General features: G+C 31.5%; 114 protein-coding genes, 3 pseudogenes and 1 riboswitch (1 of these 118 running past the window's edge). Of the genes and pseudogenes, 76 read left to right on the plus strand and 41 right to left on the minus strand.

The genetic code is table 11. From position 1 onward, the window contains the following. Positions 1-159 precede the first annotated feature (159 nt). The 4 genes from phnE (B2G86_RS06160) to B2G86_RS06175 all read right to left on the minus strand — a co-directional run bounded on the left by phnE (B2G86_RS06160) (position 160) and on the right by B2G86_RS06175 (position 3572). The gene (phnE, locus tag B2G86_RS06160; RefSeq protein ID WP_078357255.1) at positions 160-969 is read right to left on the minus strand and encodes a phosphonate ABC transporter, permease protein PhnE; all 810 of its coding nucleotides are present in this window, start codon (positions 967-969) and stop codon (positions 160-162) included. Continuing rightward, positions 966-1757 (minus strand): phosphonate ABC transporter, permease protein PhnE, encoded by a 792-nt coding sequence (gene phnE / locus B2G86_RS06165; RefSeq protein WP_078357256.1) that lies wholly within the window; start codon positions 1755-1757, stop codon positions 966-968. The genes phnE (B2G86_RS06160) and phnE (B2G86_RS06165) overlap by 4 nt, the downstream gene beginning before the upstream one ends. Then, the gene (phnC, locus tag B2G86_RS06170) at positions 1758-2531 is read right to left on the minus strand and encodes a phosphonate ABC transporter ATP-binding protein (RefSeq protein WP_078357257.1); all 774 of its coding nucleotides are present in this window, start codon (positions 2529-2531) and stop codon (positions 1758-1760) included. An 84-nt stretch (positions 2532-2615) separates the two neighbouring features. After that, positions 2616-3572: a phosphate/phosphite/phosphonate ABC transporter substrate-binding protein gene (locus B2G86_RS06175; RefSeq protein ID WP_078357258.1), complete on the minus strand. Its 957-nt coding sequence runs from the start codon at positions 3570-3572 to the stop codon at positions 2616-2618. Positions 3573-3793: 221 nt separating this feature from the next. On the opposite strand from B2G86_RS06175, the gene B2G86_RS06180 reads away from it, so the two are divergent. After that, positions 3794-5326 (plus strand): DNA-binding protein, encoded by a 1533-nt coding sequence (locus B2G86_RS06180; protein ID WP_078357259.1) that lies wholly within the window; start codon positions 3794-3796, stop codon positions 5324-5326. 124 nt (positions 5327-5450) lie between these two features. Here the strand turns inward: B2G86_RS06180 and B2G86_RS06185 are convergent, their stop codons facing one another. After that, positions 5451-6989 (minus strand): bifunctional metallophosphatase/5'-nucleotidase, encoded by a 1539-nt coding sequence (locus B2G86_RS06185; RefSeq protein ID WP_078357260.1) that lies wholly within the window; start codon positions 6987-6989, stop codon positions 5451-5453. A gap of 205 nt (positions 6990-7194) precedes the next feature. Here B2G86_RS06185 and B2G86_RS06190 point away from each other — a divergent pair, with 205 nt between their 5' ends. Continuing rightward, positions 7195-7575, plus strand: coding sequence for an RrF2 family transcriptional regulator (locus B2G86_RS06190; RefSeq protein WP_078357261.1), 381 nt, complete (start codon positions 7195-7197; stop codon positions 7573-7575). Positions 7576-7647: 72 nt separating this feature from the next. Then, positions 7648-8541 carry an NAD(P)/FAD-dependent oxidoreductase gene (locus B2G86_RS06195; protein WP_078357262.1) on the plus strand — a complete coding sequence of 298 codons (894 nt, stop codon included), beginning with the start codon at positions 7648-7650 and terminating at the stop codon, positions 8539-8541. Between the two features lie 72 nt (positions 8542-8613). On the opposite strand, the gene B2G86_RS06200 is transcribed toward B2G86_RS06195, so the two are convergent. Continuing rightward, positions 8614-8829, minus strand: a complete 216-nt coding sequence (locus B2G86_RS06200) for a hypothetical protein (protein ID WP_078357263.1) — start codon at positions 8827-8829, stop codon at positions 8614-8616. A 74-nt stretch (positions 8830-8903) separates the two neighbouring features. After that, positions 8904-9003, minus strand: a riboswitch (SAM riboswitch). Positions 9004-9131: 128 nt separating this feature from the next. Between B2G86_RS06200 and B2G86_RS06205 the strand changes: the two genes are divergently transcribed. From B2G86_RS06205 to B2G86_RS06220, 4 genes are all read left to right on the plus strand, one after another. Further along, positions 9132-9758 (plus strand): PepSY domain-containing protein, encoded by a 627-nt coding sequence (locus B2G86_RS06205; protein WP_078357264.1) that lies wholly within the window; start codon positions 9132-9134, stop codon positions 9756-9758. Between the two features lie 252 nt (positions 9759-10010). Beyond that, on the plus strand, positions 10011-10862 hold the full coding sequence (gene efeO / locus B2G86_RS06210; protein ID WP_078357265.1) for an iron uptake system protein EfeO: 852 nt from the start codon (positions 10011-10013) through the stop codon (positions 10860-10862). Between the two features lie 6 nt (positions 10863-10868). Beyond that, positions 10869-12107, plus strand: a complete 1239-nt coding sequence (gene efeB / locus B2G86_RS06215) for an iron uptake transporter deferrochelatase/peroxidase subunit (RefSeq protein WP_078357266.1) — start codon at positions 10869-10871, stop codon at positions 12105-12107. Continuing rightward, positions 12082-13782 (plus strand): FTR1 family iron permease, encoded by a 1701-nt coding sequence (locus B2G86_RS06220; protein WP_078357267.1) that lies wholly within the window; start codon positions 12082-12084, stop codon positions 13780-13782. The genes efeB and B2G86_RS06220 overlap by 26 nt, the downstream gene beginning before the upstream one ends. Before the next feature lie 45 nt (positions 13783-13827). Here the strand turns inward: B2G86_RS06220 and B2G86_RS06225 are convergent, their stop codons facing one another. Both B2G86_RS06225 and B2G86_RS06230 read right to left on the minus strand, forming a co-directional pair. Then, positions 13828-14709 (minus strand): hypothetical protein, encoded by an 882-nt coding sequence (locus B2G86_RS06225; protein WP_078357268.1) that lies wholly within the window; start codon positions 14707-14709, stop codon positions 13828-13830. A 329-nt stretch (positions 14710-15038) separates the two neighbouring features. Further along, positions 15039-15683: a FusB/FusC family EF-G-binding protein gene (locus B2G86_RS06230; protein WP_078357269.1), complete on the minus strand. Its 645-nt coding sequence runs from the start codon at positions 15681-15683 to the stop codon at positions 15039-15041. Between the two features lie 226 nt (positions 15684-15909). Between B2G86_RS06230 and B2G86_RS06235 the strand changes: the two genes are divergently transcribed. Next, a complete protein-coding gene (locus B2G86_RS06235) occupies positions 15910-16935 on the plus strand; it encodes a hemolysin family protein (RefSeq protein WP_078357270.1) in 1026 nt (341 codons plus the stop codon). 81 nt (positions 16936-17016) lie between these two features. On the opposite strand, the pseudogene B2G86_RS06240 reads toward B2G86_RS06235, so the two are convergent. Beyond that, positions 17017-17447: pseudogene (locus B2G86_RS06240) on the minus strand (hypothetical protein); the annotation flags it as partial. A gap of 162 nt (positions 17448-17609) precedes the next feature. On the opposite strand from B2G86_RS06240, the gene glpT reads away from it, so the two are divergent. Both glpT and B2G86_RS06250 read left to right on the plus strand, forming a co-directional pair. Next, positions 17610-18971, plus strand: coding sequence for a glycerol-3-phosphate transporter (glpT, locus tag B2G86_RS06245; protein ID WP_078357271.1), 1362 nt, complete (start codon positions 17610-17612; stop codon positions 18969-18971). A gap of 241 nt (positions 18972-19212) precedes the next feature. Next, on the plus strand, positions 19213-20121 hold the full coding sequence (locus tag B2G86_RS06250) for a helix-turn-helix transcriptional regulator (protein WP_078357272.1): 909 nt from the start codon (positions 19213-19215) through the stop codon (positions 20119-20121). A 47-nt stretch (positions 20122-20168) separates the two neighbouring features. On the opposite strand, the gene B2G86_RS06255 is transcribed toward B2G86_RS06250, so the two are convergent. From B2G86_RS06255 to B2G86_RS06265, 3 genes are all read right to left on the minus strand, one after another. Next, positions 20169-21209, minus strand: coding sequence for an NAD(P)/FAD-dependent oxidoreductase (locus B2G86_RS06255; RefSeq protein WP_078357418.1), 1041 nt, complete (start codon positions 21207-21209; stop codon positions 20169-20171). Positions 21210-21379: 170 nt separating this feature from the next. Further along, positions 21380-22312, minus strand: a complete 933-nt coding sequence (locus B2G86_RS06260; RefSeq protein ID WP_078357273.1) for an aldo/keto reductase — start codon at positions 22310-22312, stop codon at positions 21380-21382. A gap of 14 nt (positions 22313-22326) precedes the next feature. Next, a complete protein-coding gene (locus B2G86_RS06265; protein WP_078357274.1) occupies positions 22327-23157 on the minus strand; it encodes an aldo/keto reductase in 831 nt (276 codons plus the stop codon). Between the two features lie 233 nt (positions 23158-23390). Between B2G86_RS06265 and B2G86_RS06270 the strand changes: the two genes are divergently transcribed. The 4 genes from B2G86_RS06270 (at position 23391) to B2G86_RS06285 (ending at position 26350) form a co-directional block, all read left to right on the plus strand. Continuing rightward, positions 23391-23600: a hypothetical protein gene (locus tag B2G86_RS06270; RefSeq protein ID WP_078357275.1), complete on the plus strand. Its 210-nt coding sequence runs from the start codon at positions 23391-23393 to the stop codon at positions 23598-23600. A 401-nt stretch (positions 23601-24001) separates the two neighbouring features. Next, complete coding sequence (locus B2G86_RS06275; protein WP_078357276.1) at positions 24002-25216, plus strand: NupC/NupG family nucleoside CNT transporter; 1215 nt, start codon at positions 24002-24004, stop codon at positions 25214-25216. A gap of 85 nt (positions 25217-25301) precedes the next feature. Then, the gene (locus B2G86_RS06280; RefSeq protein WP_078357277.1) at positions 25302-25790 is read left to right on the plus strand and encodes a DUF1648 domain-containing protein; all 489 of its coding nucleotides are present in this window, start codon (positions 25302-25304) and stop codon (positions 25788-25790) included. A gap of 2 nt (positions 25791-25792) precedes the next feature. Beyond that, complete coding sequence (locus tag B2G86_RS06285; RefSeq protein ID WP_078357278.1) at positions 25793-26350, plus strand: DNA-3-methyladenine glycosylase I; 558 nt, start codon at positions 25793-25795, stop codon at positions 26348-26350. Positions 26351-27006: 656 nt separating this feature from the next. Here the strand turns inward: B2G86_RS06285 and B2G86_RS06290 are convergent. Next, entirely contained in the window at positions 27007-27447 is a 441-nt protein-coding gene (locus B2G86_RS06290) for a MarR family winged helix-turn-helix transcriptional regulator (protein WP_078357279.1), read from the minus strand. Positions 27448-27673: 226 nt separating this feature from the next. Here B2G86_RS06290 and B2G86_RS06295 point away from each other — a divergent pair, with 226 nt between their 5' ends. Both B2G86_RS06295 and B2G86_RS06300 read left to right on the plus strand, forming a co-directional pair. Further along, positions 27674-28432 carry a threonine/serine exporter family protein gene (locus B2G86_RS06295; RefSeq protein WP_078357280.1) on the plus strand — a complete coding sequence of 253 codons (759 nt, stop codon included), beginning with the start codon at positions 27674-27676 and terminating at the stop codon, positions 28430-28432. A 10-nt stretch (positions 28433-28442) separates the two neighbouring features. Further along, a complete protein-coding gene (locus B2G86_RS06300; RefSeq protein WP_078357281.1) occupies positions 28443-28907 on the plus strand; it encodes a threonine/serine exporter family protein in 465 nt (154 codons plus the stop codon). 71 nt (positions 28908-28978) lie between these two features. Here the strand turns inward: B2G86_RS06300 and B2G86_RS06305 are convergent, their stop codons facing one another. The 3 genes from B2G86_RS06305 to B2G86_RS06315 are packed head-to-tail and all read right to left on the minus strand — an operon-like array spanning position 28979 to position 31648. Continuing rightward, positions 28979-29422: a YtoQ family protein gene (locus tag B2G86_RS06305; protein ID WP_078357282.1), complete on the minus strand. Its 444-nt coding sequence runs from the start codon at positions 29420-29422 to the stop codon at positions 28979-28981. A 32-nt stretch (positions 29423-29454) separates the two neighbouring features. After that, positions 29455-30678, minus strand: coding sequence for an Nramp family divalent metal transporter (locus B2G86_RS06310; RefSeq protein ID WP_078357283.1), 1224 nt, complete (start codon positions 30676-30678; stop codon positions 29455-29457). 28 nt (positions 30679-30706) lie between these two features. Beyond that, on the minus strand, positions 30707-31648 hold the full coding sequence (locus tag B2G86_RS06315) for an agmatinase family protein (RefSeq protein WP_078357284.1): 942 nt from the start codon (positions 31646-31648) through the stop codon (positions 30707-30709). Between the two features lie 153 nt (positions 31649-31801). Here B2G86_RS06315 and B2G86_RS06320 point away from each other — a divergent pair, with 153 nt between their 5' ends. Together B2G86_RS06320 and B2G86_RS06325 are read left to right on the plus strand one after the other, a co-directional pair. After that, the gene (locus B2G86_RS06320; RefSeq protein WP_078357285.1) at positions 31802-32644 is read left to right on the plus strand and encodes a hypothetical protein; all 843 of its coding nucleotides are present in this window, start codon (positions 31802-31804) and stop codon (positions 32642-32644) included. Between the two features lie 79 nt (positions 32645-32723). Continuing rightward, positions 32724-33053, plus strand: a complete 330-nt coding sequence (locus B2G86_RS06325) for a hypothetical protein (RefSeq protein ID WP_078357286.1) — start codon at positions 32724-32726, stop codon at positions 33051-33053. A gap of 68 nt (positions 33054-33121) precedes the next feature. Here the strand turns inward: B2G86_RS06325 and B2G86_RS06330 are convergent, their stop codons facing one another. Then, positions 33122-33679 carry a TetR/AcrR family transcriptional regulator gene (locus B2G86_RS06330; protein WP_078357287.1) on the minus strand — a complete coding sequence of 186 codons (558 nt, stop codon included), beginning with the start codon at positions 33677-33679 and terminating at the stop codon, positions 33122-33124. Positions 33680-33949: 270 nt separating this feature from the next. Next, positions 33950-34849 (minus strand): ABC transporter substrate-binding protein, encoded by a 900-nt coding sequence (locus B2G86_RS06335; RefSeq protein WP_078357288.1) that lies wholly within the window; start codon positions 34847-34849, stop codon positions 33950-33952. Positions 34850-34986: 137 nt separating this feature from the next. Between B2G86_RS06335 and B2G86_RS06340 the strand changes: the two genes are divergently transcribed. Beyond that, positions 34987-35886: a DNA-3-methyladenine glycosylase family protein gene (locus B2G86_RS06340; RefSeq protein ID WP_078357289.1), complete on the plus strand. Its 900-nt coding sequence runs from the start codon at positions 34987-34989 to the stop codon at positions 35884-35886. Positions 35887-35941: 55 nt separating this feature from the next. On the opposite strand, the gene B2G86_RS06345 is transcribed toward B2G86_RS06340, so the two are convergent. Continuing rightward, positions 35942-36358 (minus strand): OsmC family protein, encoded by a 417-nt coding sequence (locus B2G86_RS06345; RefSeq protein WP_078357290.1) that lies wholly within the window; start codon positions 36356-36358, stop codon positions 35942-35944. 229 nt (positions 36359-36587) lie between these two features. On the opposite strand from B2G86_RS06345, the gene B2G86_RS06350 reads away from it, so the two are divergent. Further along, positions 36588-37640, plus strand: coding sequence for an ABC transporter permease (locus tag B2G86_RS06350; protein ID WP_078357291.1), 1053 nt, complete (start codon positions 36588-36590; stop codon positions 37638-37640). 2 nt (positions 37641-37642) lie between these two features. Then, positions 37643-38320, plus strand: coding sequence for an ABC transporter ATP-binding protein (locus B2G86_RS06355; RefSeq protein WP_078357292.1), 678 nt, complete (start codon positions 37643-37645; stop codon positions 38318-38320). Positions 38321-38667: 347 nt separating this feature from the next. On the opposite strand, the gene nfsA is transcribed toward B2G86_RS06355, so the two are convergent. Continuing rightward, a complete protein-coding gene (nfsA, locus tag B2G86_RS06360; RefSeq protein WP_078357293.1) occupies positions 38668-39423 on the minus strand; it encodes an oxygen-insensitive NADPH nitroreductase in 756 nt (251 codons plus the stop codon). Between the two features lie 96 nt (positions 39424-39519). Between nfsA and B2G86_RS13615 the strand changes: the two genes are divergently transcribed. The 6 genes from B2G86_RS13615 to B2G86_RS06390 all read left to right on the plus strand — a co-directional run bounded on the left by B2G86_RS13615 (position 39520) and on the right by B2G86_RS06390 (position 45703). Continuing rightward, on the plus strand, positions 39520-39615 hold the full coding sequence (locus B2G86_RS13615) for an HTH domain-containing protein (protein WP_078357419.1): 96 nt from the start codon (positions 39520-39522) through the stop codon (positions 39613-39615). A 322-nt stretch (positions 39616-39937) separates the two neighbouring features. After that, complete coding sequence (locus B2G86_RS06370; RefSeq protein WP_158079027.1) at positions 39938-40804, plus strand: LysR family transcriptional regulator; 867 nt, start codon at positions 39938-39940, stop codon at positions 40802-40804. A 126-nt stretch (positions 40805-40930) separates the two neighbouring features. Further along, positions 40931-42424 (plus strand): FAD-dependent tricarballylate dehydrogenase TcuA, encoded by a 1494-nt coding sequence (gene tcuA / locus B2G86_RS06375; RefSeq protein ID WP_078357295.1) that lies wholly within the window; start codon positions 40931-40933, stop codon positions 42422-42424. A 322-nt stretch (positions 42425-42746) separates the two neighbouring features. After that, positions 42747-43727, plus strand: coding sequence for a tripartite tricarboxylate transporter substrate binding protein (locus tag B2G86_RS06380; RefSeq protein ID WP_078357296.1), 981 nt, complete (start codon positions 42747-42749; stop codon positions 43725-43727). A 13-nt stretch (positions 43728-43740) separates the two neighbouring features. Further along, positions 43741-44184: a tripartite tricarboxylate transporter TctB family protein gene (locus B2G86_RS06385; RefSeq protein ID WP_078357297.1), complete on the plus strand. Its 444-nt coding sequence runs from the start codon at positions 43741-43743 to the stop codon at positions 44182-44184. Between the two features lie 13 nt (positions 44185-44197). Next, positions 44198-45703 carry a tripartite tricarboxylate transporter permease gene (locus B2G86_RS06390; protein WP_078357298.1) on the plus strand — a complete coding sequence of 502 codons (1506 nt, stop codon included), beginning with the start codon at positions 44198-44200 and terminating at the stop codon, positions 45701-45703. Between the two features lie 138 nt (positions 45704-45841). Here B2G86_RS06390 and B2G86_RS06395 read toward each other — a convergent pair whose 3' ends face one another. After that, on the minus strand, positions 45842-46414 hold the full coding sequence (locus tag B2G86_RS06395) for a flavin reductase family protein (protein ID WP_078357299.1): 573 nt from the start codon (positions 46412-46414) through the stop codon (positions 45842-45844). 113 nt (positions 46415-46527) lie between these two features. Here B2G86_RS06395 and B2G86_RS06400 point away from each other — a divergent pair, with 113 nt between their 5' ends. From B2G86_RS06400 to B2G86_RS13620, 3 genes and pseudogenes are all read left to right on the plus strand, one after another. Further along, positions 46528-46869 (plus strand): winged helix-turn-helix transcriptional regulator, encoded by a 342-nt coding sequence (locus B2G86_RS06400; RefSeq protein WP_078357300.1) that lies wholly within the window; start codon positions 46528-46530, stop codon positions 46867-46869. 101 nt (positions 46870-46970) lie between these two features. Then, the gene (locus tag B2G86_RS06405) at positions 46971-47702 is read left to right on the plus strand and encodes a class I SAM-dependent methyltransferase (RefSeq protein WP_078357301.1); all 732 of its coding nucleotides are present in this window, start codon (positions 46971-46973) and stop codon (positions 47700-47702) included. A gap of 38 nt (positions 47703-47740) precedes the next feature. Continuing rightward, a pseudogene (locus B2G86_RS13620) lies at positions 47741-47815 on the plus strand (recombinase family protein); the annotation flags it as partial. 205 nt (positions 47816-48020) lie between these two features. Here B2G86_RS13620 and B2G86_RS13170 read toward each other — a convergent pair. Together B2G86_RS13170 and B2G86_RS06415 are read right to left on the minus strand one after the other, a co-directional pair. Then, a complete protein-coding gene (locus B2G86_RS13170; RefSeq protein WP_142242925.1) occupies positions 48021-48116 on the minus strand; it encodes a type I toxin-antitoxin system Fst family toxin in 96 nt (31 codons plus the stop codon). 989 nt (positions 48117-49105) lie between these two features. After that, a complete protein-coding gene (locus tag B2G86_RS06415) occupies positions 49106-49747 on the minus strand; it encodes an FMN-dependent NADH-azoreductase (protein ID WP_078357303.1) in 642 nt (213 codons plus the stop codon). Between the two features lie 80 nt (positions 49748-49827). On the opposite strand from B2G86_RS06415, the gene B2G86_RS06420 reads away from it, so the two are divergent. The 3 genes from B2G86_RS06420 (at position 49828) to B2G86_RS06430 (ending at position 52390) form a co-directional block, all read left to right on the plus strand. Then, a complete protein-coding gene (locus B2G86_RS06420; protein WP_078357304.1) occupies positions 49828-50760 on the plus strand; it encodes a helix-turn-helix transcriptional regulator in 933 nt (310 codons plus the stop codon). 366 nt (positions 50761-51126) lie between these two features. After that, entirely contained in the window at positions 51127-51684 is a 558-nt protein-coding gene (locus B2G86_RS06425) for a histidine phosphatase family protein (RefSeq protein ID WP_078357305.1), read from the plus strand. Between the two features lie 169 nt (positions 51685-51853). Next, positions 51854-52390: a 2'-5' RNA ligase family protein gene (locus B2G86_RS06430; protein ID WP_078357306.1), complete on the plus strand. Its 537-nt coding sequence runs from the start codon at positions 51854-51856 to the stop codon at positions 52388-52390. Positions 52391-52452: 62 nt separating this feature from the next. Here B2G86_RS06430 and B2G86_RS06435 read toward each other — a convergent pair whose 3' ends face one another. Then, a complete protein-coding gene (locus B2G86_RS06435; protein ID WP_078357307.1) occupies positions 52453-52905 on the minus strand; it encodes a VOC family protein in 453 nt (150 codons plus the stop codon). Positions 52906-53226: 321 nt separating this feature from the next. Continuing rightward, on the minus strand, positions 53227-54510 hold the full coding sequence (locus tag B2G86_RS06440) for a homocysteine synthase (protein ID WP_078357308.1): 1284 nt from the start codon (positions 54508-54510) through the stop codon (positions 53227-53229). 189 nt (positions 54511-54699) lie between these two features. On the opposite strand from B2G86_RS06440, the gene B2G86_RS06445 reads away from it, so the two are divergent. The 6 genes from B2G86_RS06445 (at position 54700) to B2G86_RS06470 (ending at position 58924) form a co-directional block, all read left to right on the plus strand. Beyond that, positions 54700-55446 carry an amino acid ABC transporter ATP-binding protein gene (locus tag B2G86_RS06445; protein ID WP_078357309.1) on the plus strand — a complete coding sequence of 249 codons (747 nt, stop codon included), beginning with the start codon at positions 54700-54702 and terminating at the stop codon, positions 55444-55446. 10 nt (positions 55447-55456) lie between these two features. Continuing rightward, positions 55457-56284, plus strand: a complete 828-nt coding sequence (locus B2G86_RS06450; protein WP_078357310.1) for a transporter substrate-binding domain-containing protein — start codon at positions 55457-55459, stop codon at positions 56282-56284. Between the two features lie 11 nt (positions 56285-56295). Then, positions 56296-56991, plus strand: coding sequence for an amino acid ABC transporter permease (locus B2G86_RS06455; RefSeq protein ID WP_078357311.1), 696 nt, complete (start codon positions 56296-56298; stop codon positions 56989-56991). Between the two features lie 5 nt (positions 56992-56996). Beyond that, positions 56997-57701 (plus strand): amino acid ABC transporter permease, encoded by a 705-nt coding sequence (locus B2G86_RS06460; RefSeq protein ID WP_411815217.1) that lies wholly within the window; start codon positions 56997-56999, stop codon positions 57699-57701. Positions 57702-57817: 116 nt separating this feature from the next. After that, on the plus strand, positions 57818-58345 hold the full coding sequence (locus tag B2G86_RS06465; protein WP_078357312.1) for a GNAT family N-acetyltransferase: 528 nt from the start codon (positions 57818-57820) through the stop codon (positions 58343-58345). A 186-nt stretch (positions 58346-58531) separates the two neighbouring features. Then, positions 58532-58924 (plus strand): hypothetical protein, encoded by a 393-nt coding sequence (locus tag B2G86_RS06470; protein WP_142242926.1) that lies wholly within the window; start codon positions 58532-58534, stop codon positions 58922-58924. A 177-nt stretch (positions 58925-59101) separates the two neighbouring features. Here B2G86_RS06470 and B2G86_RS06475 read toward each other — a convergent pair whose 3' ends face one another. Next, entirely contained in the window at positions 59102-59785 is a 684-nt protein-coding gene (locus B2G86_RS06475; protein WP_078357314.1) for a DUF1129 family protein, read from the minus strand. 140 nt (positions 59786-59925) lie between these two features. Here B2G86_RS06475 and B2G86_RS06480 point away from each other — a divergent pair, with 140 nt between their 5' ends. The 10 genes from B2G86_RS06480 to B2G86_RS06525 all read left to right on the plus strand — a co-directional run bounded on the left by B2G86_RS06480 (position 59926) and on the right by B2G86_RS06525 (position 69834). Further along, a complete protein-coding gene (locus tag B2G86_RS06480; protein WP_088368997.1) occupies positions 59926-60681 on the plus strand; it encodes a sulfite exporter TauE/SafE family protein in 756 nt (251 codons plus the stop codon). Between the two features lie 12 nt (positions 60682-60693). Further along, on the plus strand, positions 60694-61131 hold the full coding sequence (locus B2G86_RS06485; RefSeq protein ID WP_078357316.1) for a GNAT family N-acetyltransferase: 438 nt from the start codon (positions 60694-60696) through the stop codon (positions 61129-61131). 18 nt (positions 61132-61149) lie between these two features. Further along, positions 61150-63192 (plus strand): cation:proton antiporter, encoded by a 2043-nt coding sequence (locus B2G86_RS06490; RefSeq protein WP_078357317.1) that lies wholly within the window; start codon positions 61150-61152, stop codon positions 63190-63192. 70 nt (positions 63193-63262) lie between these two features. Then, positions 63263-64111: an SA0632 family lipoprotein gene (locus B2G86_RS06495; protein ID WP_078357318.1), complete on the plus strand. Its 849-nt coding sequence runs from the start codon at positions 63263-63265 to the stop codon at positions 64109-64111. A 68-nt stretch (positions 64112-64179) separates the two neighbouring features. Next, positions 64180-64473, plus strand: coding sequence for a hypothetical protein (locus B2G86_RS06500; protein ID WP_078357319.1), 294 nt, complete (start codon positions 64180-64182; stop codon positions 64471-64473). Positions 64474-64537: 64 nt separating this feature from the next. Then, positions 64538-66112 (plus strand): Gldg family protein, encoded by a 1575-nt coding sequence (locus B2G86_RS06505; protein WP_078357320.1) that lies wholly within the window; start codon positions 64538-64540, stop codon positions 66110-66112. A 777-nt stretch (positions 66113-66889) separates the two neighbouring features. Further along, a complete protein-coding gene (exaC, locus tag B2G86_RS06510; RefSeq protein WP_078357321.1) occupies positions 66890-68410 on the plus strand; it encodes an acetaldehyde dehydrogenase ExaC in 1521 nt (506 codons plus the stop codon). Then, positions 68411-68743: a DUF779 domain-containing protein gene (locus B2G86_RS06515; RefSeq protein WP_078357322.1), complete on the plus strand. Its 333-nt coding sequence runs from the start codon at positions 68411-68413 to the stop codon at positions 68741-68743. Between the two features lie 68 nt (positions 68744-68811). Beyond that, a complete protein-coding gene (locus tag B2G86_RS06520) occupies positions 68812-69351 on the plus strand; it encodes a GNAT family N-acetyltransferase (RefSeq protein ID WP_078357323.1) in 540 nt (179 codons plus the stop codon). 12 nt (positions 69352-69363) lie between these two features. Beyond that, entirely contained in the window at positions 69364-69834 is a 471-nt protein-coding gene (locus B2G86_RS06525; protein WP_078357324.1) for a 2-thiouracil desulfurase family protein, read from the plus strand. Here the strand turns inward: B2G86_RS06525 and B2G86_RS06530 are convergent. Further along, positions 69809-70378 (minus strand): LOG family protein, encoded by a 570-nt coding sequence (locus tag B2G86_RS06530; protein WP_078357325.1) that lies wholly within the window; start codon positions 70376-70378, stop codon positions 69809-69811. The two genes, B2G86_RS06525 and B2G86_RS06530, sit on opposite strands and share 26 nt — an antisense overlap. A gap of 77 nt (positions 70379-70455) precedes the next feature. Between B2G86_RS06530 and B2G86_RS06535 the strand changes: the two genes are divergently transcribed. Continuing rightward, positions 70456-70710, plus strand: a complete 255-nt coding sequence (locus tag B2G86_RS06535) for a hypothetical protein (RefSeq protein WP_078357326.1) — start codon at positions 70456-70458, stop codon at positions 70708-70710. A 106-nt stretch (positions 70711-70816) separates the two neighbouring features. Here the strand turns inward: B2G86_RS06535 and B2G86_RS06540 are convergent, their stop codons facing one another. From B2G86_RS06540 to B2G86_RS06550, 3 genes and pseudogenes are all read right to left on the minus strand, one after another. Next, positions 70817-71257, minus strand: coding sequence for a YaiI/YqxD family protein (locus B2G86_RS06540; RefSeq protein WP_078357421.1), 441 nt, complete (start codon positions 71255-71257; stop codon positions 70817-70819). Positions 71258-71511: 254 nt separating this feature from the next. After that, a pseudogene (locus B2G86_RS06545) lies at positions 71512-72093 on the minus strand (hypothetical protein); the annotation flags it as partial. An 84-nt stretch (positions 72094-72177) separates the two neighbouring features. After that, a complete protein-coding gene (locus B2G86_RS06550; protein WP_078357327.1) occupies positions 72178-73023 on the minus strand; it encodes an undecaprenyl-diphosphate phosphatase in 846 nt (281 codons plus the stop codon). 160 nt (positions 73024-73183) lie between these two features. Here B2G86_RS06550 and B2G86_RS06555 point away from each other — a divergent pair, with 160 nt between their 5' ends. Further along, positions 73184-74797: an ABC transporter ATP-binding protein/permease gene (locus B2G86_RS06555; protein ID WP_078357328.1), complete on the plus strand. Its 1614-nt coding sequence runs from the start codon at positions 73184-73186 to the stop codon at positions 74795-74797. Beyond that, a complete protein-coding gene (cydC, locus tag B2G86_RS06560; RefSeq protein ID WP_078357329.1) occupies positions 74794-76461 on the plus strand; it encodes a thiol reductant ABC exporter subunit CydC in 1668 nt (555 codons plus the stop codon). Before B2G86_RS06555 ends, cydC begins: the two co-directional genes overlap by 4 nt. A gap of 35 nt (positions 76462-76496) precedes the next feature. On the opposite strand, the gene B2G86_RS06565 is transcribed toward cydC, so the two are convergent. Then, positions 76497-76943 carry a MarR family winged helix-turn-helix transcriptional regulator gene (locus B2G86_RS06565; protein ID WP_078357330.1) on the minus strand — a complete coding sequence of 149 codons (447 nt, stop codon included), beginning with the start codon at positions 76941-76943 and terminating at the stop codon, positions 76497-76499. Between the two features lie 202 nt (positions 76944-77145). Here B2G86_RS06565 and B2G86_RS06570 point away from each other — a divergent pair, with 202 nt between their 5' ends. Together B2G86_RS06570 and B2G86_RS06575 are read left to right on the plus strand one after the other, a co-directional pair. Then, positions 77146-78075 carry a CobW family GTP-binding protein gene (locus B2G86_RS06570; RefSeq protein WP_078357331.1) on the plus strand — a complete coding sequence of 310 codons (930 nt, stop codon included), beginning with the start codon at positions 77146-77148 and terminating at the stop codon, positions 78073-78075. An 11-nt stretch (positions 78076-78086) separates the two neighbouring features. Then, positions 78087-78995, plus strand: a complete 909-nt coding sequence (locus B2G86_RS06575; RefSeq protein ID WP_078357332.1) for an aldo/keto reductase — start codon at positions 78087-78089, stop codon at positions 78993-78995. 855 nt (positions 78996-79850) lie between these two features. On the opposite strand, the gene B2G86_RS06580 is transcribed toward B2G86_RS06575, so the two are convergent. Continuing rightward, positions 79851-81047: a M20 metallopeptidase family protein gene (locus B2G86_RS06580; protein ID WP_078357333.1), complete on the minus strand. Its 1197-nt coding sequence runs from the start codon at positions 81045-81047 to the stop codon at positions 79851-79853. A gap of 175 nt (positions 81048-81222) precedes the next feature. Here B2G86_RS06580 and B2G86_RS06585 point away from each other — a divergent pair, with 175 nt between their 5' ends. The 8 genes from B2G86_RS06585 (at position 81223) to B2G86_RS06620 (ending at position 90329) form a co-directional block, all read left to right on the plus strand. After that, a complete protein-coding gene (locus B2G86_RS06585; RefSeq protein WP_078357334.1) occupies positions 81223-81981 on the plus strand; it encodes a DeoR/GlpR family DNA-binding transcription regulator in 759 nt (252 codons plus the stop codon). Beyond that, a complete protein-coding gene (pfkB, locus tag B2G86_RS06590; protein ID WP_078357335.1) occupies positions 81981-82892 on the plus strand; it encodes a 1-phosphofructokinase in 912 nt (303 codons plus the stop codon). The genes B2G86_RS06585 and pfkB overlap by 1 nt, the downstream gene beginning before the upstream one ends. Positions 82893-82910: 18 nt before the next feature. Further along, on the plus strand, positions 82911-84845 hold the full coding sequence (locus B2G86_RS06595) for a PTS fructose transporter subunit IIABC (RefSeq protein ID WP_078357336.1): 1935 nt from the start codon (positions 82911-82913) through the stop codon (positions 84843-84845). A 628-nt stretch (positions 84846-85473) separates the two neighbouring features. Beyond that, positions 85474-86265 carry an alpha/beta fold hydrolase gene (locus tag B2G86_RS06600; protein ID WP_078357337.1) on the plus strand — a complete coding sequence of 264 codons (792 nt, stop codon included), beginning with the start codon at positions 85474-85476 and terminating at the stop codon, positions 86263-86265. A 193-nt stretch (positions 86266-86458) separates the two neighbouring features. After that, positions 86459-87805 (plus strand): hemolysin family protein, encoded by a 1347-nt coding sequence (locus B2G86_RS06605; protein WP_078357338.1) that lies wholly within the window; start codon positions 86459-86461, stop codon positions 87803-87805. A 153-nt stretch (positions 87806-87958) separates the two neighbouring features. Next, positions 87959-88681 carry a pseudouridine synthase gene (locus B2G86_RS06610; protein WP_078357339.1) on the plus strand — a complete coding sequence of 241 codons (723 nt, stop codon included), beginning with the start codon at positions 87959-87961 and terminating at the stop codon, positions 88679-88681. A gap of 13 nt (positions 88682-88694) precedes the next feature. Further along, positions 88695-89522, plus strand: a complete 828-nt coding sequence (locus tag B2G86_RS06615) for an aldo/keto reductase (protein ID WP_078357340.1) — start codon at positions 88695-88697, stop codon at positions 89520-89522. Positions 89523-89606: 84 nt separating this feature from the next. Then, positions 89607-90329: a YwiC-like family protein gene (locus B2G86_RS06620; RefSeq protein WP_078357341.1), complete on the plus strand. Its 723-nt coding sequence runs from the start codon at positions 89607-89609 to the stop codon at positions 90327-90329. Positions 90330-90422: 93 nt separating this feature from the next. On the opposite strand, the gene B2G86_RS06625 is transcribed toward B2G86_RS06620, so the two are convergent. Together B2G86_RS06625 and B2G86_RS06630 are read right to left on the minus strand one after the other, a co-directional pair. Beyond that, on the minus strand, positions 90423-90671 hold the full coding sequence (locus B2G86_RS06625; protein WP_078357342.1) for a GlsB/YeaQ/YmgE family stress response membrane protein: 249 nt from the start codon (positions 90669-90671) through the stop codon (positions 90423-90425). 48 nt (positions 90672-90719) lie between these two features. After that, positions 90720-91361, minus strand: a complete 642-nt coding sequence (locus tag B2G86_RS06630; RefSeq protein WP_078357343.1) for a hypothetical protein — start codon at positions 91359-91361, stop codon at positions 90720-90722. 186 nt (positions 91362-91547) lie between these two features. Here B2G86_RS06630 and B2G86_RS06635 point away from each other — a divergent pair, with 186 nt between their 5' ends. Together B2G86_RS06635 and B2G86_RS06640 are read left to right on the plus strand one after the other, a co-directional pair. Beyond that, positions 91548-91895, plus strand: a complete 348-nt coding sequence (locus B2G86_RS06635; RefSeq protein WP_078357344.1) for a PadR family transcriptional regulator — start codon at positions 91548-91550, stop codon at positions 91893-91895. Then, positions 91879-92547: a DUF1129 family protein gene (locus B2G86_RS06640; protein ID WP_078357345.1), complete on the plus strand. Its 669-nt coding sequence runs from the start codon at positions 91879-91881 to the stop codon at positions 92545-92547. The genes B2G86_RS06635 and B2G86_RS06640 overlap by 17 nt, the downstream gene beginning before the upstream one ends. Before the next feature lie 142 nt (positions 92548-92689). Here the strand turns inward: B2G86_RS06640 and queE are convergent, their stop codons facing one another. Genes queE through queC form a run of 3 tightly spaced genes read right to left on the minus strand, consistent with a single transcriptional unit; the run spans position 92690 to position 94492 of the window. Beyond that, positions 92690-93400 (minus strand): 7-carboxy-7-deazaguanine synthase QueE, encoded by a 711-nt coding sequence (gene queE / locus B2G86_RS06645; RefSeq protein WP_078357346.1) that lies wholly within the window; start codon positions 93398-93400, stop codon positions 92690-92692. Next, on the minus strand, positions 93393-93824 hold the full coding sequence (queD, locus tag B2G86_RS06650; RefSeq protein ID WP_078357347.1) for a 6-carboxytetrahydropterin synthase QueD: 432 nt from the start codon (positions 93822-93824) through the stop codon (positions 93393-93395). The genes queE and queD overlap by 8 nt, the downstream gene beginning before the upstream one ends. Further along, positions 93824-94492, minus strand: a complete 669-nt coding sequence (gene queC, locus B2G86_RS06655; protein ID WP_078357348.1) for a 7-cyano-7-deazaguanine synthase QueC — start codon at positions 94490-94492, stop codon at positions 93824-93826. Before queC ends, queD begins: the two co-directional genes overlap by 1 nt. A 203-nt stretch (positions 94493-94695) precedes the next feature. Here queC and B2G86_RS06660 point away from each other — a divergent pair, with 203 nt between their 5' ends. The 6 genes from B2G86_RS06660 to ltaS all read left to right on the plus strand — a co-directional run bounded on the left by B2G86_RS06660 (position 94696) and on the right by ltaS (position 101178). Further along, positions 94696-95298 (plus strand): anthranilate synthase component II, encoded by a 603-nt coding sequence (locus tag B2G86_RS06660; protein ID WP_078357349.1) that lies wholly within the window; start codon positions 94696-94698, stop codon positions 95296-95298. After that, complete coding sequence (gene pabB / locus B2G86_RS06665) at positions 95276-97024, plus strand: aminodeoxychorismate synthase component I (protein ID WP_078357350.1); 1749 nt, start codon at positions 95276-95278, stop codon at positions 97022-97024. The genes B2G86_RS06660 and pabB overlap by 23 nt, the downstream gene beginning before the upstream one ends. A 61-nt stretch (positions 97025-97085) precedes the next feature. Next, the gene (locus B2G86_RS06670) at positions 97086-97301 is read left to right on the plus strand and encodes a hypothetical protein (RefSeq protein WP_078357351.1); all 216 of its coding nucleotides are present in this window, start codon (positions 97086-97088) and stop codon (positions 97299-97301) included. Positions 97302-97337: 36 nt separating this feature from the next. Then, a complete protein-coding gene (locus B2G86_RS06675; RefSeq protein ID WP_078357352.1) occupies positions 97338-98039 on the plus strand; it encodes a carboxyltransferase domain-containing protein in 702 nt (233 codons plus the stop codon). Then, entirely contained in the window at positions 98030-99034 is a 1005-nt protein-coding gene (locus B2G86_RS06680; RefSeq protein ID WP_078357353.1) for a 5-oxoprolinase subunit C family protein, read from the plus strand. Before B2G86_RS06675 ends, B2G86_RS06680 begins: the two co-directional genes overlap by 10 nt. Positions 99035-99237: 203 nt before the next feature. Then, the gene (gene ltaS / locus B2G86_RS06685) at positions 99238-101178 is read left to right on the plus strand and encodes a polyglycerol-phosphate lipoteichoic acid synthase LtaS (RefSeq protein ID WP_078357354.1); all 1941 of its coding nucleotides are present in this window, start codon (positions 99238-99240) and stop codon (positions 101176-101178) included. A gap of 714 nt (positions 101179-101892) precedes the next feature. Here the strand turns inward: ltaS and B2G86_RS06690 are convergent. Further along, entirely contained in the window at positions 101893-102708 is an 816-nt protein-coding gene (locus B2G86_RS06690) for a ZIP family metal transporter (RefSeq protein ID WP_078357355.1), read from the minus strand. Positions 102709-102793: 85 nt separating this feature from the next. Between B2G86_RS06690 and B2G86_RS06695 the strand changes: the two genes are divergently transcribed. From B2G86_RS06695 to B2G86_RS06720, 6 genes are all read left to right on the plus strand, one after another. Further along, entirely contained in the window at positions 102794-104665 is a 1872-nt protein-coding gene (locus B2G86_RS06695) for an ABC-F family ATP-binding cassette domain-containing protein (RefSeq protein ID WP_078357356.1), read from the plus strand. 22 nt (positions 104666-104687) lie between these two features. Beyond that, the gene (recQ, locus tag B2G86_RS06700) at positions 104688-106466 is read left to right on the plus strand and encodes a DNA helicase RecQ (RefSeq protein WP_078357357.1); all 1779 of its coding nucleotides are present in this window, start codon (positions 104688-104690) and stop codon (positions 106464-106466) included. Positions 106467-106555: 89 nt separating this feature from the next. Then, the gene (locus B2G86_RS06705) at positions 106556-107515 is read left to right on the plus strand and encodes an ABC transporter ATP-binding protein (RefSeq protein WP_078357358.1); all 960 of its coding nucleotides are present in this window, start codon (positions 106556-106558) and stop codon (positions 107513-107515) included. Further along, positions 107515-109029, plus strand: a complete 1515-nt coding sequence (locus tag B2G86_RS06710; protein ID WP_078357359.1) for an ABC transporter permease/substrate-binding protein — start codon at positions 107515-107517, stop codon at positions 109027-109029. Before B2G86_RS06705 ends, B2G86_RS06710 begins: the two co-directional genes overlap by 1 nt. Positions 109030-109136: 107 nt before the next feature. Then, positions 109137-110195, plus strand: coding sequence for a histidinol-phosphate transaminase (gene hisC, locus B2G86_RS06715; protein WP_078357360.1), 1059 nt, complete (start codon positions 109137-109139; stop codon positions 110193-110195). A 73-nt stretch (positions 110196-110268) separates the two neighbouring features. Then, positions 110269-110850, plus strand: coding sequence for a 5' nucleotidase, NT5C type (locus B2G86_RS06720; RefSeq protein WP_078357361.1), 582 nt, complete (start codon positions 110269-110271; stop codon positions 110848-110850). A 228-nt stretch (positions 110851-111078) separates the two neighbouring features. Here the strand turns inward: B2G86_RS06720 and B2G86_RS06725 are convergent, their stop codons facing one another. From B2G86_RS06725 to queF, 3 genes are all read right to left on the minus strand, one after another. Further along, positions 111079-112584, minus strand: a complete 1506-nt coding sequence (locus tag B2G86_RS06725; RefSeq protein WP_420798268.1) for a peptide MFS transporter — start codon at positions 112582-112584, stop codon at positions 111079-111081. A 414-nt stretch (positions 112585-112998) separates the two neighbouring features. Beyond that, positions 112999-114513, minus strand: coding sequence for a peptide MFS transporter (locus B2G86_RS06730; protein ID WP_078357363.1), 1515 nt, complete (start codon positions 114511-114513; stop codon positions 112999-113001). Between the two features lie 704 nt (positions 114514-115217). Continuing rightward, positions 115218-115343, minus strand: partial view of a preQ(1) synthase gene (gene queF, locus B2G86_RS06735; protein ID WP_078357364.1) — the final stretch only. It continues 375 nt past the right edge of the window; 126 of the gene's 501 nt are visible here — the last part of the coding sequence; its start codon lies off the right edge, out of view — the gene reads right to left on this strand; it ends in the stop codon at positions 115218-115220.

Genomic DNA, 115343 nt, shown 5'->3' on the forward strand with positions numbered 1-115343 from the left:
ATATTTTGTTAATACCCTAGAAAAACCAATGGTTGATTACATCTAAAGATATTACACAAAATTATGGACTTGACTAATAGCGACCCGAAAACGCGAAATACAGGCCGATAAAAATAAATATCGACCCGAAAACCAAGAATTTTCGGGTCGCTTCCACTGTTAAACTAATTTTTTTCTAATTTTACCTGAGATGATGTCTATCACAGCTACCATAATGATTAATCCAATAAGTATGATACCAACACGATCCCATGTTCTTGTTTGTAGTGCAAATATTAATGGTGTTCCGATTCCGCCTGCACCTATTAATCCTAAAATTGATGCTGATCGTAAATTGAGTTCAAATCTATATAATACTAATGAGATGTACGATGGTAATATTTGTGGTACTACTGCAAACATTAAAGTCTTAATGGAGTTTGCACCACTTGCTACTAATGATTCTGTTGGACTTAAATCTAAATTTTCTAGATCTTCAGCAAACAGCTTACCCATCATGCCTATTGAATGGATACCTAAGGCTAGTACACCTGAAAATGATCCTGGTCCGACTGCTTTTATAAATATAATGGCCATAACGATCTCTGGAAATACACGTATAACACTTAAAATAAACTTACTGACACTTGATACGGGTTTGAATTTAACCATATTTTTTGCTGCTATAAAAGCGAATGGTATACAGAATATAGCGGATAAAAATGTACTAATTACAGCGATTGCAAATGTTTCTAAAAGTCCGCGTAATAAATCTTCTCCTTCAGGTATGTATACGTAAGACCAATCTGGATGGATTAATCCGTCTAAAATTGAACGCATAATTGTTCCTGATTGTTCTTTTATTTCAAATGCTGGGACGCCTACGAATGCCCAAATTAATAAAATCACAACGACGATAGTTGAAATCCATCGATATAATAAATTTTTCTGTTGAGTAGGGGAATGAAGTTGCTCTGTTTTGTTTGTCATACGAGTTTCTCCCTCACTTTCGTGCTAATGAAATCTATAATCACAACGATAACAAGTGTCACGAGAATGATTGTTAATGTCTTTGGATATTGGAATAAGCCTAATGTTTGATCGTAATACAATCCGATACCACCTGCACCGACTAATCCAAGAACGGCAGCTGCACGAATATTGATTTCAAATGCGTATAATACATAAGACATATAAGGTGCAATGGCTTGTGGAATAACAGCATATGTAATCCATTTTAATTTGTTAGCACCAACGGCTGTCATTGCTTCTAAAGGTCCATCATCAATACTTTCTAACGATTCATACATTAGTTTAGAAATGATGCTGATTGATAAAATAATAATGGCTAAAATACCTGGAATTTGTCCTATTCCAAAAATAGCTACAAACACCGCTGCAAGTAATAAATCAGGTATTGTTCTAACAATGTTTAAAAGAAATCTACACGGAATAGAAATCCAATTTGATTTGATAACATTGCTCGCACATAACATTGAAATAGGTATGGATAATATTGCACCAATGAAAGTACCTACAACTGCCATACGAATTGTATCTAACATGGGCTTGGTAATATTTGATAAATAATTTAAATCTGGTGGAAACATGCTTTTAAAAAGTTCCATCATTTGAGGAATACCATACATTAAATCGCCTAAACTAAATTTCGTATACAAAAAACTCCAAATAACTAGGGCAGCTACTACTAATATTGAAAATATTTGTTTTAATGATGATTTTCGCTCTAGATAAGGTGCTAAATGATCATTGTCCATTTATTTCACTCCTAACTTTTCATCACTTTTAATATGACGTCCGTATATTTCTGCAAATGTATCATCATCTGCTTCTGAAGTAGGACCATCAAATACTAATTCTCCGGCACGTAAGCCAATAATGCGTGAGCCATATTCTCTAGCTAAATCTACAAAATGCAAATTGATAATAATTGTAATTCCGAGCTCTTCATTAATGCGTTTTAAATCATCCATGACTTGTTTAGTAGTGAGGGGATCTAAAGAAGCTACTGGTTCATCTGCAAGTATGATTGATGGTTCTTGGCAAAGGGCACGTGCTATAGAGATTCTTTGTTGCTGACCTCCAGATAATTCATCTGAACGGCTATATGCTTTTTCTAAAATATTAACTCTATCTAATGCTTCTAATGCTTTAAGTTTATCTTCTTTAGGAAACATGCCGAGTACCATTTTCCATGTAGGGTGATAGCCTACGCGTCCACTTAGGACATTTCTAATAACTGAAGAACGTTTTACTAAATTAAAATGCTGAAAAATCATACCAATATTACGTCTCATAGCTAATAAATTTTTACCAGAAGCTTTAGATATAGATTTTCCTTCAATAATGATTTCTCCTTCACTGATATCGTGAAGACGATTGATTGAACGGAGTAGTGTGGATTTACCAGCACCAGACAAACCAACGATGACAGCAAAATCACCTTTTTCTATATTTAAATTGATATTATCGAGACCTTTATGACCATTTTTATATACTTTAGTGACATTGTTGAATTCTATTTGACTCATATGGAATCACCTTTCGTGTAAATAAAGAGCCCAGCTCGCTAAATAGGAGCTGAGCCTTTATATTAGAATATTTATGCTTAAATCTTATTTTTCGTTTTCGTTAACTTTTTTACCGTATTCACGTACAACATCAAACTTAGAGTCTTTACTGTCTACATAACCTTCATGGCTATAAACTTCACTTACAATATCATGACCTTTTTTAGTTTTAGCGATATCTTTAAACGCTTTTTTCAATTTATCGCGCCATTTATTATCCATATCACTACGAACTGAAATTGTGTCATTTGGAATAGGTTCTGTTAATTTTACAATTTCAGTATCTTTGAATACGTTAGGTTGGTCTTTTTTGACAATGTTACGAGCATCTTGGAACGTAACTGCAACGTCAACATCTCCATTTAATAAAGCGATAATTGCTTGGTCGTGACCTTTCACATTCGTAATATCCATATCGTTCATTGGATCGATTCCTGCATCTAATAGTTCTGCTACAGGATATGTGTAACCAGCAGTTGATGAAACATCTTGTAGTGCGATTTTCTTACCTTTCATATCTTTTAAAGATTTAATAGCTGAACCTTTTTTAACAATAAATTGTGATTTATATTCATCGACTAATTCATCACTATTTGAACCGTCCTCTTTAACACCGTAACGTTGTGCTTGTAATAGAACATCAGCTGCTTTTTGATCATGTGCTAATGTGTATGCTGTAGGAGGTAAGAAACCAACATCAACTTTTTTTGATTTCATTGCTTCTACAATAGTATTGTAATTTGTTGACACTGATACTTTGACTGGAATATCTAATTCATCTGATAGTAGCTTTTCTAAAGGTTTTGCTTTTGCTTCCAATGTGTCTGCATTTTGAGAAGGAACGAATTGAATCGTTAACTCTTCAGGTTTATAATCTCCACCTTTTTTATTATCCGACTCTTTCGATTGGATACTAGATTCCCCGTTGCCACATGCTGCTAATACTAAAATTGCGCCTAATAAAAAGATGAATAGACGGCTAAAATATTTCTTTTCCCTCATAATTTTACGCCTCCGAATATGTATTCTAATGCCCTACATATGAAATCCTATCACACTAAAAATACATATTTTGTTTGAAATTGGTAAACTATGTAAAAGTTTCATTATGTGTGTTAAGTACAATAGAGTTATGTATATTTTCATATAATATATGGTTAATATTCATTTATTTAAATTTTTATAAACTAAAATGAATACATAAAAGATAAAGGAGTGTCACAATGTCTTATTTTAAAAAGTTAGTATTAACAGGTATGGTATCAATTTCAACATTATCAACTGGAGCGGTATATGCAGATGAAGCACCAGTTATAGGTAGCGATAGTGGTAAAGGACAAGTACTAGTAGATAATACGCATGGACAAACAGCTGGTGCTGCTGATTGGGTGATAGATGGCGCATTCTCAGATTATGCAAATTCAATCGCTGAACAAGGTTACCAAGTTAAAGAATTACGAGATAAGACGGGCATTACGACTGAGCGCTTAAATGGTGTTTCGATACTTGTAATACCTGAAGCAAACATTCCATTTAAATCAACTGAACAACAAGCCATTTTAAATTATGTTAAAAATGGTGGCAGTGTCATATTTGTTTCTGATCATTATAATGCTGACCGAAACTATAATAGAATTGATTCCTCAGAAGTGATGAATGGATATCGAAGAGGTGCATATGATGATATGACTAAAAATATGACTGAAGCTGAAAAGAATTCTGAAGCTATGCAAGGTGTTACAAGTTCTGACTGGTTATCAGAGAATTTTGGCGTAAGATTTAGATATAATGCATTAAACAACCTCAATGCAACTGATGTTGTTCAAGGTGAGGAAGGACTTGGTCTTGGAAATGGCATACAGTCTGTATCCATGCATGCAGGTTCTACAATTGCAGTGACAAATCCTAAAATTGCAAAAGGTATAGTATACGTTCCCGATAAATTGAGCGAAGCGGATAAATGGGGTCATGCTGTAGATCAAGGTGTCTACAATGGCGGAGGTAGAGAAGAAGGTGCATACATAGCCGTATCTAAAGTAGGTAAAGGTAAAGCTGCATTTATAGGAGATTCTTCCATGGTTGAAGATATTACACCTAAATACAAAAGAGAAGATGATGGAAGTACAAAGAAAACATATGATGGATTTAAAGAAGAAGATAACGGCAAGATGCTGAATAATTTAACAACATGGTTAGGTGAAAAAGAAGACTATACAACATTTGAAGAATTAGGAATTAAATTAGATCAAACAACGCAACTACTAGATTCAGAAAAGCCAGAGAACAGTAAAGAAACACAAGCAGAACCTTGGTCACAACCAAAAGCAGGTTACGAATGGTTTAATAGTGAAACATTTGCACCAGGAAGTTATGGCGGTTCAGAAGGTTCTGGTGGGAATGATAACCCAGGAAATACTCAAGGAACAGCTACATTAGAATTTCCTGATTCAGTAACAAACGGTGAAACTTTTACAGTAACAACATCATTAAGTGGATATGCTGCAAATAGTACAATTAAAGATTTGAAGTTAGGTATGTATACTGAAGGTGGTAATCAAATAGGCAAAATAAGCAAAGAAGGCGAGCAAGCTAGTGACTTTGGTTATAGTAAGCCTATTACCGTAAATACAGATAGTAAAGGAAATGCTAAAGTATCATATACAGTCGAAGTGAAATCTGGTGTATCTGGAACAGCTAACTTAAGATTGAAACAAGGTAGTAAAAATATAATTACAAAGCCTGTAAATATTCAATAGAAACGATAGGGTAGAAATAAGAAAGGCTGGGACAAATTAATTTGTCCCAGCCTTTTATTGTTTGGTGTTGAAGTCCGACTCTTAGATTAACTCCAGACTTAATCTACAAGTCATCATTAAATCATCAATAAACTACTTCAAAGTCCATAATGGATGGTAATGTTTCAATCGAATGGTTTTGTAAATATTGAATGATAAGCTCTGCACCTTCTAATTGTATTTCTTTTACTATTTGATTGGCATTAAACATATGGTAGCCACCTCCGCCAACTGATCTATAATTGTTAACGACTATTTTGTACGTTGTGTCTAAGTTCAATGGTTCGTCTTTAATATAAATATCTTGAGCGCGTTCTCCTATAGGGTGTCTTATGTTTAATTTATATGATAATCCACCAAACATATCATAGTTGAAGTGTTGTGGCTTTGGTTCTAAAAATTCAGGATTAATGGTTAATTCGTTATCAATAATTGCAAAGTATGAAGCGGATCGTTCTAATGCTAACTTTAAGGTAGAGCCAGTTACTTCTAATACATTAAAAGTATTTGGAAAGGGATAATTATTAATAACATCTCTCATTGTGACATCTGTTCCAAATCCAGTAGCAGAATCAAATAATGCTGTTGCTGAAATATCTGCACCGCTAGCTTCCATCTGAGCATAATTTAATAAATTAATTAAGGGATGTGGCTTTATTCTTGCGGTAAAAGCATCTTCAATGTACATTGGTTCTGATAAATGCGTTATTTTTTGGTCTAACCATTGATTAACTTCTTCGTTTATTTTTCTCTTAGTACCTTCATCATTAATAGTTGGATTGGCGTCTTTTACATATAAAATTTCACTCTGAGATGAAATGATTTGTTGGGATGTTTCGTCAATATTTAAAGTGATTTTCCCTAAGCAATCTCCCTTTGAACCAGCTTGAATTACTTGAGTATTATTGATCTTTTCAGCAATTTCTCGATGCTGGTGACCAGTAATTAAAACGTCAATTCCATCTACTTCATTGAGTAAATCATAGCCTTCATTCTCTCCAGTTATTAATTCTGTTGGTTCACCAGTTTGAAGGTCTTTCTCAAATCCGCCGTGGTAACATACGACGACAATATCTGATTGCTCACGAACATCTTCAATTAACTTAGCAGCAGTTTCTTTAGCAGAGTAAAAAGACAAATCTTTGATTGTTTCTGGCTGCTCCCAATTAGGTATGTATTGAGTTGTTAATCCAATGATGCCCATTTTTGTATCGTTTTTATCAATATAAATGACGTCGTGACCTGTAAAAGGCTTGTTATGTTTAAAAATATTTGCTGATAGTACAGGGAAATTAAAAGATTTAAGCGTTTCATACAAATAAGGCAAGCCGTAATTAAATTCATGATTACCAATTACTGCAAAATCGAAACCAATTTCATTATATATATCACTTAAATATTTACTAGAATGTAATTGTGAATGTAAATATGAACAAAAAGGCGATCCTTGTAAAAAGTCTCCATTGTCCATCAAAATGACATGCTCATGTTGCGATTTTATATTTGATATCATGGATTTTATTTTTAATAGTCCTTTAGGTAAATCTTGATGACTTGTTTGATAATCAGTCGGGAAAATATAACCATGAATATCACTGACAGTTAATATAACGATTTCATTCATATTTTAAAGCCTCCAATTTTGGATATTACATCAATTATATCGATTAAATGTCATAGCATTGTGAAAATAATAATAAGAAAACGTAAAATACTGGCTGAAAAAATAATCAGTACTACCAAATATCAAATCATAAAAACAAAAGAATAGACAAATTTTAAATAAGTGCTATTATAGAGTTGTAATATCTATGATTAAGAGGTGTGTTATGAAAATTTCAAAAGGAACAGATTATGGTTTGCATGCATTAGCATATTTAATTGCTAAAAAAGAGCAACAACCTATTAATGTTAAACGTTTATCTGAAGTATTAAATATATCTATAACATATTTATCTAAAATTTTAACTCAATTAGTAAAAGCGGGTGTTATTAAATCAGCTTCTGGTGCTAAAGGTGGTTATTATTTAGTGAATAATTGGGAACAAATTTCTGTATATGACATTATAACAGCGATTGATGGACATCAAAGTACATTAGAAGATAGCTTTAATCATGGACCAGAATGTAAAATTCAAGCAATTTTATTATCTGCAGAAGATGAAATGACTAAAGCTTTAAAAAATAAAACTTTAAAAGATTTAATGTGAGTTAAATCTTTTTATTTGGACTAATCATAGATATTAGCACTCTATAATAGATGAGAAAAGGCGGCGTATAAAATGTTTGATTGTATCGTAATAGGTGGAGGACCAGCAGGATTGGCTAGTGCTTTAACTTTAGGTAGAGCTTTGAAGAAAACTTTAGTAATAGATAATAATAATGCAAGAAATAAAGTGACTCGAAAATCACATGCATTTTTAACACAAGATGGTGTAACACCAGAAGAACTGAGAGCTAAAGCAGAACATGATGTAGATCAATATAAAGATGTTTCTCGTGTAAATGACACTGTTGTTAAATTGATAAAAGAAAATGATCATTTCATTGTTGAAACAAAACAACAAAAGTATACTACGAAAAAAGTGATGATATGTACTGGATTGAGAGAAACTTTGCCGGACATTAAAGGTTTAAAAGAAAGCTATGGTAAATCTATATTTTACTGTCCTTGGTGTGATGGTTATGAATTAAAAAATAAATCTTTGCTCATTTCTGTACAACCAGAACAAGTAAAGCATATGGCATTACTTTTAAGTAACTGGTCAGAAGATATAGTTATAAGCAGTAAAGATTTTTCTGTATTAACAGCAGAGGATAAAGCTTTCATGGATAAGAAAAAAATAAAATTAATAGAAAGTGAAGTAACTGAATTTAAACATAGTGATGGAAACATTAATGAAGTTGTCTTTGAAAATGGAGAAAGGATACCTAGAAGTGGTGCGTTAATTGGTGTTAAATGGGATACGGATTTTGAATTTTTAAATGGTTTAAATATTGAAAGAGAAGAAAATGGAAAAATTAAAATTGAACAATTTGGAGAAACATCAGTTCCAGGATTGTTTGTAGCAGGAGAAAGTAAAGATACAATGGCATCTCAGTTAATCGATGCAGCAGCAAATGGTAATCAAATTGCTAAATTTGTAGCAATGCAGATTATTATGGAATCTAATTAATAAAAGGATATGAAATTATTTACTTAAAAAACGCCTTATCAGCTTAATATAGCCGATAAGGCGTTTTTTTGATTATTTTCTAGTGATACTAATATTAATTTCTAAGTCATCAAATGATAATTTACGATTGTTTGATTCGCTAGAATATTGTTCTTCTGTTTCAATTCTTACAAGTTCTGAAATTAATTCGTTCTTTTTAGCCGTTTTTGCAATTGATCCTGAAAAGCTCTTTGGTGGGTTTGCCTTCAACTCTGCTAATTCTGCTAAAATATCTTCTCTTGTTCTCATTTATATTGCCTCCTAAAGTTTTAGTTACAATAAAACAGCTCATCTTAAGATTAAGAAGAGCTGTTTAGAGAATCTTCTTATCTTTCAAGTTAAACTTGTTGGATTTAGCACAGTACTTACGCCTGTTGCTGAGGTTTCGCAGGGCCAATTCCCTCCACCTACTCTTAATAAGACTACGAGCTATTTTATTGTTTCTTTATCATAACGAATAATATAAATTTTGTCTAATTTTAAAATTATATGTTTGGAAAATTTAGGAAGGTCTATATATAAAGTAAAGAAATATTAAGGAGGAATTAAGTATGAAGTTTAAAATGATTTCACTATTATTAGCGTCAGGCATCGTTTTAGCAGCATGTGGAAATGATAAAAGCGATGATCAAAAAGATGATCAAAAAGAAGAGAAAACTGAACAAACAACTGAACAAACAACTGAACAAACAACAAAGGATGAAAGCAAAGATGATGAAGATACAAATAAAACAACTCAAAATACTATAAAATGGGATGATGTTAAAGTCTCCCCTGAAGATGCTGTTAAGACAGCCCAGAAAGAATCTGAAGGTGAGTTGAAAGATTTATCTTTTGAAAAAGAAACAGGCGATTGGAACTACAAAGTAGAATTAGTAGATGGTCAAAATGAAAACAAAGTATTAGTTAATGCTGATGATAAATCTGTTGCTAATGTTGAGAAAGAAACAGATGACGATGATAATGAACAAACATTTAAATTATCCGACGTAGCAAAATTTGATGATGTATTAAAAGTTGCTCAAGATGAAGCAAAAGGTGACTTAAAAGAAAGGTCATTAAGTGAAGATGATGGCCAACTTGTATATTCTATTGATCTTAAAGAAGGTAATAATGATTCAACAGAATTTAAAATAGATGCTAAATCAAAAGAAATTCTTGAGCAAGAACAAGATTAAATCAAAAAGCATATCATTAAAAACCAACAAAGTTATAAAACTTTGTTGGTTTTTTATATTTAATTAATGATTATCATTCTCAATTATAAATGACGATTATTTTTAATAGAGTTTCCACATTTAAAATCACTTTAGGTAAGGGGTTAAATTTGTATTTTTAATGAATTATATAAAATTTTTATTGACTATTTCACTTTATAGGAATAAATTAAAGATGATAATGATAATCAATTAGATGGGAAGTGTAGAATTATGAAGAAGTTAGCTACAACATTTTTAGCGACTGCCTTAATTTTAACGGCATGTAGTAATGATGAAGAGAAAAAGACATCTGAGAACAAAAAAGAGACGAAAGAAACAGCCAAAGTTGATTTTTCTAAAGAAACTAAAGCTTATAAAGACTTTACCACTGAGCAATTAGATCATTTTTTAGCGGATACTGAGAAATTTGTTGAAGCAGTAAAAGCTGATGATATGGAAAAAGCTAAAGAAATATATCCTAAAGCACGTATGTATTATGAAAGATCAGAACCAGTGGCCGAGAGCTTTGGAGAATTAGATCCAAAGATTGATGCACGTTTAGCGGATATGAAAGAAGAAAATAAAGAAGACGAGTGGTCAGGTTATCATAAAATTGAAAAAGCATTATGGGAAGACAATACAACGAAAGATATGGGACCTGTTGCTGATCAATTGTTAAAAGATACTAAAGAATTAAGAGCTAAAGTTGATACTGTTGATGTGACGCCTAAATTGATGTTACAAGGCTCAATTGATTTATTGCATGAAGTTTCAAGTTCTAAAATAACAGGTGAAGAAGAAATTTATTCTCATACAGATTTATATGATTTTAAAGCAAATATTGAAGGCGCAGAAAAAATATTCGAAATCTTTAAAGATAAAGTTACGAGCAAAGATAAGAAACTTGCCGATACCACTCAAGAAAGATTTGAAAATGTAAATAAATTATTAGCTCAATATGAAACTGACAATGGTGGATATGAAGATTATACAAAACTTTCTAAAGAAGAAACGAAAAAACTTTCAGAAGCTGTTGATAAATTAGGTGAATCATTAAGTCAAATGGCAGTAATTACGGAGTGATAAAGGATGTCTAATGAGGAGAACTATATAGCTAGAAGAGACTTTCTTAAGCTTGCCGGAGTTGGAGGAGCAGGATTATTAATAGGTTCTACTGGAGTTGGAGGAAGCATACTGGCTTCTCAATACTTCGCAAAAGATAAAAAGAATGTTAAAAATAAAATTAATTTTTATGGTAAATATCAATCTGGTATCACTACTGATGCACAGAAACATATTTATTTTGTAGTTTTAACTATTAACAAAATGTCCGTTTCTGATGTTAAAAAAATGTTTAAACTGTGGACGAATTATAGCGTGCATTTGATGAATGGTGAATTTGTAAAAGAACTTGGAGATAATAAAATGTTGCCGAGTCCTGATACTGGAGAAACAATTGGTTTGGATGCTAATAGACTCTCTCTTACTTTTGGAATTAGTCCTTCATTTTTTGAAAAAGTGGGATTAAATAAACATAAACCAGAGTTATTAAAAGACTTACCTCATTTTCCTAAAGACCAATTAGACGATGCTTATACAGGTGGGGACATTTGTATTCAAGCATGCTCAGATGACCCTCAAGTTAATTTTCATGCAATTAGAAACTTAATTAGAGTTGCTAAGGGTGAAGTTTCAATGAAGTGGAGTCAGGCAGGATTTAATTCATATAAAGAAAAAGATGGAAAAATAGAAACGCCTAGGAATTTATTTTCATTTAAAGATGGAACAGGTAATCCTTCCTTACATAAGCAATCCGAATTAGATAAGTATATCTTTATTCAAGATGGATGGGCTAAAAACGGCTCTTACTTAGTGGCGAGAAGAATTCAAATGTTACTGGAAACTTGGGATCGAACAGCTTTAGAAGAACAAGAAGCAACATTTGGAAGATATCGTCATTCTGGGGCACCAATAGGAAAAGAAAAAGAATTTGATACATTTGATCCGAATGTAAAAGATAAAAATGGTGAGAATTTAATTGAAAAAGAATCACACGTTAGCTTAGCAAAAGCATCAAAGACCAATTTATTAAGAAGATCTTATTCCTATTCAGATGGTATTAATTCACAAACTGGAACATTCGATGCAGGGTTATTATTTTTATCATTTCAAAAGTCACCTGAACAGTTCATTAAAATACAAAATAAAATGGGTGCAGTAGATAAATTAAATGAATACATTACACATAGAGGCTCAGGTATTTTCTTATGTTTACCTGGTGTCCAAGAAGGAGAATATCTAGGTGAAACGCTATTTAATCGTTTTTAGTATAGCAACTTTAATTTGTTTAATTGCACCCTTAACGATAAAAGCAGAAACAAGTTTAAGTGATATTTATATTAGTGTGACTGACGCGAAGTCAGCATTACAAGATAAAGATAACCATGCATTTGATAAACATTTTAAAGAAATTAAAGATAACTGGCAAAAAACAAATAAAAAAGAGCATAAACTCGTTCAAAAAATTAATGACGATATAGAAAAAGTTAAAAAAAGTAAGTCATCAAAAGAAAAAGAACAATCGTTAAATGCACTTACTTCAGATTTAATTGATTACGAAAAAGTATTGAATCCTGTCGATAAACAAAAGAAAAGAAATCAATTGCAGAATGAGATGCAGCCACTCATTAAAAATATATCAAAAGCAATATCTGATAAAGACTTTGAAAAAGCAAAGTCTATCAATAATCAATTAAATGCTACTTGGACGAAAAATGAAAAAATTGTACGTGAGGAAGATATAGGAAGATATGGCCAAATTGAAACTGCACTGATGTTTACTAGAATTGAGTTAACTAAAGATAAAGTTGATGCGACAAGTGCACAAATGCAAGTTGATCAGTTAAAAAAAGAGTTAGATGAATATCATGCAGGTAATAAATCAGGTGCTAAATCAGCCAATCAAGATGCAACTATATTAAATAAGCATTTAGATCAAGCTATTAGTAATATCAAAGATGATGATTTAGCTAAAGCTAAACAAGATTTACAACAGTTTATTATTGTATGGCCAAATGTAGAAAGTGAAATTAGCACTAAAAATGGGGCGTTATATACAAAAATAGAACAAAAAATCCCACAATACGTAGGGCAACTTGATCAAGACAATAAAGATGAAATTCAAACTAACTTAGAAACAATTAATCAAGAAGTTAAATCTACCATATCTAAGACGAGCTATACATTTTGGGATGCCACGCTAATACTGTTACGAGAAGGGATAGAAGCATTACTTATTATTATGGCTTTATTAACTGTTACAAGTAAATCAAAACAAACAAAAGCATCAAATTGGATTGTTATAGGTAGTATAGTTGGAATTATGATAAGTATCGCTTTAGCATTTATATTTAAATCTGTATTCGACAACTTAGGATCAACAAGAGAGTTAACTGAAGGTATCGTCGGTATCGCATCAGTCGTATTGATGATTATCGTAGGCATATGGTTGCACTCTAAATCAAGCTTAACATCATGGCAGAACTTCATTAATAAGAATATGGATAAAGCCATGTCTACAGGTAGTATCATAACATTTGGATTAGTCGCTTTCTTATCAGTATTTAGAGAAGGCGCTGAGACAATTATTTTCTACTTAGGAATAGTAGGAAAAATATCAACATGGTCACTTATATTAGGTATTATAGTAGCATTGATAATATTGGCAATCATTGCGACATTCTTTAATCAAATAACAAAATGGATTCCAATACATCGTTTATTCTTAATCATGTCATTATTTATTTTTATATTGGCATTTAAAATATTAGGCGTGAGTATTCATACATTACAAATATTGAACATTGTGCCACAACATACGATAAACAAATTACCATTTATCGATTTAATAGGATTCTATCCAACATATGAAACACTCATACCACAACTTGTACTTGTTATGATTGTCGTGATTTATTATGCGATACGTAAAAAAATAGCATAATATAAAAATGAACGCTAAGACAAAACTTTGTCTTAGCGTTCATTTTTAGTCGCCAATGTAATTAAGGTAGTAAACATGATCTATAAACTTTTGGGTAAGTTTATCTTCATATTTATTTGCTATTTTCTCAAGAGTATTTTCATCTAAAGATATATTGTTACTTATATAATCTTGATAATGTCCAATTTCATGCGCTAATATTCTTAGAGTGTTTAAGTCACTATCAAAAAGTGACATTTCTTTTTTTAATTGTGCATATCTATATGTAGAAACGACAATTTTTGGATAAGTGAATAAAGAAGTTGGATGTTGAAAATAACCTTGAGCATCTTCGAGTTCACTAGATGTAATATGAATATTAACTTTTAAAGGAAAATTCAATTCTTTTTTAATAAAATCTCTAAATTGTAAAAAAGCGTGCTTTAAATGATTATTTATTCCTGAATCGAATTTCATCGTAAGTCCATCTTTATAGGATATAGAACACTTATTATGATTAAATAAATATTTAAATGTTAAATAATTGCTGATGCGCATAATGTTATCTTCATAACAATCAAAATGACTAATTAGATCTTTATATGTAATATGTTCAAAACTTAAAATGTAGAAATGCGCTATATGATAATTTAAATCAAATATAATTTCAGATAATGCATATTCTAAGTCATTTACAATAATGTTATTTCGTTTCTTAGTAACAAGATATTCTTCTATATTATACAAAGAATAGTATATATTTCGATTATCAAAATCTATTTGGCAATCAGATAGTTGACCGTATGAATATACGGGTGAATCATGGATAATAATTTTAATATTTTGGTCTAATAATTTTTTATTACTATTAATCCATTCAATATAACTTGTAATACTTTTAACTAAATTTACGTAATTACTTTGATTAACTATTCTAATTTTATTCATCTCTTTTTCTTATTTGATCCTTTAGTTTTTTTTACCAAAGTTTCCATATTACACTCCCTCCTTTTATATTTTATTATCTTTAAATTACAAATATTGTCAAATGAAATTCGGAATAATCATGACATTTTTCGCATCGCACTTGTAACACTTTGTAGTTGTATAATATATGTTAAGTAGTAGAAAGTTAATTTACAGCCAATAAAAGTAATTACCGGCCCAAAAATGAGATGAGTTGTAGATTAAGTCCATGATTAATCTACGACATCCTAAAAAATCAACAATATACAAGAAAAGGCAGGGACAAATTAATTTGTCCCTGCCTCTTATTATTATTTTGTTTTTACTGTGTGTATAAATTCATACAATCCGTCAAGTTGATCGAGTTGTTGGTTACATCTTTCGCTATCATGACAAATATAGTTGCCGTTTTTAGTATATGTTCCGTCGCCTTTTGATTTAGTCGTAGATAAGAACATAGAAACATTTGATTCTTTCTTACATATGCTACAAATTCCAGGTTTAATGGTAGGTGATAATTCTCCTGACACGCCTGTCAATTTATCATTTTCATACATTATAATAAATTTCTTTTGTTTTCCTGAATCATTCCATCCTATATAAGATGACTCTTTCAAATCAATGTTATCCCAGTCTGGTTGTTTTAACTTCTTAGTTTTTATAAAAAGTTTTTCCAATTGTTTACTTGATGGTTGTTCAAATGGGATGACATAGTTTTTAAGTCCGAATAACAATTTCTCAATTTGAGCTCGAGAAATTCTTTTATTCATGATTATATTTGTGAATTCTTCTATTTCAGTATGCTTTTCACTAAAAAGTTGTGAAATATGGTCATACGTAATTGCTTGGAAAGTATCGATTGTTTTGAAATCATTGACTGATTTATAGACATTAAATAATTGTTCTGATTTTTCTTTTATACTTACGAATTGATATGGTTTTATATAATTATTCATAAAAAATCCCTTCTTTAGTTAATTTGCTCGTTGGGTATGAATAATTGTAGAGAACATGACACATTTAGTAGCATCTTAAGATCCCTCCTTATCAAAAACTAGTATAGTCCTTTATCTCAATTATTTCAAATGTATAATATTATAAAATTTATTCGAAATAGTGTAAAATTTAAAGACAACCAAATATGGTTGTAATTTTTTATTATATGGAGGAATTAAATAATAATTGGGAACTACAATTAGTTTAATCACGTTTATTGTATTACTCGCTTTAACTGGATTCTTTGTTGCGACTGAATTTGCAATTGTAAAGGTTAGGTCATCTAGAATTAACTATTTAGCAGAACAGAATTATAAGAACGCTCAACAAGCTAAAAAGGTAGTTGACCATCTTGATGAATATTTAGCGGCATGTCAGCTAGGTATTACCATTACAGCACTTGGAATTGGTATGGTTGGTGAATCAACATTTGAGTTTATTCTGCATCCACTATATAGTAGCTTTGGATTATCAGAAACTGTTATTCATGTCTTAACATTAGTCAGCGCTTTTATTATCGCAACATATTTACATGTTGTAGTAGGTGAAATGGCGCCAAAGACTATCGCAATTCAAAAAGCTGAACAAGTTACATTGTTCTTTGCAAGACCGATTATACTGTTTTACAAATTATTATATCCTTTTATTTTTATTTTAAATGGGTCTGCAAGAATGATATTGAGCTTATTTGGTATGAAACCTGCGAAAGAGTCTGAATTATATCACTCTGAAGAAGAACTGAAGATGCTGATTAAAGAAAGTCATCAAGGTGGAGAAATTTCATCAACAGAACTAGAACAAATTAATAAAGTATTTATTTATGATGAACTTGTTGTCAAAGATTGTATGATTTCCAAAGAAAATGTGACAATGATCAATAGTAATTCTAGTCAGCAAGAAGCTATTCAATTTGTGAAAAATGGATATTATACGAGATATCCAGTGTATCAAAATCACAAAGCGAACATTATTGGTTATTTACATGCGAAAGACTTATTGAAAGACAACATACAAGATATAACTGAATTGATTCATGAAATTATATTTGTCAAAGAGGCAGACGCCATTCAAAACGTATTAGATAAAATGAAAAAACAACGTGCGCATATCTCAATAGTTCGCAATGATCATGGTGAATTAGTAGGTATGATTACAATGGAAGACATACTTGAAAATATTGTCGGCAATATTGAAGATGAACATGATAAATAAACGTAAAGAAGAGGCAGAGGCAAATTAATTGTCCCTGCCTCTTATCATTGTATTGGCAGTAGATGACTGGATTGAAAGTACGCTTATATCATGAATTAAATAAATGATTAAATGTAGAATACCTATCCCTATAATGTAAGAGAGTAAATGTTTGATCCAACTTTTCGCATATAGTTTAGCATTGCGAATCCACTGGGTTTCTCAGGTTTGCTACCTTCTTTCATAGCATAATATTTGAACCTATCATCTGCACACTTTATCATACTTTTTCCAAATACAAGGGATACAGAAATATAGACTGCTGCAATTGCATGTGGCGTTTCAGCTGTTGCACCATTCATTAAATCTACACTTGTTGTTATAAGTAAAATTAAATCTATAACAGGTGTAAGTGCTAGACAGAATAATCCGAGTGCTTTCTGCTTTAATATATATCTACTGACTAAGCCGAGTAAAATAACTACCCAAAAAGCTACTTCACAAAATATAATAAGCCATATTATAAAATTCATGATTGTTCCTCCTGTTTAAGTTAGCTTAATTATCCTTTATTTTGTAAAATGTTACAAATTTCATTGACTTTAATGTATACAATATCTATGATGAAAATACAATTAATAAATTTACAAAAAGTTTACAATCCTTACAAATAATTAACATTAGGAGGGGTAACTATGGCAAATTTCTTGAAACCAGCCAAGCATATTGATCCACTACCAGAAGAACAGGTGGATGATACATACAAGAAATTAAGACTACAAGTCTTTATAGGGATATTTCTTGGTTATGCTGGTTATTATTTATTAAGAAAGAACTTTTCACTTGCTATGCCTGCTTTAATTGATGAAGGCTTCACTAAGACAGAATTAGGGTTTGCTTTATCAGCAATTTCAATAGCATACGGATTCAGTAAATTTATCATGGGTACAGTGAGCGATAGGAGTAATGCAAGAATATTTTTAACGTTAGGTTTAGTATTAACCGCTATCGTTAATTTATTAATGGGGTTTATTCCTGTATTAACTTCAAGTGTATTTATTATGTTTATCATGCTGTTCTTAAATGGGTGGTTCCAAGGTATGGGATGGCCGCCATCAGGAAGAGTACTCGTACATTGGTATAGTGTAAGTGAACGTGGTGGCAAAACAGCTATATGGAACGTTGCGCATAATGTTGGTGGAGGATTAATGGCACCAATCGCATTGCTCGGTATTTCTATAACTGGAACACTATCGTTTGGTTATTTAAAAGGATTTGAAGGTGCATTTATTTATCCAGCTATTATCGCATTAATTATTGCAGTAGTGTCATACATTCTTGTTAGAGACACACCTCAATCAATGGGTTTACCACCTATAGAGGAGTATAGAAATGATTATCCTAATAAATCACAACAAACATTAGAAGTTGAACTTACAACGAAGGATATTCTGTTTAAATACGTATTAAATAATAAATGGGTTTGGATGATTGCAATTGCCAATATTTTTGTTTATTTCGTACGTTACGGTGTACTTGACTGGGCACCAACTTATTTAAATGAAGAAAAAGGGTTCGATTTAAATGCTTCCGGTTGGGCATACTTCTTATATGAATGGGCTGGTATTCCTGGTACTTTATTATGTGGATATATATCAGATAAAGTGTTTAAAGGTAGAAGGGGACCAGCAGGATTTATCTTTATGCTAGGTGTCACAATAGCAGTTATCATATATTGGTTAAACCCTCCTGGAAATCCGTTAGTTGATAATATTGCATTAATTGCTATTGGATTCTTAATTTACGGTCCAGTTATGCTTATTGGATTACAAGCTCTGGATTATGTCCCTAAAAAAGCAGCAGGAACAGCTGCAGGATTAACGGGATTATTTGGTTATCTAGGTGGAGCAGTAATGGCTAATATTATTATGGGGTTAATAGTTGATAAATTAGGATGGGATTCAGGATTCTTATTATTAACGATTGTTAGTATACTAGCTATGTTGAGTTTCATATTTACTTGGAATAAACGTGGACAAGAAGTAGTTAAATCTTAAAAAAATATATAGCACGCCCGAAAAGGTAGACTTTATGGTCTATCTTTTAGGGCGTTTTTATTATGTGTATATCGTCATACAATATATAAAATTAAAAATCTGATAATTTTGGTTTTATATATTTACTCATTAAAGTTTTCCAATTATAATATTATTGTTGTAATTAAATATTTTATATTATATTTTGCCAGGAATGATTTTCAAATGTACAAAAAGATTAAAATTAATTAGGAGATTTGTTGTGAGAAATATATATGAAATCAAATACCTAAAGCGTTCTGCCACTAAATACCGTAATCATGTTGGGGTTTCTTTTTTTGTAGTGCTGAAAGGAAAAGCTATGATTACAGTCAAAGATGTGAGCACTTTTTATGAGGAAGGTGACACATTTATTGTAAAGCATAATGAGTGTTACAAACTTGATGTAAGGGAAGGGAATATCGTCGTACAAATACATTTTTACAAATCATTAATTGAAACGATGGTTCCTGAATTATTATGTAATCATAGTCATGTGACAACACAATCAGAAATGATACCGTTAAGAAATCAACTTATATATCTTTGTTCTTTATATTTAACACAAGAAAATGACCGGAATTTTAAAATTATGAAGCAAATCATTGCTATATTAGAAATTTATAAAGGACAATTGCATATAGATAACGAAGATAGTTCGAATATGTATAAAGATGTTAATCCGATTATTGAAGAAATTAGAAATTATATTCATGAACATTATAATGAGCGTATTACAATTAATACATTTACAAACAAATATCGTTTGTCTGAATCTTACTTTTCTAAAATGTTTAAAGAACAATTGGGTGTTAATTTTAAAGACTATTTAACAGATATTAGATTACTAAATAGCATATATGATTTAATTCATACTTGTGAAAAGATCATAGATATATCTGAAAAGCACGGTTTCTATAATGTGTCCGCATATATTCACGCTTTTAAATTATATTACGGTGTCACTCCAAAGAAATATAGAAATATGATACAAAATAAACATGCACAATTTGAGAGACAAAACTTTTTTAATGAAGTGGATAATGAAAGAAACCTTACTTTAGAAGAAATTAAATTTTATTTAAGAAAGTTTAAACAAAAATATACAAAAACGCTCTGCATATACGCTTAATATAAAAAAGGGCTGAGACACAAATTGTCTCAGCCCGTAGTTTGAACTTATGATTGTGCGATATAATTTTTGATTATGTCTTTGTTCTTTTCTTTAAATACATCATTATGACTTGAAACACGACCACCTTCTTGTGCTTCAGGATCGATATAACTTTTAGCTAAGTTTGCTGCATTAGCTGCATCTGTAAAGCAAGCTGCTATTAAATGTACTTTTGCTTCGTGTTTAAGGATGTCTCCAGCTCCAAATATACCTGGAACAGAAGTTTTGCTGCTTCCTAAGCCTTCTATAAAGAAATCATTTACTAAGTTAATTTTCGTTTGTGCATTGTGGAGTAATTCTGACTCATAATCAAATCCGTGACTAATAATTACTTCATCAACTGGTAAGATTTCTTGTTCTTTTGTTTCAACATGTTCTAATACAACTTCTGAAATAATAGGCTTGTCTGGGTGACTGTTAAGTTGTTTAATTGTCATACTCGGCTTTTTAGTAATGTTGAGTTTATCTAATAATTCACGCATATGTTCATGACCGGAAATTTCATCTTTTCTATAACAAATCGTGACACTTTTCGCATATTCAGATAAATCACATGCCCAGTCTAGTGCTGAATTTCCAGCTCCAGAAATAAGAATATGTTTATCTTTAAATTTTTGAATAGATTGGACTACGTAATTCAAATTCGAAAGTTCAAAGCGATCAGCACCTTCAATATCTAGCGTAAGTGGTTTGATTATCCCACCACCAACAGCAATAATAATAGATTTTGAATGGTATTCATTCCCTTTTTCTGTATATAAAATAAAATGTTGTTCTTCAACTTTTTTGATATCGATAACTTTTTCTTCTAAGCAAACTTCAGGTCCAAAATGAGTACCTTGTTTCACTAAATCTTCTATGACTTCATAGCATGGTTTTGGAGCTATCGCGCCAATATCCCAAATGATTTTTTCAGGGTATACATGCATTTTGCCACCTAGTTTATCTTGAAAATCTAGAATTCTGACGCTCATTCCCCTTAACCCGGAATAGAAACTCGCGAATAAACCAGCAGGACCTCCGCCAATAATCGTAACGTCTGTCATATTCATAAGTCATGATTCCTCCTATACTTCTACTTGGTTTCATTATCCTACATTTGCGAATGATAATCAATATCAATAGAAGAAATGTTTTGTTATTTTAATTAAACACATTTGTGAGATAAAAGAAAAAGCTGAGACAATTATTTTGTCTCAGCTTTGAATGGTGTGAATTATGAAATTGGGAATAAAGATTCTATTTGTTTAATGTTGTCTTCAGTTAACTGAACATCCAATGTTTTTAGGTTATCTATTACTTGCTCATTTCTTTTAGCACCAGGAATAATAACATCTAATGAAGGTTTAGTTAAATAATAGGCAAGTACAATATGTGCAACATCGACGTTGTGTTCTTTAGCAATATCTCTTAGTTTATTAACTTTTTTAAGATTTTCTTTGAACTGTTCACCTTGGAAATCAGGTTTACTCGCTCTTAAATCATCGAATGTTGTATTTTCGTCATACTTACCAGCAAGTAACCCTGCAGCTAATGGGAAGTATGGTATAAATGTAATGTTATGTTCAGCTGTATATTCTAAAATATGTTCATTTTCACGATTTAATAAGTTATATTCATGTTGAATTACGTCAACATTTCCATTTTTATTCGCTTCTTTTAATTGATCCAAAGTAAAGTTAGAAACACCAATTGCTTTAATTTTGCCTGCTTCTTTCAATTCTTGTAATGCAGCAACAGCTTTATCTTTCGGTGTTTCTTCATCTGGAAAGTGAATATAATATAAATCTATATAGTCAGTTTGTAATCTTTTAAGGCTATTCTCAACTTGTTCTTTAATGAATTCTGGGTCATTAGAAAGTTTCGTGTCGTCTCCTTCGAAATAATGAGCACCTTTAGTAGCGATAACAACATCTTTTCTATCGTATTCTTTAACAACTTCACCTACAAGTTCCTCTGATCTGCCTGGACCATAAATAAAAGCTGTATCTAGTAAAGTGACACCATTATCAATAGCAGCTCTGACAACATCTTTACCTTGTTCTTCATTGAGGTTAGGGTATAAATTATGTCCTCCTACTGCATTCGTTCCTAAACCAATCGGATTGACTTCAATATTTGATTTACCTAATTTTGCTAGTTTTGCCATTTGAATCGCTCCTTTTAAAATTCTTCGTGAGTTGCTGGGTCTTGGCCTTTAAGACGTCCATCTTTCTTTGTTAATGAATCAATTTCAGCTAAGTCTTCTGATTCTAAATAGAAATCAAAGATATCTTTGTTCTGTATTTGTCTGGCGATTGATGTAGATTTAGGAATCGGTACTACACCGTTTTGTACATGCCATTTCAAGATAATTTGTGGAATCGTTTTATTATATTTCTTAGCAATTTCTCCAATTTTCTCGTCGTTTATTACTTCTGATGCACGACCTAATGGACTCCATGCTTCTATTATAATGCCTTTTTCTTTGTGATATTCTAGTACATCTTTTTGATTAAAGTAAGGATGTAACTCTATTTGATTAACTGCTGGTAATACGCCTGTTTCTTTTTCTAGTGTTTCAATGTGTTCTTCTAAGAAATTACATACACCAATAGATTTAATGAGTCCAAGTTTTTGAGCATCAATGAGTGCTTTCCATGCTTCGACATACTTACCTTGTTTAGGATTTGGCCAATGTATTAAATATAAGTCTAGATACTCAACACCAAGTCGATATATTGACTCTTGGATAGCAGTGATTGCTTGATCATAACTATGATAACGTCCTGGTAATTTAGAAGTTACAATAATTTGATCTCGATCTACGTGACTTTCTTCTATTGCTTTTCCAACTGTACCTTCATTCTCATAATTATATGCAGTATCAAGAATTCGATAGCCATTGTTCAAGGCATTTACAATTGCACGTACTCCAGTTGATCCATTCAGTTTATATGTACCAAATCCAACTTGTGGTAATACTTGTCCGTCATTTAAATGATAATTTTCCATGAAAAATGCCTCCTATTTAAAATGTAAAGTCTCTACATTTGTAAACTATATCATATCCTTTATAACGTACTTTAGTAATCAGCTTACTTCAAAAATTTCAAATCAAAAATTTCTTTTTTAAAATTTTAGTAAAACGTATTGAATTCATAGAATGAATGTAGTAATATGAGTCTCATTGCGAAAGACAAGTAGCTAATAGCTAGAGTCATATTATGGAGTAAAGAAGGGTTAGAATGGAGCGCGTATGTGTTATTTCATTAAGCATTGTAGATGCGATAATGATACTCATGTTGTTGCTGTTTAATACAATGATAATATCTAATATTTATGTGTTAACAGTTTATGCTTTAATCATGGTACTGGTTTCTGGTTATATAGTGTATTTAGCTATAAGTATGAAATGTGATCAATCTATTAATCAATTTGATCAATATTCAAATTAATAATAATTAACGAGTATATGATAATAAATGATAAGAGGTAAGGACAATTTAATTGTCTTTGCCTCCTATTTTTTATGAAAATTATTTATGTCCCATGATTTTTTCATTGTATGGAGTTGATATTGAGTATGTCGTAGATTAACTAGTGACTTAATCTACAACTTGGTTAAACTCTTCGATTAACGTCCGACTTAATCTACAACTTAGTCAATCTCTTCGATTAACTCCCGACTTAATCTACATCTTATTTCATTTTTTCAAAAAACTTATTTATCTCTTTGCCTCTTATTTTTATTTATTATAAAAAATTGTAAAAGTGACTTTAAAATGTAGTAACATACTTTTAATTTGCATGTTATAATAATGTTGATTTTAATAATAAAAAAGGGTGGACAAAAACAATGTTTCTAATCATCAATATAATTGGTTTGTTGATATTCATTGGTGTCGCTTTTCTTTTTTCTAGGGATAAGAAGAATATTGATTGGAAATCTGTTTCAATACTAATCGTAATTAACTTAGTATTAGCATGGTTCTTCACTCAATTTTCATTTGGAGCAAAATTCGTTAAAGGTGCGGCTGATGGTGTGTCGTGGCTTTTAGAATCTGCTTTTTCGGGAATAGGATTTGCATTTGGTAGCTTTACAGCACCAGGACCAGGGAATATGGATATGGCAGTTTCAGCGTTGCTACCAATTCTACTAGTTGTACCAGTATTTGATATTTTAATGTATTTAGGAATTTTACCGAAATTTATTTCAATTTTAGGTTGGGTTATTTCAAAAGTAACAAGACAACCTAAGTTCGAGTCATTCTTCTCGATTGAAATGATGTTTTTAGGAAATACAGAAGCTTTAGCAGTATCATCTAAACAGTTAACTTCTATGAATAAAGTTAGAGTACTGACAGTTGCAATGATGTCTATGAGTTCAGTTTCAGGTGCAATTGTTGGTGCATATGTCACAATGATACCGGGGGAATATGTATTAACTGCTATACCATTAAACATAATTAATGCAATTATTGTAACAACTATTTTAAATCCATTTGATTTAGATCCAGAAGAAGATGTTGTAGCTGAGATAGACGAAGGGGAAAGACAACCATTCTTCTCATTTTTAGGGGATTCAGTAATCAATGCAGGTAAACTTGTATTAATCATTATCGCGTTTGTTATCGCGTTTGTTGCAATCGCAGACTTGATTAATAAATTATTAGGTATTATGGATCCTATTCCATATTTACCAAACATAAGATTAGAGTACATACTCGGTATCTTTATGTTCCCATTTGCAATTTTACTCGGTATGCCAGTTGGCGAAGCTTGGGTAGTTGCTCAACAAATGGCACTTAAAATTGTAACAAATGAATTTGTTGTGATGAGTACAATCAGTAAAGAGATAAGTGAATATTCAACACATAGAGCGGCAGTAATTAGTACTTTCTTAGTATCATTTGCTAACTTCTCTACAATTGGTATGATAATAGGAACACTCAAGGGCATTGTCAAAGACGATGTATCTAATTTTGTATCTAAATATGTACCAATGATGCTGCTTTCAGGTATTTTAGTATCACTGTTAACAGCTGCATTCGTTGGATTATTTGCTTGGTAAGCTTAATAAATACTTATATAGATTAAATTTAAAAGCAACAAGCACATTTAATGTACTTGTTGCTTTTTTATAAGGGGGAGATATCATGCTCAGACGTGTGCTAGATATTTCAAGTATTGTTATGTGGTTATTTTCTATAATATTAATTATAATTAATTTTGACGTATTGCCCGATAATATACCAAGTCATTATGATTTTGCAGGTAATCCAGATGCATGGGCAACAAAAGCATTTATCTTTTTTATGCCAGCATTAGGAATATTTATCTGGTTAATATTACATACTATTGTAAGTAGACCTGAATTAGATCAATACATACATGTTCCATCACTTTATGGTAAGCCAAACGAAGAACAAATAGAAAATGCTAAATTACTTATTTATTTTATAAAATTTGAAATTATGGCGTTATTTACATTTATCGTAGTTAAAGATTTATATACAGCATTGGGGATGCCTTTTAAATTAGGCGTTTGGGAGGCAATTTTAATATTAAGCGTATTTGGAATTACAATTATAATATTTATGATTCGAAATCATAAGTTAGATAAAAAATATGGAATGAGTGATTAAGCATGACTGAATGCACGTGGCCAAGTAGTGATTTAATGAAAGTATATCATGAAAAAGAATGGTGTAGAATAAATAAAGATGATCAATATATATTTGAAATGCTTTCTTTAGAAGGCGCTCAAGCAGGTTTGTCTTGGGAAACTGTTATACAAAAACGTCATGCATATCAAGAAGCATTTAAACAATTTGATATCGAAAAATGTGCACAATTAACAGACGATGAATTAGAGGAAATTAGAACAGAATATAACGTTATAAAACATAAAGGAAAAATCAAATCCGTAAGAAACAATGCATTATTAGTGCAAAACATTCAGCAACAATATGGAAGTTTAGCAAACTTTTTATGGTCTTATGTAGAGGGCAAACCTATAATCAACGAATGGCATAATACAACAGACATACCAGCTGAAACAGAACTTTCAATTAAATTAAGTAAAGACTTAAAAAAAATTGGATTTAATTTTGTCGGTCCAAAGATTGTCTATTCATTTTTACAAAGTATAGGTATTATTGACGATCACATTATCACATGCCCATATCATAGTTATAATAGGTAAGAGAGTGTGAGTGGTAGTGCAAGGGACTAAGGGACAAAATTCTGAGAAATGTCCGTAAGAGGTGTTGTTAGAGACAAAATTCTGAGAAATGTCCGTAAGAAGTGTTGTTAGGGACAAAATTCTGAGAAATGTCCGTAAGAGGTGTCGTTAGAGACATAATTCTGAGAAATGTCCGTAAGAGTGGTTGTAAGGGACATAATTCCGAGAAAAGTCCGTAAGGGGTAGTATCTAAGGAGCACAATTCGGAATTCTGCCAGTAAGCGCAATCTAAGGAGCACAATTCAGAATTCTGCTAGTTAGCACAATCTAAGGAGCACAATTCAGAATTCTGCTAGTTAGCACAATCTAAGGAGCATAATTCAGAATTCTGCCAGTAAGAACAATCTAAGGAGCACAATTCAGAATTCTGCCAGTAAGCGCAATCTAAGGAGCACAATTCGGAATTCTGCCAGTAAGCGCAATCTAAGGAGCACAATTCAGAATTCTGCTAGTTAGCACAATCTAAGGAGCACAATTCAGAATTCTGCCAGTAAGCACAATCTAAGCACACTCTAATCAGCATTATTAGAAAAAGCAGTAGAAATTCAATGTTTACAATGAATTTCTACTGCTTATTAAATATTAAAAGACATTATACAATGAGGTAGTTAATTAATTTATTCTGATATGTCTTTGTTAAGAGTTGTTTGTATGAATTTTTCTATAGAATCTCTTAATTCTAAAGAATTCTCAGAGCCTACTTCTAATCCTTGAAATACTTTTACGATTTCTTCTGAGATTTCAGATTGTGTTTCAATGCCTTGTTCAGTTAGTGAAACGCGTAAATTTCTTTCATCATTAATCGCTCTTTCACGGTTAATGAATCCTTTTTCTTCTAGTTTTTTTAATAATGGTGTTAATGTTCCAGAATCTAAATATAGTCTGTCGCCTAAAGTTTTAATATTGATGACTTCGTTTTTATCTATAGCTACAAGAACGATATAACCTGTATAAGTTAAGTTATATTTCTTCAATATCGGTGTATATTTTTTAATAAGCTCTTTTGACGCAACATATAATAAGAAACCAAGTTGTTTGTTGATTGGTGGTGTTTCCATTTTATTTTCCTCCTTACGTCAAAATTAAGCCTATTATGAAATTAATGTAAAGTCAAGTTGTATCGTAAATGTTCATAAAATAGAAAAATTTAGCATATTAAATGTAGTTTTTGAAAAATATTTTGAAATCCCAAATTTTTTTATTTTTATTACTTTTAAAGTTAAAATGTAATGTTATATTTGATATTCTTATATAGATGTAACTAAGAAACGAGGTGTGTATAGTATGAATCAAAAAAAGCATTCAAAAGAATTAGTTCAAGAAATAGTGATGAATGCGGGTCTAGTTCTTTTAGAAGCGGGTTCAGAGGCATTTCGTGTTGAGGATACGATGTTTAGAATGGCTAAACGTCTAGGATATCCTAATAATCAATGTTATGTAAGTTCAACTTTTATAAATTTTGCTTTAGATATAGATGATAATATAAGAGTTTATAGAGTGAAAAAGAGAGATACTAATTTAGGCAATATTCATCGTGTAAATAATGTATCGAGAATGTTAGAAAAAGAACAAATATCGGCAGAAGAGGCTTTAAAGAGAATACTTACTATACATAATTCACCATATCCATATTCTTTACCATTTAAAATGGTTGCTGCAGGGCTTATATCAGTATTTTTCCTATATTTATTTAGTGGAATTAAAGAAGATATCATCGCAACTTTCATTGCCGGCGCAATAGGGTATTGTATCGTAGAGTTATTACATTCATGGACGAATGTGAAGTTTATAGCAGAAATAGTTGCTGCTAGTGTAATTGCTTTAATAGCTATATGGAATCAAATCATAACTGGTGGGAATACAGTAAATATTTCAATAATATCTGCAGTCATGCCTATTGTACCAGGGGTATTAATAACAAATGCGATACAAGATTTATTTCTTGGACAATTGTTAGTTGGTATTTCTAAAGGTTTAGAAGCAACATTTACTTCAATAGCGATAGGAGTAGGTGTAGGCGTTGTATTATTAATTTTCTCTTGAGAGGTGAGTTATGATAATAACAATAATATTAAATATTGTATTTAGTTTTGGAGCATCTTTATTATTTGGCGTATTATTTAATTCACCTAAATACTTGTTAGTACCTGCAGGAATAGTTGGTGCAATAGGATGGATGGCATTTCAATCAAGTCTATTATTTAATGATTCAGATGTACAATCTTCATTTATAGGTGGTTTCTTTATTGGAATCATGAGTCACTTTATGAGTAAGCGATTCTTTTCGCCAATTATTTTGTTTATCATTCCTGGAATTATTCCACTTGTACCAGGAGGAACCGCTTATGAAGCAATTAAAAATTTAGTGCTCAATGACTATCATGAAGCTTTGATAACAATGATTAAAGTAGCTTTAATATCAAGTTCTATTGCACTTGGGTTGCTCATAGCAGATTTATTATCAAAAGTTTATTTTAAATATAAGAAACAAATGAAAATGAAAATGAAATTGAAATGATGAATAAAAAGGAGTGGAACAGAAATCTATTTTTTAAAACTAGATTTCTGTTCCACTCCTTTTTAAAATTTTTACTCATAAATGTACTTAATAACATCTAATGCTTGATCGACTGTTTCTACAGTGACATTAGCTTTGTTGGATAGTTCTTTTAATGGATGGATTAAGTCTGTTGGACGTACAAGAATCAATGGTTTGTTGAGTGCAACTGCAGTTGATGCATCCATAGCTGTATTCCATTGTTTATATTTTTCTCCAAATAAAGCAATTACGATGTCTGCTTTGTTCATCAATACTTGTGTACGCAAATTATTAATGTCTGATGCTGCGTTATCTTTATAATAATTGTTTGGCTGTTCTCCTAATATGGCTTCACCTACATTATCAGAACGATCATGATTTGTTTGTGGCCCAACAAAAGTTAATGGTAAATTACTTTCTTGTGCTTTTTGGGTGATTTCTTCTCTCCAATTATCATGTATTTGTCCTGCTAGATAGACTGTTAATTTTGTCATAAAATATTTCATCCCCTATAAATTCTTGATAATTAACTCATGAAACTTTGAATAGCATCTATTAAACTATAAATACCTAAGAACGAAACGACTAAAACAACGAATATTCCAATGATATTAAGCACGATGCCATTTGCAAATTTGCCCATCATATTTTTCTTGTTCAAGATAATAAAAATTAATACTGCAATAAGCGGTAATATAATACCATTTAATGCTTGAGCAATTAATAATACTTCTAATGGTTCAAATCCAAGAGAAGAAGTAATTATGCCGATAAATATCACGATAGCAAAGACTAGTCGATATTTTTTACTCTTTAGGCCACCTTTCCAGCGAAGACAACTACTTATAGTAGCTGCAGCACCCATAGGAGAGGCAATGGCAGATGATAAACCTGCAGAGAATAAACCGATACTCATAAATAATGGAGCAAAATCACCAAGTATTGGTTTAAGCGGTTCAGATAATTCAACTAAACTCTTAACTTCTCTGCCTTCTATTAATGTACCTGCAGTTATTAGAATGGCAGCTGAAATCAGACCGCCTAGCCCAATAGCTAGAATTGTATCTGTTCTAACGATTTTTAAATCTTTAACACCATTAAAACGTTCGTGAATAGACGTCGCATGTATGAAAAAGTTATACGGAACGACTGTTGTACCAATTAACGCAATCACTGTTAGAAGTGATCCATTAGGTATGCTTGGTACGAATGCCCCTTTAAGAACAGCACCAAAATCTGGTTGAATAACAATTACAGTTGTTATAAAAATAACACCCATAATAAGAACGAGCACGGTCATGACTTTTTCTATTAAATCATAACTTCCTTTTAATCCTATTAATAAGATGATAATACCGATTACTGGTGCGATGATATGTTCAGGTATATCAAGTAAGTAGGCAGCACCTAAAGAAGTACCTAGTAAATCACCAGATATATAAGCGGCACAACCTACTGCGACAGCAACCATACTAAACCAAACAGTGATGATTTTTAGGAGGTGATGATTAAAAATATCACGTATGGCTTCACCTAAACCTTCATTTGTAACGAGTGCTAATCGAGCAACCATCTCTTGTAATGCAATTGTAGCAATAATTGAGAATAACACTGCCCAAAGTAGACTATAACCAAACCCGGCTCCACCTTGAGTCATAGTCGTAACTGTCCCTGGTCCCACAAATGAAGCGGTTATAATCATGCCAGGACCAAATATGCTGAACTTACTTCTTTCTCTCTGTTCTGCCATATGAATCCATCCCTTCGTATGTCAGGCATTAAATTTTATTTAAGTATTTAATGTGTCCGGCTAATACATAAAGCACAGCTGTTGATACAAAGTGAGATGAATTTTGGTTAGCATCTTGCATAGGATAGACTTCAACAAAGTCCATACCTACAAGGCCTAATTTACCAAATTCGTATATCATAGTAAGTAATTCGTAACTTGTCAGTCCGTTACCATCAACTGGACCACCTGGATTAAATGCGAAATCTAATACATCACTGCAAATTGTTAAGTAAACAACATCTACATCTTTACTAGCTTGTGCATAGATATCTCTTGCAAATTTTCTTAAATCTGACGTTTCTTTGATTTCGTTAATCGTGATCGTGACAGCACCATTTTCTTTAGCGAATTTACCAGTTTCAGGCTGATTTCGAGGTCCGTGTATACCAGTATGAATTAAACTTTCATTACGAATGCCTTCAGTTTCATACAACCTCATAAATGGTGTGTTTCGTGCAAATCGTTCGTTTTCATAGTGTGGCATATTATCGTAATGTGCGTCTAAGTGAATAATACCTACTTTTTTTCCGGTATTTGTTAAACCTTTTAAAATTGGATATGTAATACCATGGTCTCCGCCTAATCCAACTAAAAATTTATTAGAGCGCCATAAATCTTCTGCAAATGTCTCAATATTATTTACTGTTTGTTCAACATCATGAGGTACAGTTGAAACATCTCCAACGTCACCGATTGATAAATGTTGATTAACATCTATATGATCTAATTCAGGGAGATAGCCACTATATCTAGCAGATGATAATCTGATTTGTTTAGGGCCTAATTCACACCCCGTATAGTCTCCCCATGTGCATGGGCCTTCGAAAGGTACACCATATACGAGAACATCTGTCGAATAATCTTTTTCTTTAGTTAAATTTTTACCACCTAAAAAGCAAGGCGTATTTCCATAAATTCGTTCAGTCATTGTAAAAGGACTCCTTTCAACTAGTTAATGACCATTATATAAAAGTAAACAAACGTTTTCAAATTTTTCTGAATATTATCTTTGAAATAGGGAATAATAATTTTAATAAATTTAGTATTATTTATTTAATTGAGTTAGGAGGGATTTATATTAATGAAATATAAATTTTTATTCATCATTGCGACGATACTACTTTTATCGGGATGTAGTATTACTATAGGAGATCCACCAAATAAAAATAATCATAATAAATCATCTCAATCAAAAAATAATAACAGTAATAAGAGTGAATCAGCTCCGAAAATTGATATTTTGTCACAAGATTTTTCAGATCATTATATGAATGAAAATCATGTAACGGGGTATAAAGGTATGATGAAAACGATGAATAAAGAGAATATAGAATCAAAGTTTGGGCAGGAAGAAGATGTGCGTAACTTCTTAGGTAGAGAAGGGCATGTATATGGAAATTTCATGGTCATGTACTATTTGAGTGAAGGTAGACCAGTAGAACAATTTAGTATTGTTCCTACAGACCATGTAACATATAAAGAATTTATAGACTTTCATGGTGAGCCAGCTCAAGATTTAAGAACGGGACAAGGCCATTCATTTGTTATTTATAATAATACGCCGAACAATGGATATCAAATTGCAGTATATACAAACGGGAATGACGATAATGATAACATTCAATATATTATGCAATATCCTGATGACTTTGAATTTGTAAATTCTAGTGAAAATCAAGATACTGTCATAACGAGAGATAACGTGTTTGATGCTGTAGAAGCATTTGAAGGTATAGATAAAGTGGATACAGATGAAACAGTTTGGAAAGAACCAGAGAAACATGGAGATAAATTTGGTTTTTCATATACGAGTAAAGATGGGGAATTATTAGGATCATATAATGTGAGCGAAGATGGTTATGTAGAATCATTTGATGAAGAAGGCAAAAAAATTAGAGCAGGTTACATTAATTTAAATAATTGATAGAACGTCAATCATAATATTTGTTTCATACTCTATTTATTTCGTACAATAGAGAGAGTAATGAATGGAGGTTTCAAGCATGAAATTAAATGAAATTGATGAAAATGAATTATATCCTACTGAAAAAGTTGGACCAAGCGTATTAGGTACAATCATATATAAAGTAGGAGAACAAACACAGTTTAAAGGTGCATACATTACAACAAACGAACGTGTAATTATGAGTGTTGATATGAATGGCGAACCTTATAAAAGAGTATTTAGTTATCAAGATATTAAAGCCGTAACAATAGAAGACAAAGGCGTATTATTTATTGAATTCCCTCAAGGTAAAGTTGCCATGATAGATATAGAAGAAGGTAACAAAGAAGAATTCAAAGATTATGTAAATAATTTAGTCCAAAAATAAAACAGTGGGATAGCATTCCACTGCCAATATAATGATAAAAGGCTGAGACAATTAATTGTCTCGGCCTTTTAATTTCCTTCATTTAAACTAATGATATTAATTTCATTAAATATTTCGTCTAGCTTTGAGTAGTCTAAGTCGCCTTGTAATGAATCAGACCAATGTATGATGGCTGATAAATTTGAACCATAAATATATGGAAGTAGAGATTGTGGTATATGGGTTGGGGTTGCGACTTTATCAATATTATTTTTGAAATCTTTACTAAATACTTCTATGAAATACTTAATAAGTTCATCCATAAATTCTTTATCATTATTCATTTGTTTTTCAAATACATCATTTAATTTATTTACGAAAGATTTTTCCATAGATTGAAATGGTTTGTGAAGTCGATCATAAATATCTAATATGAAGAACTCCTTAGTATTTTCTTTTAATGCATATTGTAATAAATCAATTTTATCCATAAAATGTTTATAAAAAGTTGTACGATGAATGAGAGATTTATTGCATATTTCATTAACAGTGATATCAGAAAAATTTTTAATAGTTAATATTTCGAGTAATGTGTCATTGAGCGCTTTTTTAGTTTTGATGACACGTAAATCAGTTTGTTTGGCCAAGATAAATCCCACTCCTTTTTTATACAGTGTATGCATAAATGTTTAAAAATGCAAAAAATAAATAGATGAATTATAATTATAGGTAATGTTGTATAGGAGCGTGAAGCTCTGAATCGATAACGCACGAAGACTCCAGAGATATCGTGCGATTCAGGGTAAATCTGGTCAAAACGCACGAAGACTCAGAAGATATCGTGCGATTCAACACATATCATATTAAATATAAAATAATGAGGCTAGGACACATTAAATGTCCTAGCCTCCTATTTATTATTTTGTTAGCATATTTTTTAAATACTCAGTTTGTTTCTCTATTGAAATTGGGTCTGAATACATAAATTCATTTTTTGGATAATAATAAACATGATCTTCTTTAACTGCTTTTGTGTTTTTCCAAATGCTACCGTCGATTAATGAAGAGGTTGGTTTTTTACCGTCTTCAGTTGGTATGAGTAAATAATCACCTGTATATTTGCTGAAGTTTTCAAATGAAGTTGTTAACCAGCCTTCTTTTGGTATATCTTTTTCTGCGGCTGCTGGGTGTTTAAATCCAAAGCCTTGATAGATGACTTCTGAACCTCTGCCAAAGTTTTTACCTATTAAAGTTAATTCTTTTGGACCAACTTCCATAATCGAAACTGTGCTATCTTTACCGATTTCTTCTTTTACTGTTTTACCTTCTTTAGACATTAAGTCTTCTAATTCTTTTACTTGTTCTTTTGCTTTATCTTCTTTACCTAGTAATTTCCCGATTTCAACGTGCACTTCTTTAAATGTACGTTTACTATGATCAAATGGAACTGTAGGTGCTATTTTTTCGAATTTTTTAATTTGAGGATTTGCGTTATACGTGATGATTAAATCAGGTTTTAATTTTGTTACAGCTTCGATGTCTTCTGATCCAACGCGTTTAGCATCTTTATCGTCTACATATTTAGATTTAGGGAAATCAGCGTCTGTCCCAACTGGATCTACACCAAGCTTTTGGAAGCTACCTTGATCCGTTGTTAATACAACAACTCGTTTTGGCTTATCTGGAATTTCAACAGTTTTACCTTCGTCTGTTTTGTATTTATGTGTATTACTTTTTGATGAATCGTCATCTTTATTTCCACAAGCTGCTAAAATAAGTAACAATGTAGTGATTAATACGAATAATTTTTTTGACATATTTTTCTCTCCTAATTGGTAATTACTTGCAATTATAACATGTAATTTCTATGAATTGATTTTATGTTTTAAAATTTCTAATTTGTTTATTAAAAACATATGATTCATAATATGAGTAATTAAGGAAGTGATGCTTTATGGAAGAAATTAGAATTGAGTGTCCAGATATTTTCGACTATGAACAATGTTTAGCTTATTTAAAAAGGGACGAAAATGAAGTGCTCTTTGATATAGTGGATGACAAAATTTATCGTGCAATAAAGATTGATGATATTAAATTGTTGTTGTCTATTTCTTATGAACGCCACTATTTAATAGTAGAAATTTTAAATGATATATCTATCTCACCTGAAAATACAGAAAGGTTAGTAAATTTTATTGAAGAATGGTTTGATTTTTCTGCAGATTTATCTTTATTTTATCAATATGGTAGAAAAAATGAGATATTGGAACCTTTAATAAATGAATTATATGGATTGAGATTAATCAGAATACCTGACTTTTTTGAAGCTATTTCCTGGGGGATAATTGGACAGCAGATTAATTTAACTTTTGCTTATCAACTGAAGAAGAGATTAGTAGAAAGTTATGGTGAAAAAATGACGTTTGAAAATAAATCATATTATATTCACCCAACAGTTGATGTGATATCCAAAATTACTGTAAAAGAATTGATGGATTTAAAATTTTCTAGAAGAAAAGCTGAATATTTAATCGATGTAGCAAAGATAATCCATTCACAAATGTTAACTAAAGATATGTTATTGAATATGGAAGATAAGGTAGAAATTGAAAAAACACTTGTTAATATTAGAGGCATTGGGCCGTGGACTGCACATTATGTCATGATGAGGTCAATAGGTGTTAAGAATGCTTTTCCTATTGGAGATGTTGGTTTACAAAATGCTTTGAAAGCTATATTAAATTTAGAGCAAAAGCCTTCAAAAGAACAAATGATTGCTCTGAATAAAGGATGGGAAATGTGGAGTTCTTACGCAACATTTTATATTTGGCGAGCACCATATATTAAAAAATAACAGTTTGGATAGGGAAACCGTTTAATAACGTAGATCCCAGTCCAAACTGTTTTTTTTATAAAGTTTCCTCTTTACCATTAAATATAAGTTTCGGTTCAATTGTAGCTTTTAGTGAATGTGCAACTGTACAATATTTTTCTACACTTAATGTAATTGAGCGTTTTAATTTTTTTAAATCAACTTCGCCTTCAACATCAAAAATTAAATTTACATGTTTAACTGCACGAGATGTTATATCTTCTCTTTCATCATCTACAGTAATTTCCAATTTCGTAACATTGGCTAATCGTTCCTTCATAAGATTTGTAACATCTATTCCCGTACATCCAGCTAAACCACTTAACATTAATTCAACTGGTGAAGGGCCATTATCATCTCCACCAGATTCAGTAGGGGCATCAGAAACTATATTATGACCGAATTTTGATTGTGCTCTAAAAGTTTTCTTACCTTGCCATGTAGATTTAATCATAAAGATAACCTCCATATCATTCATATTTGCTTTAATTGTACCAACTTAAAGTAAGGCACACTAGTAAATTGTCTATAAATGAACATTAATTAAATAGCTTGTAGTATATCTATTTTCAAAGTCTTTAACTTTTTATAAAGTTTTTTTGTTTTATGTCTTATTGTTCATATTCAGTTCACATTGGGTCGTTATTATAAATTTATACATTAAGAGAGAGGAACGGATAAACATGAAATTAGCACTTAAAGAACTTACTTATTACAAATTTAAATATTTACTTGTAACTTTAATTCTATTCTTATTAGCATTTTTAGTATTATTTATTTCAGCATTAGCACAAGGGTTAGCGAAAGAGAACGTTTCAGGAATTGAACAATGGAATAAAAGTGAATATGTCATAGCGAGTGACGCAGACAATAATTTAAGCCAATCAAATATCATTGATAAATCAGATGAGGCAATTAACAATGTAGCAAAAGGTGACACAATCAAGACAGCAATGCAGAAAGTTGAAACAGATAGTGGTAAAACAGATTTAATGTTTACACAACTTACAGATAACATTAAACCTGATCCTTCAGAAGGTCACATACCGAAAAGTGACAATGAAGTATTACTAAACGAGAAATTGAAAGCTGAAGGATTTGAAGTAGGGGACAAAATTAAAATAGCAGATAAAGATCAATCATTTAAAATCTCTGGATTTGCTAACAATATCATGTTCTCACATACTTCAATGGCATACGTTAATGAAGATGGAATGAACGATTTAAAAGGTAATCACATTTCAGTTGTTGCTTACGATAGTTTAAGTGACAGCCAAAAAGATGAAATCAACAAATTAGATGACGTAAAAGTTATTTCACAAGATGATATGTTAAATTCAATTCCAAGTTATAATGCAGAACAACAACCATTAAACTTGATGATCGTATTCTTATTCGTAATTTCAGCAATCGTTATTACAGCATTCTTCTACGTAATGACAATTCAAAAAACTAGTCAATTCGGAATTTTAAAAGCAATCGGTACGAAAAATAAAAATTTAATATCTTCATTAATGCTTCAAATATTAATTATTACATTAATCGGAGTTGCATTAGCAATCGCAGTAATTTTAATTTTAGGTGGCGTGATGCCAGTAACAATGCCATTCTTCCTAAATACGAACTTGATGTTATTGATGGTTGCAGTATTCATTGTCGTTTCATTAATCGGAGCAGTATTATCACTTGTTAAAGTTATGAAAATTGAACCACTAGAAGCTATAGGAGGAGAATAATTATGGGATTAGTCGTTGAACATGTTACAAAATCATTCGGTGAAAAAGAAGCAAAAACTCAAGTATTAAATGATATTACATTTACAGCAGATAAAGGTGAATTAATCGTATTAAACGGTGCATCTGGATCAGGAAAATCAACATTATTATCAATCATCGGTGGGCTTTTAGGTAAGAGTTCAGGAGAAATCACTTTAGATGATTTAGATTATGTGAACTTATCAGATAAAAAACTTACAGATATGAGATTAAACCAAATAGGATTTATCTTCCAATCATCACATTTAATACCTTATTTAAATGTAACAGACCAATTAACTTATGTAGGTCAAATGGCTGGAATGGGTAAAAAAGCTGCAAAAGAAAGAGCAGAAAAATTATTAACAGAAATAGGTTTATCACATAGATTGAAATCATATCCAAACGCTTTATCAGGTGGGGAAAAACAACGTGTAGCTATAATGAGAGCGTGGATGAACCAACCAAAAATGATTTTAGCAGATGAACCAACTGCAAGTTTAGATTCAAAACGAGCAATTGAAGTAGTTAAAATGATCAAAAATAATGTAAAAGAAAATAATTCAATCGGTATTATGATTACACATGATGAAAGAGTATTTGAATTTGCAGATAAAGTGATCAAATTAAGTGATGGCAGAATAGAAGATAAAACATCATAAAATAAAAAACACTAGCATTATAATGAAAAGAGGCGGAGACAAATAATTTGTCTCCGCCTCTTATTTTTAGTACTAAAATAGAATATGTTGAATGTGAAATCGCGCTAACGAGCAAGAAAATGTAAACAAGCACGTTAGAAAATCTAACGTGCAAGACTAGAAAAACAAGCTCGTTAGCGACTAAAAAGGCATTAGAAAAGTATAAAATAACACTAAATAAAGATGATTTAGAGTTCTAACGAGCAAGAAAATGTGAACAAGCACGTCAAAAAATCTAACGTGCAAGACTAGAGAAACAAGCTCGTTAGCTTACTGTTAACCAATCAACTTAGCCAATTTATACGATATTATTTTTTCATAAATCCTTTAATATTCAATTTCTCTAATATATCTGGTCTTGTTTTTTGGCTCATCATTTTTCTAATTTGTTCAGACCATGATTCAGAACGTTTACCGTTAGAGCGTTGTTCATAATAATCTTTAATATCATTGTCATATTGTTTGATTTGTTCAAGTTGTTGTTCTTTGTCTGAGTTATATTGATTCTCATGAAAGACATGTTCAAATGGTAATCGTTGTTTTGGTGAACCTTGCTCATCATCACTTGGCACGCCTACAGCCATACCGAATAATGGGAAGACATGCTCAGGTAAGTCTAATATTTCACTTACACGACCAACATCATTTCGTAAAGAACCTAAAAATACAATTCCAAGACCCATATCTTCTGCAGTTAGTGCTACATTTTGTGCTGCTAATGCAACATCAATTGTACCCACTAAAAGACCTTCCGCAGATTCAAAACTTGTTTCCATATTTCCATTTGTCTCTTTATTAATTAAACTATGTCTATAATAATCAATTACATAAACGAATAAGTAGCCATTGTCTACAACATGTTGTTGTCCAGAAATTTCTTTTAAAGCTTTCTTAATTTCAGGGTCAGTAATACCGATAATAGAATACGCTTGTACATAGCTAGATGTAGAAGCCATTTGTCCAGCTTCGACTAATTTTTGGACAGTTTCTTTAGATAGAGGTTCATCTTTAAACTGGCGAATAGATCTATGTTGTTGAGTTAAATCATATACAGATTGTTTCATTACTTAGTTCTCCTTTTTGATACATATGATATATAAATGTTATCAAATTTATAAGAATTATTCATTTTAGCTGACTTATGATTGAAAAAATAAAGAATTGGAAACTGCAAGAGCAATAGGCTCAACGGCGAAGAAATTGCTAAAAAAATAGGAGTTAGTAGATCTACAGTGTATCGGGTTATTAATCATTAAATCCTATTCTATTATGTACTTTTCATTCCAAATCACGATGATGTTATAATGTATGTAACGAAAATAAGTATACACTTATACACCAATCCACTCACTATTAACTTTTCTTTTTTAGGTGTATATATTAAGTAAAGTCAGCCGTTTCATTAATAATACTGAAATTTTAAACCTAGCTTTTACTTTTAAATTTTTATGTACTATTATATTAGCACTTTTTATACATAATGAAGTTATATGGTTTTTATGGATAATCCCTTTATCTATTTCTTCGTTATTTGATAATTTTATGGCACCACTTGTTTACGCGAAAGGGGAACTAACTATGGATTTTAGAGATTTAGAAATAATAAAAACGCTGAATGATGAAAGAAATATTACAAGGGCTGCGACAAAGTTATATGTATCTCAACCTTCGTTAAGTTACAAAATTAATACTATTGAACGAGAGCTTGGTGTATCTTTAATAATACGTACTAAAAAAGGTATTAGATTTACTCCTCAAGGTCTTCATCTCGTTGAGTATGCTAAGAAAACTTTGAATGGATTCAATGAGATGAAGGATAATCTTCATAGCATAGATAACGAAAATGAGGGCGTAATCAGACTTGGTGTTTCTCATAATTTAGCGAGATATGATTTGCCTGAAATACTTAGTAGTTTTACGAATGATTTTAATAAAATTCAATTCAAAATTATTACTTCTTGGAGCCAATCTATTTATAAATTAATAGCATCTGACGAAATTTCACTTGCCATAGTAAGAGGAGATGTATCTTGGAAAGGCTATAAAATTCTATTAGATCAAGAACCTATATGTATAATCAGCAAAGATGAGATTGATATAGAAAACTTACCTACAAAGTCAAGGATAGCTTTTAAGACTGATATAGGATTACAAAATACTATTGATAACTGGTGGAAAGAATCTTACAATGAGCCTCCAAATGAAGCGATGTTAATTGATAACATAGAGTCTTGTTTGAAGCTAGTAGAAAAAGGCATGGGTTATGCAATTGCTCCCAATATCGGTATCAGAGACCATGAAAATTTAAATATAATACCTATAAAAAACAAAAAGAATGAAATAATTTATAGGGATACTTGGTTATTATATAGGGAAGAAGTGGATTATCCATTAATGCAAAAGTTTATTAGACACATTAAATCATATTATAAGTATATTGATTAGTATAAGCAAAGTGTCATAAAAATATTTTATGATAGTGAATAGAATATATGTATTTCCTTTCTACTATTTTATTATGTAATCTAAATTTAAATACTTTTAGATTACTTTTTTTATGGAGGGATATTTTTGAAAAAATATGACGTAATTGTAGTTGGAACAGGAAATGCTGCACTAAGTTCAGCGATATCAGCAAAAGAGAATGGTAGTGAAGTGCTTGTATTAGAAAAAGCTCCCAAAGAAAAAAGAGGAGGAAATTCAATATTTACTGATGGAGCAATAAGGTTTGCTTACAATGATTTACAAGGAATCAATGAAGTTGTCACAGCACTATCAGAAAGTGATTTATCAAAAATACAAATGCCTGATTATAATACTGAAGACTTTTATGAAGATATTTTAAAAGTAACTAATGGTGAGAGTAATCCAGAATTAGCAAAATTTTTATCAAATGAATCATTTGAAACTATTTTATGGATGAAAAAACAAGGAGTAGAGTTTCAATTAAATGAAAATCAGTACTTTGAAATTAATGGAAATAGAAATTTTTGGGGTGGCTTACCTATAAAGACAGTGGATAAAGGGATAGGATTAATGAACACTTTATTTGAAAGATCCCAAGAACTAGGTATCGATATTATATATAGTGCTGAAGTTAATAAAATAAAAATGGATCATAATAAAGTATCAGCAGTAACTTACCTGGATAATAATAAGCAAGGGGTAACTGTAAATACTGAGGCAATTATATTAGCATGTGGTAGTTTTGAAGCGAGTATAGAAAAAAGAGTTGAAAACTTAGGTGAAGAATGGGAAAAAGCAATTGTTAGAGGTACTGAATATAACACAGGTGACGGAATAGAAATAGCTACAGCAATTGGAGCTAAAAAAGCAGGTCACTATGATGGTTGTCATGCTCATACTACAGATTATAACGCTCCTAAGGTGGGTGATTTTTCAAAACCTGGTGATATTTATAAAAAATCATCTTATCCACTGGGCTTAATCATTAATAAAAATGGAGAAAGATTTGTAGATGAAGGTGCTGATTTTAGAAATTATACTTATGCAAAATATGGAAAAGAGACTTTGAGACAACCTGATCAAAAAGCTTTTCAAATTTTTGATTCTCAAGTCAGCCCTATGTTGAGAAAAGAATATAATTTAAAAGAAGCGACTAAGATTGTAGCGGACACTTTAGAAGAACTAGCTATAAAAATGGAGATAAATCCTGATAATTTTATTAAAATGATTGAGAAATATAATTCTAGTGTTCAAGATGGAGACTACAATCCAAGTGTGAAAGATGGTAAATCTACAAAAGGTATTAGCCCAGAAAAGACGAATTGGGCATTAAAATTTGACCAAGCACCTTATTATGCTTTCCCTATTACATGCGGCATTACTTTTGCTTTTGGAGGTATTTCTACAAATACTAAAGCTGAAGTTTTAGATGAACAAAACAATCCTATAGATGGATTATTTGTAGCAGGAGAAATGGTAGGGGGATTGTTTTATCATAATTATCCAGGAGGATCTGGTTTAATGTCAGGTTCAGTTTTTGGTAAAAGAGCTGGGAAATCAGCTGCTGAGTATGTACAAATGAACAAATTAGAAAATTGAGCATAGTTTTTTATATATTGTAAAAAAACAAGTTTTATTTTGCTTTGTAATAGCCCAATTGACTAGATGTTACAAATAAATATCCAATAGCGACAAGCGTGCATAATGAATTCTATAGAAGCATTTGTCCTTGATCGCTCTGGATGTTTTAATAAATAATCTAATTATATTAGCATACATAGCTAACATTTTACTATTATAAAAAATCAGAATTTTCAGTCTTAAAATCACTGTATTTAATCACTGATTATGTTCTGGTTAACATTTTTAATAAAGTATCATACAAATATTTGTAAACGCTTTCAAAATAAGGGGTGGTTCGATGAAAAGATGGGGTATTTTAATCATCGTTTTTTCAATTATATTAGCAAGTTGTGGCAAAGATAATAATTCGAAGGCGTCAAGTAATCAATTTCCCAATGAAACGGTAGAAATTGTTGCACCGGCTTCACCTGGAGGCGGCTGGGATACAACAGCTCGTGCTATCCAAAAAATTATGATGGATGAAAACTTAACCAAGCAAAACATCAATGTTATTAATAAACCTGGAGGTGGCGGAGAAATAGGTTGGCAATATTTAAAAACACGTTCACCGAACACTATATCTATTAATTCCAGTTTATTATTATCTAATAACGAATTAGGATTAAGTGATTTAAGTACAGATGATCTCACTCCTATTGCTATTTTAGCAACCGAATGGATTAGTTTAACAGCATCCAATAAATCTAACTTAAGTTCTGGTAAAGAAGTGATGGAAAAACTAAAAGATGATCCAGAATCTTTAACTATAGGTGTTGCACCAGGTTTAGGCAACAATGATCACTTAGCTTTTGTACAGGCAGCTAAGGCGTATGGCGTTGATGTAGATAAAATAGATTTCCTTGTATATAAAAGTGGTGGAGACTTACAAACCGCTTTATTAGGAGGACATGTAGATGTTGCCTCTACTTCTGTCTCTGAAGTGAAAGAACAGCACCAGATTGGAAAGTTAAAAATATTGGCAGTGACTTCTGATGAACCTGTTGAAGGTATTGAAGAGGTACCTACATGGAAAGAACAGGGTGTTGATGTTGTCTTTCCACATTGGCGTGGTGTGATGGGGCCGAAAGATATGACACCAGAACAAATTGCCTATTGGGATAAAACTATGAAAAAAGTAGTGAAATCGAAAAGTTGGCAAAAAATAAGAAAGAATAATGATTGGCAAAACTTTTACAAAGACAGTAAAGAAAGTAAGGAATTTTTAGAAGATCAACGTAAGAAATATAAAGGATTAGTCAAAGATTCAGGAATGAAATAAAGGGGGAGTATAAATGTCACGACTTGTCTTTCCAATATTATTAATATTATTTGGCGTTATTTATTTAGTGTTGACTTTAAATATACCTAAATCAAATATTGGTAATCCAAATAGCCCAATGTATTTTCCAATGTTAGTTGGATTATTACTTCTTATAATGAGTATTGCTTATTTCTTTCAAGAATTTAAAAAACGTAACGAATCATTTATAGCATTTTCGCAATTACTAGAGAGAAAAACATTCATACGTATCATCTTAACAATTGTATTAACAGTAATATACGCTTTAATATTCGAACGTCTCGGTTTTTTAATTTCAACAATTGTGTTCTTAGGTGCCATTATGTTCTTAATTAATGGATATAAAAGATGGTTACAAAATATTTTAGTTACGGTGATTTTTTCTGGCATTGCATGGTACACATTTTCACAATTATTGGATGTCAGCTTACCTTAAGGAGGTAATTTAAATGGGAATTGATGCAGGAAGTTTTTTAGAAGGACTATCAACTGCGTTTCATCCAATGAATATATTATGGGTGCTTATTGGTGGTTTTCTAGGTACAGTGGTAGGTATGCTACCAGGATTAGGACCTGCGACTGCGGTTGCAGTACTCATACCTATGACATTTGGTATGGAACCAGTGAGCGCATTGATTTTAATGGTTTCAATTTATTATGGTGCCATGTACGGTGGATCGAGAAGCTCTATTTTATTAAATACGCCAGGTGATGGTTCAGCGATTGCAGCTACATTTGACGGTTACCCAATGACCAAAAATGGAGAGGCTGGTAAAGCACTAACGATCTCAGCCATAGCTTCATTAATTGGGGGTATTATTGCAGTATTTGGTTTTATTATATTAGCTAAGCCGTTGTCTGACTTTGCTTTAAAATTTGGTCCACAAGAATATTTTTTACTATTCTTATTTACACTTTCAGCAATTGTAACTTTATCGGCTGGGAAGATGGTCAAAGGCTTTATTGCTACAAGTATCGGTTTAATTATTAGTACAATAGGTGTTGATTTACAATCAAGTATTTATCGTTTCACTTTTGACAATCCTCACTTAAGTGAAGGTATCGACTTCTTAGTTGTTATCATTGGTGTATATGCAGTAGCAGAGGTATTATATAATTATTTGCATTTAGATGCATTGAAACCACCTAATGCTGATGTAGGATCAATGAAATTATCAAAAGAAGATTGGAAACGAACAAGAGGTACTATGTTTCGACAAAGTCCAGTTGGATTTCTAATCGGTGTTTTACCAGGAGCTGGTGGTGCTATTGCGGCAATGTTAAGCTATTCATCAGAAAAACAAATATCGAAAAATGGTAAGAATTTTGGGAACGGCCAAATAGAAGGCGTAGCTGCACCAGAAGCTTCTAATAATGCGGCTGCAGTAGGCGCTTTAATCCCCTTATTAACGATGGGCGTACCAGGATCAGGGACAACAGCTGTAATTTTAGGTGCGGTGGTTATGTTAGGCTTACAACCGGGACCTTTATTATTTGAAAACGAACCTGAAATGATATGGACACTCATTAACAGCATGTTTATCGGTAATTTATTTTTAGTTATTATAAACATTGCTTTAATAGGCTTATTACTAAAGATATTACGTACACCACCTAAAGTTTTATATCCAATTATTTTGGTGCTAGCGTTTATCGGTACATATACATTAGGATATAGTATAACTGATTTCTATATTTTAATTATTTTCGGCATTATTGGATTAGTTATGAAATTATTAGATTTTCCACTTGCACCTTTGATTTTGGCAGCAATTATAGGTTCAGATATGGAACAGAATTTCCGTAAAAGCTTAATAGTAAGTAATAACAATGTAGCAGATATATTTTTGGGATCCCCAATTAGTATCGTGTTATCATTGATGACTATTTTTGCATTGTTTTATCCGCTGATTATACAATTATCTAAAAGAAAGAAAATGAAAAAAATTGGATAATTAGCATAGTATTCACTTATACACCAATCCCCTCACTAATACGAGTAGTGAGGGGGTTTTTTATGTGACTTAGTCGCTTATGATAATGAAAGACTATTTGCAAGAGAACTATCAATATAAAATATTTTCATTTATTCTCTAGTCTTTTCCAGGACCATGATTGAATTTTGTTCCTTTACCTATAGCATAAAATTGTCCTCCAGCTACGTAGTGTACAGTACGTAATTCATCAGGGGCATCGTCAAAGATCCAATGACCATTGTTAAAGACACGATCGTCACTCCAAGCACCAACAATTTCGCCCATAAACAAGTCGTGTTCTTGTTCATTTTGCTCATTTGGCATTACTTTACATACAATCCAGCCAGCACTTCCTTCAACTAATGGGATGTCAACGTCATCTTGATAAAATATAGAAAGGTTATCAAGTTTATTATCCATTTCTTTAGAGCTGTGTTCACCAACATATAAGACTGTTTCCATTTGTTTAACGGTTGGTATATGCACTACAAAATAACCACTCTGCTCAATAAGTTCACGTGTAAAAGCTTGTTTGCCAATATACGCCATAACTTTATAGTTTCCAACAAGGCCAACCCAAGCTGCCGCCATTACATTTTCAACGTTATCGTGCTTGGCAGAAATCATTGTTGTTGGTCCTACTTGTAATAAACGGTAAGCTTTAGATCTTTCAATAGGTTTAATTGCCATTATATATTCTCCTCTTTTATTTCAATTTATTTCTAATTGCTAGTATAATATGATGATATAAAAAAACTAGTATGCACTTTTTAGTAAGATACTATCAAAAAGGAGAGTATTGTATGAATTACTCTAAAACTACAAATGGACAAGTACTCAACAATAAAGGCTTTGATTATACGTTATCGCTTATAGGAGGGAAGTGGAAAATGCACATACTATTCTGTTTATTAACAGAAGAAATTATGCGTTATGGAGAACTGAAAAAATCACTTCAAGGCATTACTCACAAAATGTTGAGTAATCAATTAAAAGAGCTAGAGTTCGATTCACTTATTATCCGCCATGAGTACCCACAAGTCCCACCCAAAGTAGAATATTATTTATCAGAACGAGGTAAGTCATTAATGCCTGCGTTACAGGAACTTTGTAAATGGGGTTCAGAACATATAGAAGATGAATAATTAAGAGACTCCTTATTGAAAAAGGAGTCTGATATATATTGTGTGTCTTTTGTTATACTTATAAACACTATTAAGTATGCTAATAAGGAGGTATATTAAAAATGGATAATATTTATGATAACTCAGCATTTTTTGAAGGGTATAAGAATAAAAGGAATAGCCATTTAAGTTATAATGAGGTAGTGGAAATGCCTGAAATGAAACGCTTAATGCCTGACTTATTTGGAAAGCAAATACTTGATATTGGATGTGGGATGGGAAATCTTATAAACTACATGTTAACGTATAATCCAAACCATATAATAGGTGTCGAACAATCAAAAAACATGATAGATGAAAGCAGTAAGAAATTTAAAGATAAACCTGTGACATTATATCATGAGGATTTTATGAAACTTAATATAGATGAAACCTTTGATGTCATAGTGTCTTCACTAGTATTTCATTATATAGAAGACTTTAAAAAATGTTGTCAGAAATTAAATCAATTATTAAAAAGCGAAGGAACTCTTTTATTTACTATGGAACATCCAATACAAACTGCTACAATGGATCCAGAAATTAAAAAAGAAGATGAAAACGGCGTTTATTTACGAATGGAACACTATTTTGATGAATCTATACGTTCTGCTAACTGGATAGGACAAGACGTCTTCAAATACCATCATACGATTGAGACTATTTTCAATAGTTTAATAAATAGTGGCTTTGAAATCGAATGTATTAAGGACCTTGGACAATCAGAAGAAGTATTTAAATACTATGATGAAGAACGTATCAACAAGTTAAAACAGTTTCCTCCGTTTATATTAATTAAAGCGAAAAAGAAATAAAGTAGCACTTATTTTCGTTTTTCATGGATATTAAATATATGAATGTATCGGCCAAAGATACAATGGGCAAGAAGTTCTTTACTATGATGAGTGCAATTGCAGAACTGGAAGCTGCAAGAGGAATCAAAAGAGACAGGAGTTAGTAAGTTTACAGTGTATAGGGTTATTAATCATTAAATCTTATTCTATTATGTACTTTGCATTCGAAACCACTATGATGTTATAATATATGTAACGAAAATAAGTATTCACTTATACACCAATCCCCTCACTATTACGAGTAGTGAGGGGATTTTTGTTGGTGTGACTTAATATCGCCTATTTTTTATTGCGTTTACTTAGCCAATAAGTAAAATACGCAATGGCACAGCCACTGATGATTGGAGCAATGATGTGAACGAAAATAAGCATCACTTTATACACCTCCTCTCTACGTCAAATAGACGCCTGAGAGATAGGCGACATCATTATTATATCATCTGTAAATACACAAGCATATGCACTTTCTATTAGGCTTAAGTATATTATTTATAAGGAATTTTGAGAGAAGAATGGAAAAGTTTTTAATATTCTTCATTCTAAAATAAATAACCCGTTAAGTATACTTAATAAAAGTGACAGAAGTCAGTAGAACTAAGTACAAAGGGTTATTAATAATTAAATCCTATTCTATTAAGTACTTTGCATTCAAAACCACAATGATGTTATAATGCATTTAACAAGAATATCTGCATTTGATGCACCAAACCCCTCACTACTGAGAATAGTGAGGGGTTTTTTGGTGTGACTTAGTCGCCAATTTTTTATGCTCATTTTTCTCTTTTCTTATATTCTGCTATTGCCAACATAATTATTGTGTGAATATTACTAAACACAGCAAAACAAAAAATAAAAGACCTGTTAAAATATTATGTTTTTTTGTATTTTTGACTTCTACATCATTCTTTCCTGTTCTTCTTTTTTGAAAATTACTCATGCTAATTTTTAACAATAACAAAATAAAAGTAATAACAATCACTAAAAATAACTTATAAATAATATCCAAAATATCACCCACTATATAAAATACATACCCAATACAAAACCAAGTCTAACAAATTACTACGTGAAGTTAGTCCTAATGGTCTGGCAATATTAGAATGATGAAAGTAGCAAATAAAGCTGGAATGATAGAAGAGGCACGCATACGAAAAGGGCGTGTAGTTGAAGGTGAATTCTATTATGTACTTTGCATTCCAAACCACTATGATGTTATAATACATTTAACAAGGAACTAGCATAGATACATCAATCCCCTCACTATTACGAGTAGTGAGGGGATTTTTGTTTGGTGTGACTTAGTGCATTTTCAAAGGCAAATGATTTTAAATATAAAACTTCAATCCGTTAGAAGATCTAATAGATTATAAATTATAAAAAGCATTAAAGACTTGGTCTAAGTCGTGCTCTGCGTTTTGTAAAACTGTTTCTTCGGTTAATATGGCTGTACCTTGGGCTCGTGCAATATAAAATGTATCAAATGCCATAATATCTTCAAACATTGCTTTTAAATAATTATAAGAAAAATCTAAAGCTGTATATCGATCATCATTTGTATATATTGAACCACTGGCTTGTAAATATAAAGCTTTATAGTTATCAGTCATTAATCCTACTGAACCTTCTGAAGTATATTTGAAAGTTTGGCGTGCAATCAAAATATTATCTATATAGTCTTTTAGTTGAGAAGTTACATTAAAATTGTGAAGCGGTGAGATAATAACAATTCGATGAAATGATTTAAATTGGAAAAGTAAATTATTAGTGATTTCGGACATGTGTTGTTCTTCTTCAGTCATTGTTTTACCTGTTTGTTGTTTGTCCCAAATATTTAATAGCTGAGTTGTGTCAATACGAGGTAAATCAATAGCATGTAAATTCAAAATTTCTGGTGTATCATTTGAAAAAGTCTCTTTATATTTTCTTAGGAACAATTCTTGTAGTTTATAAGAAAAACTATTCTCATTGTTAAAATCGGGATGTGCATTAATAATTAAAGTTTTCATAGTATATACTCCTTATTTCTTTGATAAAATAAGTATAAAACTTAAAGGTGACTAAATAAGGCACCTTTGAAGGAGGAATTATGAAAAAATCTGAGCGATTAAATCAAGAACTCATTTTCTTAAGTAATAAAACTACATTCCATTTAAAAGATATTATGCAAGAGTTTAGTATTTCCAAACGAACGGCACTAAGAGATATTCAAGAACTTGAAGCCATGGGATTGGCACTATACGTTGAAAGTGGACGATATGGGGGATATAAGTTGATTTCTCAAAATTTATTAACTCCTATTTATTTTAATAACAATGAAATATTGGCAATATTTTTTGCATTAAAAGCTTTAGATATTTTATCAAGTACTCCTTTTGAAAAATCTTATGAGCAAATTAAAGAAAAATTATTTGCAAGTTTACCTAATGAAAAGCAGCAAGATATCGCTAAGATATTAAAATATATTCATTATTATAATGTTGCGCCAATAAATAGTGCAGATAACTTAGATCGAATTTTAACTTCCATTATGAATGAAGATAGAGTTTATATCACATATACGCAATATAAATATGAAGAAACTGAAATTCAAATTTATGATTTGTTTTATAGAAATGGTATTTGGTTTTGCAGTGCTTATGATTTCAATAAGAAGTCGTGGGGAATTTATCGATGTGACTATATAACAAAGCTAGATATAAGTGAGGGGAAGCAGCCTTTTTCTCGAAAAAAACTAGAGGACATAAAGCAGACTCATGAACAGATGTTTAATGATATCCCATTTAAATGTAAATTAACGAATTTTGGGATAGAACTCTTTTTAAAGAAAAATTATCCAAATATGAAACTAGAATATATAGAAGATGTCCCTTATATCACAGGCGGCTATAACATTGAAGAATTGGGCTATATGACTGATTATTTAATATCATTAGGTGAGCATGTAGAGATTATATATCCTAAGCAGCTTAAAGAGAATTATATAGGGAAACTAAAAAGTATTTTAAATAAATATGAATAATAGAATGGTTCTTAGGTTATGGAAGCGGATATTTGTAGTGCGAAAGCATTAAATTTAATTTTGATGAACTTTTATTAATTAAATGTATATTGTATTTACTATGGAAAAGTAATTTGATATTATTTAATTTAAATTTAACGGTTATTATCAATCACTATTTTTCATTCCTAGGGATAAAGATTACCAATGTTAGAATTTCATTTCCGCAAAAAAAGTCAGAACATTCCGATAAAATCGATTATGTGAAGATTAGTAGACATTTGGTATCAATTAAAGACTATTTAAGAAATGTAAAAAAGTCCAAAAAAAAAGAATTGATAGAATATATAAATTGGTACATATAAACATCTAAAGGGGATAATACATATGAAAACATATATTTATTTTATTAGGCATGCAGAATCAACCTTTGTATTTGGTAAAGAACGGGAACGTCCAATAACTAATAAGGGCATTATTGACTCTGAAAAAATATCAGAGAAGCTGAGTAATATAAAATTTGATCATTTTATTTCAAGTCCATATAAAAGAGCAATACAAACTATAGAACCATTAGTTAAGAATAGTGAGATAGAATTGTTTGAAGAATTAAGAGAAAAATCTTTAAAAGGTGAATTTAAACTTGATAAAAGTTCAATAGATGAGGCTATTAAAAAATCGTTTATAGATATAGATTTTAAATTAGAAGGCGGTGAAAGTACACGAGAAGTTCAAAATCGAGCGATACCGTTAATTGAAAGCATAATAGATGATGAAAGAATCAAAAATATTGCAGTAGGTACCCATGGAAATATACTAACTTCTATATTGAACTATTATGATCAGAGTATTGGATATGACTTTTGGAAATCATCATCAAAGCCTGACATTTATAAATGTGAATTTCACAAAAATATATTAATGAATATCGAGAGAATTGAATGAAACATTAGATAAAACTATTGAATCTAATGAAGGTGATTTGAAATGGTTTAATATTGAAAAGTTACCTTATTAAGAAAGACATTATTAAAAAATATGATTATATTAAATATTTTAGAATTTAACCTAATAATAAGCAGTATGATCTTAGGTGAATAGTTGGAGGCTGGAAATGTATTTTATAGGAATAGTACCATCAGAAGAAATATATATAGAATTATCTAACATACAGGAACAATATATGAATAAAATTGGTGTAGAACCACATGTTACTCTTAAAGCACAAAGTCAATTAAATGAAAGCCAAGAATGTTTGAAACAAATAGAAGATATTATCAGTGAAACAAAGCAATTTTATATTACACCAAAAACCATTGAATTTTTTGGAGAACAAGTTTTATATTTATCACTATATTCACCTGAATTAATCAAATTGCATAATCAATTAGTTGATATATTAAAAGTACCTAAAGAATTAAAAGAGTATTATTTTGAAGGAGGGTTATTCGTACCACATATAACAATAGGTAAAACGACATATTTCAATAACATAAGTACAGGTAATAATTACAGAACGTTATTAGAAATAAAAAAAGAGTTACAGGATAAAAAAACTTTTAATTCATTCTTAGTTGAAAAAGTATATCTATACAAATATATAGATCAAAAGTATGAGCGTATAAAAACTCTCTATTTAAAAAATTTATAAAATGTTCTAAGTAATAGCAAGACAATAGAAAATAATTGATGTTTGCTTACAATATACATACATCAATTATTTTCTAACCACTCACTTATATACATTTTTTTAAGTTCACGATTAGGGTTTTTTAATTCAGTAATAAATTCTAAACTATTCTTATCTAAATCATAGAAATGAATTTTGGCATATGCCTTATCTTCATGTGGAGAAACAAAGGGTTCTTTACCTTCAAATCCAAAAGCTTCTCTTGTACTTATTTGGCGATCTTTTAACCATGAGATTGACTGTTTCAGATTTTCTAATGACACCTCAAAAGCGACATGTCTTATAGATGGATGATATGGATATTTAGTAACATCAGTTTCCCAAAGACCAAGCCAGCTCTTATTCTCTATAATCCATAAAAAGGCAACTTTATTTGGAATAATGCTTTCTAGTTTTAACCCTAATTTTTCATAAAAAACAATAGAATCTTCTAGATTCGAAACGGGTAAATGTGCTTCAAACAAACCTTTTATCATTTAATCACCTTTTCTAAATAATTGTATAAAGAAATATTTTTACATCATATTTATAACTTTTACCAAATGTTTCATACGTAATCCAACTTATTAATAAAAATACGATGGCTATAATCGCAACTAAATTACCTTGTAAGTTTGGTAATATATCTTGATGTATTGCTAATCGAATTTCTCTTAATACGAAATTAGTTAATAAAAGAATTAGTCCTAATAATCCTATAACTTCTCATAGATAAAAAAGTAGTGAAGATTATCTGCTGTCGTAGATTTCTTCACTACTTTTTTTAGTATATTTTCAGACGTATTCGCCAACAAATATTATTTAATTTTATTTAAAGCTTGTTCTAAGTCTTTGATAATATCATCACTTGATTCTGTTCCTACTGAAAGGCGGACTAAATCTTTTGTTACGCCTGATGCAACTTGTTCTTCTTCGGACAGTTGTTGGTGGGTTGTGCTTGCTGGATGTATTACAAGTGATTTAGAGTCTCCTACATTTGCTAATAATGAGAATAGTGATAGGGCTTCTACAAAGTCTGGAATTGCTTCGGAATCGCCTTTAACTCCAAATGTTAGTATTGCTCCTTGTCCTTTTGGTAAATACTTCTTAGCGAGTTTATGATATTGATTTGATTCAAGTCCTGGATAGTTCACCCAGCTTACTTTATCATGTGATTCTAAAAATTCTGCTACTTTTTGGGCATTTTCAGAATGACGTTCTGTTCTTAAATGTAATGTCTCAAGTCCTATTAAGAATTGTTGGGCATTAAATGGTGATAATGATGGTCCGAGATCTCTTAATAATTGAACACGTGCTTTTGTAATATAAGCTGCTGGACCTACGTCATTAACGTAAGAAACGCCATGATAACTTGGGTCAGGTTCTACTAATCCTGGGAATTTTCCGTTATCCCAATTAAATTTACCACTATCTACAATTACGCCACCGATAGACGTTCCGTGACCACCAATGAATTTAGTTGCTGAATGTACAACAATATCTGCACCATATTTAATTGGTTGTAGTAGGTGAGGTGAAGCAAATGTATTATCTACTATTAAAGGAATGCCATTTTTATGTGCTACTTCAGCGACACCTTCAATATCCAGTACATCAATACGTGGATTACCGATAGTTTCAGCGAAGATCAGTTTAGTATTGTCATTAATTGCAGCTTCGAAATTTGCTGGATCATCTGGATCTACAAAATGTACTTTAATGCCAAATTTCTTTAGTGTAACTGCAAATAAATTATATGTACCACCATATAAATTAGTAGATGCAACAACTTCAGAGCCACTTTCGGCAATGTTTAAAATACTTAAAGTAATGGCAGCTTGTCCACTACCTACACTTAATGCAGCTAAACCTTCTTCTAATAATGCGATACGTTTTTCAAAGACATCATTAGTCGGATTCATAATTCGAGAATATATATTACCTTCTTCAGCTAAGGCGAATAAGTTTTTAGCATGTTCAGTTGATTTAAATGTAAATGACGTAGTTTGATGAATAGGAACGGCTGTTGAACCAGTAACTGGATCAGGTACTTGACCACCGTGAATTGCAAGCGTTTCTTTATTCCAATTTTCTTGTGTCATTAATAAATACCTCCTTAAGTTATATATGTCATTATAGTCAGACAATTTTAAAAATTCAATCTAATCCGAGTAAAAAGATAAGAAAATTTTATAAATGGCTTGAATTAGGGATTTTAAATTAAAACCGACTTTACTTATAGGAATAGTTGTGATAAATTCAACTTAATATTTTGTTCGGGAGTGAATGACTTGATAACAGTTGAAGGGTTACACCATAAGTTTGGGGATAATGAAATTTTGAAAGATATTAATTTTGAACAAGAAAAAGGGACAGTTACAGCAATTATAGGACCAAGTGGTTCAGGCAAAACCACTTTATTAAGAAGTTTAAATATGCTTGAAACACCATATAAAGGTGTAATTGAATTAGGAGATACGTTATTTAATATTGAAAATTTTAATAAAAATGATGTAGCAAAATTAAGAAAACAGTCGGCTATGGTATTTCAGCAATATAATTTATTTAAAAATCGTACAATTTTAGAAAATATTACTGAAGGTTTGATCTATGGACAAGGCATGAGTAAGAAAGAAGCAAATGCTAAAGGTATGGAATATTTAGACAAAGTTTCACTAAAAGATAAGGCAAATGCATACCCAGTACAATTATCAGGTGGGCAGCAACAACGTGTAGGTATCGTAAGAGCATTAAGTATTGAACCAGAAGTGCTTTTATTAGATGAACCAACTTCAGCATTGGACCCTGAATCTGTACAAGGCGTGCTAAATATTATTCAAGAAATTGCTAGTGAAGGTAGAACGATGGTTATCGTGACACACGAAATACAGTTTGCTAAAGAAGTTTCAGACCAAGTCATATTCATGGATAATGGAGAAATTATTGAAAGCGGTAGTCCTGAGGATGTAATTGATAATCCATCATCGGAACGTACAAGAAAATTTTTAAGTCGTTTAACTTCAACAGTTGGGGCATAGGAGGTATGAAATGAAGTATATCAAATTTCTAATTGTAAGTGCATTAATCATTTCATTATCTGGTTGTGGTCAAATTTCTAAAGAAAATAATGATAAAAAAGTTATAAAAGTAGCATTATCAGCTGAAGTAAATCCGCCGTTTTTATATACAGACAGTGATAACAATCCAGTTGGCTATGATATGGATTATATGAAAGCTCTTGAAAAGAAGTTGCCACAGTATGATTTTCAATATGAATTTGGTGAAGAGGAATCAAACGTCGTCGGAATTGGTGTAGGTAAATTTGATATGGGGATCAATTGGTTCTTCAAAACGCCAGAACGTGAAGAAAAATTTTTATATCAAAAAGAACCTTACGTATATTCTTTAACGACTCTAATTGTACATAATGATACAAATGATATTGAGACATTGGATGATTTACATAATAAGAGACTTACACCTATGGCTCCAAGTGGTGGGCTTTATTCTATTCTTTCTGGGTATAACAAGTCTCATAAACAACAGATAGATATTGATGAAATTCAAAAAGTATCTAATGGTGAAAATTTTAAAATGATTGAATCAAAACGTCGAGATGCAATGTTCTTAAATTTAACAACATATCAAGCGATTCAAAAAGAATTAAATGCTGATGTTAAAGTAGGTGGCGTTGTTTCAAAAGAATCTATTCATATCTTATATAACAATAAAAATACGCAATTACAAAAAGATATTGATAAAGCGACTAAAGAATTAAAAGAAGATGGTACGCTTGTGAAATTATCTAAAAAATGGTTTGGATTTAATGTATTTGAAGACAGAGATTCATTAAATGACATTAAAGATAGATTATAAGGAGGAGAAAAATGGGAACGACAACTTGGCCAGATTTGTTTATGCAAATTTTAGATAAATTACCAATTACGCTATTCATCATTATTATTTCTCTTCTATTTGCTTTAATTTTAGGGCTGATTTTAGCAGTTATAAGAATAAAAGAAATACCGATATTAACTCAAGTTGTGAAACTGTATGTTTCTTTCGTGAGAAGTACACCGCTTATTTTGCAATTATTTTTAGTTTATTTTGCATTGCCGATTGTCTTGCAATGGATTTACATTGATATTAATCATTTTAGTCGTCTATTTTTTGTCATATTAACCTTCACTCTGCATACAGGTTCATACTTATCTGAAGTGATGAGAGCTGGGTATAATTCAGTTGATAAAGGACAGATTGAAGCAGGAAAAACAGTTGGTTTACGTGATAGAACAATATTGACGAGAATTATTATTCCTCAAGGATTTAGAAATAGTTTACCAAACATCGGTAATCAAGTAATAGAACTGATTAAGGATACTTCACTTGCATTTACTATCGGACTTATTGACATGATGGGGCAAGTTAACTTAATTATAGGGAATAATTACGGTTTAGGAATGTTTCCTGTATATGTGGCGATATGTATTATTTACTGGGTTATTTGTATATTAGTAGAATTTATCGTCATGCTTTTAGAGAAAAAATATAATATACCATATCAAACTGAACAAATGAGGTGAATAAATTGTCTATAGATTTTCCTTTTATGTATGAACATGTTGGAGATATATTAAAAGGTGTTCCAACAACATTATTAATTGCAGTTATAAGTATGGTGTTTGGTTTAGTAATAGGTACTATATTTGCGTTAATTCGAAAAAGAAAGATACCTGTTATCAATCAAGTTATAGTTGTATTTGTGTCATTCTTTAGATCAACACCTCTCATTGTTCAGTTGTTTGCATTTTACTATGGTACGCCTGTACTAATAGAATGGTTGAATAAAGTTTGGCAATTGAGTTTAGACCCTGATGGCGTCAGTTCATTAACAATCGTTCTCTTTGTATTCACATTACATTCAGCAGCATACTTAACAGAAGTTATGCGAAGTGGATTGAAAAGTGTAGACGATTCGCAAATAGAAGCGGCTATAACAGTTGGTCTAAGAAGACAACATATCTTGATGAGAATTGTAATTCCACAAGCACTAGGATATGCGATACCGAATTTAGGGAATCAATTTATAGCTTTAATAAAGGGAACGGCAATTGCATTTGTTGTTCAAGTAACAGAAATATTAGCGATTAGCCAAATTATAGCTAATGACGGTTATAGATTTGTCGAAGTGTATATCATCGCAAGTGTAATATATTGGATTATGGCGCTGTTTTTCGAATGGGTTTTCGGAAAAATGGAAGCAAGAGTTGGGAAATACTTATATCAAACATAAAAAAACGAGGTCAGCATTACGTTTGTGCGAAAATAGTAATGTAGGACCTCCTTTTTTTATAAATTTTTTCATTTGATGTGTATACTAATATTATAAATATAAGTTGGAGGTACATCATGATTGAAATTCGACCAGTTAAAATAGAAGATGCAAATGAACTTTTAGAAATAGATATTAGAAATAGAGAACTATTTGAAACATATTCAGCAGCAGATAGAAAAGACTCAGATTATCAACTATATAATTATAGAAAAAATATAGAAAAATACTTACAAGATATGAAAAATGACGATGGTTACCATTACGTAATCATACAAAAAGAAGAAAATAAAATAATAGGTACGATCGACTTATTCGCAGTGGTTAGACATAATATCCAAAGTTGCATGATGGGATATGCATTAGACGAAGCATATAGTGGGCAAGGAATTACGACAATCGCTGCAAAAAAAGTAATCAAAATAGCATTTAATGAGCTAGGATTTCATAGAGTAGAAGCAGGCGCACAACCAACAAATGTAGGGTCAGTAAAAGTATTAGAAAAAGCAGGTATGATAAGAGAAGGTCTAAACAGATTAAACGTTAGAGTCAAAGGAGAATGGAAAGACCATTATTTATACGCAATCGTAAATGAGAACTTTTAAGGATGTGGAATAGTATTGTGGATGGTGTTATCAGGATTAATAATCTATTTAGTATTATTTTTATATTCTAAATATCTCATTAAAAATGAGAAATTCATGCTTATTCACTTAATGTTTACCTTGATTTTTATATGTTTTAGTCAAGTATCCATTATATATTTTGAAAATTTAAATGGACAATTGAATGTGTATACTTTAGTACTTGGTTTGTTATTTATATTTATGATGAGTGTATCTATGTTCTTACAAGTGATATGTGATATTTTATTAGCTACACAACTTGTAAGAAATGAAATAGTAGATAAAATATTCAAAATTGTATCAGACCCTATTGAAGTTATGAGTCATATAGTGAAATCAATTTGGTTGTTGAGTTTGGGAATGTTAATGATTCAAAATCATTATTATATTTTAGGAGTTATAACATTAATATGGGGATTATTGATAATTTATTACTTCAATATTTTAATTAACTATTATACTAAACAAAATAAAGGAATAAGACCTAATACAGTATTTATAAATGTAGAAACTTTATTGATTTTTACTATTTTGTTTATAGGTATATTAGTGATATAAAGTTTTCAGGCCGATAAAAAAATTTATCGACCCGAAAACGCGAAATACGGACCGATAAAAAAATTTAGCGACCCGAAAACACGAAATACGGACCGATAAAATAAAATAACGGTCCAGAAATGCGAAATACGGACCGATAAAATAAATTATCGGTCCGTATTTTTCCTATTTTCCTCTCTACCTTGTATCGGGTTGGTCGATTTTTCTATGATGGTCTATATAAAGTCCTAGTGGTGTGAGTATGAGTGCGATAATGATGTATGCCCAATTGGATGTATAAATTTTTGGTCCTAGTTGCAAGTAAAATCCTGGTAAGTAGAATGCTAATATTGTTAGTACGAATGTGCCTGATATTAAAATATTCGTTATTGTTGTGGTCCAATTTGATTCGCTATATATCCTTATTTGTACTACTTTGAATATCATCCATATAAAAATGAATATCATCGTAAATCCTGTTACAAACGTTATAAGAAATGTATATAGGTAAGTGTATTCTATTTGAGTGAAGAATCCTGTAAATCCTCGTATAAATGAAAATACGCCTAATAACATTAATATGTGTAAGCCTATAAATTTAAAGATATTTTGAAAAGTACGGTTAGGCATGTTTTTAATCATATTATCTGCATGTTGTTTTGGGTCATGATCAAAGAATTCCATTGCATGCATGCCGTCTTTTTCTGCACTTAATAAATGATTAAGTATGTTAAGTAACATTTTTTCTGAATCATGTTCGTTAATACTTAAGTTAGCACGGACATATGTTATATAGTTTTCATATACTTCTCTATCGTGACTATTTAATCTTAGTCGTTTTACATTGTTTTCAATTATAAGGTCGCGTGTTGATTTTTTCATCAGCGTGTTCCTTTCTTTGTTCAATAATTTCATTTTACCAAGTATTTTATTATAAAACATTACTAATTTGAGGTTTATACTTTTTACAGATGATTAAATTTCCGATATTATTAAATATGACAGGTGGTGAATGCTTGGAGATGTTGACTTTATTTATTGTATTTTTAGTAGGTATTTTTGCTGGAACGATTAATATAGTTTCAGCAGGTGGATCGTTAATTGTTTTACCATTACTTATATTTTTTGGATTACCTACTACAGTTGCGAACGCTTCGAACAGAGTTGCAATTTTAGTTCAGAATATACTAGGTTTATATGTATTTTACATAAAAGGAATGCGCAACGTTAAGTTAAGTCTTATCTTGAGTATACCCGCTATTATTGGCTCTTTTATTGGCGTACATTACGCAATTAATCTCCCAGACGCAATTTTCAACCGCATGTTAGGTATTATTATGCTTCTCGTTTTAATTATTATGATCATTCCAACTAGATGGAAAGGTGCAAACAAGCAAACTGAAAAATTATCCATCTTTAGAATTGTTCTTCTCATTATTGTATTTCTAGCATTAGGTATATATGGTGGCATTGTTCAAGCTGCTGTAGGATTTTTATTCATTATAGCTTTAAATTTAATTATGCCGAAATTAAATTATGCTGAAGTTCAGTGTATGAAAACTTTAGTCATAACGATTTACTTATCGCTATCGACATTTGTATTTATTTTTCAAGGGTATGTTAATTGGCCATTTGCAATCAGTTTGGCACTTGGATCAGGTATTGGTGGACTTATAGGTGGTCGTTTGACTGTTTCGTTGCCTGAAAAGAAATTAAAAATCATTATGTTTATCGTTATATTTATTTTAGCAATTAAATTATTGATAGAGAACAATTAGGTAGGTAGAACAATGTTTATCATAAAATACATTCAAGATGATGCAAATATTTATAAGATTAGCCAAATGGCTGCAAAGGCTTTTAAAGATGAGAGATATAGTATGAAATTGGCAGTGTCTCTAGAATATGAAGCAATCAAAGGCTCTCTTGAATACGAAAAAAGTATCTTGATTGGTGCTTTTATTGAAGAAGAATGTGTTGGCTTCATATGGGCTAAATTTGATTATAAGGATAAAGAAGTTAAAATTTATAACCTTCTTGTTACTGAAAATCATCGAAAAAAAGGAATCGCTAAAACTTTAAAGCGAGAAGTAGAAAAGTGGGCTCAACAAATGGGTGCATATTCCATAGTTTCAACTGTCCTTGCCCACAATGAAAATATGATTCATATTAATGAATCAATGGACTATGAAGTTGAAAAAATTATTATGCGTAAAAAGTTATTTTAAATAGAAGAGAGGAATTCTATGGCCATATTCGAAGGTTTCTTATGGTTCATTATGGGAATTATCCTAAGTTCAATTATTCATCATTACATTTCTAAAATACCATTAAGTTTTGTTCAAATTATTATTGGTTTTGTTATATTTCTATCTCCAATTCCAGTTGAATTAAACTTTGAATCAGAAGTGTTTATGGTGGGCATTATCGCGCCATTACTATTTTTAGAAGGTATTTCAGTTTCGCGTGTCCATTTAGCTCGGTATTTAAAACCCGTTATGTCAATGGCACTTGTACTCGTATTTACAACAGTTCTAGGGGTCGGATTCTTATTACATTTAATCTGGCCAGAACTACCATTAGCAGCGTGTTTTGCTATTGGTGCAATTGTTTCTCCAACTGATGCGGTGGCAGTTCAAGCTATTGCAAAAGGTAAGATGTTACCAAAAGGTTCTATGACAATATTAGAGGGTGAATCTTTATTAAATGATGCAGCAGGTATCTTATCATTTAAGATTGCTTTAGCAGCTTTAGTAGGTGGATCATTCTCATTATCAGGAGCAGTTGGACAATTTCTTATCACGGCAGTCGGAGGCGCAATTGTTGGTCTTATACTTGGTTATGGTGTAGTGCAGTTGCGCGTTTACTTAACTAGAAATGGTATTAATAATGGGAATATGTTGACGTTTATACAGGTTATAACACCATTTTTAGTATATATCGTTGCAGAAACATTCCATTCATCAGGCATTATTGCAGCTGTTGTCGCTGGTTTAATTCATGGTGTTGAAAAGGATAGAATCGCACAAGCAACTACGAAGGAACAAGTTACTTATAATCATACTTGGGATTTATTAAGTTACTTATTAAATGGATTTGTATTTATTTTATTAGGTTTCTTAATACCAGAAGTATTATTTAACATTTTAGAAGAACCAAAACACGAAGTAATGCATGTTATTGGCATGACACTGTTTGTAGCAGCATTAGTTTATACATTTAGATTCATTTGGGTGCTTATTTCATACCCGTATTTCTACTTACCTGAAAGTAGATTTTCTAGAATGTTAAATAGTGGGAAAGATATAGAACCACAATCTCAAATAGATAAGCCGAATCGTTTTAAATATGCATTTATTATGACGATATGTGGGGTGCACGGTACAATTTCATTGGCAATCGCTTTAATGCTACCATTTAAATTATCCGAACACACAGACTTTATTTATAGAGATAATTTACTATTTATAGCGACAGGTGTTATTTTGATCAGTTTAGTATTAGCACAATTAGTACTTCCACTTGTAACGCCTAAAACTAAACCGAAAGAACAAAGCTTACTAACGTTTAATGAAGCTAAAGTCTTACTTATAGAAAGTGCATTAGAGAACTTACAAGAATTTTACAGTAAAGAAACAAGTTATATTTACGGGAAAATTACACGTAGTTATCATATGCAATTATCATTCTTAAGAGAGAACGATGAAAAAGATGAAGATATTAAAGAATTAGAGCGTATGCAAAGAATCGCTATTGATACAGAATTTAGAACGTTAGATAAATTGATTAAAGATGATAAAATTTCACAAAATACATTTGATAACTATAGACAAATTACTGAACGTTCAACTACCTTTAAGAATGCATCACTGTATACGAAAGTTAAACTAATGGTGAAGTTATTTGTTCGACGTAGAAAAATTAAAACATTTGTCAATGCAACAAGTTCACTTTCAATTGAAGCAAACTTAAAAGAGATGAGATTTATAACTAGAGAAGTTCATTTCCAAGTTGTAAAAAGATTAACTGAAGAAATGAATGATGATAATGAGTTTGAAATTAGCATCGTTTGTGATTCTTATTTAAATAAAGTTGAAAGATTAACACCTAATCATTTTAAAGGTAACCATTCAGCTGTCTATACAGAAATGGAAATATACGCTTTAAGAATTCAAAGAGAAATGATTAATGAGTTAACTGAAGAAGGTAAAATTGGGCGTGCAATGGCTATAAAATTAAGAGAATCCGTTAATTACGATGAAATGATAGTACTAGGCAATAGTATCTAATTTGTTTTCAATAGATAGCTTACATGTAGTGTGGTAAAATATTTAAGACTATATATAGGAGGCGACACCTATGAAGAAAGCACTTTTACTGATGGTGAGCTCATCAATTATTTTAGCTGCATGTGGCAATGATGATGAACAGAAGAATTTAGAACAAGAAATTAAGTCTTTAGAACAATCATCTAAAGATTATCAAAAAAATAAAAAGTCTTTAGAAAAAGAGAATGAAAAATTAAAAGATAGTATTAAAGACAAAGAAGATGAGTTGGAAAAACTCAAAGATGAAGTTAAAGCAAATCAATCTGATACAGAAGAGTCAAAGAGCAGTAAAGAAGATTCTAAAGATAAAAAGGAAACATCAAGTACAGAAAAAGAGCAATCAGCAAAAAAGCCTTTTCCTAATACAATTCGTACTTCAACAAATGGTGAAGTTGAAGTAGTAGATGACATTGATGGTAAACATTTTCAATTTGAAGATAGTGGTATGAAGGTAAGCATTGACCATTTACAGATTTTCCAAGTGAATAATATGCCAGAAGGTCAGGTGTTGCTCTTCAATGGAGCTAAAGATGGTTATGTTGTCATGTATGAAGTCGTAACTGAAAATACAACAAATGATAAGTTATTCTATGACAACACAGCATCTATCCAACATGGAGAACAAACACAACGTTCTGACTATGCTTCATTTATACCAGATTCTCATAACGAGAAATATATGAAGAAATCTAAAGAAAACACTGATGAATATCAACCAGGTGAAAAGACTAAAAGTTTAAAGTCTATTCCTATTTCTGAAAAAGTGTATCAAGCAATTAAAGATAATAGTGCAACATTCAATATTCATGGCGGTGTGAGTAAGACATCTACATATGATGATGCGTCTGACAAAGTTAAATCTTTTAAATTGAATATATAGGTTTGGTTTAGTTTGAATTGTATTAGGGAATAAACTATAAATGATTATTTGAAAAGAGGGATGTTATCGTGCATGAAAAAGAATTTGTTCTCATAGAAGGAAAGAAAATAACATTATTAGAATTAGGCAAAGAAATCGAGAATATAACTGGTCGTACTTTGAAAGTAACAACAGGTGAAGTGAGAAGTTGGCCATCAGAAGCAGTTGTTTTCGATCGCAAATCTAACGTTAATCAAGTAACATATCGATTTAATGATGTTAATGATATAATTGATGCAACGATTGAAGTTCCTAGAGGATTTAAAGACTATGATACAGACCCTGTAACAGTTAAATTGTTGACTTATATTAGAAGAGCATAGAATATGAACAAACCTCTAACATAATGAGTTGTTAGGGGTTTGTTTTATACATAAGGAGATTATAATGAAATCAAAAATCATCATGATTAGTTTAATAGGATTAATGGCATTTGTAATAGTTGGTTGTTCAAATAATGTTAGTGAAGACAAAGGAAAAGATGGAAAAATAGTTCTATCACCAAACAGTGATGATATAAAGGGTAAAGTACTTTTTGATAGTGCTCACGGTCAAACTGCAGGCAGTGCAGATTGGGTTATTAATGGTGGGTTTTCTGATTTTGCAGAAGCATTGACGAAAGAGAACTATGAAGTGTCAGACTTAGGATTTAATCAATTATTAGAATATAACAAAATGAAAAATTATGACTTAGTTGTAATACCTGAAGCAAATAATCCTCTTAAAGCAAGTGAACAAGATGCTATTGAGCAATATGTGAAGTCTGGTGGAAGCATTTTGATGGTTAGTGATCATTATAATGCTGATCGAAACTTTAATCGATATGACTCATCTGAAGTAATGAATGGCTATAGAAGAGGGGCTTTTGATAATCCTACAAAAGGTATGACTTCTGAAGAAAGTGCTTCTGAAAAAATGAATGGCGTTGAAAGTAGAGACTTTTTAAATGAAGTATTTGGTTTAAGATTCAGATATAATGCTTTAGGAAATATAAAAGTAGATGATTTAGCTGATGAAAAAGATAGCTTTGGAATTACAAAAGGTGTTAATGCGGTATCGATGCATGCGGGATCTACCATTGCAATTACGGATCCTAATAAAGCAAAAGGTATAGCATTTGTTCCAAATTTATCGAAAGATGATGCATGGAATCACGCAGTCGACCAAGGTATTTATAATGGCGGCGGAAAAGATGAAGGTGCGTATATAGCAATTAGTAAAGCTGGAGAAGGTAAAGGTGCATTTATTGGGGATTCTTCCATGGTAGAAGACAAATCACCAAAGTACAAACGTGAAGACAACGGTGAAACTAAGAAAACATATGATGGCTTTAAAGAAGAAGATAATCAAAAAATGATAATGCAAATTGTTGAATGGTTAAATAACAAAGAAGATAATAAAGATTTTTCTTCAATGGATATACAACTAGATGACAAGACACCATTATTAAATTTTGAAGAACCTGAAAATAGTAGTGAAGCTGAGAAAGAACCTTGGGGAACACCAAAGCAAGGTTATAAATGGTTTGATGCTTCCACATATGCATCAGGCAGTTATGGCGCTACTGATGAAAAACAAAGTAACAAATCAAATAGTGACAGTAAAGATTCATCAACAAGTAGTGATAGTAATAATCAAGGGGATCAAGGAAATCAAAGTGAATTCGATATGCCAACATCTGTTCAAAAACAAGAGAAATTCGAAATAACAGTACATGTAGACGAATCAAAATTAGTTAATCAAAAATTTCAATTATCTATTAAGAATAAAGATGGACAAGAAGTTGGGATGTTTAATGGACAAGCACCAGGCGTATCTGATTCAGTAAATCCTAAAATTAATAACGGTGTAACAGATTGGTATTTCAAAACTAAAATCGCCAATGAAGCTGATAATGAAGTAGACGTTGAAGTCTTATCAGGTGGAAACGTTATAGCTAAGACAACAATGCAAGTAGAATGAAAGACACCTATAAAGTTGAATTTAAATCCAACTTTATAGGTGTCTTTTTATGTTTGAAAGTGGAATAAGTGGAAATGTAATGAATATGAGGGAGATTAAAGTGACCGAATGTTGCTAGTCGAGGTCAACAAGCTAAATAGTGGGGCTGAATGTTGCAAGACAGGTGCGACTAGCAACATAGAGCGTCTGAATATTGCAAGACAGTGTCGACTAGCAACATAGAGTGGCTGAATATTGCAAGACAAGGCAAACATGATAAATAGAGCGACTGAATATTGCAAGACAGGTCAGACTAGCAACATAGAGCCCTTGAACTTATCAAGACTGGCCCAACATGATAAATAGAGCCCTTGAACTTATCAAGACTGGCCCAACATGATAAATAGAGCCCTTGAACTTATCAAGACTGGCCCAACATGATAAATAGAGCCCTTGAACTTATCAAGACTGGCCCAACATGATAAATAGAGCCCTTGAACTTATCAAGACTGGCACAACATGATAAATAGAGCCCTTGAACTTATCAAGACTGGCCCAACATGATAAATAGAGCCCTTGAACTTATCAAGACGAGCCCAACATGATAAATAGCACGTCTGAATTTATCAAATCTCATCTCCCAATATCATATTTCAAATAATTATCTGAAATGTGTACAGTGATATTTGTAACTATTTATATAATTTTGTATTAATATTATAAAATGCTTTTTAGTTGATGAAAGCGCTTGCGTCAATTAAAATTAATATGTAATCAATTTAAGGGAGGCGTTTTAATATGGCTTTTGAATATCCAACTGCAACAAATGCAAAATACAAAGTAAAAGATAAGTATCAAAACTTTATTGGTGGTAAATGGGTTGATCCAAAAAACGGTGAGTATTTTGATAATGGATCTCCGGTAACTGGTGAAGTTTATGCTAAAATGCCGCGTTCAACTAAAGAAGATGTAGATGAAGCGGTAAAGGCAGCACATAAAGCACAAGTTGAGTGGGCTAAAAAGTCACCTGCTGAACATTCGCAATTACTCTTAGATATAGCAGATCGTATAGAAGAAAATTTAGAAGAACTAGCTGTAATTGAAACATTTGATAATGGTAAACCGATTAGAGAATGTCTAGCAGCAGATTTACCATTAGTTGTAGATCATTTTAGATATTTCGCTGGTGTAGTGAGAGCAGAAGAAGGATCAATTTCACAAATTGATAATGATACTGTAGCTTATCATTTTAAAGAACCAATCGGAGTAGTTGGTCAAATTATTCCGTGGAACTTCCCATTATTAATGGCAACATGGAAATTGGCGCCAGCAATCGTAACGGGTAATGCTGTTGTTCTTAAACCAGCTGAACAAACGCCTGTATCTATTCTTCATTTAATGGAATTAATTCAAGATATATTACCTGAAGGGTTAATAAACGTAGTAAATGGCTTTGGTGCAGAAGCTGGTCAAGCTTTAGCAACTCATGAAGATATTAATAAGGTAGCATTTACTGGCGAAACAACTACAGGTCGTATTATCATGCAAAATGCAAGTCAAAACTTAATTCCTGTAACGCTAGAATTGGGTGGTAAGTCACCAAATATCTTTTTCAAAGACATTATGGATGAAGATGATGACTTCTTAGATAAAGCTGTTGAAGGTTTAGTCATGTTCGCATTAAACCAAGGTGAAGTATGTACATGTCCTTCTAGAGCATTAGTTCATGAAGATATTTACGAAAAATTTATCGAAAAATGTATAGCACGTGTAAAACAAATTAAAACAGGTAATCCACTTGATACTGAAACAATGCTTGGTGCACAAACTTCTCAAGAACAATCTGAAAAAATTAAAAGTTATTTAGATATTGGTAAACAAGAAGGTGCAGAAGTATTAGTTGGTGGTAACGTTCGTGAAGAATCTGGAGATTTAGAAAATGGATTCTATATTGAACCAACAATATTTAAAGGTACTCAAGATATGAGGATTTTCCAAGAAGAAATATTTGGACCAGTCTTATCATTAGCTACTTTCAAAGATGACGACGAAGCATTAGAAATGGCAAATGATACTTTATATGGATTAGGTGCAGGTATTTGGACAAGAAACCAAAATAAAGCTTATCGTTTTGGTAGAGGTATCCAAGCAGGTCGTGTATGGGTAAATAACTACCATACTTATCCAGCACATGCGGCATTTGGAGGATACAAAATGAGTGGTATTGGCCGTGAAAACCATAAAATGATGTTAGATCATTATCAACAAACTAAAAACTTACTCGTTAGTTATGACGAGAAGCCAGCAGGACTGTTCTAAATGACTGAACAAGTCACTGCTACAGAAAAAGCCAAATCACTCATTAGAGATTTAAAAAAGACACATGGTGAAAATCTTATTTTTCATCAATCAGGTGGATGCTGTGATGGTAGCTCTCCAATGTTATTCGTTGAAGGAACATTGATTATTGGAGATGTAGATGTGAAGTTAGGTGAAATTGAAGGTGTACCTTTCTATATGAACAAGAAGCAATACGAATATTGGAAACATACTAACTTAGAGTTAGATGTTGTAGATGGTAAAGGTGGAATGTTTAGTATAGAAGGCCCAACTGGTAAGAGATTTCACATTAGAAGTTCAGTAAGGTCATAATTTTTAGAAGGATGTGCTAAAATAATAGTACATCCTTTTTTTAATTTGATAAAGGTTGGGTGAAGAAAATGAGTTATTACATTGAAACAAAACGTTTAATACTAAGAAATTGGAAAGACGAGGATGTAGCTAAATTTCAAAGCATGAATGCAAATCCCGAAGTGAGAAGATACTTTCCAGATATACTAAGTTATGATGCAACTAAAAATGTTGTTGATCAAATGAAAGCGATTATTGACCAACATGAGATTGGTTTATTTGCTGTGGAATTAAAAGAAACAAAGTCTTTCATAGGTATGGTAGGGCTTAACTATATACCAGAGGGTAGTGAATTGAGTTTTCCTGAGTTGCCTTTTTATGAAATTGGATGGCGAATTGATAAAGATGTTTGGGGAAATGGTTTGGCAACTGAAGCGGCAGAAGCTGTCTTAACCTACGCAAAAGAACAAGGTATTGATGAAGTTTATAGCTTTACATCTGAAATTAATAAACCTTCTAGAAGAGTGATGGAAAAGTTAGAAATGGAGCATATTAGAGATTTCTTACATCCTAAAGTAGTACATGATGAACGATTAGCGGCTCACGTTTTATATCATAAAGTGTTATAAGGAGAAGATTATATGATCGTTATTAGTGCATGCTTAGTAGGTGAACAAGTAAGATACGACGGCAATCATAAATTAGATATATTTTATAAGAATTTAATAGATGAAAAAAAGGCGATAAGTATTTGTCCGGAAATACTAGGCGGACTTCAAGTGCCGAGAGAGCCTGCAGAGATTACTGGAGGAGATGGCTATGATGTCTGGAATAATCAAGCTAAGGTTATGACAGTAACTGGCCAAGATGTTACGCATCAGTTTAAAGAAGGCGCCAAAAGAGCACTTTCCATAATAAAGGACTTAGATGCCCAAACAGTAATATTAAAAAGTGATAGTCCATCGTGTGGATCAACTGTCGTTTACGATGGAACATTTAAAGGAATTAAAAAAGAAGGTGTCGGTGTAACGACAGCCCTCTTTAAATTAAATGCTATTGAAGTTTATGATGAAAAATCATTTCATGCTACTTTTGATAATCACGAAGTTTAACAGGTTGAGCAACTTTCATTGAATCAAACATGCTTTGAATATCATCTTTAATAATAGCTAAATTTTTATAGTCTTTACTAACAAATCCAGTAGAAACCAAGTGTTCAATCATTGAGGATAAAGGATTGAAAAATTGTTTAATGTTCAATGCGGCAATAGGTTTATGATGTAAACCTATTTGCGACCAAGTATATATTTCGAAAAATTCTTCTAATGAACCCGCTCCACCCGGTAACATGACAAATGCATCAGCCATATCAGACATCATTTGTTTTCTTTCATGCATCGTTTCCACAACATGATATTCAGTTAAGTTTTCATGTGCTATTTCACGTTCTCCTAAAAATCTAGGCATTATACCAATTGCAATCCCATCATGGTCTAATACACCATTTGCTACAGCACCCATCATTCCAGTCGAACCAGCTCCATAAATTAATTCATATTTATTTTCTGCTAAGTATTTACCTAACGCATAAGCTTGTTCTGTGAAGATAGGGTCGTTACCTTTACTAGCTCCACAAAATACAGCAATTCTTTTCATATATATTACTCCTTTCACATATGTAGTATAATGATTTTAAATAGAGAATTCCATTTATTTTAAAGGGGGTCTATCAAGTGGACGTATTTCTAATGGTAGTACTTATCGTGCTCATTTCAACTACAGCCGGACTTGTCAAAAATCATCAATCGAAAGCAGTTAAAATCGAAAAAATTAAATCACAACGAGTTAAGGATGAATTAGAACTAGAAAAAATAAAACATGAAAATTATTTATTAGAAACAGACAAAATGCGTATAGAACTAGAACAAATGAAAAATACTGATAATATTAATTTAGAGAAAGCTAAGAGCCAGCTCATAGAAAGATAAAGTACATAATATATTAAGTTGTAATGAGCTAGTTCACAAAGTCTTGCCCGTTAGTCGGGAAAAGCTTCATCTATAAAATAAGACAATGTCACAAACTGACATTGTCTTATTTTATGAGGTTAGTTAGAAATTCCGAAAAAACTAAATGATCTTCTTGGGTAAGTTTTTTTGGTCCTTTTGTTCTACCACCTTGTTGTCGTACTTGTGCTGAAACATGTCTTTGTGTTAACAACTGTTCTATATTGTTTGTTGTGTATTCATAACCTTTATGATGAATAACGTGTTGGGCTTTATTTAATATAAGGCTCGCAAGTCCATAATCTTGTGTGACAACGATGTCGCTTGATTTTGTTAGTTTAACAATCCTAAAGTCAGCACTGTCTACACCATGATCTACATAAGTGGTTGTGACATTTTCAGGGTATTCTTTTAAAGAGAAATGGTTAACACTTCTTATTATCAGAACGGAGATGTCTGTATCTTGAGTTATACGTATGACATCATCCGTAACTGGACATGCATCCCCATCTATAATGATTCGATTAATCATTTATTGCGACGTAAATTTTTTTTAGATTTTTTATGTTCAACTGTATGTTCGTCATATGGAAACTGATCGATATGTTGTTCCATTGATATTTTATGTTGATTAAATAGTTTGTGGCTTGATTTTTCTTTTTTCTCATTTCTAACTCGTTCGTTAACTAATTCTTGAATATTCGGCTTAGCTTGTTTTGAGCTGACATCAGCTAATGATTTTGGTTGAGTGCTTTCAGAAGATTTCTGTTTGTTTTCTTTTTCTTGATACTTTTTGATTTCTTTAATGCGTTGTTCTTTGTTTTCAGCTTCTAACTTTTGCTCTTCTTCTTCACGTGCTTCGATATTATCTTGTAGCTTCTTATCTAGCTTAGATACATCTTTTTTGTTTTCTTTTTCAAGCTTTTCGCCTTTTTTCGCTTGTTTCTTTTCAAGCTTTTGATAATATTCTAGTTCTTTAATACGGTCTTTTTTGTTTTCTTTACGCGCTTTTTCTTCTTCTTTATGTCGTTCATCAATATTTTTTTGTAGTTTTTTATCTAGGTGGTCAATTTGTTTTTGCAATTCTTTTTCCTCTTTCTTTTCTTCTTTAAATGGTTGTTTCATTTGTTTGTTATAGTCGTGTAAACGTTTCTTTTGGACAACATAAGATTTAACAGGTTGTGATTTTTCCGCAACTTTATCTTTTGTTTCAATCGTTTTATCTTTAACTTTATGAGAAAGGTCAACTGTTGTTTCAGTTACGTTTTTCACATCTGGGTGTTCTTTGATTTTTTTACGTTCTTTAATTAATGGTACTAGTACTAATGGTAGTGTATTGACGATTAATTTTACTTTATCATTCATGAGTCATTCCTCCGTATTAATTTCTAATTATATATCTTATTTAAATACCCTTTAACAACGACTTCAAACTGTAGTTTCTAAGTATTAACCAATGTTTTGGCCAATACCGAAACCGAAATAAGCAATAGCTATAATGATAACTAAGATAATTCGATAAATAGCAAAGGGTATTAATTTGACACGATTGATAAGTTTTAAGAATAATTTGATAGATATAAGACCAAATATAAATGATGCTATAAAGCCAACAACATAAAATGGTATTTGGTCTAAAGTGATAAATTGTATATTACCTAAAAGTGCTTTTGCACTGGCAGCAAACATAATTGGAACTGCCATAATAAATGTAAAGTCAGAAGCTGCTTTATGATCTAATTTTAAAAATACACCTGTTGAAATTGTAGAACCTGAACGGCTAAATCCTGGCCATAAAGCAATCGCTTGTGATAAACCAATAACAAACGCTTTTGGATAGTTCATATCGTCTACTTTATGTGGATTTGGAACGCGCTTAGAATAAATATCTGCTCCAATCATATAGATAGCACCTAGCAATAAACCAATTAAAACGGTTGGAACGCTAAATAAATGCTCCTCTATAAAATCATCAAATAATAAACCAAGTATTCCAGCTGGTACTAAACCAACAATAATGTGTGATAACTTTAAACGATGTTTCTTCTGTTCATTCTTTTTAATATGTAACATTTCTATATATCGACTTCTAAATATCCATGCTGCTGCAAGAATAGAGCCTAATTGAATGACAACTTTAAATGTAAATGCAGATTCACTTCCGAGAAATGATGTAGACTTTAACCACATATCATCTACTAATATTTGATGACCTGTAGATGAAACTGGTGCAAACTCCGTTAAGCCTTCTACAATACCTAAAATTATTGCTTTTATTAATTCGGTTATAATCATATTTTAGCTCCTCAAATTTTCTGAAAGTCTGTGGTTATTAGTAGACAATCACTGTATCATTATTGTACCAAATATTACATAATAATATGTGAATAATTAATAATACATTTTAGTTTATTTTTTAATTAAAGACGTTATAATAGAAAAAGGTGGTGAGATTGTGAAAGAATTAACAAAGTACAGTATGCAGTATAAACGCTTGCAAATTTTTATGTTTTTAGCATCATTATTACTTAGTTTAACTGTCATATTTCAAAATATATATTTAGGAAAAATTATAAATCAAATGCTCGTTGTTAAATCAAAGTATGAGCAGCTTTACTTATGGCTAGCGATATTATTAGTTGTGCTGTTATTAAGAGCATGCTTTAACTATTTGAATCAATTATCCGGTCAGAAACTTTCTTTTAAAGTTAAAAAAGATGTAAGAAATAAATTGATGGATAAAGATACAAAACGATCAAAAGTCACAATATTAACAGAAGTAGTTGAAGGTATACATCCATTTTATGAATCCTATTTGCCTCAAGTCTTTAAATCAACCATTATCCCAATTGTTATTATTATCACTTTATTTTTCATACATTGGCCGGCCGCTGTAATTATGATGATTACTGCACCGTTCATTCCATTGTTTTATATTGTGTTTGGTTTAAGAACACGTGATAAAGCGAAAGATCAAATGCAATCTTTAGACCGTTTTGCAAGTGAGTTCATAGATTTAACGAAAGGACTCGTTTCATTAAAACTATTTAATAGAACAAATCAAACGACTGAAAAAATTCACAAATCTAGTACTTCATTTAGAGATTTAACGATGGAAATTTTAAAGAGTGCTTTTTTATCTGGATTAATGTTGGAATTTATTTCAATGCTAGGTATAGGTATTGTTGCATTAGAGGTAGGTTTGAGACTCATCGTATTCCATGATGTATCATTTGTTGTAGCAATTACGACATTATTATTAGCACCTGAATTTTATAATGCTATTAAAGATTTAGGACAGGCATTTCACACTGGTAAACAAAGTGAAGGCTATATAGAAATGATAGAAGAAATGAATAACGAAGAACAAACGAAACAATCATCTATTCAAATTAATCCAAATATGGACAATCAAGATATTATTCAATTTAACAATGTATCTTTTTCTTACCCTAAGCGTGACGATTTTTCTTTTGAAAATATTAACTTAAATATAAAAGAAAATAGTCATACTGCAATTATAGGTCCGAGTGGTGCAGGTAAATCGACATTGATTAAATTGTTATTAAATGAATTGAGTCCCAAAAAAGGTGACATCAGTTATAAGAAACCTTTAAAAATTGGTTATCTGTCCCAAAGACCTTACATTTTTAGCGCTTCTTTACAAGAAAATGTCACGATGTTCCTAAAATATGATGAGCATCATGTATTAAATGTATTAGATGAAGTGGGTCTTACGGAAAAAGTGTCTCAATTATCTAAAGGTATCAATACAATGATAGGTGATGGATACGAATTGTTATCTGGTGGAGAAATGAGAAGAATAGAACTTGCAAGATTGCTATTGCTTAATCCAGACGTTGTTATTTTTGATGAACCTACTACAGGGCTAGATATAAAAACAGAGCAGCTTATTGTTGATTCAGTTAATCAATTTGCACATGAAAAAACAGTTATAACAATAGCACATAGAAAAGCAGTTCTGAAATATGCCACTCACTATATCGAAGTACTTAATGGAGAGGTTGATGAAATAGATTTGCCTAGAAAAGGTGGTGTCATACAATGAAAAGATTATCTATAAAATTTGATAAAGATTTCTATCTATCTATTATAATAGGTGTCTTTGGTATGTTGACCGCCTTAGGTATGTTTGCGTTAAGTGGTTATATGATTTCTAAAAGTGCACTTGGAACACCACTATATGCTTTAATGATTTTAATCGTAACGATTAAATTATTTGGTTTAGTTAGAGCGATAACTAGGTATTTCGAAAGATTATATTCACATAGATCTACTTTTACAATGTTAAAAGATATACGGGTAGAATTATTTAATCATTTAATACCAATCGTTCCAAACGTGTTTAGAAGATATCGTTCAAGTGACTTGCTTACTCAAATGGTTAATAATGTCGAGCGATTACAAAATATATTACTAAGAGTGTATTATCCACCAATTGTCATTATTTTAACTACTGTAATCACGATTTTAGTTATGATTAATTTCAACATTTATGCCGGTATCATCATTGGTATATCAATGTTTATTTCAGTTATTTTAATACCATATTTATCAGCAAAAAGAGCAAATATTCTCGCGGTGCAAGTTCAACAAAGTGAAGAGGACTATGTAGCAGAATATTTTGATTTCGAAAATGGTCGTTCAGAATTAAAAAGATTTCAGCAATTTTTACCTTTTAAAGAAAAAGTATTAAATAAACAAAATCAATATGAAGCGAAAAAATATAAAGAACAGAAATTTTTAAGTACGTACGATTTTATGTTGAACTTATCTTCAATGGTAAGTATATGGTGTATGACCATCTTATGCATATGGCAAATTCAAGATGGCGTATTAAATGCTGTATTCTTTGCAAGTATATTAATGATTACAATAACATTATTTGAACAAGCAATTCCTATGACGAACGTTGCATTTTATAAAGCAGATACAGAAAGAAGTCTTCAAAGTATCGAAGAAGTCATTAATCAATCATTTGATGAAACAGATGAAAGTTCAGTAGTAAATAAAGCTTTATTCAATGCTGAAAATTTAACTTTTAAATATGATTTTCAAGAAAGACCAACTTTAAAAAATATAGACTTTAATATCCAAAAAGGACAACATGTTGCAATCATTGGTCCATCAGGTTCAGGTAAAACAACATTGCTCAATTTATTAATGGGATTATATAGTGCGAATCAAGGTACATTATCTTATAACGGAGCATTATTATCACGAATAAATAAAGAAGAATATGTAGACGAAATCAATACAATGTTGCAACATAATCATTATTTTGAAGGCACAGTGAGAGAGAATTTATTAAATGAAGCTGAAGATAAAGAAATGAAACAAGCATTATCAACAGTAAACTTAAGCTATTTAGATTTAGACCAACATTTAATACAAAATGCAGAAAATATCTCTGGAGGAGAAAGACAACGGTTATCAATGGCAAGATTACTATTAAGAAGTGCACAAATCTGGATGCTTGATGAACCAACAGCATCATTAGATGAACAGAATGAAGAGAACATTATGAATGTATTATTAAATAAAGAAGATACAATTATCATTGTTACGCATAACTTAAAATATTTACAAAACTTCGATCATATTATTGTCATGAATGAAGGAGAGATTCTAGAGCAAGGTGGTTATGAAACATTGATAGAAGACCGAGGATATTTGTATGATGTAATCCATTATAATGAGCAGTTAGTGTGAAATGAGAAAACCCAAGACATTATGTCCTGGGTTTTCTATTTCTCATGATTAATTTTATCTACATTATTTATCAATTTTTGTAATAAGCTATTGAGTTGCTTTGTTTCTTCATCATTTAATTCAGATACATCTTGAATAAGTTGAGATGCTTGGTGTAAATGTTGTTTCATTTGTTTGCTTTTCTCTGTTAAATGAACAAACACTTCTCTTTGATCTAATTCAGAACGTTCACGTTTAATGAGGTCTAAATTTTCCATTCTTTTTAATAGAGGGGATACTGTTCCTGTATCTAAGGCTAAGTCAGTTACTAGCTTTTTGACATTGACTGGTTCGGTTTCCCATAAAACGGTTAGTACTAAATACTGTGGATAAGTAATGTTGTACTCTTTGAAAATTTTGTTTGAATAATAACGATTGACTTGTCGCTGTGCATTATACAAATTAAAACACAATTGGTTATGGATATTTAAATTATCCGCCATAATCTTTCCCCCAAACTACAAATACAATGGTTCATATTTTTATAAGCTTCCTATTCATTATATAATGAATAAATTTAGTTTGTAAATATGTTTAAAAATATGTGGATTAAATGTACTAATTATAAGGTGGAACAACGTATAAATTTGAAGTCTTTGTAGTTTATTAGGTTATATCATATAATTACAGAAAGGTGGTTTGAACATGAGTCAAAGAAATGAAAATAAAAACAAAATGGCTGTTACAATTTTGACGGGATTTTTAGGAAGTGGTAAAACAACTTTACTTCAAAGGTTGATTTTAAAAGCGAAAGATTCTGGACAAAAAGTCGCAATTATTATGAATGAATTTGGTTCTTTTGATGTCGATAGTAAATTGTTAGGTGATGATGTTTCTACTCAAAGCTTATTAAATGGCTGTATATGTTGTTCATTAAAAGATGATATTGAAGTAGTCTTACATAATTTATATCATAAAGAGAATCCTGATTTAGTATTAATTGAAGCTACTGGAATTGCGCATCCTGTTGAGGTGGTAGATGCATGTCAAAATCCAACTTTAATTGATAAAGTTGAAATGCCCTCAATTATCGGCGTGATGGATGGTAAAAGATACTTAGAACGAACACGATATACTAAACAAACGAAACATTTAATGGAAGAGCAAATGTTGTATTCGCATATTGTCGTTATAAATAAATCTGATGCGTTATCAGCAAATGAAAGAGAAGAACTAGAACAATCTTTGCTATCTTTTAAGCATCCACCTAAACTTCACTTTACGAATTACTCGAATATAGATGGAATTGAAATACCTGTGAATGAAGTGTTATCTATTGAAGGTAAACATAGTCATCATCACGGTATTCAGTCAATGAACTATACATTTAGTGGACCAATAGATATGCAATTATTAATTCAGTTTTTGAGACAGTTACCTGATTCTATACTTAGAATAAAGGGATTTCTTAAATTTGATGAAGAACCAGAACAAACCTATTTATTTCAATATGCATTTGGGGTTCCTCAATACGAACCAGAAATAATGAATATGCCTTTAACTATTGTCATAATAGGAGAAGAGCTAGATAAAGCGCATTTACGTAATAAATTAGATATGTTGAATTTTTCATAGGAGATGATGGGATGGAACGTATTCGTATAAATAAACATGTTAGTTATTCAAGAATTGTACATGGATTTTGGAGATTAAATGAATGGGGATATAGTAATCAGCAGTTGAATGATTTTTTACATGAAATTGTAGATAGAGGTATCACGACGATGGACCATGCAGATATTTATGGTAACTATACGTGTGAATCTTTATTTGGTGATGCACTAGCCCTAACACCGAATTTAAGAGAGAAACTTGAAATTGTTACTAAATGTGGCATTATTTTGCCGAATGAAAATAAACCTAAAAACACAGGACATCGATATGATCAAAGTTATGAACATATTATTGAATCGGTTGATCAATCTCTATTAAATCTAAAAACAGACTATATAGATACATTACTTATACATCGTCCATCACCATTAATGGACCCAGATGAAATGACAAGAGCAGTAATGCATCTAGTAGATCAAGGTAAAATTAAAGCATTTGGCGTTTCTAATTTTAAATGTAATCAATATGAGTTGTTAAATGAAAGTCTGAAAAAAGAAATGTCACATATCTCAGTCAATCAAGTAGAAGTATCGCCATATCAACTAGAAAATATAGAAGATTGTACATTAAATAGAATGCTTCAACATGACGTTAAAGTGATGGCGTGGAGCCCATTAGCAGGTGGTAAAATATTTGATGCTAACGACGAAAAATCTAGACGCATATTAGAGGTTATACAACCATTAGCTTCCAAATATAATGTGAGTGTTAGTACAGTAGTATATAGTTGGTTATTAAAATTACCATCAAACGTAATGCCTATTGTAGGATCAAGCAAAATAGATAGAGTAGATGAAGCGGTTAAAGCAACTAAGTTACAACTAACTGACCAAGAATGGTTTGATATATACGTCGCTTCACGTGGCGAAGATATATTATAGTTTTTTTTATAGAGTTAGAGGTACTGTAAGGGACAAAATTACGGTAAGAGGTGTCGTTAGGGACATAATTCTGAGAAATGTCCGTAAGAGGTAGTGTAAGGGACATAATTCTGAGAAATGTCCGTAAGAGGTAGTGTAAGGGACAAAATTCTGAGAAATGTCCGTAAGAGGTAGTGTTAGGGACATAATTCTGAGAAATGTCCGTAAGAGGTGTCGTTAGGGACATAATTCTGAGAAATGTCCGTAAGAGGTGCTGTTAGGGACAAAATTCCGAGAAATGTCCGTAAGAGGTAGTGTAAGGGACATAATTCTGAGAAATGTCCGTAAGAGGTGCTGTTAGGGACAAAATTCCGAGAAATGTCCATAAGAGGTGCTGTAAAGGACAAAATTCTGAGAAATGTCCGTAAGAGGTAGTATCTAAGGAGCACAATTCAGAATTCTGCCAGTAAGAACATTCTAAGGAGCATAATTCAGAATTTTGCCAGTAAGCGCACCCTAAGGAGCATAATTCGTAATTCTGCCAGTAAGAACAGTCTAAGGAGCATAATTCGTAATTCTGCCAGTAAGAACAGTCTAAGGAGCATAATTCGTAATTCTGCCAGTAAGAACATTCTAAGGAGCACAATTCAGAATTCTGCCAGTAAGAGCATTCTAAGGAACACAATTCAGAATTCTGCCACTAAGCGCAACCTAAGAACTGCAAATCGATTAGCTACTCACAATATAACGAAACAGGCTGGGACTTTTTAAAGTCTCAGCCTGTTTTTAATAGTTTTTATTATGTTGTTCATTAGCTTTGTTCACACAACTCAGAAGAAGTGTAATTAATTCCTGACCTCAGTAACAAATCTACTGCTATTTATTTTCTAATCTATTTAACGTAATTTCAGCTAGTGATTTGGCAGCTACGAGCATGCAATCTTCATTCACATCAAATTTAGGGTGATGATTCATATATGGCTCGGTTACGCCTTCTGGTTTGCTTCCTACGATATAAAATGATCCAGGGATTTTTTGTAAATAATAAGCAAAGTCTTCTGATCCTGTTACTTGAGGGATTTCAACTAATTGTTGGAAGTAATCTCCTTTGCTTTCTGATAAAATTTCAGCTACTTTTTCTGTTTGTTCTATATGGTTGTAAAGTACTGGATAACCATATTGATAATCTAGGTCATATTCGATATCAAATCCTACTGCTATGCTGTCTGCAATTTTTTTAATTTCTTGATACATTGTTTCTTCTAGTTCTGGATTTAAATATCTTGCTGTACCTTTAATTGTGACACTATCTTGAATAACGTTATAGCCTCCAGGTGCTTCAAATGCTCCGATTGTAACAACACCCATATCTAAAGGATCGATACGTCTTGATACGATTGTTTGAATAGCGTTTACAAAATTTGTTCCTGCTATTAAAGCATCATGTGTTTTATGTGGGCTGGCAGCATGACCGCCTAAACCATTGATAGTCAATTTGAATGTAGAACTTCCTGAGAAAGATGGTCCTTTATTATATCCAATAAATTCTGGTCCAGCTACTGGCACAATATGAATACCATAAACTTCGTCTAAATCATCTAGTACGCCTGATTCTACTATTGCTTTAGCGCCACCAGGAGGTTTTTCCTCAGCGTGTTGGTGAATTATTTTAACTGTGCCTGGTAATTCTTCTTTAATTTCAATTAATGCATCTGCAAGTCCCATTAAATATGCTGTATGTACATCATGTCCACAAGCGTGCATAACGCCTTCATTTTCTGATTTAAATGGAACATCTGTTTCTTCTTCGATTGGTAAAGCATCGAAATCTGCTCTTAATCCAATTGTTTGTCCTTCGCGTCCGCCATTTATTTCAACGATTATTGCATATTCATCATCTAAAGGTTGAGTCACTTTAACGTCTTTATCTTTATAAAATGATTTAATATAGTCAGCAGTTTGCACTTCTTCAAATGATAATTCTGGATGCTGGTGCAAATGTCTTCTAATTTCAATCATTTCACTTTCTTTATTTTCGATAAGTTTAAATAGCTTTTCTTTTAAATTATTCATGTTTTTCCTCCTAAAAATATACTAAAGAAGTATACCAGTAATCTTTTTCTGCATAAAATATTTGAACTTATAAATTTGAAAGAAATTTTTGATTGATTTTGAATGTTTGTGATTGAATGTGATTGACATTTTAATGAAAACGTTTTATTATTTAAAATTGAACAGGGGAGATTGTATGCTAACGACTGAAAGACACCAATTAATTATAGATGAGATTAATCGACGGGAAACGGTTACTCTGCAAGAACTTATTAATTTAACGCATTCAAGTACTTCTACGATTAGGAGAGACTTATCGCAACTTGAACAAAGAGGTTTACTTAAAAGAGTTCATGGTGGTGCTACTCAAATTGCGAAGCGTCATGAAGAAAGAAATATGACCGACAAGGAATTACGATTTCAAGATGAAAAACAAGAAATTGCTCGTTTAGCAGCAAGTCTTATTGCTGATGGAGATACTATTTACTTAGATGCTGGAACAACTACTTTAGAAATGATTCCATTTATTACACAACAAGACATTATAGTAGTTACAAATGGTTTGACACATGTGAGACCATTATTAGATAAAGGCATTCCAGTTTATATGACTGGTGGAGAAGTAAAATCAACTACATTTGCCAATATAGGCGTAAATGCAGTTAAATCACTTGAAAGATATCGTTTTGATAAAGCTTTTATCGGTATGAATGGAATTGATTTAAACTACGGATTATCAACACCAGATCCGAATGAATCTGAAATGAAAGAAAAGGCTATCCACTTAGCATCACAAGTGTATGTTCTACTTGATCATTCTAAATTTAATGAAGTCTCGTTTGCAGAAGTAACTTATGAAAAATCAATAGAACTACTGACTTCTGAAAAAGCAATTCAAACTATAAGTAATTTCGATCAATTTAAAGAAAAATATAATATTAATGGAGGACTATGATGATATACACTGTTACGTTTAATCCATCAATTGATTATGTGATGTTTACTAATCAATTTGAAGTTGGTGAATTGAACAGAGCGCATGAGACGAATAAATTTGCTGGTGGAAAAGGGATTAATGTATCTCGAGTTCTTAAAACGTTAAACGTCAATAACACAGCTACAGGATTTGTTGGAGGGTTCCCTGGAGAGTTCATCAAAGATGCACTCGCTAAATCAGACATTCTAACAGATTTCGTAGAAGTACAAGATGACACTAGAATAAATGTGAAGCTAAAATCTGGACTGGAAACAGAAATTAATGGACCTGGGCCAAATATTGAACCAGAACATTATGAACAGTTTTTAACTAAGATGAGAAAAACAAATTCAGAAGATACTGTGATTATTGCTGGAAGTGTTCCGAGTACGCTTAAAAAACCTGTTTATCAAGAAGTTGCAGAGGTACTTAAAGAAACCGGAGCAAATTTAATAGTAGACGCTGAAAAAGATTTAATGAAATCTATTCTTGCTTATAAACCTAAATTTGTGAAACCTAACAAGACAGAATTAGAAGAAATATTTGATAAGCAAATAGTTACGGACCAAGAAGTTATAGAATGTGCTCAGTCATTATTAAAAGAAGGTGCACAAGCTGTGATTGTATCACTTGGTGGAGAAGGCGCTATTTATGTAGATAATAATACAAAATTAAAAGCAATTGTTCCAAATGGACAAGTGGTCAATACTGTCGGGTCTGGAGATAGCACTGTGGCAGGTATGGTAGCTGGATTAGAGACAGGTAAAGATATAGAATCAGCTTTTAAATTAGCAGTAAGTTGTGGAACGGCAACAGCTTTCAATGCTGATTTAGCAGAATATCAAGATATAGAAAAAATAATTTCAGAAGTGGTTATTAAACATATTTAAAATAAGGAGGTCATTAAAATGAGAATTACTGAACTATTGACTAAAGAAACGATAGCAATGGATTTATCAGCTAGTAGTAAAGAACAAGTAATAGATGAACTTGTTACACAGTTAAATAAAGCAGGTAAATTAAGTGACGAAGCTACTTTTAAAGAAGCAATTCATAGTAGAGAATCACAAAGTACGACTGGTATTGGTGAAGGTATAGCAATTCCTCATGCAAAAACAGATGCTGTTCAATCAGCAGCTATTGCATTTGGTAAATCGATTGATGGTGTTGATTATCAATCTTTAGATATGCAACCAGCACACTTATTCTTTATGATTGCAGCTCCTGCAGGTGGTGCTCAAACGCATTTAGATGCATTAGCAAAACTTTCTGGAATTTTAATGGACGAAGATGTAAGAGCAGAATTATTACAAGCGAAAAATGAAGAAGAAGTATTAAACATTATTAACAAGCATGATGACGAAGCAACGGACGAACAATCAGAAGAACCAGCTGTTGCACCAAATGGAACAGATTCTCAAGAAGAAGGATTAGTGTTAGCTGTAACTGCATGTCCTACAGGAATTGCACATACTTATATGGCTGCAGATTCTTTGAAAAATCAAGCTAAAAAAATGGGTGTTCCTATTAAAGTAGAAACAAATGGTTCAGGTGGTATTAAGAATCATTTAACAGACGAAGAAATTGAAAAAGCTTCAGGTATTATTGTAGCTGCAGATGTACATGTTGAAACAGCTCGTTTCGATGGTAAGAATGTTGTGCAAGTTCCAGTAGCTGATGGTATTAAACGACCAGAAGAACTTATAAATATGGCACAAGATACTTCACGTAAACCATTTGTTGCAAAAGGTGGAAAACAAAGTAGTTCTACAAGCAATGAAAAGCAAAGTGTATCTAAAACAATTTATAAACACTTAATGAATGGTGTTTCTAATATGTTACCACTTGTAATTTCTGGTGGTATATTAATGGCAATTGTATTTTTATTTGGAGAGAATTCATTTGATCCTAAGAGTGATCAATACAATGAATTCGCTGCAAATTTATGGGCTATTGGTAGTGAAAGTGCATTCCAATTAATTGTACCTATATTAGCTGGTTTTATCGCTCGAAGTATTGCTGATAAACCAGGATTCGCATCTGGTCTTGTCGGTGGTATGTTAGCAGTAGCCGGTGGTTCAGGATTCTTAGGTGGTATTATTGCAGGTTTCCTTGCAGGTTATTTAACTGAAGGTGTTAAATATGCATTTAAAAATCTACCTCAAATGTTTGAAGGTTTAAAACCAACTTTAATTTATCCAATCTTATCAGTTTCATTAACTGGACTATTAATGGTGTATGTTATAAATCCACCAACATCTTGGTTGAATAATTTATTATTAGATGGATTAAACAATTTATCAGGCTCAAATATAGTGTTACTTGGCTTAGTATTAGGTGCCATGATGGCAATTGATATGGGTGGACCATTTAACAAAGCAGCTTATGTATTTGCTACAGCAGCCTTAACAGAAGGTAATGCAGCTGCGATAACAGCAGCTATGGTTGGTGGTATGATTCCACCAATCGCTATCGCAACAGCTATGCTTATCTTCAGAAGAAAATTTACAAAAGCACAAAAAGGTTCAATCATTCCAAACTATGTAATGGGATTATCCTTTATAACTGAAGGTGCCATTCCATTCGCAGCAGCAGATCCATTACGTGTAATACCATCAATGATGGTAGGTTCAGGAATCGGTGGTGCAATTGCTTTAGGATTAGGTTCAAGTATTCAAGCACCACACGGAGGAATATTTGTAATATTTGCAACTGACTTTGGACACGTACTACAAACATTATTAGCAGTAGTAATTGGAGCATTAGTAGCTGCCATAATGTACGGATTACTTAAACCAAAATTAACTCAAGAACAATTAGAAATGGTTGAAGAAGTAGAATAATAAAATCAAAAAAGAGCAGAAATTCATTGTAAAAATGAAATTCTGCTCTTTTTTTTATAAGAACCATTCACACTTCTTCCAACTTGTGTGAACATAGATACCCATGCTTACACTTCTTCTGACTTGTGTGAATATAGGTACCCATGCTTACACTTCTTTTGACTTGTGTGAATATAGATACCCATGCTTACACTTATTCTGACTTGTGTGAACATAGATACCCATGCTTACACTTCTTTCGACTAGTGTGAATATGGATGCCTTTGCTTACACTTATTCTGACTTGTGTGAATATAGGTGCCCATGCTTACACTTCTTCTGACTAGTGTGAATATAGGTACTCATGCTTACACTTCTTCTGACTTGTGTGAACATAGGTACCCATGATTACACTTCTCCCAACTTGTGTGAATATAGATACCCATACTCACACAACTACAGACTTGTGTGAATATAGGTGGTCTATAAATAATTTTGTTTTGTAAACATACAAATACATTCGTCTCAGTCAAAAGTATGATACTAAAATCACGTGTTTAAAATTGAATTCTCAGGGAATATTTTATATGATTAATTTAAAATATTCTCATTTAAGTAGAATATGGTAAATATAAGGAAAGAGCGAAAAATGTTATATTACAAGACGATAATAAAATCAAATGAATCAGAGTGGGTTACGTTATTACATGGAGCAGGTGGTAGTTCTTCGATTTGGTTTAAGCAGATGAGATATTATAGAAAGCATTTTAATATTTTATTAGTTGATTTGAGAGGCCACGGAAAATCTGCAAATAAAGAATGGAAGAAAAATGATTCTTTTAAACATCTGGCGAAAGAAGTTGTAGATGTATTAGATTATTTAAAAATTGATAAAACTCATATTATTGGTATGAGTCTAGGTACAATAGTTGGTCAAGCAATGGCTGAATCTTATCCAGAAAGAATTTCAACTTTAGTGTTAGGTGGAGCCATTATAAATGTGAATTTAAGAACAAAATTTTTACTTGCTGTAGGACGTACAATAATGAATTTTGTACCTTACATGTTACTTTATAAACTTTTTGCTTACATTATTATGCCGAAAAAAGCACATGAAGAATCAAGATTAAGGTTTGTGAACGAAGCTAAAAAAGTATCTCAAAAACATTTTATTAAATGGGTTAAGCTGACAAAACTAGTGAATCCATATTTAGCCCATTTACAAGTTGCTACGAGAGACATTCCAACTTTATTTATAATGGGTGAGGAAGATTATTTATTTATGCCACCAGTTGAGAAACTAGTCAAAGAGAATGAAAATTTTTCTTTAGAAATAATAGAAGAAGCTGGTCATGTATGTAATATTGATCAGCCTGAAGCTTTTAACCAAGTAAGTTCTGAATTTATTATGAAGCATTTAGCAAAGCCTATTCTTTTATAGATTATTTAAATTGAGATTAAATTGTGATATACTGGAAATAATATGCTAATATCGGGGGAGGTGACACTCAATGGGAAGGATTTAGTTTTAAATTCATATTTTATTATAAAACCTATAGAAAAACGTAATAAAAAGGTGGCCATAGTGTCACCGCAAAATATTTGGAGGTGAATCCCTAGAAATAGGGAACTAATTGGAAATTTCGACCATAATGAACTTTATTGTATTCTTTATATTAATTGCATTTACAATGGTATTTGTAGGATCTGAATTCGCACTTGTTAAAGTACGTATGACTAGAATTGAACAGTTGATATCTGAAGGTAGTAAAACAGCTAAAATTGTTCACAAGATGGTAAAAGAACTAGATTATTATTTATCTGCATGTCAACTTGGTATTACAGTTACATCACTTGGATTAGGTTGGATTGGTGAACCAACATTTGAAGTACTTATTCATCCAGTACTAGATTTCTTTAGTTTACCAGATGCATTAACAACAACTTTTTCCATCGTAATCAGTTTCTTAATTGTTACATTCATTCATGTTGTAGTTGGTGAATTAGCGCCTAAAACGGTTGCTATACAACAAGCTGAAAGATTAACACTAGTTTTTGGTAGACCGCTATATTACTTTGGTGTTGTTATGAAACCTTTAATTTGGTCTATGAATGGAACAGCACGTATTTTAGTAAGAGCAATAGGTATTCAACCTACTAACGAAGAACAGGCAATGTCAGAAGAAGAACTAAAGCTTATCATGACTCAAAGCTATCAAAGTGGTGAAATTAACCATACAGAATTAGCTTATATGCAAAATATTTTCTCATTCGATGAAAGATTAGCCAAAGATATCATGGTACCTAGAACGCAAATGGTTACTTTAACTGAACCATTTAATATCGAAGAATTATTAGAAATTATAAACGAACATCATTATACACGTTATCCAATTTCTGAAGATGGCGATAAAGACCATATTAAAGGCTTTATTAACGTTAAAGAATTTTTAACAGAATATGCTTCTGGTAACTCAATTAAAATTAATAGCTATATACATGATTTACCACTTATTCACGAAGTTACGAGAATCAGTGATGCATTAGTGAAAATGCAGAAAGATCATGTCCATATGGCATTAGTAATCGATGAGTACGGTGGTACTGCTGGTGTCATTACTATGGAAGATATTCTAGAAGAAATTGTTGGGGAAATACGAGACGAATTTGATGATGATGAGGTAAATGACATCATTAAGACTGGCGAAGATACTTACCAAATTAATGGTCGTGTAACTTTATCAGAACTTGAAGAAAAGTTCGGAATTGAATTTGAAGATTCAGATGATATAGATACTATCGGTGGATGGTTACAAGCACATAAACCAGAAATTGAAAAAGATGATTACGTAGACACTGAATATGACAAATGGGTTGTAATTGATGTTGAGAATCACCAAATTAAAACGGTAGCATTACACAAAGAATTCATGAAAGAACGTAGAAGTATTTTTGATGACGATGAAGAAGATGAAGATTAAAAAATAGTTTAATTATCAAGCAGTAGAAATCCATAATAATTGGACTTCTACTGCTTTTTTTTATTAAATACAAACGTGTCTTTTTTGTCTTAACGATGCGCATCATGTAAAATAGAAATCATAGTAGATTGTTTGAGAGAGGAACACATGTGTATGAGAATTAATAAATATTTAAGTGAAGCAGGCGTTTGTTCAAGGCGTGGTGCAGATAAATGGATAAGTGCTAATCGTGTAAAGATCAATGATGAGTTGGCAACCTTAGGATCAAAAGTAGAAGAATTCGATATTGTTAAGGTCGATAATGAAATCATAACGATTGATAAAGGCTATGTTTATATCGCATTAAATAAACCTCGTGGTATTACATCCACTACAGAACGACATATTAAAGGTAACGTTGTTGACTATGTGAATCATCAAGAAAGAATTTTTCATATTGGTAGACTTGATAAAGATTCTGAAGGGCTGCTGTTGCTTACGAGTGATGGAGATATCGTAAATGAAATATTACGTGCTGAGAACAATCATGAAAAAGAATATGTCGTTTCAGTAGATAAACCAATCACTAAAGATTTTGTTAAACAAATGTCTGAAGGTGTAGAAATATTAGAACAGAAGACGCTTCCTGCCAAAATAGAGCAACTTAATGATAGAACATTTAAAATTATTTTAACACAAGGATTAAATCGTCAAATTAGACGTATGTGTGAGGCTTTAGGATATGAAGTTAAAAAATTAAAAAGAATACGTATTATGAATATTAAACTTGAAGGAATTAAATATGGTGAATGGAGAGATTTAACAAAAGAAGAATTTGAAGAACTAACGCAGTCACTTTCCTATAAACCAAAAAGAGAGCGAATGATATCTAAATAAAGGGGTTATTAAAATGGTCAAATTAAATAATGATGTAAATATTCCAGAATTAGGATTAGGTATTTATAAAATAGATGAATCAGATGTTGAGAGAGTATTGAATACGGCAATTGAAGCAGGTTATAGAGCAATCGATACTGCTTGGTTCTATAAAAACGAAAAAGCATTAGGTCAAGCATTAAATAAAATTAATATAGACCGTGAAGAACTTTTTATAACGACTAAATTATGGAATGATTTTCAAGGATATGAAGAAACAATTAAAGCTTTTAATGACTCTTTAGAATCGTTACAACTAACATATATAGATATGTATTTAATTCATTGGCCGTGTCCAGAAGATGAATTGTTCATTGAAACATACAAAGCGATGGAACAATTGTATAAAGAAGGCAAAATTAAAGCTATAGGTGTATGTAATTTTAAAGAGCATCACTTAGAAAAATTATTAGCCGAAACAGAAATCGTACCTGCAGTAAATCAAGTAGAATTCCATCCAATATTTAATCAAAAGGATTTACAAGCATATTGCGAAAGTAAAGGTATTAAAATTACAGCGTGGAGTCCGTTAATGAGAGGAGGAGAATGGCTCAATAACCCAGTATTGAAAGAAATAGCAGACAAATATAATAAAACTGCAGCACAAGTCATCATTAAATGGCACTTACAACAAGGCAGAATCGTTATTCCAAAATCACAAAATGACCAAAGAATTATAGAAAACTTTGATGTATTTAACTTTGAATTAACTGAAGAAGATTTAGCTGAAATTGATAGTCTTCATACAAACGAAAGACAATTTAGAGATCCTGATGAAGTTAAAATTGGAGATATGAAATAATATAAAAAACTTTCACATATTTGTTTGAATTAAGATGTATTTCACATATATCTTTTAGTAGAATAAGTGTGTGGAGGTGTTTTTTTGTTTAAATTTAAGAAACCAAATCAACATGGCGTTTGGTCAATGATTATATTGCCCATCGCATTCGGTATAGCAGTAAGCGGTTTTACATTTTTACATATATTATTATATTTGGGCGTATTAGCAGCTTATTTCATGAGTGATCAAGTGTTTTTCTATTTAAAGAAAAGAAAAAAAGAAATTGGCTACATCTATACAGCGAGTTTATTTGGAATAATAGTACTCATATCATTTATACCTATAGTACTTTATAAATTTGAAACATTTTGGATATTTTTATTAATGATTCCATTATCGTTAATCAATGCATTTTTCGCTAAAAAGAAAAACGAGAGAGCATTTACAAATGATTTAATAGCTGTCATTATCTTTTGTTTGTTTGGCGTAATAAGTGTATTACTAAATACAGCATTATCTAATATTAATGCTTGGTTACCTGTATTTATATTGAGCTTTTTGTATTTCTTTGGAACAATCTTATATGTAAAAACAATGATAAGAGAGAAAAAATCAATTAAATATAAATGGAGTTCTTGGATTTATCATTTATGTATCGTAGTTATAGGATTAATAGTAAACCCTTTAATAATGATAATGTATTTACCTAGCTTAATTCGTGCAATAGTTTTATATGGAAAGAAAATAAAAATAATGCATGTAGGGTTGATAGAAATAGCAAACTCTATATTCGTGTTAATCATTGGATCGATTTATTTACATTAATGACTATATTGAACCGGTTAACGAACACAAAAGAGCAATCATCTGTATGGATGATTGCTCTTTTGTGTTTTCTTTTATTTAAAATTATAAATATTATTTTCTAATCAATTTTAAGATAAATGATAGTACGAGTATCAATATAATTGAACCGATAAGTGCTGGTATAATTGCTACTCCACCCCATACTGGACCTAAATCGCCTAGTAAAGAACCACCAATTACTGAACCTATTAACCCGGCAATAATGTTACCGATAATACCGCCTGGAATATCTTTACCTAAAATAACACCTGCTAGCCAACCTATAAGTCCGCCTACGATTAACATTAATATAAAGCCCATTGAGTGTACCTCCTTATTATATTTCTATTTCTATAATTAAGTACCCAGTTATTTTGCATTTGAAACATAATAAGATGTTTTAAATAACTTTTGCCATAAAATAAACAAAATATAAAACAGGAATACTGGTATTAATATAAACCAGTGTGGAGTAAGTACAATCATACATATTATTGCTACAATTGATAAGATTTCTCCTACTAATCGAGGATGTATAAAGTATCTGTATATACCTTTTTGGTAGATTTTTGAAAGTCTTTTACCATCTGCTTCGATTGCTTGAGTATACAATGAAAGGTAAGCAATGATTTGCCCAAATATAAATAAACTGACACCAAAATATGGCACAGATTGATATATTGAAAGTTTACTGTCTAAATAAACGACATTTAAAGACACACTAAATACAATAGTAATGATATAAAGTACAAAAAATTGATTTTCAATATAGTTTGGAGCATATTTAATTTGAATCCATGTATGCAAGAATGCCCATATAAGTAACATAATTGTTACAGCTATCGTGATGAAGTTAATTTCTTTGATGATTATAAAGGAAACTAAACCATTCAAAGCAATTGTTATTGAAATAGCGAAATGATTTATACGCTTTTTCTTATTCATTACTATAAAGTTATATGACATTAGGACGATACACAGAATGATATTAATTGAAACGAGAAATGCCATATCTGTCTCCTACCTTAAACTAGTCTCATCTACGAATTATAACAATTCCTTAACATTTAATCACTAAATATATATTTATGTAAAGATTTTGCAAGAGTATTTGACATTATAAGTGTAATTTACTAGTATTGAAGCAAGCTATCTTGTAATACAAAGTAGTAGTAAAAATTGGAAGAGGTTATTACTATGTCGTCTATAAAGACACAAATGAGAAAAGGTTTGTTAGATGCATGTATCTTGTCTATTATTCAATCTCAACCAGTATATGGTTATGAATTATCTCGTAAACTAAATGAACATCAATTTACAGAAGTAAGCGAAGGAACGATTTATCCGATTTTACTGAGGTTGTTGAACAAAGAATTTATTTATAGTGAATTTAAACATAGTGAACAAGGACCAAAGAGAAAATACTACTATATAACTGATAAAGGAAGAGAAGAGTTAGAAATAGTTAGTAACGAATGGCTAAAAATAAAAGACCCAATTACTAAATTGTTAAAAGGGAGTACTGACGATGACAAGAACAACTAAACAATTGATTGATGAAAATAATACTAAAAGAAAGCAATTAAATGAAGAAGATTTAGAAGTATATGAAGACTTCTTATTATATGTAAGAACAGACTTAAGAGTTAGTGAACATGAGACAGAAGTTATTTTGATGGATGTATTAGATCATTTATTAGAAGCTACTTCTCACGGTACATCAGCTATAACATTTTTTGGACATGACGTTAAAGGACATGCTGATGAAATTTTAGAAGAGCTGCCTAATGAATCTAACAAAGCAATTATGAAGATGGTAATGATGGGTGTTGCTTACTTCTATAGTATTTATTTTATTGTCTCAGGTATAGCTGGTATTTTTGCAGACTATAAGACACCGATAATATCCATGATTTCGCTATTAATACTAGTTCCAATAGGTGGATTCTTTATAGTGAAAATTCTATTCAATATTATTCAAAGATATATATTTGATAAATCTAAATATAAGACACTGAAAGAAACAGTTTATGCAGGTTTATTAGTTGGCGTAATTCCAGCTTTATTAATATTAACACCAAACATTATATTTAAAGATATGATGAAAGTTTATATTCCATGGTGGATATTCATGTTAATAGGTATCGCTATTTTTGGACTATATAAAATGTCGCAGAATAAAAAGAAAATAGCATAAAAGAGGGTTGGACAGAAGTCTAATCTCAATATAATGAAAGCCTGAGACAAAATAGTTGTCCCAGGCTTTCGTCTTATCTCATTTTTTCAAAAATCTTAATTCTAGCCCACTTACATCATTAAAAATTATTTCCTGAGAAATATTAAACGCCTTTTTTATTACTCCATAATAAAGTGTGCAGTTGTGGTAAGACGTAAATGTCATTTAATGTATCGTTCATGACTTTATCTATTAATTGTTCGTATTTTTCTAATAGTTTTTCTGTATGATTTGAAACGCTGTCGTCTAAATATGGGTTACCAACTTGTAGATAAAATGGTATGGAAGGGTAACGGTTGTGTATGTCTTTCGCGAATTGATAATCGTCTTCATCGAAAATGACAACTTTAAGTGAAAGACTGTCTTGAACGCATTGTGTTATAACTTCATCAAGAATTGGTAAATTTGGTTTCATTCCAGAACTAGGTGGCTTTGGACTAATTGTTAAGTCATCGATTAGTGTCATCCAAGCTTGGAATTTTGATCCTTGTGTTTCGAGTGCAGTCTTAATACCTCTGTCGTTAAGAGTTTCTACTAATGGACCTATATTTTTTATTAGTGCTGGATTACCACCTGATATAGTTACGTGTTGATATTTGTTTGGAGCAAGTGCGTCTAATTCAGATATAATATCTTCTGGTTCAAGTAGTCGAATATCATCTTTAGCTGAACCATCCCAAGTGAAACTAGAATCACACCAGCTACATCTATAATCACAGCCACTTGTTCTAACAAACATCGTTTTTCGTCCGATGACTGATCCTTCACCTTGAATGGTAGGACCGAAAATTTCTAATACAGGTATTTTAGGCATTATTGTCACCGTTTTTTAAAGGTCGATAAACGACATAACTTGTTGGTGTTTCTCTGACAAAGACTTGCACACATTTAGGTTTGTTTACTCTTTTGTCTAAAGATTCTTGTACGATATTGTATATTGTTTGTGCAACTTGTTCGGTAGAAGGACTGTTATCTTTAAATTCTTCAAAGTCATTTAATAGTCTATGGTCATATCTTTTATGGATTAATGTCTTAAGTTCGCTGAAGTTTACTAAAAATCCCATCTTATCTAGCTCGTTACCTGCGATTGTTAAGTTTACAAAGTAAGTATGACCGTGGATGTTTTCACATTTTCCAGCTTCTTCATAAGGAATGTAATGAGCACTAGAAAAGTTGAAATCTTTATTGAGTTCAAAGGCATAAGGATGTTGAACACTTGGATAAATTTGTTGTAGCATTATAAACTTCCTTTCGTTTGTAGGTATTGGTCTAGACCTTGGTTTCTTAATTTACAAGCAGGACATTCACCGCAACCATCACTCATAACACCGTTATAACATGTTAATGTTTTTTCTCTAACATAGTCTAGTGCGCCTAATTGGTCACTTAATGCCCATGTTTCTTTTTTATTTAACCACATAAGTGGTGTATGTATAACGAAGTCTTTATCCATTGATAAGTTAAGTGATAAATTCATAGATTTGATGAAACTATCTCTACAATCAGGATAGCCACTAAAATCTGTTTCGCAAACACCTGTAATAATGTGTTTAGCACCTATTTGATAGGCTAACGCACCAGCAAATGATAAGAACAGTAAGTTTCTAGCAGGTACAAATGTATTTGGAATTCCATTTTCATCATTTTCTATTTTCATATTATGATCTGTTAATGCGTTTGGAGAAAGTTGTGAAAGTAAAGACATATCAAGTACGTGGTGTTTTAATCCTTGTTCTTTAGCAATGTCCTCAGCAACCTTAATTTCTAAATCATGTCTTTGCCCATATTGGAACGTAACTAATTCTACTTCTTTAAAATGTTCTTTTGCATAAAATAAGCATGTTGTACTATCTTGTCCTCCACTAAATACGACAAGTGCTTTTGCATTTTTTAATGTTTCTGACATAATGTTTCTCCTTTATAAAGGCATAAAAAAAGCCTGCCTTCTATAAAAAGGTAGACGTAGGAGTCTAGTTTTTTATAGAGGGTGTAAGCTAGTAACCTCTTAGTTTATTGAATATACAAATGATAATATAATCATTTTGTAAAAGCAAGTTTATGATATGGTATGATTAATTTGAAATTAAGGAAAGAAGAGCGTGTAAACTTATGATCATGATGATAGATAACCACGATTCATTTACATATAACATTATTGAATATATAAAAATAATTACTAAAAATATTGAAATAAAAGTTTTGAAGTCTGAAGAGGTAACTGCAGAAATAGTTAAGGCTATTAATCCGGACGTGATTATTATTTCGCCTGGACCTGGGCATCCTGATGATTATACACAGTTAAAGTCTTGTATCTACAATATTTATAAAGATGTACCGATACTTGGCGTATGTCTAGGTTTTCAATTGTTAATTTCTACATTTGGAGGCAAAGTGATAAAAGGTGAACGACCAGTTCATGGGCATACTGCTCAAATAACACATGATGGAATGGGGTTGTTTAAAGACTTACCTCAATCATTTCAAGTTACGAGATATCATTCTTTAATAGCTGATAATCAACAGATTCCGCAAGATTTTATTGTCACGGCGCGTACAAAGAGCGGAATACCGATGGCAATTCGACATCAGTCTTTACCAATTGAAGCTGTTCAATATCACCCTGAATCAATATTAAGTGAATTTGGTTTAGAACAATTAGCGAATTTCTTAAGGAAAGTAGGTATTCAAATTGAAAACACATATTCAGTTTAAATATATTAGTGACTTGCAAAATGAAGAAAAATTAGACTTAAAATTTCAAAATCCAATTGATACACTTACTGCTAATAGTATAGATGAAGTGCAATCATTAGTTGATAAAGCGAGTTATTATCAACGTAAAGGATTCTACGTTGTGATGACTTTACCATATGAAAGTGCAAAAGCGTTTGATCCATCTCTAAAGGTGTACGGAACTGGAGATAATTATGCCTCAATTCAAGTGTATGACAAGCCTGTTCAACAATTTAGTGAAATAGTTAGTCATAATCAATCCAATAACAATATCGAATGGCATGCAATGAACACTAATGACGAGTTAGCTCATAATATACATGCTATACAAGATGAAATAAGATTAGGTAATACATATCAAGTGAACTATACGACGCAATTAACTTCTAATTCAATTCAAGATGGGTATTCTTATTTTAAATCATTAACTGAAGAATCTAATGGTGATTACCAAGCATATATTGAACACGATAATGAAACGATTATTTCTATTTCTCCAGAACTTTTCTTTCAACTAGGGCCGCATCAGCATTTAGCAAATTCATTGTTAACTAAACCAATGAAAGGTACGATTTCTAGAGGTAATAATGAAACTGAAGATCAAGAAAACCTCAATACATTAAAGCATTCTAAAAAAGATAGAGCAGAAAATGTAATGATAGTTGATTTATTAAGAAATGATTTAAGTAAAATTTCAAAAGTTGGAACAGTGGAAACGATAGATTTATTTAAAATCGAAAAATATAAAACGGTTTATCAAATGACGAGCACAATACGTAGCCAAATAAAAAATGAACTTACTTTGTTTAATATTCTTCAAGCGCTATTCCCATGTGGATCAATAACGGGAGCGCCTAAAGAATCAACTATGCAAATTATTAAAAGTTTAGAGAAAAAGCCTAGAGGTATTTATTGTGGGGCAATTGGTGTATTATTACCAGATGGGAAAATGATTTTTAATGTGCCTATTAGAACGATACATAATAATGAGCATAGAGCTATTTACGGAGTTGGTTCAGGTATAACAATTGATTCAGTTGCTAAAGCGGAAATCGAGGAATTTAAAATGAAAACTAGAATTCTAAATATACCTAAAGTGAATTTGATAGAAACGATGAGAATAGAACAGGGAATTATACAAAGACGTTATAAGCATACAGAAAGAATTTTAAAAAGTGCTAAAGATTTGGAAATACCATTTGAACTTGAAAAATGGAACGAATTACTTGATGATGCCGAACAAAGTCAAAGAGATGGAACGTATAAATTAAGAATAGAACTGACTTCAGATGGTGTATTTAATATGGAAACTAAAGAGTTAGTTGAATCTAAGAAACCACTAACAGCAAAATTAAAACAAGCTAAGCCAATCGCTTCTAAATATATTAGAAATAAAACAACTGAACGTAATCATTTTATTCATGAACATGATACTGATGTCACATTATATTATAATGAAGAGAATGAAATAACCGAATTTGATATAGGTAATGTTGTTATTAAAGATGGAGAAACTTACATAACACCCTTATATAAAGAACAAATTTTAAATGGTTGTATGAGACAACAATTGCTAGAAGAAGGATACATTAAAGAACAAACCATTGATAAGAATACAATGTTAAAACATATAAAAAATGGTAATTACGAAGTATTTATGATTAATAGTTTGAGAGAATGGACTAAAATAGATTTTAAATTTTGATGGTAATCTAAAGATACAAATAGTAAAATAGTAAACATCATATAAGGACGGGTGAAAAGATATGTTCTTAGCATTATTATATTTAGTAATAGTGATCTTAATAGCATTTTACTTAAAACGTGTAGTCTTGAGTCAATTAAGACAAGAAAAAAATAAGCAAAGTTTTGCGTATTTATATATTGGATTTGCCGTAGCAATTGTTTTTGTAGGCTTATTTGTTAATCAGTTAACGCATGTTTTTATTGATTTAACAGATGTATTTTATCGTAAACAATGATGCTTTATATAGCAAAATAGAATGAGGTGTCTTTAAATGCGCATATATCCTAAGGGGGATTCTGCACTCACAGTAATGAGTGATCGTGAACCTTCAAGACAGTTAACGCATGAAATAAATGAATTTAGATTAGAAATATTGAATCAAGAAATGCCTTTTATAGATGAGGTCATTCCAAGTGAGAATAGTTTAATGGTTGTTTACCATCCATATAGTATGATGATGAATCATCAAATCAATGAGCCATATAAATATATGACAGAATTTGTTGAACGTATTATTTATCAGAAGAAAAAGGATTTAAATAATAGAGAAATTATAAAAAAATCTATTGCAATAGATGTCGTAATTGGTGGTAAGTACGGTATTGATTTTGACCATTTAACAGATTTATCAACAGACGAACAATTACAAGTACTCGAATCGAGAACTTATTTTGTTTCCATGATAGGGCACACACCAGGATGCCCTTATTTGTCTGGGTTAAGTCACCGTTTATTTTCGGACAACTGCAATTACAAACAATTTATTCCTAAAGGCTCATTATGTATAGAACGAGATAAGTTATTTATCACTACTACTGATACGAGCGGAGACTGGCCAGTTATTGGTTGGACGAACGTTGAGATCTTTGACAGACAGAGTAGTGAATGTAAACTTAATTTTGGTGATGATGTCATTTTAAATGTAGTTGAAGAATTAGAAAGCAAGGATGGAGGGTATAACCCATGTCAGTAATTATTAGAGAGTCTGGATTATACACTTCATTACAAGACTTAGGTAGACAAAAGTATCAACATATTGGGATTGTTAAAAATGGTTCTATCGATCAATTTAATCATAGATTAGCTAATATGCTAGTTGGAAATGATGAAGATGAAGCATTAATTGAAATGACATTTAAGTTACCAGCCATTCAATTTACTGAACCAACTTTAATTGCTTTTACTGGCGCTAATTTCCCCGCATATAAAGATAATGAAAAAATAACTCCATATAAGATTCATTTAATGAATAAAGGTGAGGTACTAAGTTTTGGTGAAGGCGCAAAAGGCACAAGAGCATACTTAGCGATTGCTGGTGGCATTGTAGCAGAAGAATGGTTAGGTTCTAAGTCAACGAGTATACGCTTGCAAATGGGTGGCCACAACGGTCGTATACTGCAAGTAGGTGATGAGATAGAAATGTGTAGAAATTATACATCATTACAAAAGAAACTATTCGAGAACTTAGAAGAAACTAAGACTGCTGATTGGGGTGTTGATCAATATACGTTAGCCTTAAATTATTTTACAGATATATTCCATGTAGTTTCTGGAGAAGGCATGACGCACTTTAATGAAGCAGAAATAAAGCATCTTGAAAATCAAGTTTATAAAGTAACAAATCGTTTTAATAGAACAGGATTAACATTAGAAGGTAAATCTGTTATCAATCGTAAAATTGTGGATCAACCATTCTTAAGTGTAAAAAAAGGTACTGTTTTATTAAATCAAGAAAATCAACCTGTTGTAATGTTAAACGATCATCAATCATTATCAAGTTATCCTCAAATAGGTACAATTGCTTCTTATCATATTGATAAATTAGCGCAAAAAAAACATAACTCTAAAATGATTTTTAAGAAACTAACAATTCAAGAAGCTGAATTAAATTTAAAAAAACACGCTCAGTTTATAAAACAAATTAAAACAGGGATAAAATATAAGTTAAATGAAGAATTAAATAAATAATGCACATGTGTAAATTGTGTCTATTGTATGCACTTTTTACACATTTTTTGGATTAATTTATGGTTATTAGTTGAAATTTATTGTAAAGTAGTATAAATTATAATACTGAACATAAATAAATATTACGAGAATATTACAACCTTCAATAATATGTAATGAAATAATAATGATAATTGATATGAGTTGAGATACGGAGGAAAGGTATGAAAACTAAAAATAGGAAGATAGGCGTCTTTACATTCTTCTTGCTAACGATTTTAGCAATAGCATTAAAGACTTATTTTGCCTATTATGTAGACTTGTCACTCGGGGTAAAGGGACTCGTACAGAACTTGATTTTATTAATGAACCCATATAGCTTAATTGCGTTAATTCTAAGTGTGTTCTTATTCTTTAAAGGGAAGAAGTCATTTTGGTTTATTTTTATAACGGGATTTGTATTATCGTTCTTGCTTTATGCAAACGTTGTATACTTCAGATTCTTTTCTGATTTCTTAACATTCAGCACTTTAAACCAAGTGAGTAATGTTGAATCTATGTCTGGTGCAGTATATAGCTCGTTCTCTTGGTACGATTTTATATATTTTACAGATACAATTGTGTTTTTATTTGTACTTATCTTTAAAAGCAAATGGTTTACTACAAAAGCATTTCCGAAAAAATTCGTCCCAGTTGTTATGGGCGTAGCAGTTGCACTATTCTTTTTAAACTTAGCTTTTGCTGAGTCAGATAGACCAGAATTATTAACAAGAACGTTTGACCATAAATATTTAGTTAAATATTTAGGGCCTTACAACTTCACTGTATATGACGGTGTTAAAACGATTCAAAATAATTCACAAAAAGCTTTAGCAAGTGAAGATGATTTAACAGAAGTTAAAAACTTTACGAAACAAAAATATCAAGAACCAAACAAAGAAACATTTGGTATCGCAAAAGATAAAAACGTTATTAAGATTCATTTAGAAAGTTTTCAATCTTTCCTAATTGATTTTAAAGTAAATGGGGAAGAAGTAACACCTTATTTAAACTCGTTAGCAAAAGGTAATAAAGGTTATAAATATTATCCAAACTTCTTCCATCAAACCGGTCAAGGTAAAACTGCCGATTCAGAATTAACGATGGATAATAGTATTTATGGCTTACCACAAGGATCAGCGTTCTCGTTGAAAGGCGACAATACTTATCAATCCTTACCAGCAATATTAAATCAAAAGCAAGGCTATGAAACATCAGTCATGCACGGCGATTACAAAACATTCTGGAACAGAGATCAAGTGTACAAACATTTTGGTGTAGATAAGTTCTATGATGCAACTTATTACGATATGCAACAAAAAAATCTTGAAAACTTAGGTTTAAAAGATGAAGTATTCTTTGATGAATCAATATCACATTTAAAAGAACAAAAACAACCTTTCTATTCTCATTTAATTACGTTAACAAATCATTACCCATTCACAGTGAGTAAAGAAGACGCAACTATTGAGAAACCAGATACTGGTAGTACAACATTAGATGGTTATGTACAAACAGCACGTTATTTAGATGAGTCATTAGAGAAATTTATGACACAACTTAAAAAAGAAGGCCTGTATGATGATTCAGTTATCATCATTTATGGTGACCATTATGGTATTTCAGAGAACCATAATAAAGCAATGGCTAACTTATTAGGTGAAGATGAAATCACACCAGCTAAATTTATGGACTTAAACAGAACACCGTTCTTTATGAAAGTTCCAGGTTTAGAAGGTGGAGTTGATGAAACATACGGTGGTCAAATTGATGTTATGCCTACTTTACTTGATGTTTTAGGTATAAAATCAAATAACTACTTAATGTTTGGTACAGATTTATTATCTAAAGGACATGATGAAACAGTCGCATTTAGAAATGGTGACTTTATCACACCAGAATATAAATCGATTGGAACGACAACATACGACAACAAGACCAATAAACCTATGAAGACTAAACCTAAAGATTTAGAAGAAAACAAGAGTAATGTTGAAAAAGAACTAGAATTATCCGATCAATTATTACACGGAGACTTATTCAGGTTCTATGACAATCCAGACTTCAAGAAAATCAAGCCATCAGACTTTGAGTATAAATCAGGTAATGGCTATCAAGAAGAATAAAATTAATATTAAAAAGCCGGGACAAATTAATTTGTCCCGGCTTTTCTATTGTGAATAAATGAATTTATCAAGACAGGTCCAACATGATAAGTAGAGAGGCTGAATGTTGCAAGACAGGTCCAACATGATAAATAGGGCGGTTGAATGTTGCAAGACAGGTCCAACATGATAAATAGAGCCCGTGAATTTATCAAGACTGGCACAACATGATAAATAGAGCGGTTGAATATTGCTAGTCGAGACAAACATGATAAATAGAGCGGCTGAATGTTGCAAGACAGGTCCAACATGATAAATAGAGCCCGTGAATTTATCAAGACTGGCACAACATGATAAATAGAGCGGTTGAATATTGCTAGTCGAGACAAACATGATAAATAGAGCGGCTGAATGTTGCAAGACAGGTCCAACATGATAAATAGAGCCCGTGAATTTATCAAGACTGGCACAACATGATAAATAGAGCCCGTGAATTTATCAAGACAGGTCCAACATGATAAATAGAGCCCGTGAATTTATCAAGACAGGTCCAACATGATAAATAGAGCCCATGAATTTATCAAGAGTGGCACAACATGATAAATAGACGAGCTGAACTTATCAAGACTTGCCCAACATGATAAATAGAATACTATTTCCATACTGAAATCTCTAGTTACAGCATATATTTATAAAAAATCCCCGAAGTTTTGATCAAAACTTCGGGGATTGTCTTTATCCTAATGCTACGTCTAGAATCATCATAATAGTGAATCCACCCATTAGACCTAATGTGGCTAAGTCTGTGTTATTTCCAGACTGTGATTCGGGTATTAATTCTTCTACAACTACAAATATCATAGCACCAGCTGCAAATGCGAGTGCATATGGTAAAACTGGTGTCGCTACAACGACTAATAATGCACCTAACATTGCAAATACAGGTTCAACTAATGCCGATGCTTGTCCGTAGTTAAAGGATTTCCATCTTGTTAAACCTGAGGCACGTATTGGCATTGAAAGTGCTGCACCTTCAGGGATATTTTGGATACCGATACCTATTGCTAAACCAAGTGCGCCTAATAATGTAGCACCATCATTACCAGTTGCTACTCCACCAAAAGCAACACCTATTGCTAGACCTTCTGGAATATTATGAAGTGTGATTGCTAAAAATAGTAATGTATTTTTACCTAATTTAGTATCAGGTCCTTCGACTTTTTGACTTTTGTCTACAGCATTTTGGTGTGCGTGTGGTATAACAAAGTCTAATAATCTAATGAATAATCCACCTAATAAAAAGCCAATTGCCGCTGGTAACCATGGCATTGCCGAGTCAGAACTTTGCTCAATTGAAGGTTGTAATAGTGACCAAAAACTAGCTGCAATCATCACGCCAGCTGCGAAACCTTGCATCGTATTGATTACTTTTGTGTCTATATTTTTAAACAAATAAACGAATGATGCACCGAATGCAGTTAACAGCCATGTGATAATACCTGCGAATAATGCTTGTAAATATGGGGGTAGTTCTGTAAAAAAGTCTTGCATAGTTTTTGCTCCTTCGTATCTTTTGTTTGAAAAAAAGTGTATAATATATTAATTGAAAACTGAGAAAATTAAAGGATGTTAATTCATGGAAGCATATAAAATTGAAAAACTTAATAAGCAATATGGTGATAAAGTTATTTTTAATGATTTAGATTTATCCGTATCTTACAAAGAACGCATTGGACTAGTTGGTATTAATGGAACAGGTAAGAGTACTTTGCTTAAAGTTATAGCAAATATTGATGATGATTATGATGCAAAGACATCTTATCCTAACCAATATCAAATAGCATATGCAAGCCAAAAGCCTGAACTTGATGGATCTTTATCTGTAATAGATGAAGTATTAAATAATGAAACTGAAATGACAAAAGTCATTGCCCAATACGAAAGCTCTTTAAATCGATATCAGCAAACTGGTGAATCTAAAGATTTAGATCTTATGATGCAATACCAATCTGATATGGATCGATTAAATGCTTGGGATTACAGTGCAGACGTTAAAACTATTCTATCAAAACTAGGTATAAATGACTATCTTAAAAAGGTTTCTACTTTGAGTGGTGGACAACAAAAGAGAGTTGCACTAGCTAAAGAATTGATACGTAAACCTGATTTATTATTGTTAGATGAGCCTACAAACCATTTAGATATTGAAGGAATAGAATGGCTCGTTAATTATATCAAACAATACCCTCATACAATCATGTTTGTTACACATGATCGTCACTTCTTAAATCAAGTTTCAACTAGAATTGTTGAACTTTCAAATGGTAAATTAACAAGTTATCCCGGTAATTATGAATCTTATATTGAAGCAAGAGCTGAAAAAGAAGAAATAGAAGCTCAGCAACATGTTAAGAAAAAAGCACTGTATAAGCAAGAATTGCATTGGATGAGACAAGGTGCAAAAGCTAGATCAACTAAACAACAAGCGAGAATTCAAAGATTTAATAATTTAGAAGATGATTTGTCTAACAAGAAGACACAAGGAGAAGCGAGCTTGAATTTAGCACATTCTCGATTAGGGAAACAGGTCTTCGAATTAGATGATATCTCGAAGTCCATCGGTGACAGAACTTTATTCGAGGACTTTACGACAATTATACAAAAGGGCGATAGAATTGGAATTGTTGGAGAAAACGGTGCTGGTAAGACAACACTCCTTAACATTATAAGTGGCTTAGACCAGACTTTTGATGGTAACTTGATTACTGGTCAAACAGTAAAAATAGCTTATTTCAAACAGCAAGATGAAAGCTTGACGTCTGATGACAGAATGATAGATTACTTGAGAAAAGAAAGTGAAGTAGCTAAAGAGAAAGATGGTACTGTTGTGTCAGTTACACAATTGTTAGAAAGATTCTTATTTCCAAGTCAAACACATGGCACACAAATTAATAAACTATCAGGTGGAGAGCAGAAGAGACTTTACTTACTTAAATTATTAGTACATGAGCCTAATGTTTTAATTTTAGATGAGCCAACAAATGATTTAGACACTGAAACATTAACAATTTTAGAAGCTTATATTAATGAGTTCGGTGGAACAGTTATCACTGTAAGCCATGATAGATATTTCTTAAATAAAGTGGCTAATAAATATTGGTATATCCATGATAAGCAAATAGAACCAATGCTAGGTACTTTTGAAGATTATTTAGCATATAAAAAAACAGTCGATAAAAAAGCAACACAACAATATAAAGAAGCTCAAAAAGCTGAAGTAAAATCTAAAACAACTACTAGATTGTCATTTAAAGAAAAACGAGAACTTGAACAACTAGAAGAAAATATTGAATATATAGAATCAAGATTAGTAGAGCTTGAGCAAGAAATGGTTGAACATGCGACTAATTATGAAAAATTAAACGAACTAACAAATGAAAAAACATCGATTGAAGCGCAATATGAAGAAGATTATATGCGTTGGTCATCCTTATCAGACAGATTATAAGCGTATAGAGGTGTATATATAGATGCAAAATATTTTAAAAGAGTATTTCGGATATCAGCAATTTAGAGATGGACAGAAAGAAATTATAGATAAAGTTATCAATCATCGTCCCACTTTAGGTGTTATGCCTACTGGTGGAGGTAAATCAATTTGTTATCAAGTGCCAGGTCTATATTTAGATGGACTTACAATTGTCATTAGTCCGTTGATTTCTTTAATGAAAGACCAAGTTGATAGCTTGAGATCGATGGGTATTAAGGCTGAATTTTTAAATAGTACTTTAACGAGTAAAGAAAAGAAAAGAGTTGAGAGCGAGCTCATTTCAGGACAGTTAGATTTTCTATATATTGCACCAGAACGATTTAACCAACCACAGTTTATCCAAATGATTAATAAGTGTGATGTTCAACTTATAGCATTTGATGAAGCACATTGTATTTCTAAATGGGGACATGACTTTAGACCAAGTTACCAAGAAGTAATCACACACGTCATGAGTTTACCTCATCACTTTAGACTAGTGGCTTTAACTGCAACGGCTACAAAAGAAGTTCAAGCAGATATCTCTCAAAAATTAGGGATTGCTGAAAATGATATTATTGAAACATCTATTAAACGTGAAAATTTAACATTTAAAGTGAACAATACATATCAAAGACTTAATTTTGTTAAAGACTATGTGAGAACAAACATTAACCAATCAGGAATTATTTATTGCTCCACACGAAAGCAAGTAGAGCAGTTGAGTGAAACGCTTGATGATATGAATATTAAAAATGTTATGTACCATGCAGGGCTTCCTAAAGAAGAAAGAGAACGTGCCCAACGTAAATTTATTGAAGATGACATAAAGTTAGCAATCGCTACAAATGCATTTGGGATGGGGATAGATAAATCCAATGTAAGATTTGTCATTCATTACAATATGCCTCAAGATATAGAATCTTATTATCAAGAAGCGGGTAGAGCTGGTCGAGATCAATTAGATAGTGAATGTATTCTATTGTTCTCAGATAGAGATATTGACCTACAAAAATTCTTTATATCTTCTAGCCCTGCTGATGATGAGTATAAAGAAAAACAAGGTGAAAAGCTTAGACAAATGATTCAATATACTAAGACAACTAAATGTCTTGAAGCAATGATGATACATTATTTCAACCCTGATGAGAAATTAGAAGAATGTGGTAGATGTTCAAGTTGTATTCAATCTGAAAAATCATACAATATGACAACAGAAGCACAAAAAATATTGAGTTGTGTAGCAAGATTAAAACAAAAAGAAAAAAGAAATATGATTATACAAGTATTAAGAGGTGAACAAACCCCTCAAATTTCATCACTAGGATACGATGAATTAAGTACGTATGGTATATTAAAAGACTATACAACAAATGAATGTCATCATTTATTAGATGAATTACGTTATAAAGGTTATTTAAATGAGCATAAAGAAATATTAAGCGTAGACCAAGATGCTATGGAAGTACTTAGAGGAAATGTCGAAATTATGACCACACCATTCAAGACTAAGCCAAAAGAAATAGTAGACATACAAACAATTACAGATGTTGACCGTTCTTTATTTGAACGCTTAATTGAGGTTAGAAAAGATTTAAGTAAAGAGCTAGAAGTGTCACCTTTATCTATCTTCTCAGATCAAATTTTAGAACAATTTGCTAAGAAGTTGCCAGAATCTAAAAAAGAAATGATTTTAATTGATGGAATTGGAAGTTATAAGTTGAAACATTATTGTCCAATTTTTATTGATACTATTAAAAATTATAAACAACCAATATAAGGCGTTATAGGCATTTTATTGTGACATTAGGGTAAATAATTAAAAAGTAATTTAGTTACAGACAATAAAAAGAAATGTGGTGTCTATGAATGATCCAATTTGAAGAGGTTTCAAAAATATACGGGGATAAAAAAGCAGTAGATAATATAAGTTTCAATATTAACGAAGGAGAATTTTTTGTTTTAATTGGGCCATCAGGTTGTGGAAAAACAACAACTCTTAAAATGATTAATAGACTCATTTCATTATCGGAAGGATATATATATTTTAATGATAAACCGATTAGTGATTATGATGTTTCTGAAATGAGATGGGATATTGGATATGTACTCCAACAAATAGCGCTATTTCCACATATGACGATTAAAGAGAATATAGCTCAAGTTCCAGAAATGAAAAAATGGAAAAAGAAAGAAATCGCTAATCGAGTAGATGAATTGTTAAATATGGTTGGTTTAGATCCAGAAACTTTTAGAAATCGATATCCAAGCGAATTATCTGGTGGTCAACAACAGCGTATTGGTGTAATACGTGCACTTGCTTCAGACCCACCAGTTGTATTAATGGACGAGCCATTTAGCGCATTGGATCCAATCAGTAGAAAAAATTTACAAGATGATTTATTAGAACTTCAGTCTAAAATTAAAAAAACAATCGTCTTTGTAACACATGATATTGAAGAAGCGATGAAAATGGGAGACCGTATTTGTTTGTTAAATCAAGGTCATGTAGAACAAATTGGAACGGCAGATGATTTTATTCATCGACCTAAAAATGATTTTGTAAAATCATTTATTGGTAATGTAGATGCACATGTATTAAAGCAAGTTAAGTTAGGTGATATAGCACAACCGATATCAGAAGTACATACAGATTCAATTGAACAATATCCAAAAGTAGACCCATCTAAAACAATTGATGATATATATGGGCTATTAGCTGAACACGAAGCTATCATAATGGATAAAGGCGACAATGTCCCTAGCCATATCGTGACTAGACAATATGTATTTAGCTATTTGGCAGAAAAGAATAGAGGTGTTTCATAATGAATGCATTATTTGAGACACTTTCAAGTAGAAAAGGTCAGTTATTAGAGACATTATTAGAACATATTCAACTATCATTTATTGCATTGCTAATAGCAGTTGTAATAGCAGTGCCATTAGGTATTTTACTAACTAAGACTAAAAAATTAGCAGAAGTCATTATTAATATAGCTGCAGTATTACAAACAATACCGTCTCTTGCTTTATTAGGTTTAATGATTCCGCTATTTGGGATCGGACGTATTCCTGCAATTATTGCACTTGTAATTTATGCTTTATTACCGATATTAAGGAACACATATACAGGTATTAAAGAAGTCGACCCATCTCTTATTGAAGCGGCACGAGGCATTGGTATGAAAACAGGAAGAAGATTGTCTAAAGTTGAACTACCACTTGCTATGCCAGTTATGATGGCAGGTATAAGAACTGCCATGGTACTTATCATTGGTACTGCAACTCTAGCTGCTTTAATTGGTGCTGGTGGATTAGGGGATTTAATACTTTTAGGTATTGATAGAAATAATACTTCGTTAATATTATTAGGTGCTATTCCAGCGGCAATATTAGCTATTTTCTTTGATGTATTTTTAAGAATATTAGAGAAAATCTCATATAAAAAATCATTAATTATTTTAGGCACAATATTGTTGATATTCTTATTATCCGTAACGATTCCATTATTTGCTCAAAAAGGTGACAAAATTACTTTAGCAGGTAAACTAGGCTCTGAACCTGAAGTCATTACGAATATGTATAAAATATTAATCGAAGAAGAAACTGATAATACAGTAGAAGTTAAAGCAGGTATGGGTAAAACGTCATTCTTGTTCAATGCATTAAAATCTGATGAAATAGATGGTTATTTAGAATTTACAGGTACGGTGCTAGGTGAATTAACTAAAGAAACGCCAAAATCTACATCAGAAAAAGGCGTCTATGAGCAAGCAAATAATAGCTTAGACAAAAAGTTTGATATGCAATTGCTTGAACCGATGAAATATAACAACACTTATGCTTTAGCTGTTAAAAAAGAGTATGCAAAGAAACATGATATCAAAACAATTTCTGATTTGAAAAAAGTTGAAAATGATATTAGACCTGGTTTTACATTAGAATTCAACGACCGTGAAGATGGTTATAAAGGCATTCAGAAGAAATATGATTTGAACTTTAAAGATGTAAAAACTATGGAACCTAAATTGCGTTATCAAGCACTTGAAAGTAAAGATATTGATTTGATTGATGCGTATTCTACAGATGCTGAGCTTAAAGAATATGGTATGGTTGTTTTAGAAGATGATAAAAAGCTCTTCCCACCATATCAAGGTGCGCCTTTGATGAAGAAAGAAACTGTAAAAGAGCATCCTGAAGTTGTTAAAGCAATGAATAAATTAAAAGGCAAAATTTCTGATGAAGAGATGCAAGAAATGAATCATAGAGTAACGATTAAAGATGAAGATGCGTATCAAGTAGCAAAAGAATATTTAGAGAAGAATGATCTGATTAACTAAATACCATTGATTTATGAAAATGATTAGGTCTATAATACTAATAAATTAAAAAAAACGGTAAATTTCGATTTACCGTTTTTTATATTTCAATTTGGAGGTCTTAGATTATGAAGCAACAGTTAAGTGAATTACAGGCATATCAACCGGGATTATCACCGAGACAATTAAAAGAAAAGTATGGCATAGATAGAGAAATGGTCAAGCTTGCTTCAAATGAAAATTTATATGGTCCTTCACCAAAAGTTAAAGAAGCCATTAAAAATAATTTAGATGAATTATTTTATTATCCAGAAGTAAAACAGTTTGAAGTAAAAGAAACATTAAGTACATTCCTCAACGTAAAAAAAGAGCAAATCTTTTTCGGTTCAGGTTTGGATGAAGTTATCATGATTATTTCTAGAACTGTATTAGAGCCTGGAGATGAAATATTAACGAGTGATATGACGTTTGGACAATACAAACATCATGCCATCATAGAAAGCGCACAAGTTAAAACAACACCTCTTAAAGATGGTTATTTTGATTTAGATGCTATGTATGAACAAATTACAGATAAGACAAAATTAATATGGATATGTAATCCTAATAACCCAACTGGTACTTATTTATCACATGATGATATAGAAGCTTTTATTAAAAAAGTGCCTGACGATATTATTGTGTTGATTGATGAAGCGTACATAGAATTTGCGGTTGCTGATGATGTTCCAAACAGTTTAGAATTGTTGTCACAATATAACCAAGTGGTCCTATTAAGAACTTTATCTAAAGCGTATGGATTAGCATCGCAACGTATAGGATATGCAATAGCAAACGAATCTTTATTAGACCAGCTAGATATAGTAAGACTACCATTTAACGTAACATCATTATCAGCAGTTGCGGCAGATGCAGCAATAAAAGATCAAAGCTATTTAAAAGATATTACACAAAGAAACAGACAAGAAATCGAGAAATTTTTAAATGCTTCTTTCAAAGAGCATATATATGATAGTCAGACGAATTTTATCTATGTAAATACTGACCAACCTCAAGTATTATATGATTATTTACTTAAAGAAGGATTTATAACAAGACCATTTCCGAATGGTGTTCGAATCACGATAGGATTTAGTGAGCATAATGATAAAATGTTACAAGTATTAGAAACTTTTTTTGAGGAGTAGGGGTCATAAGAAAGGAAAGTCAGTAACTTCTTTGATATACTAGTAGACATTGATATATAAAGGAGAAGGTACAATGACGAAGCAAACAATCGGTATTGATATGGATGAAGTCCTAGCTGACACTATTAAAAAATTACTAAGACGTTACAATGAAGAAACATCTTCAAATGTTACAATGGAAGAACTTAAAGGTACAAAAATCCGTAATATGATGCCTGAACATCAAGGCGTTCTTACTGAGATTTTAAGGGAAGATGGATTTTTTAGAGATTTAGAAGTATTTCCAAATGCGATTGAAGTGGTTCAAAAATTAAACGAATATTATGATGTATATATTGTTACAGCTGCAATGGACGTACCAACATCATTTGCAGATAAATATGCTTGGCTTAGAGAACATATGCCATTTTTAAGCCCACAACATTTTGTATTTTGTGGTGATAAAGGCATCGTCAATACAGACTACCTAATTGATGACAATCCTAAACAATTAGAAAGCTTTAACAATCACTCTATTATGTATGCAGCAGATCATAATAGAGATTATAATAAATGGCCAAAAGTTCATAGTTGGAAAGAAGTAGAAGAATATTTCTTAGGCGGGAACGGCGAATATGCTAAATCTAATGAAGCAGTATCAGAAACATCAAAATAAATAAAAGCACGACATCGGCACATTCAGGCTGATGTCGTGCTTTTTTGATATAGGTGGATGACGATTCCATTCCTGCAAAAACGCACTAAGACTTTCGAGATATCGTTCGATTCAGACTAAATCAGGCAAAAACGCACGAAGACTCAGAAGATATCGTGCGATTCGGACTAAATCGGGCAAAAACGCACGAAGACTCACGAGATATCGTGCGTTTTAAATTAAAATATACTAATGTATACCTTGCATAAGTTTTTTGATTTTTGGTGTCATGGATAATACGATTAGTGACACGACGATTGCAATTGCACCAATCAATCCAAAGTAATTTTGTTGTCCTAGTGGTTCTATAAGTTTAACGAGTTGTCCGTTAATACCTTGTGCAGTTGCATTTGTTAAGAACCATAGACTTAACATTTGGGCTGAGAATGCTTTTGGTGCAAGTTTAACTGAAACACTTGATCCAGTAGGTGATAAACAAAGTTCCCCAATAACACATAAGAAGAAGCTAAGTATTAACCATATTGGGTTCATAAGTTCTGCTTGTTGCATAGACATTGCAATCATCATTGCAATAAATGAAATACCTGCAAATGCTAAACCAATTACAAATTTAAGTGGGGTAGAGGGATTGTATTTCCCTAACTTTTGCCACAAGAATGAGATAACTGGTGCAAATATAACAATAAAGAATGGATTTATAGATTGGAACCAACCTGCTGGTATAACAAAATTAATACCATAAGCGTTTAAATCTAATTGAGTATGCTCTTGCGCAAATACGCCCAGTACATTTGACCCTTGTTCTTGAATGCTCCAGAATAACACGGAAGCTAAGAATAATGGTACATATGCTAACAGTCTTGATTTTTCAGTTCCATCAATATCAGGACTTCGATACATAATTGACCAATATATAAATGGTACAACTATACCAACGATTAATACGATTAAACTGATTGAATTAAATGTAAGTTGTCCAACTAGATATAAAATACCTAGTAGGATAATGATTCCTATCGTGCTATATGTAAAAATTTTAGCATATTTTACTTTTTCTTTATGATTCAATGGGTTTGAAGGATGATTTTCAACTTCTCCAAGACTTTTTCTTTGGAATAATACGTATGCTATTAAAGCTAGAAGCATACCAAAGGCTGCGATAGAGAAACCTTGATGGAAGCCTACGCTTACACGTACTTTGTCAATAATAAGTGGTGATAGTAACGCACCCATATTAACTGACATATAAAATATAACGAATCCTGCATCTAATCTATTATCGTTCTTGTGGTATAAACCTCCAACAACGTTTGAAATATTAGGTTTCATTAATCCTGAACCTACGATTATAAGTATCATAGATATTAAAAAGGCACTTAAACCGAATGGTAAAGATAAGACTAAATGACCTAACATGATTAATACAGCACCATACATGAGTGATCTACGAGAACCGATTAATCTATCGGCAACCCATCCACCTAAAATACCTGTCATGAATATAAGTGAACCGTACATTGCCATAATTTGTTGCGCTGTTATTTTATCTAATCCAAGTCCGCCTTGACTTACAGAAAAGTATAAATAATAAAGTAGTATTGCACGCATTCCATAATAACTAAAACGTTCCCAAAATTCTACAAAGAATAAAATTCCTAGCCCGCGTGGATGACCAAAAAATCCATGCTGAGGAACTGTTTCTACCATTTCCTCTCGCGTCATTTTGCTCATAATAAATCGCTTCCTTTCCAAACTTCTCCGAAAATTCAAGTGAGTTTACTGAACATTTTAACCCTATAATTTAGAAAATTCAATAAAATTTTAATAAGTTCTAAAATTGTGAATAATCAAAAAGTAATTATAATTATAAATTAAAAAATATGAAAAATTACTCATTCATTTTGATTTCTTTAAGTTTCCAGTGATATGCATATTTTTAATATTTTACGATTTTGTACGTGCATGCTTGCCTAGGGTATGGTTCGAGCCTGTAGTCTCTCACGCATACCATTCCCTCAGGCGTCCGCACTTTACAAAATCGTTACCAATAGCTATTTTTATACAAAAAATAAGAGCAGCAATTCATTATTAAAAATGAATTGCTGCTCTTTATGCTCATAACTAGCAAGATACTAGCTTCGATAAAAATTATTTAACGCCGGCCATCAATGTTTTGATTTTTGGACTAGCGATTAATAATAATACTGCAATGACAATTGCTATAATACCAGAATATAAGAAGTAATCATTAGAACTGATACTTGTATAAACTTTAACCATTTGAGCATTTAACCCTTGTGCCATAGCATTTGATAAGAACCAAACACTCATCATTTGAGCTGTAAATGCTTTTGGTGCTAATTTTGTTGTTGTTGATAAAGCGATAGGTGAAATACAAAGTTCACCAAGTGTTACAAGTAAGAAACTAGCGAATAACCAAAATGGGTTAATTAATGATGCGTCACTTGATAAAGGTACAACCATAATAATGTATGAAAGACCTGCTAAGAATACACCAATTGAGAATTTATAAACTGTTGGTGGATTGAATTTACCTAATTTAACCCATAAGATTGAGAACAATGGCGCAAATAAAATGATGAAGAACGGGTTAAGTGATTGGAACCAAGCTGCTGGTATAGAGAAATCAATTGCGCCACCAGTTAACTTAGACATACTTAATTGTGTTTTAGTATCAGCGAATTGTGCTAATACTGTAGAACCTTGTTCTTGAATCATCCAAAATGCTACTGCTGCAATAAATAATGGTATGTACGCATAAACTCTTGAACGTTCGTAATCTTCTGTTTTTTTACTAGCTGTAATTTTAACAAAGTAATAAATTGGTAATAGAACACCTAGAACCGAAATGAAGTTTGCAAAGTTCGGTAATGTTAATTGACCAAATAAACTTAAAATTACGCAAACAATAGCTATTATAACTACGCATATTGCAACGATTTTTGTGATTTTTTTCTTTTCTTCTGCATTCAATGGATCAGGTACTTCGATACCAGCAAGACCTAAATATTTTTTGTTAGTTAAGAAATAAATAACTAAACCAAGAAACATACCTACTGCTGCTACTGCGAAACCAGCATGGAAGCCTACATTAACTTGTAACCAACCGATTAATAGTGGTGATAATAATGCACCTAAGTTAATTGACATGTAGAAAATTGTAAATGCTGAGTCTAATCTTGGATCGTTCTTTTCGTATAATAAACCAACAGTTGAAGAAATGTTTGGTTTTAATAATCCAGTACCAATAATTAAGAATAGTAGTGCGACTAATAATAATGTGAAATTACTAGGTAATGATAATAGTATATGACCAATCATGATGAGTATTCCACCATAGAACAGTGCATGTCGTGTACCTGTAATTCTATCAGCAATCCATCCTCCGATTACACCACTCATGTAAACAAGTGCACCGTAAATAGATACAATTTGTAATGCTAAACCTTGGTCAATGCCAAATCCACCTTTTGCTACTGAATAGTAAATGTAGTAGGCGAGAATTGCTTTCATTCCATAATAACTAAATCTTTCCCAAAATTCGGTTAGGAATAATGTTGACAACCCTTTAGGATGACCAAAGAAACCAGTACGTGGTGTACTTTGAATAATTTCCTCTTTTGTATAATGTTTGTTACCCATTTTTTACTTCCCCTCATAATAAACTGTATTCATTTTAGATGTACTTAAAAATAGCACATGTTAAATTGTAATCGTTTCATAAAATAAACACAAGTTAAAGATTACTAATATTCATACAATAATGATTATTTGCAATAATTAAAACCAGTAGTATCAAGGGATGTAGAAAATAGAATTATTTCTTTAAAAATGTAAACGCTTTCTTATGATAAAGAGTAATAAGTTTATATATGTGAAAAAATAAAATAAGACGTAGATTAATTGGGAAGTTAATCTGAGAGATAGGGCAAGTTGTAGATTAATTCGGGAGTTAATCTAAGAGTTCAGTCAAGTTGTAGATTAAGTCGGAAGTTAATCTAAGAGTTTAAGCAAGTTGTAGATTAATTCGGGAGTTAATCGAAGAGATCAGCCAAGTTGTAGATTAAGTCGGAAGTTAATCTAAGAGTTCGACTAAGTTGTAGATTAATTGGGAAGTTAATCTAAGAGTTCAGTCAAGTTGTAGATTAAGTCGGGAGTTAATCGAAGAGATAGAGCAAGTTGTAGATTAAGTCAGAAGTTAATCTAAGACATACTCAAATTCAACACCATACACTGAAAAGCTCATAGGGCATCAATGACTTTCATAAAAAATAAGAGCAGAGATTCATTTTTAATAATGAATTTCTGCTCTTATTATATTTCTGTGCCACTCACTGTATATGCTACTATCTGTTATCTATATTTTCAGGGTATAGGTCATGGTTCATCATGCGATATTCTGCCATTTTTTCATATTTTGAGTCAGGTCTTCCATAGTTAGTATAAGGGTCTATTGAGATGCCGCCACGTGG

The sequence above is a fragment of the Mammaliicoccus fleurettii genome (assembly GCF_002018435.1).
In the GTDB taxonomy this organism is placed as follows: domain Bacteria; phylum Bacillota; class Bacilli; order Staphylococcales; family Staphylococcaceae; genus Mammaliicoccus; species Mammaliicoccus fleurettii.

What these genes read in the sequence shown, in the direction of transcription:
- phnE (WP_078357255.1), bottom strand. Translation starts at nt 969, where the DNA reads ATGACAAACAAAACAGAGCAACTTCATTCCCCTACTCAACAGAAAAAT.
- phnE (WP_078357256.1), bottom strand. Translation starts at nt 1,757, where the DNA reads ATGGACAATGATCATTTAGCACCTTATCTAGAGCGAAAATCATCATTA.
- phnC (WP_078357257.1), bottom strand. Translation starts at nt 2,531, where the DNA reads ATGAGTCAAATAGAATTCAACAATGTCACTAAAGTATATAAAAATGGT.
- B2G86_RS06175 (WP_078357258.1), bottom strand. Translation starts at nt 3,572, where the DNA reads ATGAGGGAAAAGAAATATTTTAGCCGTCTATTCATCTTTTTATTAGGC.
- B2G86_RS06180 (WP_078357259.1), top strand. Translation starts at nt 3,794, where the DNA reads ATGTCTTATTTTAAAAAGTTAGTATTAACAGGTATGGTATCAATTTCA.
- B2G86_RS06185 (WP_078357260.1), bottom strand. Translation starts at nt 6,989, where the DNA reads ATGAATGAAATCGTTATATTAACTGTCAGTGATATTCATGGTTATATT.
- B2G86_RS06190 (WP_078357261.1), top strand. Translation starts at nt 7,195, where the DNA reads ATGAAAATTTCAAAAGGAACAGATTATGGTTTGCATGCATTAGCATAT.
- B2G86_RS06195 (WP_078357262.1), top strand. Translation starts at nt 7,648, where the DNA reads ATGTTTGATTGTATCGTAATAGGTGGAGGACCAGCAGGATTGGCTAGT.
- B2G86_RS06200 (WP_078357263.1), bottom strand. Translation starts at nt 8,829, where the DNA reads ATGAGAACAAGAGAAGATATTTTAGCAGAATTAGCAGAGTTGAAGGCA.
- B2G86_RS06205 (WP_078357264.1), top strand. Translation starts at nt 9,132, where the DNA reads ATGAAGTTTAAAATGATTTCACTATTATTAGCGTCAGGCATCGTTTTA.
- efeO (WP_078357265.1), top strand. Translation starts at nt 10,011, where the DNA reads ATGAAGAAGTTAGCTACAACATTTTTAGCGACTGCCTTAATTTTAACG.
- efeB (WP_078357266.1), top strand. Translation starts at nt 10,869, where the DNA reads ATGTCTAATGAGGAGAACTATATAGCTAGAAGAGACTTTCTTAAGCTT.
- B2G86_RS06225 (WP_078357268.1), bottom strand. Translation starts at nt 14,709, where the DNA reads ATGAATAAAATTAGAATAGTTAATCAAAGTAATTACGTAAATTTAGTT.
- B2G86_RS06230 (WP_078357269.1), bottom strand. Translation starts at nt 15,683, where the DNA reads ATGAATAATTATATAAAACCATATCAATTCGTAAGTATAAAAGAAAAA.
- glpT (WP_078357271.1), top strand. Translation starts at nt 17,610, where the DNA reads ATGGCAAATTTCTTGAAACCAGCCAAGCATATTGATCCACTACCAGAA.
- B2G86_RS06255 (WP_078357418.1), bottom strand. Translation starts at nt 21,209, where the DNA reads ATGACAGACGTTACGATTATTGGCGGAGGTCCTGCTGGTTTATTCGCG.
- B2G86_RS06260 (WP_078357273.1), bottom strand. Translation starts at nt 22,312, where the DNA reads ATGGCAAAACTAGCAAAATTAGGTAAATCAAATATTGAAGTCAATCCG.
- B2G86_RS06265 (WP_078357274.1), bottom strand. Translation starts at nt 23,157, where the DNA reads ATGGAAAATTATCATTTAAATGACGGACAAGTATTACCACAAGTTGGA.
- B2G86_RS06270 (WP_078357275.1), top strand. Translation starts at nt 23,391, where the DNA reads ATGGAGCGCGTATGTGTTATTTCATTAAGCATTGTAGATGCGATAATG.
- B2G86_RS06275 (WP_078357276.1), top strand. Translation starts at nt 24,002, where the DNA reads ATGTTTCTAATCATCAATATAATTGGTTTGTTGATATTCATTGGTGTC.
- B2G86_RS06280 (WP_078357277.1), top strand. Translation starts at nt 25,302, where the DNA reads ATGCTCAGACGTGTGCTAGATATTTCAAGTATTGTTATGTGGTTATTT.
- B2G86_RS06285 (WP_078357278.1), top strand. Translation starts at nt 25,793, where the DNA reads ATGACTGAATGCACGTGGCCAAGTAGTGATTTAATGAAAGTATATCAT.
- B2G86_RS06290 (WP_078357279.1), bottom strand. Translation starts at nt 27,447, where the DNA reads ATGGAAACACCACCAATCAACAAACAACTTGGTTTCTTATTATATGTT.
- B2G86_RS06295 (WP_078357280.1), top strand. Translation starts at nt 27,674, where the DNA reads ATGAATCAAAAAAAGCATTCAAAAGAATTAGTTCAAGAAATAGTGATG.
- B2G86_RS06300 (WP_078357281.1), top strand. Translation starts at nt 28,443, where the DNA reads ATGATAATAACAATAATATTAAATATTGTATTTAGTTTTGGAGCATCT.
- B2G86_RS06305 (WP_078357282.1), bottom strand. Translation starts at nt 29,422, where the DNA reads ATGACAAAATTAACAGTCTATCTAGCAGGACAAATACATGATAATTGG.
- B2G86_RS06310 (WP_078357283.1), bottom strand. Translation starts at nt 30,678, where the DNA reads ATGGCAGAACAGAGAGAAAGAAGTAAGTTCAGCATATTTGGTCCTGGC.
- B2G86_RS06315 (WP_078357284.1), bottom strand. Translation starts at nt 31,648, where the DNA reads ATGACTGAACGAATTTATGGAAATACGCCTTGCTTTTTAGGTGGTAAA.
- B2G86_RS06320 (WP_078357285.1), top strand. Translation starts at nt 31,802, where the DNA reads ATGAAATATAAATTTTTATTCATCATTGCGACGATACTACTTTTATCG.
- B2G86_RS06325 (WP_078357286.1), top strand. Translation starts at nt 32,724, where the DNA reads ATGAAATTAAATGAAATTGATGAAAATGAATTATATCCTACTGAAAAA.
- B2G86_RS06335 (WP_078357288.1), bottom strand. Translation starts at nt 34,849, where the DNA reads ATGTCAAAAAAATTATTCGTATTAATCACTACATTGTTACTTATTTTA.
- B2G86_RS06340 (WP_078357289.1), top strand. Translation starts at nt 34,987, where the DNA reads ATGGAAGAAATTAGAATTGAGTGTCCAGATATTTTCGACTATGAACAA.
- B2G86_RS06345 (WP_078357290.1), bottom strand. Translation starts at nt 36,358, where the DNA reads ATGATTAAATCTACATGGCAAGGTAAGAAAACTTTTAGAGCACAATCA.
- B2G86_RS06350 (WP_078357291.1), top strand. Translation starts at nt 36,588, where the DNA reads ATGAAATTAGCACTTAAAGAACTTACTTATTACAAATTTAAATATTTA.
- B2G86_RS06355 (WP_078357292.1), top strand. Translation starts at nt 37,643, where the DNA reads ATGGGATTAGTCGTTGAACATGTTACAAAATCATTCGGTGAAAAAGAA.
- nfsA (WP_078357293.1), bottom strand. Translation starts at nt 39,423, where the DNA reads ATGAAACAATCTGTATATGATTTAACTCAACAACATAGATCTATTCGC.
- B2G86_RS06370 (WP_158079027.1), top strand. Translation starts at nt 39,938, where the DNA reads ATGGATTTTAGAGATTTAGAAATAATAAAAACGCTGAATGATGAAAGA.
- B2G86_RS06380 (WP_078357296.1), top strand. Translation starts at nt 42,747, where the DNA reads ATGAAAAGATGGGGTATTTTAATCATCGTTTTTTCAATTATATTAGCA.
- B2G86_RS06385 (WP_078357297.1), top strand. Translation starts at nt 43,741, where the DNA reads ATGTCACGACTTGTCTTTCCAATATTATTAATATTATTTGGCGTTATT.
- B2G86_RS06390 (WP_078357298.1), top strand. Translation starts at nt 44,198, where the DNA reads ATGGGAATTGATGCAGGAAGTTTTTTAGAAGGACTATCAACTGCGTTT.
- B2G86_RS06395 (WP_078357299.1), bottom strand. Translation starts at nt 46,414, where the DNA reads ATGGCAATTAAACCTATTGAAAGATCTAAAGCTTACCGTTTATTACAA.
- B2G86_RS06400 (WP_078357300.1), top strand. Translation starts at nt 46,528, where the DNA reads ATGAATTACTCTAAAACTACAAATGGACAAGTACTCAACAATAAAGGC.
- B2G86_RS06405 (WP_078357301.1), top strand. Translation starts at nt 46,971, where the DNA reads ATGGATAATATTTATGATAACTCAGCATTTTTTGAAGGGTATAAGAAT.
- B2G86_RS06415 (WP_078357303.1), bottom strand. Translation starts at nt 49,747, where the DNA reads ATGAAAACTTTAATTATTAATGCACATCCCGATTTTAACAATGAGAAT.
- B2G86_RS06420 (WP_078357304.1), top strand. Translation starts at nt 49,828, where the DNA reads ATGAAAAAATCTGAGCGATTAAATCAAGAACTCATTTTCTTAAGTAAT.
- B2G86_RS06425 (WP_078357305.1), top strand. Translation starts at nt 51,127, where the DNA reads ATGAAAACATATATTTATTTTATTAGGCATGCAGAATCAACCTTTGTA.
- B2G86_RS06430 (WP_078357306.1), top strand. Translation starts at nt 51,854, where the DNA reads ATGTATTTTATAGGAATAGTACCATCAGAAGAAATATATATAGAATTA.
- B2G86_RS06435 (WP_078357307.1), bottom strand. Translation starts at nt 52,905, where the DNA reads ATGATAAAAGGTTTGTTTGAAGCACATTTACCCGTTTCGAATCTAGAA.
- B2G86_RS06440 (WP_078357308.1), bottom strand. Translation starts at nt 54,510, where the DNA reads ATGACACAAGAAAATTGGAATAAAGAAACGCTTGCAATTCACGGTGGT.
- B2G86_RS06450 (WP_078357310.1), top strand. Translation starts at nt 55,457, where the DNA reads ATGAAGTATATCAAATTTCTAATTGTAAGTGCATTAATCATTTCATTA.
- B2G86_RS06455 (WP_078357311.1), top strand. Translation starts at nt 56,296, where the DNA reads ATGGGAACGACAACTTGGCCAGATTTGTTTATGCAAATTTTAGATAAA.
- B2G86_RS06465 (WP_078357312.1), top strand. Translation starts at nt 57,818, where the DNA reads ATGATTGAAATTCGACCAGTTAAAATAGAAGATGCAAATGAACTTTTA.
- B2G86_RS06475 (WP_078357314.1), bottom strand. Translation starts at nt 59,785, where the DNA reads ATGAAAAAATCAACACGCGACCTTATAATTGAAAACAATGTAAAACGA.
- B2G86_RS06480 (WP_088368997.1), top strand. Translation starts at nt 59,926, where the DNA reads ATGTTGACTTTATTTATTGTATTTTTAGTAGGTATTTTTGCTGGAACG.
- B2G86_RS06485 (WP_078357316.1), top strand. Translation starts at nt 60,694, where the DNA reads ATGTTTATCATAAAATACATTCAAGATGATGCAAATATTTATAAGATT.
- B2G86_RS06490 (WP_078357317.1), top strand. Translation starts at nt 61,150, where the DNA reads ATGGCCATATTCGAAGGTTTCTTATGGTTCATTATGGGAATTATCCTA.
- B2G86_RS06495 (WP_078357318.1), top strand. Translation starts at nt 63,263, where the DNA reads ATGAAGAAAGCACTTTTACTGATGGTGAGCTCATCAATTATTTTAGCT.
- B2G86_RS06505 (WP_078357320.1), top strand. Translation starts at nt 64,538, where the DNA reads ATGAAATCAAAAATCATCATGATTAGTTTAATAGGATTAATGGCATTT.
- exaC (WP_078357321.1), top strand. Translation starts at nt 66,890, where the DNA reads ATGGCTTTTGAATATCCAACTGCAACAAATGCAAAATACAAAGTAAAA.
- B2G86_RS06515 (WP_078357322.1), top strand. Translation starts at nt 68,411, where the DNA reads ATGACTGAACAAGTCACTGCTACAGAAAAAGCCAAATCACTCATTAGA.
- B2G86_RS06520 (WP_078357323.1), top strand. Translation starts at nt 68,812, where the DNA reads ATGAGTTATTACATTGAAACAAAACGTTTAATACTAAGAAATTGGAAA.
- B2G86_RS06525 (WP_078357324.1), top strand. Translation starts at nt 69,364, where the DNA reads ATGATCGTTATTAGTGCATGCTTAGTAGGTGAACAAGTAAGATACGAC.
- B2G86_RS06530 (WP_078357325.1), bottom strand. Translation starts at nt 70,378, where the DNA reads ATGAAAAGAATTGCTGTATTTTGTGGAGCTAGTAAAGGTAACGACCCT.
- B2G86_RS06550 (WP_078357327.1), bottom strand. Translation starts at nt 73,023, where the DNA reads ATGATTATAACCGAATTAATAAAAGCAATAATTTTAGGTATTGTAGAA.
- cydC (WP_078357329.1), top strand. Translation starts at nt 74,794, where the DNA reads ATGAAAAGATTATCTATAAAATTTGATAAAGATTTCTATCTATCTATT.
- B2G86_RS06565 (WP_078357330.1), bottom strand. Translation starts at nt 76,943, where the DNA reads ATGGCGGATAATTTAAATATCCATAACCAATTGTGTTTTAATTTGTAT.
- B2G86_RS06570 (WP_078357331.1), top strand. Translation starts at nt 77,146, where the DNA reads ATGAGTCAAAGAAATGAAAATAAAAACAAAATGGCTGTTACAATTTTG.
- B2G86_RS06575 (WP_078357332.1), top strand. Translation starts at nt 78,087, where the DNA reads ATGGAACGTATTCGTATAAATAAACATGTTAGTTATTCAAGAATTGTA.
- B2G86_RS06580 (WP_078357333.1), bottom strand. Translation starts at nt 81,047, where the DNA reads ATGAATAATTTAAAAGAAAAGCTATTTAAACTTATCGAAAATAAAGAA.
- B2G86_RS06585 (WP_078357334.1), top strand. Translation starts at nt 81,223, where the DNA reads ATGCTAACGACTGAAAGACACCAATTAATTATAGATGAGATTAATCGA.
- pfkB (WP_078357335.1), top strand. Translation starts at nt 81,981, where the DNA reads ATGATATACACTGTTACGTTTAATCCATCAATTGATTATGTGATGTTT.
- B2G86_RS06595 (WP_078357336.1), top strand. Translation starts at nt 82,911, where the DNA reads ATGAGAATTACTGAACTATTGACTAAAGAAACGATAGCAATGGATTTA.
- B2G86_RS06600 (WP_078357337.1), top strand. Translation starts at nt 85,474, where the DNA reads ATGTTATATTACAAGACGATAATAAAATCAAATGAATCAGAGTGGGTT.
- B2G86_RS06610 (WP_078357339.1), top strand. Translation starts at nt 87,959, where the DNA reads ATGAGAATTAATAAATATTTAAGTGAAGCAGGCGTTTGTTCAAGGCGT.
- B2G86_RS06615 (WP_078357340.1), top strand. Translation starts at nt 88,695, where the DNA reads ATGGTCAAATTAAATAATGATGTAAATATTCCAGAATTAGGATTAGGT.
- B2G86_RS06625 (WP_078357342.1), bottom strand. Translation starts at nt 90,671, where the DNA reads ATGGGCTTTATATTAATGTTAATCGTAGGCGGACTTATAGGTTGGCTA.
- B2G86_RS06630 (WP_078357343.1), bottom strand. Translation starts at nt 91,361, where the DNA reads ATGGCATTTCTCGTTTCAATTAATATCATTCTGTGTATCGTCCTAATG.
- B2G86_RS06635 (WP_078357344.1), top strand. Translation starts at nt 91,548, where the DNA reads ATGTCGTCTATAAAGACACAAATGAGAAAAGGTTTGTTAGATGCATGT.
- B2G86_RS06640 (WP_078357345.1), top strand. Translation starts at nt 91,879, where the DNA reads ATGACAAGAACAACTAAACAATTGATTGATGAAAATAATACTAAAAGA.
- queE (WP_078357346.1), bottom strand. Translation starts at nt 93,400, where the DNA reads ATGCCTAAAATACCTGTATTAGAAATTTTCGGTCCTACCATTCAAGGT.
- queD (WP_078357347.1), bottom strand. Translation starts at nt 93,824, where the DNA reads ATGCTACAACAAATTTATCCAAGTGTTCAACATCCTTATGCCTTTGAA.
- queC (WP_078357348.1), bottom strand. Translation starts at nt 94,492, where the DNA reads ATGTCAGAAACATTAAAAAATGCAAAAGCACTTGTCGTATTTAGTGGA.
- B2G86_RS06660 (WP_078357349.1), top strand. Translation starts at nt 94,696, where the DNA reads ATGATCATGATGATAGATAACCACGATTCATTTACATATAACATTATT.
- B2G86_RS06670 (WP_078357351.1), top strand. Translation starts at nt 97,086, where the DNA reads ATGTTCTTAGCATTATTATATTTAGTAATAGTGATCTTAATAGCATTT.
- B2G86_RS06675 (WP_078357352.1), top strand. Translation starts at nt 97,338, where the DNA reads ATGCGCATATATCCTAAGGGGGATTCTGCACTCACAGTAATGAGTGAT.
- B2G86_RS06680 (WP_078357353.1), top strand. Translation starts at nt 98,030, where the DNA reads ATGTCAGTAATTATTAGAGAGTCTGGATTATACACTTCATTACAAGAC.
- ltaS (WP_078357354.1), top strand. Translation starts at nt 99,238, where the DNA reads ATGAAAACTAAAAATAGGAAGATAGGCGTCTTTACATTCTTCTTGCTA.
- B2G86_RS06690 (WP_078357355.1), bottom strand. Translation starts at nt 102,708, where the DNA reads ATGCAAGACTTTTTTACAGAACTACCCCCATATTTACAAGCATTATTC.
- B2G86_RS06695 (WP_078357356.1), top strand. Translation starts at nt 102,794, where the DNA reads ATGGAAGCATATAAAATTGAAAAACTTAATAAGCAATATGGTGATAAA.
- recQ (WP_078357357.1), top strand. Translation starts at nt 104,688, where the DNA reads ATGCAAAATATTTTAAAAGAGTATTTCGGATATCAGCAATTTAGAGAT.
- B2G86_RS06705 (WP_078357358.1), top strand. Translation starts at nt 106,556, where the DNA reads ATGATCCAATTTGAAGAGGTTTCAAAAATATACGGGGATAAAAAAGCA.
- B2G86_RS06710 (WP_078357359.1), top strand. Translation starts at nt 107,515, where the DNA reads ATGAATGCATTATTTGAGACACTTTCAAGTAGAAAAGGTCAGTTATTA.
- hisC (WP_078357360.1), top strand. Translation starts at nt 109,137, where the DNA reads ATGAAGCAACAGTTAAGTGAATTACAGGCATATCAACCGGGATTATCA.
- B2G86_RS06720 (WP_078357361.1), top strand. Translation starts at nt 110,269, where the DNA reads ATGACGAAGCAAACAATCGGTATTGATATGGATGAAGTCCTAGCTGAC.
- B2G86_RS06730 (WP_078357363.1), bottom strand. Translation starts at nt 114,513, where the DNA reads ATGGGTAACAAACATTATACAAAAGAGGAAATTATTCAAAGTACACCA.